Below are 112,452 nucleotides of genomic sequence, written 5' to 3'. Positions count from 1 at the left end.
CGCCGGCCGCCTTCGCCTCCTCGACGGCCTGGACGACGATCTGCTTCAGCTCCTCGTCGGAGAGCTGCTTGGGCAGGTACTCGGCGAGGACCTCGCCCTCGGCCTTCTCCCGCTCCGCCGACTCGGCCCGACCACCCTGGGCGAACGCGTCCGCGGCCTCGCGGCGCTTCTTGGCCTCCTTGGTGATCACCTTGAGGACCTCGTCGTCGGAGAGCTCGCGCTTCTCCTTACCGGCGACCTCTTCCTTGGTGATCGCGGCGAGCGTCAGCCGGAGCGTCGAGGAGCGGAGCTCGTCGCGCTCCTTGATCGCGGCGTTGAGGTCTTCCTGCAGCTTCGACTTGAGCGTGGTCATGCGGTTGATTGTCGCAGGTGTGGTGCGGGAGGCGCGCCTTGATTTCGCCGGTGTGTGCGGAACGGGGGCGCTTCGGGAGACCGGATCCGGAGTCGGTTGTCCACAGGCCGAGTTGGCGATCGGTGAGGCCGCAGCACGGTTGTCCACAGGCTGCGCGGCGCCTCGCCGGGGTCTGACACGATGGACGCATGCGAGCGCGTTACGGAGTACCTCTGGGGATCGCGGCGGCCGGTGCCGCCGGAGTGTTGTACGCGGCGGGTTTCGAGGCCCGTTCGTTCCGGCTGCGGCGGGTGACGGTGCCGGTGCTGCCACCGGGGATGCGACCGCTGCGCATACTCCAGGTCTCCGACATTCACATGGTGAGCGGACAGCGCAAGAAGCAGCGCTGGCTGCGCTCCCTGGCCGGGCTGCGCCCCGACTTCGTGATCAACACCGGGGACAATCTGTCGGACCCCGAGGGCGTCCCGGAGGTGCTGGACGCGCTGGGCCCGCTGATGGAGTTCCCGGGCGCCTATGTCTTCGGGTCGAACGACTACTACGGCCCCAAGCTGCGCAACCCCGCGCGGTATCTGATGGAGAAGGCACAGGGCCGCCACGGTCTGAACGGCAACAAGCCGGTGGTCGGCGCGATCCACAACCCGTGGGAGGACCTGCGGGACGGCTTCGACGGCGCGGGCTGGCTCAACCTCACGAACACCCGCGGCACGCTGAAGATCGAGGGCATGTCGGTGGAGCTCACCGGCCTGGACGACCCGCACATCAAGCGGGACCGCTACGACCGGGTCGCCGGCGGCCCCTCCGAGTCGGCCGACCTCTCCCTCGGCGTGGTCCACGCGCCGTACCTGCGGTCGCTGGACGCGTTCACCGCCGACGGCTACCCCTTGATCCTGGCCGGCCACACCCACGGCGGACAGCTGTGCATCCCCTTCTACGGGGCGCTCGTCACCAACTGCGACCTCGACACGGGCCGCGTCAAGGGCCTCTCCACGCACACGGTCGACGACCACACGGCCTACATGCACGTCTCCGCGGGCTGCGGCACCAACCGCTACACCCCGGTCCGCTTCGCCTGCCCTCCGGAGGCGTCGCTGCTTACGTTGGTGGAGAGGGAGGAGTAGGGCGGGGAGCGCCGCCGCCCGCCCTCTGGCCTCACCCCTCTGGCCTCTGCCCTCATCCCCTCTGGTCCTCTGCCCCTGGCCTCTGAATCCCTGGCCGCTGGCCGCTGGCCGCTGGCCGCTGGCCGCTGACCACCCATACGGGTCGTCCCGAATCGCCCGGTATGTCGGTGCGGCCTAGCGTGAGCGCATGACCGCACCGATACCCAGGGACATCCCAGACCTGCCCGCGATCTCGGGCATCCCCGCACCGGTGACGTCCATCGTGCCCGCGACGGCAGTGGTGGCACCGACTCGACGCCCGCTGGCGGCGGCGTTCCGCGCCCTGGTGGCACTGACAGCGGCCCTGACCGTGCTGATCGAGATGGTCGCGGGCAGCCCCTTGCGTGTCCTCAGCCATTTCTCGGTCCAGAGCACGGTGCTGGTGGCGCTGGTCTTCGCCGCGTCGTCCCGCCGCGCGTGGGCCGCGCGCCGCCCGCTGCCGCCACTGGCGACGGGGGGCACGGTCCTGTACGTCATGGTCGCGGCCCTGGTCTACCACTTGGTCCTGATGAGGGACGCGACGCCCTTCTCGATGACGATGACGTCGACGGGGGCTCCGGTGACGCCAACGGGGTGGCACGCCCTGACGAACCTGGCGTTCCACACGGCGATCCCCGCGGCCGTGGTGGCGGACTGGCTCTTCCTGACCCGCCCGGCGGCCCTGCGACTGGGCCACGCGGTGGTCTGGACGCTCTACCCGATGGCGTTCCTGGCGTTCACGCTGGGCCGCGCGGCGCTGCTGACCCCCGACTGGCCGGCGCCGTACCTCTACCCGTTCCTGGATGTCGACCGGCACGGATACAAGAGCGTCCTCGGAAACGCCCTGCTCATGGGCCTCGCCCTCTACGCCCTCGCCCTCGTCCTGGTCGCCGTCGACCACCTCCGCCCCGACTGCGTCCGCCCCCGCCGAGGCCGCCCGGGCCGCCATGATCGCCGCCCCGAAAACCGGATTTCGTCTCCAGCCCCCGGTGGGCTAAAGTAAACGACGTCGCCGCGACAAGCAGCGACAATCGGGGTGTAGCGCAGCTTGGCAGCGCGCTTCGTTCGGGACGAAGAGGTCGTGGGTTCAAATCCCGCCACCCCGACAGCTAAGTAGCAGGCCAGAGGGCCCTTACCGTATCGGTAAGGGCCCTCTGACGTTGCTGCGTGTCTCACTGCGTGACTATGGATTCCTGAGTGCTTGCCGCGTGTCCACGCGACGGTTACGGCTGCTGCCGGACGGCACCGAAGATGCCATCCATGATGACGGCCTCGGTCTGGATCACGGGCCGGAGATCTGCTTCCGGTAGACCTCCTTCGGTGACGGCGGTGCCGGAGTGACCGACGAGGCGTGAGCTCTCGTCCCTCTGCTGGAGCAGCCCGACGCTGTCGAGCGGCTCGGTGTGGTGTCGTACGACCTCGACTTCCATGACGTCTCGCTCGATCTGCGCCAGTACACGTAAGTAGCCCTTCGGCGGGTCTGCGTGGACACGCGGGCGGTGGCCTGGGCGGCTTTCGAGGGGACGTTCCACTACGACCAACTCCTCACCGAGCGGGTGGCCCACCAGGTCTACGGGTACTGCGTGACCGGTGCCGAACCGGTGGTCGAGTGGGACACCGCGGTCCTTCGGAGTGACGAGTGGCGCCTCGGAATCGGCGAGGCTCGGGCGGCGTTGGACGCCTTGCTCTCCGCCTCGGAGTAGGCCTCGGATGCCCTCGGTCCTGGCGTGGGTGAGGGCTCGGGTCAGCAGAGGCAAAGGGTACGTTCCAGGGGTGCCTACCGAGTCCGTGCCGATCTGTCCCCAGTGCGGTGACCCGTTGCGGGCCGGCGCGATGGCGCTGTGTCGCCGTGAGGAGGACGACCGTCGAACCTGCCGTGTCGTCTGGGGGTGCTCCAACCAGCACATCTGGTGGAAGTGGGCCGACCGTCCGACCGCCCCGTTGGAGCTCTGTCCCTACCCGGATCTCATGGACGGCTGACCATCCACGGCTGACATTGACGACGCGGGACGGGCTTCGTGGCTCGCAACGCTGGAACCGTCTCGTGCGTATTGGCGTGCAGATATGGGGAGCGGCGGGATGTCGTGACCCGTCGGGACCGGCCTTTGTGGGTCGACGAGCGGATACGAGTGCGGACTGCATGGATGCGATCCACGATGACGTAGCGGAATTCGCGTTGCTGCTGAGGCGTCTGAAGGAACGTACCGACCGCAGCTACGCGGCACTTGCCCGTCGGCTGGACGTGCACGCCTCGACCCTGCACCGCTACTGCTCCGGTGAGGCGGTCCCGCAGGACTTCGCTCCGATCGAGCGGTTCGCCGTGCTCTGCGGTGCCTCCCCGCAAGAGCGCACGGAGTTGCACCGCCGGTGGATCATGGCGTACGCCGCCCGGCAACGGCCGCGGCCGTCCGACGGTCGGCAGGCACCAGTGCCTCGCAACGCCGTGAGCGCCACGGTGTCCGTTGACTCCGCGGGCGGCGGCGCCGCCTCGGCCGCCCGGGACGTGGGCGGGGCTGTAACCGTCCCCGTAACGACGGGCGTTCGGGTTCCTGGGGCTACTTCGTCACCGGCCCGGTCGCGGTTCTCCGGTGGGCGCCCTCGGCGGCGGGCCTTGCGGTCGGTCGTGCTCGCGGTCTCGCTCGTCGCCGTGCTTCTCGGTCTCACTGCTTCCGCCGCCGGGCCGCTCTCCACGTCGGCCACGGGCGGTGGCCGTTCCAAGCCGCACCATGCGCGGGCCGGTGCGGCTCAGCCTGTCGCTCCCCTCACCTGGACCGCCAACTTCCATACGCGTGGGGTCAACGGGTGCGGCGAGGACTACGTCGTCGCCAAGGCGCCGCAGCAGGTGCCGCCTCCGCCGCACCCCGAGGATGTCGCTGCCTGGGTCGACTCCCAGCGGGCGGTGCACGGCGGGCCCACTGGTGTGCAGATCACCGTGCAGGGACGCGGCTCCGCGGCCGTCGTCCTGGACGCCCTGCACGTGCGCGTGGTCAACCGGGCCGCACCCGCCGCCGACCGGGGCATCGTCTACTCCCTGAGCGACGGCTGCGGCGCCGGCATCGTCCCTCGCTACTTCTCCGTGAACCTCGACGCGCATCAGCCTCTGGCCCGTTCGGTACCCGGCGACAACGGGTCGGGGACGAAGATTCCCGCCATCAACTTCCCCTACCGGGTGTCTCTGCAGGAGCCCGAAGTCCTGGTGGTCTCCACGCTCAACGAGTCCTGCACCTGCGACTGGTATCTCGAACTCGCCTGGTCCTCGCAGGGCCGCACCGGCACGGTCCGCATCGACGACCACGGCCGCCCCTTCCGCAGCACCAGCATCAAGGGGCTGACGGGCTACCGGTACGACCGCGTCTATTACAGCCCCGGCCGCTGGGTTCCGATCCCCGCCGTCAATATGGAGGGGAATGGGGAGGACGGCTGACACGGAGAGGACGGCTGACGCTGCGGCAAGTCGCCGACAGGGACCGGATCGAGGGGGTCGAGTGGGGCCGCCGTCCGTTCGGTCGCCAGGACCCGCTGCCGGAGGGCGCCGGGAGCGGGCCGGGCGTAGTGGGTGTGGCGTCAGTGGGTGCTCGTGCGGCGGATGTCGGTGACGTCGCCTGACACCGGCTCCAGCTTCACGACGAGGTCGGTCGTCACCGTCGGCGTCTCCCCTCCGCCGAAGGCATGGGTGACCCTGATCTCGCGGCTGTTGCGGCCCTCGCTCACTGTCCAGTCCACCGGGACGTTCTGGGCTCGCAGGACGCCGTCCAGGTTGTTCTTCTTCTCCCACGTCGCCAGCCGCTTCGCGAAGGCCGGCGTCAGGTAGTGCGTGCGCAGCGCCTTGGCCAACTTGGTGTCCGGGCCCTTGGGGGCGTCCTTCGCGTCGACGTAGGCGCCGTAGAAGTCGGCGATCTGGGTGACCGAGTCACCGGTCCGGCCGCTGACCGACCGCTTCGCGGGGGACGGCTTCGCGGGGGACGCGGTCGTGGGGCGGATGTCGGTGATGCCGCCGGCCACCGCATGCTTCACGACGAACCTGGTCGTGGTCGTCGGTGACTCCCCGCCGCCGTAGGTCAGGGAGACGATGGTCTCGAGGCCGTTGCGGCCCTCGCTCACGGTCCATTCCACCGGGACGTTCTGGGCACGCAGGACACCGTCCAGGTTGTTCTTCTTCTCCCACGCCGCCAGCCGCTTCGCGAAGGCGGGCGCCAGGTAGTGGGTACGCAGCGCCTTGGCCAACTTGGTGTCCGGGCCCCCGGCGTCGTCCTTCGCGTCGATGTACGCGCCGTAGAAGTCGGCGGTCTGGGTCACCAGATCACCGTTGAAGCCGGTGATCGACCGCGGCGCGGCCGACGCCTTCGCGGATGTCGCTGCGGATGCCTGTGCGGATGCCTTCACGGGGACGGGGGTGGCGGCCTGGGCCACCGCCTGCGTCGACACGCCCAGGCCGACGGCAAGGACGAGTCCGGCGGCGACAGCCGCGCGGCGGCCAGGACGACGGAGTGCGCGGGTGTTCTCGCTCATGTCGTGTCTTCCTTCTTCTTCTGGTCATCGGTAGGGGTCGCTCCCGGCGGCCTGCGTCGGCTCTCTCGGTGGACTCCGCACCTGGCGTGGGCCGTCGGGGCGTCGGGCGCCCCATGAGGGCATACCGATGCCCGGTGCGCGGGCCTCAGGAGGGAGTCGTCGACAGGCTGCGCCGGGGCCCTCGATCCGCCCCGGTCGGTGCGACATCCACAGGTTCCGAGACACCGGGCGCCCACCGCAACCACCACCGACCAACCCGCGACAACGCACCCATCCCACCCACCTTGAACTGCGGAAACGTCTGCTGCCTGAGATGCCGTCCTGAGACGCTGACAGGCTGAGACGAGGCCGGGGTCGTCGCGCGGGCTTCACGGCCGGGTCCATGCGTCGGTGACGGGAGCCCGGTTGACGTCGGTCAGGTGCGTCCGTATTCCAACGCCGGTGTCAGTAGGCACTGTCAGGATGTGTGTGGCGAGGCGTCGTCATCCGGAGGGGCAGCATGAGTGCCGAACTTGGTCCGCTGGTCATCACGCGGCGCAACGGCGCCGAGCCGATACGGGCCAACGGCGAGACCGTCGGCAGGCTCGCCGACTTCTGGAGCTGGGCCTGCTCCGACCTTGCCAACAACACCATGCGCGGCGTGCTGGCCGAGTACCTCGTGGCCACGGCACTGGGCGCGGCCGCCGGTACCCGTACCGAATGGGACACGGTCGACATCCGGACGTCCGAAGGGTGGCGCGTCGAGGTGAAGTCGACGGCCTATCTGCAGTCGTGGGCGCAATCCCGGCCTTGGAAGGTCGAGTTCGGTATAGCGCCGGCTTCCGGGTGGGACGCCCCGAGCGGCGCCACCTCGGTCGAGGCGCGGCGCCGCTCCGACGTGTACGTCTTCTGTCTGCTGCACCATCAGGACAAGCAGAGCCTCGATCCGCTGGACCTCGACCAGTGGACCTTCTACGTCCTGCCCACCCGGGTCCTGGATGAGCGCTGTCCCCATCAGAAAAGGATCAGGCTCTCCAGCCTTGAGCGCCTCAGCCCGGTGAAGACCGATTTCATCGGCTTGCCGCAAGCCGTCGCCATGGCCGCGGCAGGCGGCGGGGTTCTGCCGCAGTAGCTCTCGCCTGCCTGGGACGAGTGGTTCTGGATGGTTGTGGCTGTGGCCAGGCGGCGGTGGACGTAGTGGTCCAGGGCCGTGGGGACGTCGGCCGGGGTCGCGTCCGTGAGGGGGCGGCCAGGACGGCCGCGTCCATGATCGTCTGGGCGGCGCCCTGCGCCCGGAACAGGACCATCCCTCACCCATGCCTCCCGCTCGGCACACCGCCTGGAAGCGAGATAGCGCCGAACCCGGGCGGTGTCATCCCCGGCTCCGAGGGTGCGGCGTGGGCGCCCGGTCGGGCGGGTCGGCCGCCTTCGTTCGGCACCGGTCCCTCCCCACGTGGGGACCGGTGCCGAACGGTGCGGGGGTGCTCGATCCGGGTCAGGGGACTGGATCGAGGTCTCGGCGGACGGATCATCGCTGATCTCGTCCGTGTGCCCTGGTGATCACGTCCGTCGGTGTCGGTGATCGCGTCGGTGAAGCTGACCTAAAACGAACGGCGGCATGAGTCGTCTCTGCGTGCGCTGCGCTGGTGGCCTGCGAGGGCGCCAACCGAAGCGGTGGCTGCTTGGTCGTGATCCTGCCAGTCGGGGCCAGCGGCGAGGAGGGCCCCGAGACGTCCGGACGGCTTCGCCGCAGGTCAGGCATATAAAGTGAGTTTTCCGGTCCGGATGTCCAGCAGCGGGGGAAGTAAGGGGTGGAGGCCTTGAGTGACGACTCAGGGGCACGCACGGCCTTCGCGGAACGTCTCGCGCTGCTGTACAAGGAAGCGGGCAATCCTCCCCTCAAGAGTGTTTCCGAGTCGGTCGTCCGACTGCAAAGGGTCGATGAACGCGGGCGCCCGGTGCGGGTCTCCGCCCAGCGGATCAGCGACTGGCGCCGGGCCAAGAACGTGCCCGCCCAGTTCGCCGCCCTCACCGCCGTCCTGCACGTCCTGATACCCGAGGCGCGGCGCGCGCGGCCCACGCCGGTGTCCAAGGGGCTGTACGACCTGGGCCAGTGGCAGCGGCTCTGGGAGCGGGCGGTGGCCGACCCGGCCGGTGAACGCACCGCCCCTGCCGGGGCCTCCACGGAAGAGGAACCGGCACCTCCGGGAGACGCCCCCGCCGTCCCCGGCGGGGTCTGCCCGTACCGGGGGCTGGCCTCCTACCGGCAGCAGGACGCCCGCTGGTTCTTCGGGCGGGAGCGCAGCACGGACGCCCTCGTCGGGCAACTCCGGGCGGTGGAGAAGACGGGCGGCCTCGTCATGCTCGTCGGCGCCTCGGGGGCGGGGAAGTCCTCCCTCCTCAACGCCGGCCTGGTCCCGGCCGTGCGTGCGGGCGCGCTCGGCGGCGGGCACGGGCCCGGCGCCGACGGCACCGGCGGCGAGGTCCTCCAACTGGTCCCCGGTGCCGATCCCATCGGGGAGCTGACCCGTCACATTCCCGAGCTCGCGCAGGTCGTGTCCGCCGCGTACGAGCCCGGCACGCCGTTCTTCGCCGACGCGGTACGGGAGGCCGTCACGGCCTGGGCCCGCCACCGCACGACCGCCGCCACCTCCACTACGTCAACCACGTCCACCACCACCGCCACCTCCTCCCCGACCTCCACCGCCTCCGGAACGAGCGACCCCGCCCGCCCCGTCCTGATCGTCGACCAGTTCGAGGAGACGTTCACGCTCTCCTCCGACGAGGCCGATCGGCGGACGTTCATCCAGCTGCTCACCGCCGCCTGCACGCCCGGTGCCGCGGGGGACCTCGCGCCGGTGCTGGTCGTGCTGGGGATCCGGGCCGACTTCTACGAGGAGTGCCTCGGGTATCCGGAGCTGGCGGACGCCTTGCAGCACCGGCACATGGTGCTGGGGCCGCTGACGACCGCCGAGCTGCGGGAGGCGGTGGCCGGGCCGGCCAAGGCCGTGGGGCTGGAGCTGGAGCCGGGGCTGGCCGAGCTGATCGTGCGGGAGGTGAGCGCGGACGGGCCGCGGGGCGCGCACGACGCGGGCGTGCTGCCGCTGCTGTCGCACGCGCTGCTCGTGACCTGGCAGCGGCGCAAGGCGGGGCGGCTGACGCTGGCCGGGTACCGGGCGGCCGGCGGCATCCAGGGCGCCGTGGCCGCGACCGCGGAGCGGGCCTGGTCGGGGCTGGACCCGGCGGCCCGTACGGCGGCGCGGTTGCTGTTGCTGCGGCTGGTGCGGCTCGGCGAGGACACGCAGGCCACCCGGCGGCGCGGGACCCGGCGGCAGCTCGCGGACGAGTCGACGGACCCCGGCAAGACGGAGGAGTCGCTGGAGGCGCTGGTGCGAGCCCGGCTGGTGACGCTCGACGCGGAGACCGTGGAGATCACCCACGAGGCGCTGCTGCACGCCTGGCCCCGGCTGCGGGGCTGGATCGACGAGGGCCGCAACGACCATCTGCTGCGCCAGCGGCTGGAGGAGGACGGCCGGGCCTGGGAGGAGTCGGACCGCGACACGTCGCTGCTGTACCGGGGTTCCCGGCTGGAGCAGGCCCGCAGCTGGGCGAGGTCCGCCGGCGACACCCTGCTGACGCGCGGCGCGGTGGAGTTCCTGGCCGCCTCGGTCAGGCTGCGCAAGCGCACGGTGTGGATCAGCCGGAGCGCGGTGGCCGCCCTGGTGGCGCTCGCCCTGGTGGCCGTCGGTTCGGCGGTGGTCGCCTGGCAGCAGCGCAACGACGCCGTGTTCGAGCAGGTGGTCGCCGAGGCGGACCGGGTGCAGTACACCGACCCGTCGCTGTCGGCGCAGCTCGACCTGGTGGCCCATGGACTCCGGCCCGGCGACGAGGGCACCAACAACCGGCTGGTCTCGATCGTGAACGCGCCGCTGGCCACCGCGCTGCTCGGCCACACCGGCGCCGTCTACCTCACCTCCTACAGCCCCGACGGGAAGTACCTGGCCACCGCCAGCTACGACCGGACCGTCCGCCTGTGGGACGTGTCCGATCCGTCCCGCCCGAAGTCCCTGGGCAAGCCCCTCACCGGGCACACGAGCTGGGTGAGCAGCGCCGTCTTCAGTCCGAGCGGCCGGACGCTCGCCAGCGCCGGCGACGACGGGGAGATCCGGCTGTGGGACGTCCGCGATCCCCGCTCGCCCCGGCCGTCGGGCGCACCGCTGACCGGCCATGACGGCACGATCTACCTGGTCGCCTTCAGTCCGGACGGGAAGACGCTGGCGTCCGTCGGCGAGGACCGCACCGTACGGCTGTGGGACGTGTCCGACCCGTCCCGTCCGAAGGCCCTCGGCAAACCCCTCACCGGGCACGGCGCGCCCGTGCGTTCCGTTGCGTTCAGCCCGGACGGCAGGACCCTGGCCGCCGGGGGCGACGACCGGACCGTACGGCTGTGGAACGTCGACGACCCACGGCACCCGGCCGCGCTCGGCGCCCGGCTCGGTGGCCACACCGGCACCGTGCACTCGGTGGCGTTCAGCCCCGACGGGCGCACCCTCGCCAGCGGCAGCGCCGACAACACCGTACGGCTGTGGAACGTCGCCGACCGACGGCATCCGGCCGCGGTCGGCGCTCCGCTCAGCGGCCACACCGGGCCGGTGTGGTCGGTGGCGTTCAATCCCGAAGGGGGGATGCTGGCCGTCGCCAGCGCGGACAGCACGGCGAGCCTGTGGAACGTCCGCGACCCGGCGTACCCGTCGCAGGTGGGCGAGCCACTCGCCGGGGCCAGCGGCGAGATGTACGCGCTGGGCTTCAGCCCGGACGGCCGGACCCTCGCCACCGGGAGCGGGGACAGCAAGGTCCGGCTGTGGTCGATATCGACGGCGGACATGGTCGGCCAGAACGGGGTGTTCCGGCCGGACGGGCGGGTGCTCGCCACGGCCGGGCGCGATGGCCGGATCCGGCTGTGGGACGTACACAAGCCCGGTCGGCCGGTGGCGCTGAGCAGGCCGTTCCTGGTCAAGGACGGCGGCAACCGCTCCCTCGCCTTCTCCCCCGACGGCCACACCCTCGCGATCGTGACCGGGAACCGGGCGGTGCACCTGTGGGACGTCCGCGACCCCGCGCACCCGGTCCCCCACGCGGAGCCCCTGATGCTGCGGACCCGCTACACCGACGCGATGGCGTACAGCCCGGACGGGCGCACCCTGGCCACCCCGTACGACGATCACACCGTGCAGCTGTGGGACGTGAGCGACCCGGCCCGTGCCGTCCCGCTCGGCAAGCCGCTCACCGGACACAAGGGCTACATCCTCGCCCTCGTCTTCAGCCCCGACGGCCGCACCCTCGTCAGCGGCAGCGCGGACGGCACCGCCCGGCTGTGGAACGTGACCGATCCGCGGCGCCCCGCCCGCCTCGGCGCACCCCTCACCGACCACCGCGGTCCCGTCAACGACCTGGCGTACAGTCCGGACGGTTCCACGTTGGCCAGTGGCAGCGACGACGACACGGTCCGGCTGTGGGACGTCTCCGACCCCGCCGACGCGACCCGGCTCGGTGAGCCGCTCACCGGCCACACCGAGGCCGTCGTGTCGCTGACCTTCAGCGAGGACGGCCGGACCCTGGCCAGCGGCGGCAACGACAACACGGTCCGGCTGTGGGACGTCTCCGACCCCGCCGACGCCTCCCCCATCGGCCAGTCGATGAGCCCCAACGCCAAGACGGGCAACTTCCTGTCGTTCAGCCCGAGGAGCGGCATGCTCGGCGTCTCCAGCGGCGCCGACACGGTACGGCTGTGGAACCTCGACGTGGACGAGGCGGTACGGCGCATCTGCACCGCCACGCGCGGGGTGCTGACCCGGTCGAAGTGGAACGAGTACCTGCCGCGGTTGTCGTACGAGCCGCCGTGCGACGGTTCCTGACGGCGGCCCGGGGGGCCATGCGGCAGTCCGGCAGAGGTTTGGCGGGTCGCCCGGCGGTGGCCGGACGGGGGTCCGGCGTCGCCCGCGTGGCCTAACAAACGTTTGGTTACTGCCTCCTTCGAGCGTGATCCCGATCACAACTTGTCAACGCACTTCGGCAGTCGACTCCCGTCGCGGGGGCGACCTTGTTAGCCTTGGCCATAGCCCGGTCGCTGGTGCATCCCCCGTCGCCAGCGGCCGGGCGTTGTCATGCGGCCGATCGACGCGACGCCTCGAAGGGTGGTGGGTGCTGCCGTGACCCGGCGCATCGTCGTCGTCACCGCCGTCCACGCCCCCTCGGCCCCCTTCCTCCCCGACGCCTACGCGTCGCTGCGCGACCAGCGGTTACCCGGCGGCTGGGAGTGGCACTGGGTCATACAGGAGGACGGCGCCTCGGACGCCGTAGCCCCCTACGTCCCCACCGACACCCGCGTGACCTTCCGCCAGGGGCGGCCGGGCGGCCCCGGGGTCGCCCGGACCATCGCCCTCTCGGAGGCGGACGGTTCCTACGTGAAGGTCCTGGACGCCGACGACCGGCTGACACCCGGGGCACTCGCCCGCGATCTGGCCGCCCTCGAAGCCGACCGCACGTTCGGCTGGGCCACCTCACGCGTCCTGGACGTCCTGCCCGACGGCTCCACCCTCGGCTTCCCCGGCGACCCCGAGCACGGCCCGATCGAGCGCGGAGCCGTCCTCGACCACTGGGCGGCCCACGACTTCCTGTCGCCGGTGCATCCCGCGACGCTCTTCGTCCGCCGCGAGCTGGCGCTCGCGCTCGGCGGCTGGATGGCCCTGCCGGCCTCCGAGGACACCGGGCTGCTCCTCGCGCTCAACTCCGTGAGCCGCGGCTGGTTCTCCGCCGAGGTCGGCCTCCTCTACCGCAAGTGGGAGGGTCAGGCGACCGGGCAGGCGGCCCATCTCGACAAGGCCGAACGGGCGGCCCGCATGGCGGTGATAGAGGCCCGCGCCCGCGCCCTGGCCACGTTCCGCTGGACCTATCCGGACCGCCTGGACCCGCTGGTCCACAGCCACGGCCACGGCCACCCGCCGGGCGGCGGGAAGCACGGGGGCAGCGGCCTCTAGGGGCGGCGGCTTCCAGGCACGACGGCCTTCAGGCACGACGGCCTTCAGGCGCGGCGGCCTCTAGGCGCGGCCGGTGCCCGCCACCGTGAGCCAGTGGGCGATCCGGCGGACGGTGGTCTCGTCGAGGCCGTCGACGACCGCCCGGACCGCCGCCACGTCGTCCGGCGCCAGGTCGTAGAGGCCCGCCTTGCCCAGACCGGCCATGAGCACCTGCTGACGCCGGCCGGTCATGCGCTCGGCGAGGGTGCTGGGCTTCGTGGCGGGCGCGGCGGCGGTCCGGTCGGGCTCCCGGAGCGGGGCGGTGTCCGTCGCGAGGGCCGCCGGATCGTGCCGCTCCCAATCGCCGCCGTCCGGCCCGTCCTTGGGACCCCACACCGTGACCGCCGGGTCCTCGCCGCGCGCCCGCAGGGTCTGGGTCATCTCCCCCACCGCGTACAGCACGGGCGAACGGTACGGCGACTGGGCGCCCACCTTCCAGGACGACGAGGAGGGCTCGCAGAACATCGCGACCCAGCGGGGAGCGCCGGGCGGCTGCGGGCTCGGGGTCCGGGGACGTGTCGGCACGGCACTCACCTCTCGGGGGTACGGCGTTGCCGGCGACCATAACTGACGGACCGTCAGCTATCCAGAGCCGCGCGCCCTCGCGAGGGGCCGGGTGTCAGCCGTTCCAGGCCTCGTCGTACGGGTCCTGCGGGGCCTTGACCGGGCGGGTGGACGCGACGGAGAGGTACGGGACGGCCGTGCCGTTGACCGGGTCCTTGGTGCGCTTCGGGGTGTAGGTGCCGGTCACCTCGATCCAGCTGTCCGGCTGGAGGACCGGGGGGAGTTCACCGGTGAGGCCGATCTTGACGGGCTGGGCGTCGGCGGCGCAGCAGTTGAGGGCCATGCGGACGAGGTACGGGGCGCCGTGGCCGTCGAGGGCGAGGAAGCCGGCGACCTTGATCTGCCGGCCGGCGAGGGCACGGCCCTTGTCGTACACGGCACGGCCCGCATAGTCGGCGACGCTCAGCTTCAGCGGGCCGTCGGCGGGGAGCTTCGGGTAGCCCCAGGGCTGCTCCTGCAACGCCGATCCGGTGCGCATGGCGGTGTACGACCCGGCGGCGGGCGGGGCGACCAGCACGAGCGCGAGGAGGGGGAGGACGAGGAGCCAGGCGACACGGGGTTCACGGTGGGCGTGCCGGTCGGGGTGTGGGGCGTGCCGATCAGGACCGGGGGCGTGGTCGGGCGCGGGGGTTCGGTCGGTCTCGGGGGCGCGGTCCGGCTCGGCGGTGTGGTCGGGCGCGTGCGCCTCGTTCCGCTCGGGCGCGGGCGCCCCGTCCTCCTGCCGGCTTCGGGTCGCCCGGCGTTCGTACCAGAGGGTCGCCACCGCCGCCGCTATCAGCACGACGCCCGCGCCGATCAGCAGGGGTTGCAGGCCCGCCTTGACGTAGCGGAGGTAGAGGTCGGTGGAGCCGGCGTGCAGGAGGGCGCCGCCGGTGAGGAGGAGGACGACGGTCTGGGCGTGGCGGTTCACAGGAGCACCGTCCCGACGAGGGCCGACACCAGGATCGCGAGGGCGAACGTGGCGGGGGCGAAGCGGAGGGCGAAGGCCCGGCCGAACGTGGCGGTCTGCATGGCGAAGAGTTTCAGGTCGATCATCGGTCCGACGACCAGGAAGGCCAGCCGGGAGGTCAGGGAGAACTGGGTCAGCGACGCGGCGACGAACGCGTCCGCCTCCGAGCAGATCGACAGCAGCACGGCCAGTACGGCGAGGGCGAGGATCGCGACGAGGGGGTTGTCGGCGGCCGCGTTCAGCCAGCTCGCCGGGACGACCGCCTTGAGCGTGGCCGCCGCCATGGCGCCCACGACCAGGAAGCCGCCCGCGTGCATCACGTCGTGCCGCACCGAACCCCAGAACGCCGCCCCCTTGCCGAGCCCTTCGTAGGACGGCCGCTCCGGCGGGCGCATCCACTCGCCGCGCCCCAACCGCTGCCAGAGCCAGCCCATGGCGCACGCCACCAGCAGGCTCGCCACGAACCTGGCCAGCACCATCTCGGGGTTCCCCGGGAACGCCACGGCGGTCGCCGTCAGCACGATCGGGTTGATCGCGGGCGCGGAGAGCAGGAAGGCGAGCGCCGCGGCGGGCGTGACCCCGCGCCGTACCAGCGCGCCCGCCACCGGCACCGACGCGCATTCGCACCCCGGCAGCACGACACCGGCCATGCCCGCGGCGGGGACCGCCAGCGCGGGCCGTTTCGGCAGCGCGCGGGCGAAGAACGACGGCGGCACGTACACCGCGATCACCGCCGACAGCAGCACCCCCAGCACCAGGAACGGCAGCGCCTGGACGACCACCGCCACGAACACCGTCATCCAGCTCTGCGTCACGGGCGCGGCCAGGACACGGCGGAGGGGGCCCTGCGCGGCGACCGCCAGGACCAGCAGCATGGTGAGGAGGAGGGGGGAGTTGAGGTGCCGGCCGCGGGAATCCTGCGGCGAGGCGCCGGCATCGGTGTCGGGGCCGGGCCGGTCGGGGGCTTCCTTGGTGATGGCCACGGGGGACGGTACCTCCGTACGGGTACGGCTGTGCTGCGCGGGTCGGTGCGCCCTCCCCTCCCATACGGCGACGAGGCCGTTCCCGCTCACGCGCCGCGCTGCGACGCGCACCACAGGCAGAGGCTTTTCGTAATGGGATCCATTTTCATGTAGCGTCTCGTGCGGCATTCCGCCGTTCGTCGAGGAGGACCCCATGGCCGTACCCAAACGGAAGATGTCCCGGAGCAACACCCGTCACCGTCGCGCCCAGTGGAAGGCGAGCACTCCGCAGCTGGTGCCCTTCACCGTGGACGGCGTCACCCATCTCGTACCGCAGCGGCTGCTGAGGGCGTACGAGCGCGGACTGATCCACCCCGAGGGCTGAGCACGGTGTCCACAGCGTCCATGGCGTCCCTGGCATACGACGGACTCGACCGGCTGCCCGTCACCGTTCTCTCCGGCTTCCTCGGCGCGGGCAAGACCACCTTGCTCAACCATGTCCTCGCCAACCGCGAGGGGTTGCGGGTCGCGGTCATCGTCAACGACATGAGCGAGATCAACATCGACGCGGCCCTCGTGCGCGGCGGTGAGGCGGCGCTGTCGCGGACGGAGGAGCGGCTGGTCGAGATGACCAACGGCTGTATCTGCTGCACCCTGCGCGACGATCTCCTGGAGGAGGTGGACCGGCTGGCCCGCGAGGGGCGCTTCGACTATCTGCTCATCGAGAGCTCAGGCATCTCCGAACCGATGCCGGTCGCCGCGACCTTCGCCTTCGCACGGGACGACGGCGCCACGCTCGGCGATCTCGCCCGGCTCGACACGATGGTGACCGTCGTCGACGCCGTGAACTTCCTGCCGGAGCTGGCGGGCGGCGACGAGTTGGCGGCACGGGGGCTCGACCAGTACGAGGAGGACGAGCGGACCGTCAGCGATCTGCTGATCGACCAGGTCGAGTTCGCCGATGTGATCGTGCTGAACAAGCTGGACCTCGTGGACACGGCGACCGCGGACCGGCTCGCGGGGACGCTGACCCGGCTGAACCCGGCCGCGCGGGTCGTGCCGGCCCGGTACGGGCGGGTGCGGGTGGCGGAGGTGCTCGGGACCGGGCTCTTCGACCTGGAGCGGGCCCAGCAGGCACCGGGGTGGGTGCGGGAGTTGAACGGGGACCATGTCCCGGAGACCGAGGAGTACGGGATCTCGTCGACCATGTTCCGGGCCGGGCGCCCGTTCCATCCCGGACGGCTGTGGACCTTCGTGACCGAGGAGCTGGACAGCGGGCGCTTCGGGGAGGTGCTGCGGTCGAAGGGGTTCTTCACGCTGGCGAGCCGGCCACTGGTGGTGGGCCTGTGGTCGCAGGCGGGGTCGGTGGCCCGCTTCGAGCCGTCGGCAGTGCGGGGTGGCTCCGCCGGTGAGGCGCAGGAGTTGGTGTTCATCGGGGTCGGGTTGCGCGGGGAGGCGTTGCGCGACGCGTTGGGGGAGTGCCTGGTGCGGGACGGGGAGGTGGGGGACGCGGAGGTGGAGAGTTCGGCCGGCTTCGAGGATCCGTTTCCCTTGTGGGAGACGTTCGGGGCGGAGGAGCGGTGTGAGCATGAGGTGGAGGGGGCCGTGGGCGCCTGATAGCTCGGGCCGGGGGGTTCGTTGGCGGGTGCGGGTGAGTGGGGGTTGTTCGCGCAGTTCCCCGCGCCCCTGAAGAGCGACCGGGGCTGCGCCCCGTGCTTTTCAACGGCTCCACCGGGGAGGGCGGGCCGCGGGCCCGTCCCTTCAGGGGCGCGGGGAACTGCGCGAGAAACCACGAACCCACCCGCACCCGCCAACGCATGCGCACCCCCGAGCTACTGGGCGCCCCCAGCCCCCTACGACGTGGACCGGGTCCGGCGGCCCAGGAGTTCCGCCAGGCCGCGGCGGGTCGCGGCCAGGACCACACGGTCCTCGGCGCGGAGCACATACGTGGAGGGCAGGTCCCAGATCAGACCCGACCCGGCGGTCGGGCCGCCGGCCCGCTCCGCGGGATCCGTGGCCGTGTCGAGCGCCAGCACCCGCCACGCCCCCGCGCTGAACGCCTCGGCCACGGTGCGCCCCTCCAGCCGAGGGTGTCCCCGCACCTCGACGGCGGCGAAAAGAAGGACACGGCGCTCGACGGGGATCGCGCCCAGGATCTGGCGTCCCATCATCGCGCCGGCGAACGCAGGCGCCGCGAGGTGGGTGACGCTGCGGCTGCGGCTGCGGGTGAGGGCGTGCGGGTGGGCGGCGCGGAGCGTGCGGTACACGGCGGTCGCGAAGTCGTCGTCGTAGAGGCGCAGCACGACGCGCAGGTCGGGGCGTACCGAACGCGCGTACAGGCCCGCCTCCAGGTTCGTCGTGTCGGAACTCGTGACCGCCAGCAGCGCGTGCGCGCGGTGGATCTTCGCGGCCTCCAGCACGCCCTCCTGTGTGACGTCGCCCAGCACCACCGGTACCCGCAGCCGCCGGGCCTCCGCGAGACCGCGGGCCTCGGGGTCGGCCTCGACGCACACCACGGGGATGTGCAGTTCGCGCAGTCGGGCCAGGACACGGGTGCCGATCTTGCCGAGGCCGAGGAGGACGACATGGCCGGAGAGGCCGCGCGGCGGCTTCCGGAAGGCGGAGCCGCTGCGGAAGGTGCCCAGGGCCTCCAGCACGGCGGCCAGGAGCACGGGCAGCAGGAGTAAGCCCATCAGGCCCGACAGCAGTTGGAGGACCTTCCGCGAGTCGCTGCCCTCGGTCGCCGGGTCGTTGATCGCGAAGAGGTCGAGCAGGGTCGTGTACGTCGCCCCCAGCGGATGCTCCCCGGTCGTCACCATCTGTGCGACGGCGAGGGCGAACACACAGCCCACCAGCCCCGCCAGCGACCACCGCAGCCGCCGGGAGAACAGCGACCTGAACGCGCCGACCGCCCCGAGCGGGCCGCCGCCCGACCGGCCCGCCGGCAGCGCGGGGCCCGCGTACCGCACGGTGTCCAGGACGATGGACCCGCGCCCGGTGGCCTCGGCCACGGCCCGCTCGTCGGGCAGGAGTTGGGGGCCGCGCTCCCCGCTGCCCTCCGAACCGTCGGCGCCCGCAGGGTCGTTGGTGGTGGCCGACAGCAGCGCGAGCGTGCACAGGCCGCGGCCGGGGCCCTGGCTGGTGTGTCCCGGCGGGCGTTCCACGGCCCGCAGCATCAGTCCGTCCGTCTGGACGACCTTGGTGGTGCCGGCGACGGCGGTCGCGGCGAGCGCGGGCGCGGCGGTGTCCGCGTCGGACAGGACGGTCGTGGAGGCACCGAACCCGTCGACCCCGTCGACGCCCTCGTCGACGTTGCCGCCCGTCGCCAACGCGGCCGCCCGGTCGAGGAGTTCCTCGATGTGCTGGCCGAGCCGGCGGTTGTAGAGCCGCAGGACGAGCCGCAGTCTGGGGTTGAGCCGCCGGGCGGTGAGGGCGGCCCGGATGTTCGTCTCGTCGTCGTCGTAGACGAGAGCCAGCGCGGCGGCCCGCTCGACCCCGGCCTCGGCGAGGACCGCCTCCGTGGCCTCCCCGGCCTCCAGGAGCCGCTCGCCGTGCGGGGCGACGCCCGGGGCCGCGGTCCGACTGCTCCCGGCGCCTGCGCCGGCGCTGCCGCCGGCACCCGCACCGGTGCGGTCGGAGGTCGCCGGATCGCCGTTGCCGGCGGCGCGGTTGACCGCCGCGGAGACCCGGTCGAGGATCGTGGCGGCCCGGGTGCGGCCCACCACCGGCCGGGGTGCGACCCGTGCGGTCGGCGGCACCACGAGCGTCACCTGCTCCCGGTACACCGTGCACAGTTCCGCGGCGAGCCGGTGCGCGAGCCCGTCGTCGCCGCAGACGACCATGTGCGCCCCGGAATCGGCCGGTCCGCGCTGCCCGCCGAGTCCGGCGAGGATGCCGGGTCTGGGCGGGCCGGCCGGTGTGCCCGGCACCGCTTGGGAGTTCGGGTCGTCCGGGCCGGTCCGACGGCCCGGAACGGGCTGGCTGCTCTGCTGCGAAGGGCTCCCCACGAAGCAGAAGCCTGCCTCATCAAGGTGACCGGTTCTCGCGTGATCCGGATCACACTTGGGGGTGTGAGTGCGACCGAGGGTGGACATCCGTACTCAAGGGGGACAGGGGTGACGACCGGTGTCCGAATGCGAGGATGGGGCGCCATGATCGCAGGGTGGGGTACCCGCACAGTCAGGGCCGCGATGTTCGCGGCCGTCTGTGTGCTGCTCGCCGCCCTGGGCCACGTCACCATGTCCGGCAGCCCGGTCCCGTGGTGGGCCATGGGCGCGGCGGCCGCCGCCACCGGCGGGGTCGGCTGGTGCCTGGCGGGCCGTGAGCGGGGGCTCCCGCTGATCGTGTCCGTCGTGCTCGCCGCCCAGACCGCCCTCCACTCGGGGTTCTCCCTCACGCAGCCCTCGCACCCGGCCGGTGCCGACGGCCCCGTGACCGGAGGCTCCGCCAACGGGGGCTCCGTAGGCGGCTCCGTGGACTGGGGCTCCGTGGACGGGGGCTTCGGTGGCCCGAGCGCCATGGACATGGGCTCCGCCCACATGCAACACAGCGTCCACACGGGCTCGGCCGGTCACATGGGCCATGCGGACCACACCGGGTACCTGATGGACGGGCCGTTCACGGCCTCGTCCGGCATGCTCGCCGCGCATCTGCTGGCCGCGCTGCTGTGCGGACTGTGGCTGGCGTACGGCGAACGCGCCGCCTTCGGGCTGCTGCGGGCCGTGGCCGGCTGGCTGGCGGCACCGCTGCGGATGGCGCTCTCGCTCGCCGTGCCGCCGGGCCGGCCGCGGCCGCGGGTCCGCCGCGGCCGCTCGGACCGTTCGCCGCGCCGTCTCCTCCTCGTCCACACCCTCACCTCTCGGGGACCGCCCGCCGGGATCGCTGTCAGCTGACGGCAGCCGGTGCCCCGGGGCAGCCGTGCGGGCCGTGCGGGTCATGCCTGTGTGCAGGCCCGCACCGTGTCCCGTACGCGTGGCGATGCCTGCCTGCCCCGGGTCTCGGCCGTACGTACGCCGCTCATGGCGGCGAACCCGTACGGCCGCCTTTCCCCACCGGATCGCCGACGCGCGCGCCGTGCTGTCCACCGGCCGCCGCGTCCGCGTGTCCCGGACCACCCGAGAAGGACTCCAGGTGACCACCCCTACCCGTCCCACGCCCATACCCTCGACCACCGCCCGTTCGGTCCCGGCGCCCCACGCAGCCCGTTCGGCTCCGGCACCCCAAGAGGCCCGCCCGGCGACCGCGTCGAGCGACGAGTCGATAACCGCCTGGGCGCTCGCCGCGCGCGGCGGTGACCCGGAGGCCGTCGAGCGATTCGTCGGCGCACTGCACCGCGACGTCCGCCGCTTCGTCGCCCATCTCGGCGCCGATCCCCAGGTGGTGGACGACCTCGCTCAGGACACGTTCCTGCGGGCGCTCGGCAGCCTGCACCGGTTCGAGGGCCGCTGCTCGGCCCGGACCTGGCTGCTGTCCATCGCCCGGCGGGCGGTGACCGACAGCTTCCGGTACGCGGCGGCCCGGCCCCGGCCCGCCGACGTACCGGACTGGCGGCTGGCCGTGGAACGGGCCCAGCCGAGCGGGCTGCCCGGCTTCGACGACGGGATCGCGCTGGCCGATCTGCTGGCCGCGCTGCCCGACGAGCGACGCGAGGCGTTCGTGCTCACGCAGGTGCTGGGGCTGCCCTACGAGGACGCGGCGCGGCTGACCGCGTGCCCCGTCGGGACGGTGCGCTCACGGGTCGCCCGGGCCCGGGCGACCCTCGTGGAGCTGCTCATGGCGGCCGAGGCGCCCCGGGACACCGCGGAGTCCCGGGAGCCGACGGCGCTGGCGGCCGCCTGAGCGGTGAGCAGTGAGCCCCAAGCGGTGAGAGGTGGGCGGTGATCGGTGAGCGGCGCGCGCGATCGGTGAGGGTCGACGGGCTCTAGGCATCGGCCCCCAGGTGGCGGGCGGCAAAGTCCAGTTCCAGGCGGAGCTGCTTGATGCGCTCGTCGACGACGAGGGAGCCGTGGCCCGCGTCGTAGCGGTAGACCTCGTGGACGGCGGAGCGGGCCACCAGTCTGTCGACGTAGTTGTCGATCTGGCGGATGGGGCAACGCGGGTCGTTCACCCCGGCGGAGATGTACACCGGGGCCTTCACCGCGTCGACGTACGTCAGCGGGGAGGACGCCGCGAAGCGTTCGGGGACCTCCTCCGGGGTGCCGCCGAGGAGGGTGCGGTCCATCGCCTTCAGCGCCTCCATCTCGTCGTGGTACGCGGTGACGTAGTCGGCGACGGGGACGGCGGCGATGCCGAGGCTCCACAGGTCCGGCTGGGTGCCGAGGCCGAGGAGAGTGAGGTAGCCGCCCCAGGAACCGCCGGTCAGGACGAGGCGCTCGGGGTCGGCGAAGCCCGTGCTCACCGCCCACTCGCGGACGGCCGCGATGTCCTCCAGCTCGATCAGGCCGACCCGGTGCTTGAGGGCGTCGGTCCAGGCCCGGCCGTAGCCGGTGGAGCCGCGGTAGTTGATGCGGATCACCGCGTACCCGTGGTCGAGCCAGGCGGCCGGGCCGGCGGCGAAGGAGTCGCTGTCGTGCCAGGTGGGGCCGCCGTGGATCTCGAAGAGCGTGGGGTACGGGCCGGACACGCCGACCGGGCGCTGCACGAGCGCGTGCACCCGGCCGCCGGGGCTGTCCACCCACACGTCCTCCACCGGCACCGAGCCCGGGCACTTCAGGCCCGGCGGGTCCAGGACGACCTCGCCCGTCGTGGACCGCACGACCGGCGGCTCGGCGGCCGACGACCACAGATACTCCACGCTGCCGTCGGGGCGGGCCGTGGCCCCGGAGACCATGCCCCTCGGGGTCTCGACGCGCTCCAGACGGCGCGTCGACAGTTCGTAGCGCCACAGCTCGCTGCGGGCCTCGAAGCTGTGGACGACGAGCAGCGCGGAGCCGTCCGGATACCACTCGGCGCTCAGGTCCCCCGCCAACTGGTCGGCGAGGCCGAGGTCGGTCTCCTCGCCGGACACCACGTCCCAGACGAGGGGTTCCCAGCGGCCCCGGCGCTGGTGGCCGATGAGCAGTCGGGTGTCACCCACGACGGGGGCGAAGCCGAGGACCTCCAGGCCCAGTTCGATCGTGCCGCCCTTGGTGTCGTCCAGCTCGGCGACCGTCGTACCGTCCGGGCGGACCACGCGCAGCGCCGAGTGCATCGCGTCGCCGTGCTCGGTGTGCTCGACGGCGATCAGCGAGCCGTCGTGCGAGAGGTCACCCACGCCGGCCGACTCACGGTGCCGGTAGATCTCGACGGGGGGCGAACCATGCCGGACCAGATGGATCGTCGAGCCGTCCTCGTCGGTGGAGCGACCGACGACCGCCGTCAAGCCGTCGCGGCCGATGGCCAGGCCCGCCGGGTACGACGCGTCCAGGCCCGGCGCCGCCTCCTCGTCGGGGCCGCCCTGGAAGGGCTGGCGGCGCCAGACGCCGAACTCGTCGCCGTCCTTGTCGTCGAACCACCAGATCCACTCGCCGTCCGGCGAGAGCACTCCGTCCGTCGTCCCGTTGGCCCGGTCCGTGGCCTGGCGCTGCTCGCCGGTCACCCGGTCCCACGCGTACAACTCGTACGTCCCCGTGGCGTTGGAGACGAACAGCGAGCGGTGCGGCGCGTCCTCCGCCCAGTCCGGCAGCGACACCCTCGGCGCCCGGAACCTCTTCTCCCAGTCGGGCATGGACCCGCTCTGCTGCTGCGGGGTGGACCCGTTGCTCTCAGTCATGGCCCCATATTGCCCCGCCCGTCGGACATTGCGTCGGCGAGGCCCCCAGCCTGTGGAAAACTTCCGTCCGGCCGCGCCCCCACGCCTGTGGACAACCGGTGAACGCGCAGGTCGAGCCCGACTGCGGCCGTGAGTACGACGACCGATTGTCAGTGGCCGGGTGCAGACTCGCCGCATGACCTCAACGAGCGATGTGCCGACGACCTCGACGAGCGGTGTGCCGCCGGTGGACACCCCGGCGGGGGTGCTGCGCGAGACCGTCGAGACGTACTGGGCCCGCGCGGAGGCCCGCGACTGGGACGCGTTCGCCGACACCCTGGCCGAGGACGTGGTGTACGAGCTGCCGCAGACGAGGGAGCGGATCCGGGGCCGGGAGCGGTATGTGCGGTTCAACCGCGACTATCCGGCGGACTGGCATGCCCGCGTCGAGCGGATCGTCGCCGAGCCGGGGCAGGTCGTCAGCTGGATACGTGTGACGGTGGGGCCGGAGGAGACGCACGCGGTCTCCTTCTTCACGGGGGACGCGCACGGCCGGATCACCTCCGTCACCGACTTCTGGCCCGAGCCGTACGAGCCGCCGGCGGGCCGGGAGCACCTCGTCGAGCGGTACTGAACCGCCCAGTCGCGTGGCCGACCCGCCCGACCCCGCGACCGGGCGGGCGGTGCGGGCACCGTACGGTGGAAGGCGTGTACCGGTTTCTGCTGACGCCCCGATGGTGGGGGATCAACGTCTTCGTGCTGCTCGCCATCCCCTTCTGTGTGTTCATGGGGTCGTGGCAGCTGAGCCGGTTCGAGGACCGCATGCAGGACCACCGCACGGCGACCGAGCGCGTCGACCCCGCGGACCGGGCCCCCGCCCGCCCGCTGGACGAGCTGCTGCCGGTCGACAAGGAGACCTCCGGCGAGCTGGTCACCGCGACCGGACGGTACGGCGAGCAGCTCCTGGTTCCGCACCGCGAGCTGGACGGCAAGGACGGGTTCTACGTCCTGACGCTGCTGCGCACCGACGGGGGCAAGTCGCTGCCGGTCGTACGGGGCTGGCTGCCCGGCACCGCGGACCCGGACCGGGCACCGGCCGCGCCCACAGGCGAGGTCACCGTGACCGGCTCGCTCCAGGCTTCCGAGACACCCGGCTCCAACGGTGTGCCCGTGCAGGGCGGTCTCCCGGCCGGTCAGACGGGGGCGATCAGCGCGGCGACGCTGGTGAACCTGGTGCCGGACGACCTGTACGACGCGTGGGTCACCCTCGACAAGGGTGACGCCGGGATGAAGGCCGTGCCGGCGACGGCGCCCCAGGACAGCGGGCTCGACCTCAAGGCGTTCCAGAACCTCGGCTACACCGGCGAGTGGTTCGTCTTCGCCGGCTTCGTCGTCTTCATGTGGTTCCGGCTGCTGCGCCGCGAGATCGAGTTCATCCGGGACGAACAGCTGGGGCTGGTCCCGGAGGGGGACGGCTCGGCGGACCCGAAGGAGGGTGTGTCGAGGGACGGCAGTGGTTCCACGCACGGCGATGGTGGTTCCGGGGACGGCCCGGAAGCGGAGGCAGGCCGTTCGGGCGAGGAGCGGGACCCCTCCCGGGAAGCGGAACCCGCCCAGTGACACCGGGCCCGCCCAGGAAGTGCGGGGCGGGCGGGGCAGGGTGGCGGGCCGGCTCCGCCCCCACCGCGGCGGTGCGGGTGCCGCCGGGGCGGGCCCGCACAGGGCGGTCGGTGGTGGTCAGGACGCCGTCAGGAGGCCCGTCCGGTAGACGATGCCCGCGCAGGCGTTGCCAACGCCGGTGGAGTACGTGGCGACGCCGCCCTCCGCCGTGTGGGAGATGAGGATGCTGCCGTCGGCCACGCCGTCCTCCCTGACGAGCTGGGTGGACATCGCGCTGCCGCCGTCGGCGGTGGCCCCCGGGTCCTCCCCGGTGGGCGTCGGGTCCGGGCTCGGATCCGTACCGCCGGTGCCGCCGTCGGTGGTGCCGCCGCTCGTGGTGGGACAGGGCTCGGACGGCACCCAGGCGAACCGCACCTCGTACGCGGCCCCCGGCTCCAGCACCACCTGGGACAGGGACAGCGACGGGTCGGGCAGCCCGGTGGCCGCGTCGCCCGAGACATGGTTCGCCACGGTGATCCTGGATGCGTCCGCGGCACCCTGCGGTGACGCGCTCACCCCGCCCGCGCCGGCGACCGTACAGCTGGTCCCGGAGACGTTGGACACCCGGAAGCTGCCGTAGACGGCGCCGCCGGAGTCCGGGGAGCCGACGCTGGCGCTGCCGCTGAGCTGCGCGGACGTGCACAGGGCCGCGCTCGCGGCGGTGGGCGTCGCCTCGGTGCCGCCGGGCACGCCGGCGGACGATCCCTTGCCCTTGTCGTCCTTGCCCTTGCCGTTGCCCTTGCCGGTGTCCTTGGAGCCGCCGGAGGTGCCGCCCGACGAACCGCTGCCGCCGGTCTGCCCCTTGGACTGGCCCTCGCTGCCGTGGGTCGCCGAGCCGTGCCCGACGACCGACGGGTTGGCGTCGGAGCCGGTGGAGTTGGAGACGTGCACGAGGGCGGGGATCGCCGTACCGATGAAGAGCGCGGCGGCCGCCATCCCGACGACGGCCTGACGCTTGCGCGCCCGCCGGGCCGGTACGGCCCGCCGCAGGTGGTCCAGGGTGCCGTCACGCGGCTCGATCTCCGAGACGGCGTGGTGCAGCAGGTTCCGCAGCATCAGCTCGTCGGAGTCGAACCCGCCGAGCCCCTCGGAACCGGCACCGTCCAGCCCCTTCGGCCCCGAACCGGCCGACCCAGACCCGGACACAGACCCCGGCGCCGACTCCGACAGGCCGAAGGACAGGAGATCCGCCGCCGCCCCGGACGGCTTCGTGCCGTTGAGGCCGCGCAGATTGCCCAGGTCGTTCAGATCGTCCAGGTCGTGCGCGTCGTTCAAGTCATGCGGGTCGTTCAAGGCGCGCAGGCCCTTCGGGCCGCCCGGACTCGTCGAACCCGCCCCGCTCGGAGCCGGGTCGTCGGAGCGGACGTCGCCCGAAGCGGCGTCGGCCGAGCGCGCCGCACCCGAGCCCGCCTCGCTCGTGGCGACGTCGCCCGAAGCCACCTCGCGCGTGGCGACGTCGTCCGAGCGGGTCTCGTCCGGATCCGCGCCGTCGTTGGTGTGCGTCTCCCCTGGGGTCGGGTCGTCCGCGCGCATGTCGTCCGGAGCCGGCTCGTCCGGACCGCGGCCTTCGAGACCCTGACCCTTGGTGGGGTCTTGTTCTTCGGGGCCGTGATTCACAGTTCCGTTCCCAGCGTGCGATTGCGTGTCTTCGTGCTCGGCGAGCCCGCGCCCCCCGACGCGCCGGTCCCGCTCCTGCCCTTCGGTGCGCTCGTCGTCCCGGCGGCCCCAGGAGGCCCGCCTGCGGGCGCCGAGCTCGTCGTGCCCCTCGCGCCTGTCGTGCGTGTCGTGCCCGTCGCCCCTGGCGTCGCCGCTCATGCCGACGCCTCCATGGCGACGCGCAGTGCCGCGATGCCACGGGAGCCGTACGCCTTGACCGAGCCCAGCGATATGCCGAGGGTCTCGGCGACCTGCGCCTCGGTCATGTCGGCGAAGTAGCGCAGCACGAGGACCTCGCGCTGACGACGCTGGAGGCCCTTCATCGCCTTGATGAGGGAGTCACGCTCCAGCTGGTCGTAGGCGCCCTCCTCCGCGCTCGCCATGTCCGGCATCGGCTTCGACAGCAGCTTCAGACCGAGGATGCGGCGGCGCAGCGCGGAACGGGAGAGGTTCACGACCGTCTGGCGCAGATAGGCGAGCGTCTTCTCCGGGTCGCGGACGCGCTTGCGCGCGGAGTGCACGCGGATGAAGGCCTCCTGCACGACGTCCTCGCAGGAGGCGGTGTCGTCGAGGAGGAGGGCCGCGAGGCCGAGGAGCGAGCGGTAGTGGGCGCGGTAGGTCTCGGTGAGATGGTCGACGGTCGTGCCGGAGGCCGGCAGTGTCGTCGTGTCCTCCGCGCCGTCGCGCTGGCTTGGGATGCGGGTGGGCCGCGCCGCGGGCATGGGCGCGATCACCGGCATGCCGCCGGGCGGACCGGGCATGCGGGGACGGCGGGGTGGACGAAGGGCGGTGCCCCTCGTCTGTACCGCGGTGAAGTCGAGTACCTCTGCCACGCCTGTTGGACCCGTATCCCCCCGTCGGGGTTGTACGCGACAGGCATCACTTTTGCGTCAGACCGAGCGCCTGTTCGTACGGCGCATATGCATGGCCCCGCGCCCCGCGCCTCGCCTTGCACGGCCGACCGAACAGCGGACAGCGCGTCGAACGCCCTCATGCGTACCAGCTCTTCCCCTATGCCCGAGTCCGTGCGCGCCCAGCCCCGCCGAAGGGCGCTCGTTAAAGACGCTCCCCGTCCGCGCGCGGTTGCGGTGAACGGGGAGCAAAATCCTGGATCGCCGGGAGGCCTGAATCAACCCGGAAATCACACAGCTGTCCGACCGGAAATCCTTCGTCCGAAGGACCGCCGACTCGAAGAACTTACACGCCACCACCGACAACGCCCACGGCAGCCGACGGCGCCCACAGGGCGCGACAGCCGGTCTATCCCAACGCCGGTGGCCGCGCGACGAATTAAGGGAACGGTGCACGCAGGGCCAAGAAACAGTGCACCCCAGGACAACAACCGATGGACGCCAGGACCACCGGAACGGGGAGGGGGGCGGCGCAGGCAACGGACGGGGGTACGGCCGTGGGAGAGGGGCAACGCAGGCAACGGACGGAGGGGGAGGGCGCGGGAAAGGGGCGGGCGGCACGGGGGCGGCAAAGGCGCTGGGGTGGGCACGGGAAGGGGTGCAGGCAACGGGCGCGGGCCAGGAGCGCGCCAAAGGCACCGGAGGCGGGCACAGGAAAGGGGGCAAGCAACAAGCGCGGGCCAGGAGCGCGCAAGCAACGGGCGCGGGCCAGGGGCGCGGGGAACTGCGCGACCGACCACGACGGATCCGCGGCCGCCCACCACCCCCGAGCCCCCGACCCGGTGGGCGCCCCGGACCCGGGCATCCGAGCGCCCTCAAGCCTCCGGACACCCCGGCCCACCCGGGACCCCGACCCTCCGAGCACCCCGACCCACCAGGCACCCCCAAGCCTCCAGGCACCCAGGCCGACCGGCCGCCCTCGCACCCGTATCCCCCAGCCCCCTCAGGCCCGCGCGCCCACCACCAACTCCGCGATCTGCACCGTGTTCAGCGCGGAGCCCTTGCGGAGGTTGTCGCCGCAGACGAAGAAGTCGAGGGCGGTGGGGTCGTCGAGGGCGCGGCGGACGCGGCCGACCCAGGTGGGATCCGTGCCCACGACGTCCGCGGGCGTGGGGAACTCCCCCGCCCCGGGGTCGTCGAAGAGGACCACACCGGGCGCGGTCGCGAGGATCTCCCGCGCCTTGGCGACGGTGACCTCGCTCTCGAAGCGGGCGTGGAGCGTCAGGGAGTGCGCGGTGACGACGGGGACCCGTACGCAGGTCACGGCGACCGGCAGCGTCGGCCGCCCGAGGACCTTGCGGGTCTCGTCCCGCACCGTCATCTCCTCCGAGGACCAGCCGTCCGCGCGCGCCTCCCCGGCCCAGGGCACCACGTTCAGTGCCACCGGCTCCGGGAACGGCCCGGTGTCGTCGCCCACGGCCCGCCGTACGTCACCGGGGTTGGTGCCCAGTTCCGTACCGGCGACGAGGGAGATCTGCCGGCGCAGAGTGTCGACGCCGGCCCGGCCCGCACCGCTGACCGCCTGATACGAGGAGGCCACCAGCTCACGCAGCCCGTACTCGGCGTGCAGCGCGCCCACGGCCACGATCATGCAGAGCGTGGTGCAGCTGGGGTTGGCGACGATGCCGCGCGGCCGGACGCGCAGGGCGTGCGGGTTGACCTCGGGGACGACGAGGGGCACCTCCGGGTCCATCCGGAAGGCGCCCGAGTTGTCCACCACCACCGCGCCCTTGGCCGCCGCGATCGGCGCCCAGCGTTCCGCGATCTCGTCGGGCACGTCGAACAGGGCGACGTCGACCCCGTCGAAGACCTCCTCGGCGAGGGCCAGGACCTCGACCTCCTCCCCGCGCACGGCCAGCTTGCGGCCGGCCGAGCGGGGGGAGGCGATCAGTCGGATCTCGCCCCAGATGTCCGCGCGGTGGGACAGGATCTGAAGCATGACGGTGCCGACGGCCCCGGTCGCCCCCACGACCGCGAGCGTCGGCCTGCCGGTCCGCCCGGCGGCGACGGCCATCAACGGCCGGTGCCGCCGCCGTACGGACCGTACGAACGGACCGTCATCGGCCGGTGCCTCCGTAGACGACGGCCTCGTCGCTGTCGGAGTCGAGTCCGAAGGCGGTGTGCACGGCGCGCACGGCCTCCGGGACGTCGTCGGCACGGGTCACGACGGAGATGCGGATCTCGGAGGTGGAGATCAGCTCGATGTTCACGCCCGCGTCGGACAGCGCCTCGAAGAAGGAGGCCGTGACGCCGGGGTTGGTCTTCATACCGGCGCCGACCAGGGAGATCTTGCCGATCTGGTCGTCGTAGCGCAGGGAGTCGAAGCCGATGCCGGCCTTGTTCTTCTCCAGCGCGTCGATCGCCTTGCGGCCCTCGGTCTTGGGGAGGGTGAAGGAGATGTCCGTGAGGCCGGTGGTCACGGCGGAGACGTTCTGCACCACCATGTCGATGTTGATCTCGGCGTCGGCGATGGCGCGGAAGATCGCGGCGGCCTCGCCCGGCTTGTCCGGGACGCCGACGACCGTGACCTTGGCCTCGGAGGTGTCGTGCGCGACACCGGAGATGATGGCCTGCTCCACCTTCTGTTCCCCTTGCTGCTGCGTCTTTCCGACGACTGGCTCGTTGCTGACCCACGTGCCCTGAAGTCCGCTGAAGGACGAGCGGACGTGGATCGGGATGTTGTAGCGGCGGGCGTACTCGACACAGCGGTGGAGCAGCACCTTGGAGCCGGACGAGGCCAGCTCCAGCATGTCCTCGAAGGAGATCCAGTCGATCTTCCGGGCCTTCTTCACGACCCGCGGGTCGGCGGTGAAGACACCGTCGACGTCGGTGTAGATCTCACAGACCTCGGCGTCGAGCGCGGCGGCCAGCGCGACGGCGGTCGTGTCCGACCCGCCGCGGCCCAGCGTGGTGATGTCCTTCTTGTCCTGGCTGACGCCCTGGAACCCGGCGACGATGGCGATGTTGCCCTGGTCGACGGACTGCCGGATACGGCCCGGCGTGACATCGATGATCCGGGCTTTGTTGTGGACCGAGTCGGTGATGACGCCTGCCTGGCTACCGGTGAACGACTGGGCCTCGTGACCCAGGTTTTTGATCGCCATGGCCAGCAGGGCCATGGAGATACGCTCTCCGGCGGTCAGCAGCATGTCGAACTCACGTCCGGCAGGCATCGGAGACACCTGCTCGGCGAGATCGATCAGCTCGTCCGTCGTGTCGCCCATCGCGGAGACCACGACAACCACCTGGTTGCCGTTCTTCTTGGCTTCCACGATCCGCTTGGCGACGCGCTTGATGCCCTCGGCATCGGCTACGGAGGAGCCTCCGTACTTCTGCACGACAAGGCCCACGTGCGCTCCTCGCTCGGTTTCGTCCCTTATCCGCACATACACAGGTACTGCGGTCGGCTCAGTCTATCGAGCGGCCGAATCCCGCCTCCGGGCTCCCGCATGGTGAGATGTCCCGCTCACCTTTCGATCACCTCGGATTCCTGCGGGCCTCCGCCGGATTTCACCCCGGCTTCTTCGCCGGGAGACCGTCGGTGGTCAGGCCGCTCCGGGGTGGTCCCTGCCCGCCCCGGGCACGCCGCAGTCATAAAGTGGGCGAGGTCACTCGGGGGGCGCAGTCCCGACACGGGCCGCCGCGAGGGCCTTCCCCTCCGGCCGCGAAGCCCCGCGGAGTCTTCCTCCCGGCCTCGTGGCCACCGCAGAGACTCCCCTCTACGGCTTCGGGCCACCGCGGAGACTTCCCCGACCGTCTTAAAGTTCAACGATTATCGTTCCGCCTGTGCGCGTACTTCTGGTGGAAGACGACGAGCCGGTGGCCGAGTCGCTCCGGCGTGGCTTGCAGCGATACGGCTTCGAGGTGGAGTGGGTGTCCACGGGCGGGGCGGCGCTGACGTACGACGGCCCGTACGACGTGGTGCTCCTCGATCTGGGGCTGCCCGACACCGACGGGCTCGACGTCTGCAAGGCGCTGCGGGCCCGCAGTACCGTGCCGATCATCGTGATCAGCGCCCGCAGCGACGAGACGGACCGCGTGGTGGGACTCGAACTCGGCGCCGACGACTATGTCTCCAAGCCGTTCGGGGTGCGCGAGGTCATCGCCCGGATAAGGGCGGTGATGCGCCGGGTGCAGCCGCGCCCCGCGGACGCGCCCCCGGCCGGGCCCGACCGGTACGGTTCCCGGCTCACCGTCGACCGCAAGGCCGCGCGGGTGCACCTGGACGGCGCGGAGGTGGGGCTGGCCCCCAAGGAGTACGACCTGCTGGCGTTCCTCACCGAGGAGCCGGGCGCGCTGATGTCGCGCGAGCAGATCATGGAGGCCGTCTGGGACGCGAACTGGTTCGGCCCGACGAAGACGCTCGACGTGCATGTGGCGGCACTGCGACGCAAGCTCGCGGGCGCGATCACCATCGAGGCGGTGCGCGGGGTGGGCTTCCGGCTCATCGTGAACGGCGCCGACGAGAAGGCCGGCGCCTCCGGCGGCGCGAGCGGGAGCAGCGGCGCGTCATGATCCGCCAGCTCATCCGCAGCTATGTGCTCCTCGTGGCTGTGGCGATCGCCCTGTTCACGGTGCCGGTGGCGTTCACGCTCACCGACCAGTTGCGGGGCGACACCCGGGAGTCCATCACCCGCGAGGCGAGGACGATGGCCCGGCTCCTCGGCGCCGGTGACGTCGCCTCCTGCGAGGCGCTGGCGAGGATGGCCGGGGCCTATCCGAAGAAGGAGAAGGTCGAGGTCTCGGCCACGGACCGGTGCGTACGGGAGACGCTGCGGCGGCCGACGCGGGACGCGGCGCTGACCAGGGCCCTGGAGCGGGGCGAGGCGACCGTCGACTGGGGCTCCGACTTCATCTGGGGCAAGAACCTGGTGGTCACGGTCCCCGCCTTCGCCCACCCCGCGACCGGCGAGGAGCCGGCCGACGCCCCGGCGGACGGGACGGCCACCGACGGCGCGAAGGCAGACGGGACGAAGGCGGACGGGAAGAAGCGGGCGGTCGGTAAGAAGCGGGCGGTCGGGAAGAAGGGGGCGGACGACGTCGTCGGCGCCGTCCGGATCAAGTTCTCCACCGACCACCTCACCGCCCGCCTCTGGCAGATCTGGGGCTTCCGGGCGGGCCTGGCCGTACTCGTCCTGCTGGCCGCCGCGGGCATCGGCGTGTTCGCCGCGCGGCGCCTTACCGCCCCCCTGCGCCAGCTCAACGAGATGGCGAGCAAGATGAGCGACGGCGACCTGAAGGCGCGTTCCGCGATCACCGGCCCACAGGAGACACAGACCCTCGCGCGCACCCTCAACCAGGCCAGCGAGCGCCTCGACACGCTCATCGCCTCGCAGCGCATCTTCGTGGCCGACGCCTCCCATCAGCTCCGCACCCCCCTGACGGCGCTGCGCCTGTCGCTGGACAACATCGCGGACGGTGTGGACGACGAGTTCGTGAGGGAGGACGTGGAGCAGGCGACCGCGGAGGTGGTCCGGATGAGTCGGCTGGTCAACGGGCTGCTGGTGCTGGCCCGGGCCGAGGCGAAGGTGACGGCGGCGGAACCCCTGTCGCTGCGGGACGTCATCCAGGAGCGCCTGGACGTGTGGAGACCGGCCGCCGACGAGCGCGGAGTCACCATCACGCTCAGGGGGAGTGCCGACGGCCGGCCGCTCGTGCTGGCCAGTCCCGGTCATCTGGACCAGGTCCTGGACAACGTGCTGTCGAACGCCCTGGAGGTCTCACCGGACGGTGCGACCATCACCGTGCGGGCGGAGAGCCGGGGCGACGAGGTGGTGCTGTCGGTGCTGGACGAGGGGCCCGGTATGTCGGACGCCGAGAAGTCCCGTGCCTTCGACCGCTTCTGGCGCGGCCAGGGCCTCACCGGCAAGTCCGGTTCGGGCCTCGGTCTCGCCGTCGTCAAGCAACTCGTCACCGACGACGGCGGAACGGTGATCCTCAAGGACGCGCCCGGCGGCGGCCTGTGCGTCGCGCTCACCCTGCGGGCGGCGCGACACGGGGGCGGCTGAACCGAAGGGCGGCGAACCGGAGAGCGGTGGAACCGCAGGCGGCCGGGGCCGGAGGGGTGGCTGAGCCGGAGGGCCGCCGGGCCGGAGGGGTGGCTGAGCCGGAGGGCCGCCGGGCCGGAGGGGTGGCTGAGCCGGAGGGTATGGATCAGCCACCGGTTCGGGTGCCGGCGATCAGCCCTCCGGCATCGCCGACGAGTGGTGGTTCACAATCTTCCAGATGCCGTCGCGCTTCTCGTACTCGTACGTGTAGCGGGCCTTGACCACGCGCTTCTCGCCGGTCTTCGGGTCGGTGAGCGTGAACTGGTAGACACCGGTGTCGATCGCGGAGTTGCCGTCCAGGACGTTGACGATCGTCTGGATCTTCTTGCCCTGGGGCTTGTTCTCCAGGAAGTGGTGGAAGTAGTCGACGATTCCGGCGCGGTCCGTGCGGACCTTGTTGGAGACGGTCGGCAGCAGCACCGCGTCCTTCGCGTAGCGGTCGGCCACCTTCTTCGGGTCCCCGGTCCGCAGCGACTTGTTCCAGCCGTCGAAGAGCGCCGCGATCTCCTTCTTGGAGGGCTTCTTCGGGGCGGACTCGGCGCCGGCCATGCTGACGCCGGCGGTCACCGTGCCGGCGGTGACGAGAGCGGTGGCGGTGACGATGGCGGCGCGTATGCGGTTCTTGCGGGTCATCGTTGACTCCTGTGCGAGTGTGGGGTTCTCCTGCCTCCGCCTCGTGTGCGGTGGAAGTGACTCCAGATTCGCGGGGAGCCGGTTAGGGTCCGTGCAACGGAGATACAGCGGTGGGACAGGGATCGTACAAAGACGCACCGCGACACCTCGGTCACCCTCGGTACGGGACCCGGACCTCTGAAAGTCCTTGTGCCGCACTGGAGTTGCTGCTCACAGCAGTGACGTCGGCGTTCACCGGGGTAAGCAGACAGCCATGAGCGAAGTGCTGCTGACTGAGACTTTCCGGAGTACGTCGGGGGACGTGCGGTGGGGCAGGGTCGGGGAGGACGGGCAGGACCCGGTCGTGCTCTGTCACGGCACCCCCTTCTCCTCCTACGTCTGGCGCGGCATCGCCCAGGCGCTGGCGGGCACCGGCCGGTACCAGGTGTTCGTGTGGGACATGCCCGGGTACGGGGAGTCGGACATGCACACCGGTCAGGACGTCTCCCTGGCCGCCCAGGGACGGGTCCTCGCGGAGCTGCTGACGCGGTGGGAGCTTCACGAACCCTCGGTGGTCGCCCATGACTTCGGCGGGGCGGTCTCCCTGCGGGCCCATCTGCTGCACGGGGCCCGCTACCGCGCGCTGGCCCTCGTCGACCCCGTGGCGCTCGCGCCGTGGGGTTCCCCCTCCTTCCGGCTGCTCGGCCGGCACGCCGACGTCTTCGAACAGCTGCCGTCCGCGCTGCATCGGGCCCTCGTGCGGGAGTATGTGAGCTCCGTCGGCGGACCCGGACTGCACCCGGCGGTCATCGACCGGCTCGTCGAACCGTGGCTCGGCGAACACGGGCAGCCCGCCTTCTACCGGCAGATCGCCCAGGCGGACCAGGCCCACACCGACGAGATCCAGGACCGGTACGGGGAGATCGGCATCCCGGTGCTGGTGTGTTGGGGCGAGGACGACGGCTGGATCCCCCTTGCGAAGGGGCGGGAGCTGGCCGCCCGCATCCCGGGTGCGCGCTTCGAGCCGATCACGAGCGCGGGACACCTCGTCCAGGAGGACAACCCCGCCGAACTCACCGCCGTACTGATGGACTTCCTGCGGGAGCACGCGGCTTGAGGGACTTCCGGGCGGGAGCGCTCGGCTTGATGGACTGCCTGCGGGAGCGCTGGACCTGGAGGCTGTTCTCTAAAGCGTCCCCAACGCCGGTGCGAAGGCGATGAGGAGCGGGAGGAGGGCGAGGAGCGCGGCGGCGGTCGTGGTCGCCGCGCGGCGGGTCCGGTCCAGGCGGGGCGGCGGCGACAGCAGCCGCTCGACGCGGTCGCCGAGCAGTCGGCGGGTGCTGGCGCAGCTCAACACGCCCCGGTGCTGGTTCAGTTCGATCAGCGCGAGCGCGGTGGTGAGGTGGCCGCAGCGGCGGGACGCCGTGTCGTCGGCGGCGAGTTCGACGAGACGGTGGGTCTGGTCGGCGAAGTGCGCGAAGAGCGGGACGCGCGGGAAGCCGGTCGCGAGGGCCGTGGAGAGGTGGAGCAGCCAGTCGTGGCGGGCGCGGGCGTGGCCGAGTTCATGGGCGAGCACGGCGTCCAGCTGACGGTCGGTAAGTTTGGCCAACGCGCCGGTGGTGACAACCAGTTGAGGAGGAGTGCCGGGCATCAGCCAGGCGTCCGGGTACTCGTCCTCCAGCACCAGCAGGGGGCCCTGCGCGTCGGGCAGGCCGGCCGGCAGATCGGGGGCGCGCTCACGCAGATGGGCGCGGCGCAGGAGGCGGCGGCGCCGGGCCTCGACGAGCTCCCGGGCGAGCATGGCCCCGCTCCACGCGGCCCCGCAGGCCAGCAGCAGCGTCAGGACGGCCGTCCAGGGCGGCGCGGCCGTGAGGTCGTACGCGGCGGTCACGGCCGGCGGCGCGGGCGCGAAGGCATGCGTGCGGACCGTCCCGAACACGGCCGCCGCGCCCAGCACGAGCGCCGCGAGGCAGCTGAGCAGCGCCGCCGCGACGAGGCACTGCCACGCCCACAGCGCGACCACGGGTTCCCGCTCCGGCCACCCGGCCCGGAGCAGCGCACGGGGCCCCAGCACGGCGGCGGCCAGGGCCACGGCGATGAGAAGGAGCAGGAGGACGGTCACGTCGGTGGTCCGCTTCCTTGTCGGGGGGAGGCACGCAGTACGTACGACGGTGCACACGCTACCGCTGGTACCGGCCTCCATCAGGCGCCGTGCACGCCCGAATCGGCGGACCGTCCGGCCGGGTCATGGTCCCGGGGCGACCATGCCGCCGCCCCGGAAGCCGCGTCGCGCGCCCGGTCACGTCCCCGTGGACGCCGTTCCGATGTCGCCGCCTGCGGCGATGGAGCCGGTCCCGGACGCGGTCACCCCACCCGCCGGCGGTGCGGGCGCAGGAGTCGGGGACGGCGCCGGGGACGCGGGCGCCGGGAGGGCCGCGCCCCCTGTGGAGGCCGCACCGATGCTGCCGCCCGCGGCGATCGCGCCGGCTCCGGACGCGGTGACCTGCGTGTGCCCCGCGGGCGCGGTGGGTGGCGTCGGCGGTGCGGAGGAGCCGCCGAACTGGGCGACGACGGCGAGCACGAAACCGAAGAGGCCCACCGATCCCCCGGCCACACTGGCGATCTGGTCCGCCGTCCCCAGATCGACGAAGGCGAAGCCGACCAGTGTGGCGACGCCCGCGCCGCAGACGCCGATCCCCGCCCATGCCCATGGCTTGAGTGTCATGGGGGCATCATGCCCGGCCCGATGCCTTGCCCGAACGGGCTCAGTGCTCGCTGGGTGCGTCGGGAGCTTCCGAGTGCTCCGGTCCTGCGTCGAGGTCGGATGGACCGGACTCCGCCCAGTCCTCGGCGGCGGTGTGCAGGGCCTGGAAGACGTTCAGCAGGAAGCCCGTGATCGGATGGTCCTCGCCCAGGGAGGTCAGCGCCTCCACCATGTGACGCACCCCCCGCTCGACGTACCGCTCGTCCTGGGTGGCCGCGTACACACCCAGCAAGGTCATCCTCGCGCTGAACGTGTCGGCGTGGTCCTCACCGAGCACTCGCAGACAGGTCTCCAGGTTCCGTTCAGCCGCCGCCACGTCCTCCTCCGTCGGGCGGGCGAGCGTCATCGGTCCGAAGAGGCTGACTTCCTGGACCACGTCGCGGGCCGCGGTGACGACGCCCTCACCGACCATGGCCGCGTTGAAGAACTTGAACACGGCGGCCATGGAAGGCAGGGGAAGGGACGCCTGCTGCGCCAGCATCATGACGGTGCTCTTGGTGGCGAGGGTCTGCGGATGTTCCTCGCCCAGGGCGCGTACGCAGTCGTCGAGCAATTCCGCGGCCAGGTCCCGGGCACCTGCCGGGTCGCCGGCCTCGGCCAGGGCCATGACCACGGAGCCCCGGGCCGCGAACGTCCGGTGGTCGTCCTCGCCAAACACCCGGACACGGCCCGCGAGCGCCTCCTCGGCCAGGGTGAGCGCCCGCGGGGCGTCACCCGCGAGGGAGACCAGTTTGTAGGCGCTCAGCTGGGCCGAGAACGTCAACGGGTGCTCGGTGCCCAGGACCCGGAGGCAATCCGCCAGGGTTCGCTCGGCGATCCCGGCGGCCTGCTCGATGTCGAGTGACATCCGCTGCGCGTGGGTGAGCTGGACGCTTACGTCCAGGGTCTCCTCGGAGTCGGCCCCGTGCAGGCGTACGCAGCACGCCTCCGCGCGTCGGAGCAGGGCCAGTGCGCGCGGAATGAGTCCGACCGAGGCGCCGAGCATGTAGTCACCCGTCCGCGTGAGCAACCGCGCCATCACCGCGGAGTCGTCCTGCTCGCGTGTGTGCCGGGCGAGTTCCTCCACGTGCGGCAGCAGTGCCCGCATGACGGGCCAGACGGAGGGGTCGTCGACGTCGTCGGGCACGGCCTGGCCCAGCGCCTCCGTCGCCGCGGTGCGCGCGTCCTCGACCGCAGTGGGGCTCCGGTGCCGGTCGGCGGTGTCCTTCGTACGGGAGACCGCCTGCACCAGGCGGTGGACGGACACCGTGTCACCGTCGCCGGAGAGAGTGACCATGCTGTGGGCCGCGAGACGGCCGAGCGCCCCGCGGACGGCCGGGCGGGAGCCGAGGCCGCCGAGCAGGGTGCGCGGGATGCCGTCGGGGGCGTACCAGGCGAGCGTCAGCAGAATGCGCGCGGTCAGCGGATCGTCGGCGAGGCGGTCCAGGGTGACGTGCCAGACGCGGGCCACGGTGCGTTCGTGGTCCCTGTTCTCGTCCTTCGCCGCGTACATCTCCGCCGGCACGTCGGCGAGGTCCTCCAGGTACTCGCGGGCGGTGCAGCCGCTCTGTTCGCAGTACGCGGCCACCTGCGCGATCGCGAGCGGGAGGTGTCCCAGTTCCTCGCAGAGTTCGGCGGCGTCGGGGTCCTGGCGGTGGCGCAGGGCGAAGAGTTCCACCGCGTCGTCGCCGGGCAGCACGTCCAGGGGCACCGGTTTCGCGATGCCCCGCCAGCCCGTCGACTGCCGGCTCGTGATCAGGAAGCGGCCCGAAGTCGCCCTGGAGAGGAGCGGGATGACGTCGTCGGGGTTGGAGACGTCGTCGAGGACGAGGAGCCATCCGGTGTGGGAGGCGAGCCATCTCAGAGCCCACTCTGCCAGTTGCTCCTGGGGCAGGAGGGCGAACAGGGACGGCTGGAGGGCGATCGCGAGGTCGGCGAGACCCGTGTCGATCGCGGAGCGGCTGTCGGCCCTGATCCACCAGGCCGGCGCGTCGGCGTGGCTCTCGCTGTGGCGGGACGCCCAGCGTGCGGCGAGCGTGGACTTGCCGATGCCGCCGAGGCCGTGCAGTACGTGGGCGAGCGCCTCGCCGGGGACGGTCGACGCATCGTCCAGGGCGGTGAGTTCGTCCGTGCGGCCCACGAACATCGTCGCGCGGGAACGGAGGTTGTTCAGGCCCGGCGGGCAGTCGACCGACTCCGCCTGCGGGCACGCCAGCGGTGACATCAGGTGCGCGGTACCGATGTTGAGGCCGACCGCGCCGGGTCCGGTGAAGGCCTGGCCGCCATTGCCCGCAGTGGCGACGGCAGCCGTTCCGGAGGCGTCCACGGCGGTGGGGCGATGGTCGGGCGAGGCACTCATGCGTTCCATGATGACCGCCGGTGGTGTGGATCGTCATGCGTACGGCGGGAGTCGGACGCTCTCACGCGCCGCACTCCCGCCGTGTGCTCACACGTCGGCCTACGTGGCCCTCAGCAGACCTACTTGACCTTGCGCAACCCCAGCGGTCCCGCGATCTCCTCCGCCATGACCTTGCCCGCCTCGAACTCCAGGGTTTCGTCACCCATGAGTTCCTGGTCGGTGTCGAGGCCGTCGAGTTCGGCCAGCGGCTGGTTGAGGCGGACGTGGGCGACCAGGGACTGCAGGGCGCGCAGGGTCGCCGAGGCCGTGGAGCCCCAGTTGGAGAAGTAGGAGAACTGCCACCACCACAGCGCCTCGGTGGTGCGGCCCGCGCGGTAGTGGACCATGCCGTGGCGGAGGTCGGCCATCACATCGACGAGGTCGTCGGAGATCCGGGCCGGCACGGGCGCCTTGCGGGGCTCGTACGGGTCGAAGACCTCGGAGTAGACGTCGACCGGGTCGAGCATCGCGGCCAAACGTTCCCGCAGCTCGTCGACGTCCTGCTCGGGGCCCGGGTCGGGCTCATAGCGCTCGTCCGGCACGATGTCCTCGTGCGCGCCGAGGCGGCCGCCCGCCAGGAGGAGCTGGGAGACCTCCAGCAGCAGGAAGGGCACGGCCGAGTCCGGCTCGTCGCCCTTGGCCACCTCGGTGACCGCGACCAGGAAGCTCTCGATCTGGTCCGCGATCTGGACGGCGAAGTCGTCCGGGTTCAGGCCGGTCGCGTGCAGCGTGGCGTCAGACATCCAGCAATCGTCTCCCCTCGAAGGCGCGGCCGAGGGTCACCTCGTCCGCGTATTCCAGGTCGCCGCCCACTGGGAGGCCGCTGGCCAGGCGGGTGACCTTGAGGCCCATGGGTTTGATCATGCGGGCGAGATACGTGGCCGTGGCCTCGCCCTCCAGGTTGGGGTCGGTGGCCAGGATCAGCTCCGTGACCGTACCGTCGGCCAACCTGGCGAGAAGTTCCCGTATCCGCAGGTCGTCGGGTCCGACGCCCTCGATGGGGCTGATCGCGCCGCCGAGGACGTGGTACCGGCCCCGGAACTCACGGGTCCGCTCGATGGCGACGACGTCCTTCGGCTCCTCCACGACACAGATGACCGACGGGTCGCGGCGGGTGTCGCGGCAGATGTTGCACAGCTCCTCCTGCGCGACGTTGCCGCAGGTCGCGCAGAAGCGGACCTTCGCCTTGACCTCCATCAGGGCCTGCGCGAGACGCCGTACGTCCGTCGGCTCCGCCTGAAGGATGTGGAAGGCGATCCGCTGCGCGCTCTTGGGACCGACGCCGGGCAGCCGCCCCAGCTCGTCGATGAGGTCCTGGACCACGCCTTCGTACACGGACTGCCGTCCTTCCTGGTGTCTTTCAGTACGTACCGTAGTCGGCCGCCGCCGGTCCGAGGAAGGCGGTACGGGGCACGGATGGGGTCGGTGGAGGGGGGATCAGGGGGAGATACGGCTCAGAAGGGCAGGCCGGGGATGCCGGAGCCGCCGCCGAGACCCTGGGCGAGGGGGCCCAGCTTCTGCTGCTGGAGGCTCTGGGCGTTCTCGTTGGCCGCCTGGACGGCCGCGAGGATCAGGTCGGCGAGGGTCTCGGTGTCCTCCGGGTCCACCGCCTTCGGGTCGATCTTCAGGGCGCGCAGCTCGCCGGAGCCGTTGACCGTGGCCTTGACCAGGCCGCCGCCCGCCTGGCCCTCGACCTCGGTGTTCGCGAGCTCCTCCTGGGCCCGCGCCAGGTCCTGCTGCATCTTCTGGGCCTGCTGGAGCAGCTGCTGCATGTTGGGCTGGCCACCACCGGGGATCACGTTCAGCTCCCTCGTTTCGCTCTCTTGCGGTCGCCCACGAGCCTACGTGGTCGGCCCGGCCCGCGCGGCGCCACTCTTTCGAGTGAGCTGGCGGGGATTCGTATACCTGATCAAGGACCTCTTCCAGGCGGAAAAGCCATGAAACCGGGGTTTTCGCCACCCGTTGGGAGGTAGGAAGAGGCCGTGCGCACGGCCGGTGACGCGGCGGTGCGCGCACGCGTCTCGCACTGTCGTCAGCGGCGTCGTCAGTAGGGAGTACCGGGTGAGCCAGCCGGAGATGCAGCCCGAGGGGTCCCCCCAGGACGGGCGGGGTGAGGGGCCGGGGCTGTGGGCCGAGCCGTGGACCGGGGCGGACGGGCCGTGGGCGGGTGATCTGACCGGGCGGCCCTTTCCGCACGGGGACTGGGCGGTGCCGGCGGAGCGGCTGGACGAGCTGTACCGGTGGGTGGAGCGGGCGGCGCTGGAGACCGCCGCGTGGTATCTCGCGGACCGGGTGGGGAAACGGCTGGCGGCGCGGGTGCTGCGGGTGGGGGCGGCGGTGGGCGCGCTGGCGGGGGCCGGGCTGCCGCTGCTGGACGTCACCGGAGCGGTCGGCGGCATGGCCCCCTGGGGATACCTGGCCCTGCTGGGCGGGGTGGCCTGTGTGGCGGCGGATCGGTTCTTCGGGCTCACCTCCGGGTGGATGAGGGACGTCGCCACGGCACAGGCGGTGCAGCGGCGGCTTCAGGCACTTCAGTTCGACTGGGCGTCGGAGAGCGCGCGGGAGGTGCTCGGGCCGACGGAGGGGACGGCCGGGGAGGCGGCGGAGCGGTGCCTGTCGGTGCTGCGGCGGTTCTCGGAGGACGTGACGGAGCTGGTGCGGGCGGAGACCACGGACTGGATGGTCGAGTTCCGCGCGGGGGCGGCGCCGCTGGGCATCCAGACGGCCGGGTCCGTCTCCCGCCCTACCGAGCTCCCGCCCGGCGGCCGACTGCCGCTGCCGCCGGGGGCACGGCCGAACATGCCGCGCCAGCGACCGCCGGATACGCGGTGACCGGGGGCCCACCTTTCGGGTGCGGGTGAGTGGGGGGCCGGGGCGCCTATAGCTCGCGGGTGCGGATGCGGGTGCGGATGCGGATGCGGGTGCGTGGGGGTTGTTCGCGCAGTTCCCCGCGCCCCTGAAAAGCGACCGGGCTGCACCCGTGCTTTTCAGCCGAAGGGCGGGCCGCAGGCCCAACCCTTCCGGGGAGGGCGGGCCACAGGCCCGTCCCTTCAGGGGCGCGGGGAACTGCGCGAGAAACCACGACGTGCCCGCACCCGCACCCGCACCCGCACCCGCACCCGCACCCGCACCCGCACCCGCACCCGCACCCGCACCCGCCGAACCAACGGCGCACCCCCGAGCCAGGAGGCGCCCCAGCCCCCGCTCAGCCCTTCGTGTACGTCACCGACTTGCCCGCCGTGTCCACCCGGCGCAGGCGGCCGTCGGGCAGAAGGGTGACCGTGGTGGCCGCGCCCGGTGAGCAGGACGTGGCCGGTTCGCCCTCGGTGACCGTGGAGGGGCCGATCCTCAAGGGGCCGTCGTCGTCCGGCTCCTCGCTCAGCTCCGCCTCGAACACGCAGTGGTACGTGCCGCCCCCCTCCAGCGGGCCGTCCGCCGTCAGGGAGAGCACGGTGTCGCCGACCTCGCCCTGCTGGATGACGAGTTCACGCGTGTCGGACCCGTCGGAGCCGCTGAGGGTCGCGGTCCAGGTGCCGAGGAAGTCCTCCGGGATCGTGCCCGCGTCCGGGGACTCGGTGGTGGGGTCGGGAGAGGTCTCCGGGTCGGTCGGCCCGGGCGTCGTCGGCCCGGGGGTCTCGGGCCCGCTCGTCGTGGGTCCGCCCTTGGCGTCGTTCTTCTTGCCGCCCTCCTCCCCCTTCTTCATCAGCGCGTACACCGAGCCGCCCGCGCCGAGCGCCACCACAAGGGCGACCGCGACGAGGACCACGGAGGAACGCCTGCCGCCGGACCGGTCCGGTCTCGGACGGCCGCCGGGGCCCAGGAGGGGCGTCGGCCCGTACGGAGGGGTCGCGCCGAGGCCGCCCGCGGCGCCGGGGGCCTGGTGACCGCCGTACGGCTGCTGCCCCCCGTACGGCGCCTGCGCCCCGTACTGCTGCGGATCGGCGTACGGCTGCTGCCCGTACGTCCCGTACCCGGCCTGGCCCTGCGGGGCGCCCTGCGGATAGCCGTAGCCGGGGGCCGCGCCCGGCGGCTGCCCGTACCCGGCCGGGGGCTGATGCGCCGGTTGCTGGTGCGGGAAGCCGTACGCGGCGTGGCCGGGCGGCGAGGCGGGCGGGGGCGGCTGGGTACCCGCCCTCACGACCTGGGTGGGCAGCCGGTCGAGCGGGGCGGAGCCCGGCCCACCGGCCCCCGGCGTGCCCGGCGGAGGCGGCACGGCACCGCCCTCGGGTCCGGTGGAGGCATGACCGGGGGCGCCCTCGGGGTGGCCGGAGGGGCCCGCGTACGGGGATGCCGGGGCGCCCGGCGGTGTCTGCGCGCCCTCGGCGGGCGCCCCCGAGGCGGCGAACCCGGCGGCGGCAGCGCCAGCGGACGGCTGCTTGGTGAGGTCGGGCGACCCCGACCCCCCGCCCTCAGCCGGACCGCCGGGCACGCCAGGTACCCCGGACGCCCCCGGAGAACCCTGGCCGGCGGCCCCGCCCGCCGAGGCGCCGACCGCGCCCGCGGCTCCCGCGCCGTACGGCCCCTCTCCCCCCGGCGCGGCCTCCTCCGGGTCCTCCGTGTCGAGCAACTGGACAGCGTGGCGGCCGAGTTGGGCGACGAGGGCGCTCGGCAGCCAGGGGTCGCGGGAGCGGCCCGCGAAGACCGTGTCCTCGGCGCCGGTGCGCTGGAGGATCTGGGCGAGCGTGGGGCGGGCGGCGGGGTCCTTGCGCAGACAGTCCCGTACGAGGTCGTACAGGCCCTCGGGCAGGCCCTCCAGGTCGGGTTCCTCCTCGGCGATGCGGAACATCAGCGCGTGCACGCCGGAGTGGGCGGCGCCGAAGGGGAGATTGCCGGTGGCGGCGTAGGAGAGGACGGAGCCGAGGCAGAAGACGTCGCAGGCCGGGGTGATGCGGTCGCCGCGGACCTGCTCGGGTGCCATGAAGCCCGGCGAGCCGACGAGCGCGCCGGTGCGGGTGAGCCCTCCGTCGGTGATCGTCTCCAGGGCTCGCGCGATACCGAAGTCGATGACACGGGGTCCGTCGATCGTGACGAGGACGTTGGACGGCTTGAGGTCGCGGTGGATGAGCCCGGCCGCGTGGATGTCCTCCAGCGCGTGGGCGAGCCCGGCGGCGAGGATACGGACCGTCCGCTCGGGCAGCGCGCCGTGGTCGCTGCCGACCACGGCCTGGAGGGACGGACCGGCGACGTACCCGGTGGCCACCCACGGGATGTCGGCCTCGGTGTCCGCGTCCAGGACCGGCGCGGTCCAGTACCCGCCGACCTGCCGGGCGGCCTGCACCTCCTGCCGGAACCGGGCCCGGAACTCCTCCTGCTCCGCCAGTTCCTGCCGTACGTGCTTGACGGCGACAGTACGGCCGCGGTCGGACCGCGCCAGATACACGTTGCCCATCCCGCCGGCCCCCAGCCGCGCGAGCAACCGGTACGCCCCGATCCGCTGCGGATCCCCCGGCCCGAGCTTCTCCATGGCCACCACCCCCCGCCTCTCCCCCGTGTGATCCCCTGCGCATGTGTACGCGTGCCTGTCGCGCCGTACGTATGTGTACGCGCGTCTGTCGCGTACGTACGGTTACGCCGTCTACATGCTGAACGCGCCGAACGTGCGCAACGAACCGATCGTAGTGCGGAGGCAGGAGCTGGCGGGTGGGGCGGTGTCTACGGTTCCGTAACAGCCTCACGCCCGGCGGGCAGGTCCTCCAGCGCGGCCGACAAGGCCTCCAGGACCCGGACGGTCTCGGCGAACCCCTCCTCGCCGAGGGCCTCGGCGAGCCGGTCGGCGAGGGCCGCGTGACCGGGGTCGATCTTCTCGACGGCGGCGCGTCCCGCCGGGGTCGGGGTGAGGAGCTTGGCACGGCGGTGGGCCGGGTTCGGGACGTACGCGGCGAGGCCGCGGTCGACGAGGAGGTCGGCGACGCGCTGCACGCTCTGCCGGGTGATGCCCATGGCGCGGGCGACCCCGGACACGGGCAGCGGCTCGGGGAGCACCGCGCCGAGGACCTGCCACCAGGCCGCCGTGAGCCCCGCCGGACGTGCCAGCTCGTCGGCGACGGACAGGAACTGGCCGTTGAGCCGGAACACACCGAGGGCGGTGCGGCTGAGCAGGTCCTGTCGCGCGCGGCTCATCGGGCGGCCGCTTCCAGGACGGCGTACGCCTCCGGGTCCGAGTCGTGGAACAGGCGGTACCAGGCGTCGAGGACCTCGCCCTCGTAGACGCCGAGGAGCCGGAAGACCTCGCGGGCGAAGGCGACGGGTTCGGTGGGGCCGGCGGTGACGAGCAGGCCGTCCGCGTCGGTCACGGCGTCCGTGTCGACGTAGTGGTCGGCGCCCTTGTAGCCGGTGGCGGCGAGGTAGAAGGGGGCCGCGCTGGTGTGGGCGCGGTCGTCCAGCAGCCCTTCCCGGGCGAGCCCGGCGGTCGCCCCGCAGATCGCGGCGACGGGGACGCCGGCGGCCAGGAACTCCCGGGCCTTGCGGGCGAACGGGGCGAGGTCGTCGCCGGTGTCCCAGAGGTCCGCGCCGGTGAGGATCAGCAGGGAGCTGTCCTCCGGGCGGAGGTCGGCGAGGGCGGTGTCCGGCTGGATACGGACGCCGGCGAGGGTCCGCACGGGGGTCCCTGTCGGGCCGACCGTACGGATCTCGTGGCCGGCGCGGGCGAGCCAGGCGGTGGTGTGGCCGGTCTCCCAGTCGGCGTAGGTGTCGTAGACGGCGAGGTGGACGGGGGCGCTGGTCATGGCTTCTCCTCCGGGGCCGTTCGTTGTTATGACAGCATGCTGACACATTGCCAGGATGCTGTCAATGAAGGGCGCGTTATGGCTCGGGGTGCGCGGTCTGTTCGGCGGGTGCGGGTGCGTCGTGGTTGCTCGCGCAGTTCCCCGCGCCCCTGGAGGAACAGGCCTGCGGCCTGCCCTCCCCCAGCGTCCTACCGGTGGGTCCGCGGCGCTCTACCACCCCTTGGGGCGACACACTGTCGCGGCGCGGAGCTCTGCTGCAGACAGGACGCCGATGTCGGGGCCGCACCGCTGGCCCCTACCCTCGACGCCATGACCCCTCAGCCCAACCCCCAGCTCGGCGCCGCGGTGAAGGCGGCGGACCGTGCGCACGTGTTCCACTCCTGGTCCGCCCAGGAGCTCATCGACCCGCTCGCAGTCGCCGGCGCGGAGGGGTCGTACTTCTGGGACTACGACGGCAAGCGCTACCTCGACTTCACCAGCGGGCTCGTCTACACGAACATCGGCTACCAGCACCCGAAGGTCGTCGCGGCCATCCAGGAGCAGGCGGCAACGCTCACCACGTTCGCCCCGGCGTTCGCGATCGAGGCCCGCTCGGAGGCGGCCCGGCTGATCGCGGAGCGCACCCCGGGCGACCTGGACAAGATCTTCTTCACCAACGGCGGCGCCGACGCCGTCGAGCACGCCGTCCGTATGGCCCGCCTGCACACCGGCCGCCCGAAGGTGCTGTCCGCGTACCGCTCGTACCACGGCGGCACCCAGCAGGCCGTGAACCTCACCGGTGACCCCCGTCGCTGGGCCTCCGACGCCGGCACCGCCGGGGTCGTGCACTTCTGGGCGCCGTTCCTCTACCGGTCCCGTTTCTACGCGGAGACCGAGGAGCAGGAGTGCGCCCGCGCGCTGGAGCACCTGGAGACGACGATCGCCTTCGAGGGTCCGTCGACCATCGCCGCGATCATCCTGGAGACCATCCCCGGCACGGCCGGGATCATGGTTCCGCCGCCGGGCTATCTGGCCGGCGTGCGGGAGCTGTGCGACAAGTACGGCATCGTCTTCGTCCTCGACGAGGTCATGGCGGGCTTCGGGCGGACCGGCGAGTGGTTCGCGGCCGACCTCTTCGACGTCGTCCCCGACCTGATGACCTTCGCCAAGGGCGTGAACTCCGGTTACGTCCCCCTCGGCGGTGTCGCCATCTCGCCGGCCGTCGCGGAGACGTTCGCCCGGCGGCCCTACCCCGGCGGTCTGACGTACTCCGGGCACCCGCTGGCCTGCGCCGCCGCCGTCGCGACGATCAACGTCATGGCGGAGGAGGGGGTCGTGGAGAACGCGGCGGCGCTCGGCGCGTCCGTCATCGAGCCGGGGCTGCGCGCCCTGGCCGAGCGGCACCCGTCGGTGGGCGAGGTGCGCGGCGTCGGCATGTTCTGGGCGCTGGAGCTCGTCCGGAACAAGGAGACCCGCGAGCCCCTCGTCCCCTACAACGCCGCCGGCGAGGCCAACGCGCCCATGCTGGCCTTCGCGGGCGCCGCCAAGGCACAGGGCCTGTGGCCGTTCGTGAACATGAACCGCACCCACGTCGTCCCCCCGTGCAACATCACGGAGGCCGAGGCCAAGGAGGGCCTCGCCGCCCTCGACACGGCCCTGACGGCGGCGGACGAGTTCACCGTCTGACACCGCCCGCCCAGGAGCGCCGAAGGGCGTCCCCGGTTACACGACCCGGGGGCGTCCTTCCGCATGTGCCGCGCCTCGCCCACCTTCTCCCCCGTGAGGGAAAACCGCACGCCAGGTGGCCGATTTGTGTCGGTCGGCGCCCGTACGGCGCCGCCGTCGCGGTGGTGGGCCCGAAACAGCCTCCCCGGAACGCGAACGCGTAAGGTGACGTGCTCGTAAGAGAACGCAGAGACCACGCACAGGAATGCGTACGCGTACGCGGATGGGGGAAGCGGACCACGATGCCCGGCACCGGCACCGGCGGCGGCAATGGCGCCGTGACTCGAAGCACCCTGCGGCAGCAGCTCGCGGACGCGCTCCGTGACGAGGTGCTGGCCGGCCGACTGAAGCCGGGGCAGGAGTTCACGGTGAAGGAGATCGCCGAGCAGTACGGGGTGTCGGCGACGCCCGTGCGCGAGGCGCTGGTGGACCTGTCCGCGCAGGGGCTGCTGGACGCGGTGCAGCACCGCGGTTTCCAGGTGCACGAGTACTCGCTGGGCGACTACCGGCACATGGTCGAGGCCCGCATCCTCATCGGTGACGGCATGTTCCGCCGGCTCGGCGACCGGAAGATGGACACCCGTACCGCCGCGGCGCTCGCCGGGGTGCGGCGGCGCGGCGAGGAGGCCCGGCGGGCCGCGGCCGCCGGTGATCTGAATATCTTGATCGGCTACGACCTGCGGTTCTGGCGCGAGCTGATCGTCCTGTTCGGCAACCCCTACCTCTCCGACTTCCTGCACCGGCTGCGGGTGCAGTCCTGGGTGTGCGCGGTGCAGCACCTGCGCCGGGCGGACGACCTCAAGGGCCGGCTGTGGGACCGGTACACCGACCTCGTCGACGCGCTCACCCGCCGGGACGCCCTCACCGCGCAGGAGATCATCGCCGAGTACGACGACCACTCGCTGACCCTCGTGGAACGGCTGGCCGGCGAATGAGCGGGGCCCGCACGGGCGCCGGCCCCCGGGTCGGCGTCGATCTGTCCGTTGTCGTCCCCGCCTACAACGAGGAGCGGCGCCTCGGCCCCACCCTCGACGCGATCGTCTCCCACCTCACCGCGACGGAGGCCGCCGAGACCTGGGAGGTCCTCGTCGTCGACGACGGTTCGACGGACGGTACGCGCGAGGTCGTGGCCGCCGTCACCGAGCGCGACTCACGGGTGCAGCTCATCAAGGGCGGGCCCCGCAACCGGGGCAAGGGCCACGCCCTGCGCCTCGGGGTGTGCGCCTCGTACGGCCGCCGGGTGCTGCTGACGGACGCCGATCTCGCCGCGCCCATCGACGAGTTGGAGCTGCTCGACAAGGCGCTCAGCGAGGGGCACGCGGCGGCGATCGGCTCCCGTGAGGCACCGGGGGCACGCATCGAGCGGCGGCAGCACCGGCTGCGCGAGAACCTCGGCCGCGCGGGCAACCTGCTGATACGCGGGCTCGTGGTGCCCGGCATCCGCGACACCCAGTGCGGGTTCAAGCTGTTCGACGGCGAGCGGGCCCGGGAGGCGTTCGCCGCCTCCCGGCTCGACGGGTTCGGGATAGACGTCGAGATACTGCGGCACTTCCGGCGCGCCGACTGGTCCGTCGCCGAGGTCCCGATCCGCTGGTCCCATCAGCCCGGTTCGAAGATCCGCGCCGGGGACTACGCCCACGTCCTCGGTGAACTCGCCTCCCTGAAGGGCCGTTCGGTCCGGGCGGCGGCCCGCTCCCTGCGCCCCGCCGACGTCCTCGCCGTCGTCGTCTTCCTGCTGATGGCGGTGACCCTCTACGCCGGCCGCTGGATCGACCCGAACGGCCGCTACCTCCCCGACTCGCTCCAGGACCAGAACCAGTGGGAGTGGTTCTTCGCCGTCACCGCCGACAACGTCGCCCACCTCAGGAACCCTCTGTTCACCGACTTCCAGGGCTTCCCCGACGGGGTGAACCTCATGGCCAACACGGTCATGCTGGGCCTGTCGGTGCCCTTCACGCCGGTGACGCTCGCCCTGGGCCCCGCGGTGACCCTCGGCCTCGTGATGACGCTGGGTCTGGCCGCCACCGCCGCCGCCTGGTACCGACTGCTCGTCAAGCGGCTCGTACGGCATCGGGGCGCGGCCTTCACGGGTGCGGCACTCGCCGCGTTCGCGCCCCCGATGGTCAGCCACGCCAACGCGCACCCGAACTTCATCGTCCTGTTCATGATCCCGCTGATCATCGACCGGGCCCTCAGGCTCTGCGCGGGCACCCGGACGGTACGGGACGGTGTCGTCCTCGGCCTGATGGCGGCGTACCAGGTCTTCCTCGGCGAGGAGCCCCTGCTGCTCGCCGCGATGGGCATGCTGCTGTTCGCCGCCGCGTACGGGGCCGTCCGGCCGGACGTGGCCCGCGCCTCCTGGCTCCCTCTCCTGAAGGGCCTCGGTGTCGCGGCCCTCACCACGCTCCCCCTGGTGGCCTTCTTCCTGTCCTGGCAGTTCTTCGGCCCGCAGAGCTACAAGAGCATCGGCCACGGCGACAACGCCGGGAACAGCCCCCTCGCCCTGCTCTCCTTCGCCGAGCGCTCCCTCCTCGCGGGCGACCCGGAGCGGGCGGACGCGCTCTCCCTCAACCCCACCGAGCAGAACGCCTTCTACGGCTGGCCGCTGGTGCTGCTGGCCCTCGGCATCGTCGTACGCCTGTGGGAGCGCCCCCTGGTGAAGGCGCTCGGCTTCACCGCGGTCGCCGCCGCCGTCCTCTCCCTCGGCCCCGAGATCCGCCTCCCGCGGACGGACCTCGTGCTGCCCGGACCGTGGGCGCTGCTCGCCGACCGGCCGCTGTTCGAGTCGGTCATCGAGGGCCGGGTGGCGATGATCTGCGCGCCGGTGCTCGGCATGCTGCTGGCGCTCGCCTTCGAACGGCTGGCGGAGGTGCCGGGCCTCGGCACCCGGTACGTGGGGTTCCTCGCGATCACCCTGGCGCTGCTGCCGATCGTCCCGGCCCCGCTGAAGTCGCAGGACCGGCCCGAGGTGCCGTCGTTCATCGCGGACGGCACCTGGCGGACGTACGTCGACACCGCGGCCGGCGAGACGCTCGTGCCCGTGCCGCTGCCGGACCCCGGCAACGCGGAGGCGCTGCACTGGCAGACCACGGCCCGCTTCGGCTTCCGGATGCCCGGCGGCTACTTCAACGGCCCCTACGGCGAGGACCGCACCGGGATCTACGGCGCCGTACCGCGCCACACATCCGCCCTGCTGCGGGACGTGCGCTACACCGGCCGCACCCCGGTGATCGGGGAGGCCTGGCAGGCGCAGGCCCGCAAGGACTTCGCGTACTGGCACGCGGGCGCGCTGGTCCTGCGGCCGCAGTACTACGACAAGCAGTTGCGCGCCACGGTGGACAAGCTGGTCGGGCGTCCCGGTAAGTGGGTGGGCGGTGTGTGGGTATGGGACCTGCACGAAGGGGAGTGAAGGCGGCGTTCAGCGACTACGCTTCTTCCCCGCCCACACTGTGAGGAGTGCTCCTTTGGCCTGTGACCTCTGGTTGGTCCCGCTCGTCGACGTGCTCTGCCACACGCCCGACAACCCCTTCGCCGAGGAACTCGCGCTCTACAACCAGGTGCTGGGCGAGGCAGGACTGCCCCCGGTGCCGGTGTACCAGTACATGCCCGGGCTGACCGGGGAGGTCGCCCCCATCGCGGGCTTCGACTACGACGCGCTGCACTTCCTGCGCCGGGCCTACCTGTTGCAGGTGTGCGGGCTGCCGGTGACGCCGGTGGGTGAGCTGGGCGGCGACTACGAGCAGCTGCTGGAGATGTTCGAGACGACGGCCCAGCAGTCGCATCTCGTCTGGCACTACGACCACGCGGGCGCGTACGTCCCCGTGGACTTCCCGCACCCGCTGGCCAACGACGAACTCCTCGCGGGCAACGGCCCGCTGGGCTCCTCCCAGGGGCTGCTGCGCGAACTGGAGATCGTGGCCCCGGCGATCGGGATCGATCCCGCGAACCCGCCGCTGGCCCCGGCCCCGCCGCTCGCGCCGACGTCGTTGGAGGAGCCGGCCGCTCCCGCGCCGTTCGACTCCAGCCCCTTCGCCCGCGAACGCCATGTCTGGCTGGGCCTGAACGCGGCGGCGACCCGCAGCCTGGCCCAGGGCTCGATGATCATCTTCAGCTGAGGAGCGGTGGCTGCGGGGGCGGCGAGGGCCGGGGGAAGACGAAGGCCGGGTGGACGTCGCCTCAGCTCAGTTTGGCGAGGCCCGTCTGCAGGTCGTCGAAGTCCATGACCGGCGTGTAGTCGATGCTGGCGCCCATCTCCGAGAACAGCGGCTCGGCGATCGAGGGCATGTCGGAGGAGTCCGTCATGTCGAAGAACAGGTACATCGTGCGCCGACCGTGGTCCACGGTGAAGTAGGTGGCCTCCGGCCTGGTGCGCTCCATGAGCGCCTCCATCATCTGGGGCAGCTTGCCGCTCCGCAGCATCTCGCTCGACCGCTGGGTGTCGAAGGACGCCTTCAACAACACACGCATGGCAGTCTCCTCTCCGGCCCCCTGAGGACTCCCGGCCACCATCCCCCTCTCCCCACACCGGGCACGAATTCAGGATATGCCCGCCAGGCGAACAATGTCCGATGAGATGCCCGGCCGTACCGGCCCGCGAAAACCGGATGCCGACGGGCGAGGGCGGCGGGCACGATGCGCCCATGGCAACCGACCTGAGCGGACTGATCGAATGCCGCCCGGGCACGCGCCTGTGGGGCCCCGACGACGAGGACTCCGTCTGGCACGCCGCCATGGACCTCTTCGTCCTGAACGTGGGCAACGCGTACGACGCGCTCGCCTGCCTCTTCGGTGTCCGCAACGACACCGGTTTCCGCCCCCTCGCCGAGAACCGGGGCTTCCCGAACACCGCGTCCGAAGCCTTGCGGGACACCTACGCCCCGTACGCGGACTCCACCGACCTGCACGGCACGACATGGATCACGTGGGCGGAACTCGCCTCCGCGGACTGGAACGAGACCAACAGCGCGGGCACCCGAACCCGAGCCATGGCCGCCGGGCCCGACACCCACTGGGCCCCCGTCTGGACCGTGATGCGTACGCTGTCCGACCTCCACGGCCCCGACGACGTCCGCCTCGTCGTCTGGTTCACCTGCTGACCTCGCACCAACGCCGCAGCCTGCCTCGCAAGGGAGTACGGACATGGACGAACGCGATACGAGGCTCAACCAACTCGCCCAAGGGCTGCGCCCCATGTCCGAGGGCATCGCATGGTTCGACGCGCTCGACCCGGAGGCCCAGTACGACGTACTGCGGCACCTGCACAGCCACTGCCTCCAGGCCCGTGTCGTCGAGGAGGACGGTCCCCGGAGCATCCTGCGTGCCGGGCTGCGGCCGACGCACACGCCTGCCGTGCTGATCGTGCGCGGCCGGATCGAGCACCAACTGGGCAGGATCGTCCGGCTCACCCCTCCCGACGAGCGCCGCAAGTCGTTCCGGCTGTTGATCGCCGTGCTCGCGATCGCCGACGAACGGCGCCGCGAGCGCTTCTGCTCCGACGGATGCGGTCACTGGTGGCACGACCTGCCCGCCCCTGCCTGACGGCAGCCGATCCGGGGACGGAGTTATGCGCAGGCGGGCTGTGGCCTGGCCTGTCTATCGTGTACCGCTGCCGTTCGGGGTGGGCGGCTCGGTGGGGAGGGTGGCGCGGAGTGCCGGACGTGTACGGGGTCGTGCTGGACGCGGAGTTGGGGAAGGCGTTCGATGTGTGGTCCAGCTATCTGGATGCGCGGACCGGGGAGGACGAGCAGGCCAGGGGTCGGCTGCGATCGATGCTGGAGTCGGCCCGCGAGCAGGCCACCGCAGGCGAACACGCCGCCGCGCGGCGCTGGTTGGCTGACATGTACGACGAGGCCCGGGAGGTCGCCCTTCCCTGGGCCCCCACCCTCCCTCGCCCCTGTGAGGCCGACCGGCAGACACGCGACTACGTCAAGGACACCCTGAGCCGGACGCTCCCGCCGGAGCTGCGGGACCGTCTCGACGCCATCGCGCTGTCCCTGAGCGTCACCGGCCGCCGCCTCCAGCGGGCCACCGGCATCGACGCGGCCACCCGCCAGGACGTCCTCTACCTCACCGCCCGCGCCGGCATGGCCCTCGACCTCGCCCACCCCGCCGCGGCCCAACGCGAACTCGACCGCCTCACCGCCCTCGCCCGACGCTGCGGCGTGGAGCCGTGAGGACCGGACCGCCCGGTGACCGCTCACCGCTCTGGACACGGGTGACGGGGCGGCCGGACTCGTGTCGAGTCGGCCGCCCCGCCGGTCAAGCCGTGGGCCCGTGAGGGACCCGGTGCGTGCGCTAGATGAACGAGTTGATCTCGATCGTCTCGTCGCGGCCCGGACCCACACCGATCGCGGAGATCGGGGCGCCGGACATCTCCTCCAGCGCCTTGACGTAGTTCTGCGCGTTCTTCGGCAGGTCGGAGAAGGACTTCGCCTTGGTGATGTCCTCGGACCAGCCCGGCAGGGTCTCGTAGACCGGCTTGGCGTGGTGGAAGTCGGTCTGGGAGTAGGGCAGCTCCTCGACGCGCTTGCCGTCGATCTCGTAGGCCACGCAGACCGGGATCTGCTCCCAGCCGGTGAGGACGTCGAGCTTGGTGAGGAAGAAGTCCGTCAGACCGTTCACCCGGGTCGCGTACCGGGCGATGACCGCGTCGAACCAGCCGCAGCGGCGGTCACGGCCGGTGGTGACGCCCCGCTCGTGGCCGATGCGGCGCAGGGCCTCGCCGTCCTCGTCGAACAGCTCCGTCGGGAACGGGCCGGCGCCGACACGGGTCGTGTACGCCTTGAGGATGCCGATGACGCGGCTGATCTTCGTGGGGCCGACGCCCGCACCCGTGCAGGCACCGCCGGCGGTCGGGTTCGAGGAGGTCACGAAGGGGTACGTGCCGTGGTCGATGTCCAGGAGCGTGCCCTGGCCGCCCTCGAAGAGGACCACCTTGTCGTCGTCGAGGGCCTGGTTGAGGACCAGGACCGTGTCGGCGACGTACGGGGCGAGCTTGTCGGCGTAGCCCAGCAGCTCCTCGACGACCTGCTCGACGGCGATGGCGCGCCGGTTGTAGAGCTTGGTCAGGATCTGGTTCTTGACGTCGAGGGCCGCCTCGACCTTCTGCGTCAGGATCGACTCGTCGTACAGGTCCTGCACCCGGATGCCCACACGGTTGATCTTGTCCGCGTAGGTGGGGCCGATGCCCCGCCCCGTCGTGCCGATCTTGCGCTTGCCGAGGAAGCGCTCGGTGACCTTGTCGACCGTCACGTTGTACGGGGTGATGATGTGAGCGTTGCCGCTGATCAGGAGCTTGGACGTGTCGACGCCGCGCTCGTTCAGACCGCTCAGCTCGGAGAGCAGGACCGACGGGTCGACGACGACGCCGTTGCCGATGACCGGAGTGCACTCCGGAGTGAGGATGCCGGAGGGGAGAAGGTGGAGGGCATACTTCTGGTCGCCGACGACGACCGTGTGGCCGGCGTTGTTGCCGCCCTGATAGCGGACCACGTAGTCGACGGATCCGCCGAGCAGGTCGGTGGCCTTCCCTTTACCCTCGTCACCCCACTGAGCACCGAGCAGCACAAGTGCGGGCACGCGCGTACACCCCTTCCGGGCGGGGCATGTCCAAGGTCGGGGGCGTACGCGGTGGCTTGAATGCTCACCGCGTGCACCGCGACCGCCGTTGGTCGCACACTGTGGACCCGGATGCCCCGGAATAGACGAAGCCCCTGGCGCAATAGCGCAAGGGGCTCTTGCACAAAGATGCTACCCGAGGAAGCGAGGCAGGACCGAGGTGGCAACTGGCGACCAGCTCCTCGTGGTCATCGACCCCCTCGCCCGTCACACGGACGGTGAGGCGGTAAGGATCGCGAAAGACGTGCTCAGCGCGGGTGCGGCGAGTACGAAAGTGTGCCTTCCGGAAGGGCCAGAGGAATTCGCTCGGGCGCTGGCGCGGCGGGGCTCCCGGCGGCCGGTGGTGGTCGGGGACGACCGTGCGCTGCTGCGCGCGGTGGCCCTTCTGCACCGGCAGCGGGAGCTGACGGCGTGCGCGTTGGCCATGGTTCCGGTGGGGCCGTCACTGGGCCTGGCCCGGTCGCTCGGCGTGCCGATCGGTGCCGTGGCCGCCGCGCGGGCCGCCCTCGACGGAGTCGAACGACGGCTGGATCTGCTCGTCGACGACAGCGACGGGGTGGTGCTCGGCGCCCTGCGGATACCGGCGCCCGTGGGGGCGACCGCCCTCGACGCGGAGGCCGACGCGGACGCGGAGACGGAGGCCGAAGCCGAGGGCGACGGCGAGGGCGACAGGGCGGGAACCGGGGCCGGCTTCGGCGCGCGGGCCGGTGTGGGGGCGGGGGGTGGCTCCTCCGGGTATCAGTCGTGGTTGCGGCACTGGCCGCAGTCCCTGGTGCGGACGTTGTCCGCGCGCCCGCCCCGCATCGCGCGGGTCGCGCGGCCCGCCCGGATACGGGTCGCCTCCCCGGCCGCTGTCGGACCCTCCCGGCTGCGGGTGGAGGTGGACGGGGTGACGCTCGTCGACCTCGACCAGCCGGTGCAGGGGGTGTCGATCGCCCCCGGCACGGACGGCGGCGCGGACGTCGAGGTCAGGCCGGTGTCCGTGGGCGCCGAGGCCGCGCCGCTGCGGGCGGTGGGGCAGCGGGTGACGGTGTCCGGCGCGGACTTCCGCTACCGGGCGGACTCCCTGGTGGTGGCCGGACCGGTACGGACCCGGACGTGGACGGTGCGGGAAGGGGCGTGGGGGCTGACGTTGCCGGGGTGAGCGCGGCTTGCGGGGAGCGCGGCTTGGGGGGAGGGCGGCTTGCGGGGAGGGCGCCCGGCGGTGGTCGGGCGCCCTCGGTCATGTGGTCCGCGGCCGGTCGCCGGCGCGCGGTGCCCGTCCGGTCGGTGGTGTCAGCAGCCGGCGGCCCACGTGTGGGAGTCGCCGTCGTCGTTGGCGGCGCCGTTGTAGCCGACCTCCTGGCCGGGGGTGAGGCAGATGGTCATGTGGCCGCCGAGGTTGCCGCTGGAGTAGACCTTGACGTGGTCCTTGATGCCGGCGCCGGAGATGCCGTGGTTGGCCCAGGAGGAGTCCTCGTCGGCGATGTTGCTCTCCCACCAGTGGTCGTCGCCCGGCCACTCGATCTTCATGCCGGAGAAGTTGGCGTCGGTCCATACGCAGAAGTTGCCGCTGCCGCAGGCCGCCGCCTGCGCGGACCCCGAGGCGGTGAGGACGACTCCGGCGGACAGCAGCGCGGCGGAGAGCAGCGCGGTACAGCGCTTCAAGGTCGAACGGGTCACGGTCGAACGGGTCACGGTCGAACGGGTCACGGTCGAACGGGTCACGGTGGTACGGGTCCCTTCGGTGGGGGGTCGGTTCTTCTCGGTGGCGCGCCGGGTCAGGACGACGCGTGGTCGTTATGGCGCTGGAGCAGGGCTTCGGCCTCGGTGAGGGCGCGGGTCCGCAGCCGCCGCCAGTCGGCGAGTTCGGCGCTGCGGTCGGCGCGGACCTCGGCGAGTGTGCGGTCGCTGTGGGTGGCCTCGGGCTTGAGGTTGTTGACGATCGTCGACGTACGGAACCAGCGGCGCTGGTCGCCGTAGAGCCGTCGCTGGGCGGCGGCGAGACAGCCGTCGGTGTGGGCGCGGACGACGTACCCGGTGGGCAGCCGCAGCGACAGCTCGGTGCGGCCCGCGCCGAACATCGCCTCGGCGACCCGCTCCCGCTCGGCGTCCGGCGGCGGACTCTGCCCCGGCCGCGGGGGTGTGAGCCCCTGCCGGACGAGACAGTCGTCGGTGAGCCGCTGGGTCGCCGCCTTGATGACGTCGTCGGGCGACAGCCGGGGCGGCGCCGGAGCGGCCGTACAGCCGGTGAGGGCCGCCCCGCCGAGGAGGACCAGCCCCCACCCCAGCAGCCCGATGGCGACCGGCCAGCCGCGACGGGCGGGCCCGGTCGAAGGCAAGGACGGGAACGGGAGCGGGAGCGTGGTGGGCGTAGGTGTGGGTGTGGGCGACGGCGGGCTCGGGGGCGTGGTCAACCCGCCTCGCACCCCATCTTCGTGTCGCTGACTCCGTCGAACTTGGTCGCCCAGTCGCTCCAGTCGTCGTCGTAGTCGTCGGGGCGGATCTCGCGGTACAGGCAGCCGCCACCGGCGCGGAAGTGGATGGCGTAGACGCTGGCCGAGGCATGGGAGTCGAAGGAGTAGGCGTGCCGCTTCACGCGGGGCTCGGCCTCGCGGTAGCCGGGAGGCGCGTAGTCCCAGGCGCCGCCGGGACCCATCTGGCCGCGCTCGGCCCAGAAGTACACATGGCCGGGCGGGACGGCGGCGGGCGCGGCGGGCGCGGCCGGGACGGCGGGGGCCGCGGACCCGAGGAGCACGGCGAGGGCGGTGGCCGGGACGGCGAGACGGCTGCTGAGGCGGAGGGAGGGACCGCCGGCGAGGCGGCGGGCGGGACGGCGCGTGGGACGGCTCATGCGGTGATTCCCCGTGGCTGGCGTTGAGGTGGTCGGACGCGGTCGGCCGGAGCCGACGCGGTGACCTTCCCAGCCTTTGTGCAGGTATGCGACCTATCACCCGATCAGGGGCCCTGCATATTTCGGAAGTTGACGTCTCCCGGAAAAGCTCAAGTGTTCCTCTGAAGTGGCCGGAAGCAAGGTCGCGAGGCCCCGACCCCGGTGACACTGCGGGCAGACGGGGGTGTCCGAAGGGGGCCGGCATGCGGATCGGACTGCGGAGAAGGCGGACGGGGCCGGGGGACGAGGCCGGGGCCCTGGACCTGTACGACGTCGCCTATCTGGCGGGTGGGGCGCACCGGGTCGCCGACAGCGCCGTGATCACGCTGGCCGAGCACGGTCTGCTCACGGTGCGGGGCTCACGCGTCCGCGCGGTCGACGGTGAGCAGCGCCCCGCGCACCCTGTCGAAGACGCGCTGCTCGCCTCCTGCCAGCGCAGCCGCCGCGTGGTCGCCGTGCACAGCGCCCTGCAACGCTCACCGGAGGTCGAGGAGATCGGTCGGCGGCTCGCGGCGGAGGGTCTCGTGACGGGCTCCCGGCGCCGTCCCACGCGGGCCGGCCGACGGAGACTGCGGGCGGTTCGGGAGCACGGCTCCCTCCCCGCGTACGTGTTCGAGGGCCCCGCCGTGCTCCCCCGTGGGCCGGTCCGGCGCGGAATGGCCGGGGTCCAGCCGATCCCGTCCGGCCTGGGCAGGGCGCTGATCCGCATGGGCAAGGCCCTGGACAACGACTACGACCACGGGGCCGGTTCCGACTCCGGCTCCGGCTCCGGCTCCGGCTCCGGCTCCGGCTCCGGCTCCGACTGGGCTTCGGGGTCGGACAGCGGCTCGGGGGGTGGGTTCTCCGGCTGCGGCGGTGGCGGGGGCGGGGGCGACTGAACGTGGTCTCGGGGCGCTCCGCGCGATGCGCGCTGTCTCGGGCGGTCCTCACAAGCGATCACGGACCGGCTGTCACAGACCCGTGCGTTGACTGGTCCTTCTCGTGTGCGCCTCCGGACCGGGCGGCGCACCGGGTGCGGCGGAAGGCGCCGTATCCGTCGGGAAGCGTGTCAGGGAACGGAGACAGCGATGAAGATCGTGGTCGTCGGTGGTACGGGGCTCATCGGCTCGCAGGTGGTCGCGCTCGTGCGCGACAAGGGTCACGAGGCCGTGGTCGCCGCTCCTTCCACGGGCGTCGACACTCTCACCGGGGAGGGCCTCGCGGAGGCGGTCAAGGGCGCGGACGTGGTCGTGGACGTGTCGAACTCCCCCTCGTTCGAGGCGGAGGCCGCGCTGGACTTCTTCACGCGCGCAGGGCGCAACCTCGTAGCGGCCGAGAAGGAGGCCGGCGTCGGCCACCACGTCGTCCTCTCCATCGTCGGCGTCGACCAGGTGCCCGACTACGGCTACTACCTGGCCAAGGTCGCCCAGGAGAACGCCGTGCGTGACGGCGGGGTGCCGTACAGCGTCGTGCGGGCCACCCAGTTCTTCGAGTTCATCGCCCCGGTGATGGACATGTCCACCCAGGGCACGGAGGTGCGGCTGTCGTCCACGCGGCTGCGGCCGATCGCGTCCGCCGAGGTCGCGGCGTCCGTCGCCGAGGCGGCGCTCGGCGCACCGTCGAACGGGGTCCGTGACATCGCGGGTCCCGAGATCCTGCCGCTCGCCCGGCTCGCCGAGATCACGCTGGCGGCGAAGCCGGACGGCCGTACGGTCGTCACCGACGAGACCGCCGGCCTCTTCGCGAGCATGCCGGACGTCCTCACGGGCGACGACACCGCGCACCTGGCGAGCACCCACTACGAGGACTGGCTGAAGCAGAGCTGACCAAGCACTGGCTCAGGAGCACTGTGCCCAAGCACTGGCGCAAGCAGCACTGTGACCGAGCACTGGCTCAAGCGGCACGGGCCAGGCACTGGCTCAAGCAGCGCTGACCAGGGGCACCCAGGTCACGGGCGGGCCGTTCCGCTACGGTCGGCTGCCCGTGACCCGGTGGGCCGAGCGCTCGTACGCCCGTAGCTTGGCCGGGGTCAGGATCCAGTAGAGCCCGTCGATGCCGTCCGGGCCCACCGTGGCGCTCACCAGGGCCACGGTGGCGCCGTCCTTGACGAGCCGCAGGCTGGGCCGGCCGTTGGCCTCGACCACGTCGTACTCGGCGCCCGGGAAGAACTTCCTGGCGAAGGCGCTGATCCTGGCCACCCGCCCGACGCCCGTGACCTCCAGACGGGCCACACCGCGCATGCCGTTGCCGTCGGCGTAGGCGACGACGTCCGCGGAGAGCACCCCTTCGAGCGCGGCGACATCACCGTCACGTGCCGCCGCGACGAACGCTTCGAGCAACCGCCGGTGTTCCGCCGTGTCGACGGGGTCGCGGCGCTCGGCGGACAGCCGTTTGCGGGCCCGGCTGACGATCTGCCGGGTGTTGGCCTGGGTCACCTGGAGCATGCCGGCGATGTCGTCGTACGGGTAGTCGAAGGCCTCCCGCAGGACGTAGGCCGCCCGCTCCACCGGGTTGAGCTTCTGCAGGACGAGCAGCACGGCCAGTTCCACCGCCTCGCCGCGCTCCGCGCCGACCTGTGGATCCACGCTGGTGTCCACGGGCTCCGGCAGCCAGGGCCCGACGTACGCCTCGCGGCGGACCCGCGCCGACTGCGCCACGTTGATCGCGAGCCGCGTCGTCGCCTTGGCCAGGAACGCGCCGGGGTCCAGCACGGCCGCGCGGTCGGCTCCCTGCCATCGCACCCACGCCTCCTGCACGACGTCCTCGGCCTCGGACACGCTCCCCAGCACCCGGTACGCGATCCCGAACAGCCGCGAGCGCAGCCGCTGGAACACCTCGGCCGCCTCGTCCAGCGAACCGCCGGGGGCGGTGGGGGCGGTGGGGGCGGGGGCGACTGCCCCGGGCTGCCCCTCCCCGTCCGGTGCTCCTCCGGGCCGTGACCGTCGCTCGTCCATGCCGCCGATGCCTCCGGAGTCGATCACCACCACGCCCTCGCCGGATCCTACGGCGGCGGCGCGGAGCGGCCGGGTACGTCCACTTGGCGCCGGGCAGGGTGTTTCGGCCACGCCGCCGCGCAGGGTCAGGTGGGGAGGAAGTCCGGCCACCACGGGGGGACGTTGCCCGGGCAGAGGGGCGCGGGGTACGAGTCCGGGATGCCCAGCCAGGCCACGACGAACCACGTGAACCACAGCGTGAACACCAGCCCCACGGCCAGCGCCGCCCCTCGATGACGGCGTCCGCGGCGCCCGAGCGTGCCGTGCAGAACGAGCCAGGGGATCGCTGCGGCGACCCAGATGACCGGGGCGAGGAGGAGCAGCGTGATGCCGTTCCCGCCGCCGCCGACGTCGCATGCGGCCCATGCCCTCCCGATGGCGACGACCGACACCACCGCGGCCAGCCCTCCGAAGAGGACGCCCGGGGCCACCCCTATCGACCAGGAACTGGAAGGAGCCGACGGAGTCGAAGGAGGCGACGGACTCGTCGGGCCCGGTTCCGTGTCCGATCCCATGATCGCCCCCCGCCATCACCACCGTCGTTGACGCGGAGATTAGCAACGGGGGCGGCCTCGGACCGGCGCCCCCGCCCTCCCGGGAAGGGTCGACAATAAAGCGTTGACAACGAAATGTTTGCATCCGACGCTGGTTGCATGACTTCACAGCCCTCGGATGTGTCGACGCCGCCCCAGGACCCCTCCAGTCCCTCCGACCCCTCCAAGAACCCTTCAGCCCCCTCCGACCCGTTCACGCCTCCAAGTGCGGACGAGGCGCGGGCGCAGCGGACGTACAGCTCGTTGTTCCGTATCGCCGAGCGGCACGCGGCCACGGACGGGCAGCGCCGTCGGCAGGTGCACCCGCATGTGCTGGGCCCGCACGAGGCCGTGCGGCTGGTGTCGTTCCTGCTCAGTGGCGCCGCGCTGCTGGAGGACGGGGAACCGGAGGTCGACCGGGCGGACATCACCGCGGCGCTGAGCCTCGTTCCGCTGGCCCGCGCGGAGATGGACGAGTTGGAGGTCGGACTGTTGGAGATGGCCCGGGGCCGGGGCATGACCTGGCCGGAGATCGCGTTCGGGCTGGGCCTCCAGACCCCGCAGGCCGCCCGCCAGCGCTACGAACGCCTGGCGAGCCGCACGGAACGGGCCGCCGATTCCGCCGACTCCGCCGACTCCGCCGAGTAGCGAAGAGCGCCGGGGCCTCCGGAGTCAGTCAGTCCCCGCCGAACAGCTGGTCGCGGTGGATACGCCAGCGGGCCATGATCGCCTCGACCTCCACCTCGACGAACTCGAAGAACGCGAGGGTCTCGCTGAGGCGGCGCCCCGCCGGACTGTCGGCGCCGAGGCTCGCGACACCCTCGCGCAACGCGTCCTCCCACCGCTTGATGAGCGCCTCGCGGTTGGTCAGGGCCTCGTACCACTGGTCGCTGTGGACGCGGTAGCGCTCACGCCGTGAACCGGGCTCCCGCTCGCGTGACACCAGGTGCACCTGAGCCAGATAGCGGACGGCGCCCGACACGGCGGCGGGGCTGATCTGCAGCTGTTCGCCCAGCTGGGCGGAGGTCAGCGCGCCGGTGTCGGAGGCGAGGAGCGCGGCGAAGACCCGGGCCGGCATCCGCGGCACCCCTGCCTCGACGAGCTGCGCCGCGAAGTGCTCGACGAAACGCGAGACCGCCTCGGGGTCCCGCCCCGCGTCTCCCTCCGACTCAGCCCTGGCCCGGGCCTTGCCCTCGGACTCGGCCTCAAGCTCGACTTCGGCCCCGTACTCGGCCTCCGAGCCGGCCTTCGATTCCGCCATCGCTGGATCATCTCCCCTGGTCAGGCACCCCAGTCACGCCGTAGTCCCCGTCGATCAGTCTACTGTCGATTCACACGCTTCCTTAACTTCACAAATTTCTGAAGTAAGCGTACGTTCTGAAGCATGACGAAGGCCAACCCAGCCATCGAGGTCTCCGGACTCCACAAGTCCTTCGGACGGACCCACGCGCTCGCCGGTCTCGACCTGACCGTCGCGTCCGGCGAGGTCCACGGCTTCCTCGGTCCCAACGGCGCCGGCAAGTCCACCGCCATCCGCGTCCTCCTCGGCCTGCTCCGCGCCGACGCCGGGGTCACCCGCATCCTCGGCCGCGACCCGTGGAAGGACGCGGTGGAGGTGCACCGCCGCATCGCGTACGTACCCGGCGACGTCACCCTCTGGCGGAACCTGTCCGGCGGCGAGGTCATCGACCTCTACGGCCGGCTGCGCGGAGGACTCGACGCCGGCCGCCGCGCCGACCTGATCGAACGCTTCGAGCTGGACCCGACGAAGAAGGGCCGCACCTACTCGAAGGGCAACCGCCAGAAGGTCGCCCTCGTCGCCGCGTTCGCCTCCGACGTCGACCTGCTCATCCTCGACGAACCGACCTCCGGCCTCGACCCGCTGATGGAGGAGGTCTTCCAGCACTGCGTCCGCGAGGAACGCGACCGGGGCCGCACCGTCCTGCTGTCGTCCCACATCCTCAGCGAGGTCGAGGAGTTGTGCGACCGGGTGAGCATCATCCGCAAGGGCGTCACCGTCGAGAGCGGCTCCCTGGCCGACCTGCGCCACCTGACCCGTACGGCCGTCGCCGCCGAACTCGCCTCCCCGCCGGGCGACCTGGCCCGCCTCCCCGGCGTCCACGACCTCGACGTCCAGGGCAACCGGGTCCGCCTCCAGGTCGACACCGACAAACTCGACGCCGTCCTGCGCTCCTTGACCGAGTCGGGCGTACGGTCCCTGGCCTCGACGCCGCCCACGCTGGAGGAACTGTTCCTGCGGCACTACCAGGACGACCAGGACGACGCCGCCTCCCGCTCGCCGGAGAGGACGGCCGTGCGATGACCGCCGTCGACAACGCTTCCGCGTCCACGCCCTCGTCGTCATCCTCACCCTCGCCCTCCGCGTCGGGGGCGCCCTCGTCCGCGTTCGCCGTGCGGTCCGGTGGGGCACGTCAACTGGCCGGTACGGGCGTCCTGTTGCGGTTCGCCCTGCGGCGGGACCGGGTGATGGTGCCGGTCTGGGTCGCGGTGACGGGACTGATGGTCCTCTCCATGCCGAACAGCCTGCGCAGCCTGTACGGCACCGCCGCCGAACGCGCCGACCTGATGCGCCAGATGACCACCAACTCGTCACTGCGCGCCCTGGTCGGGCCCGTGTTCGACGACTCCCTCGGCGCCCTGACCGCGTGGCGCGTCGGCGTCTACGCCGGTGCCCTCGCCGCCGCGATGAGCCTCCTCGTCGTCATCCGCCACACCCGCGACGAGGAGGAGAGCGGCCGTCTGGAGGTGGTCGCGTCGGGGATGGTGGGGCGCCGGGCGCCTTTGACGGCGGCGCTGCTCATGGCGGCGGTCGCGAACGGCGCGCTGGGGCTGCTGGTCGCGGCCGGGCTCGCCGGGCAGGGCGCGGCGGGCGCGCTGGCCTTCGGGCTGGGTATCGCGGGCGTCGGGATGGTGTTCGCGACGACGGCCGCGGTGGTCGCTCAGCTGACGGAGAGCGCGCGGCTGGCGCGGGGGCTGACGGCGGGGGTGCTGGGGGCGGCGTTCGTGCTGCGGGCGGCGGGTGACGCTTCCGCGAACGAAGGTTCGTCTTTTTTGACGTGGTTGTCGCCGCTGGGGTGGCTCGAAAACGAGCGTTCGTTCGCGGATGAGCGGTGGTGGGTGCTGCTGCTGTTCGCCGGGGCCGCCCTGGCCCAGGGCGTGGTGGCGTACGGGCTCGCCGGGCGCCGCGACGTCGGCATGAGCTTCCTGCCGACCCGGCCGGGACCGGCGACGGGCCGCCTGGCGACGGCGGGCGCGCTGGCCTGGCGGTTGCAGCGGGGCAGCGCGCTCGGCTGGAGCATCGGGTTCTTCCTCGCCGGGCTGGTCTACGGCGGGCTGACCGAGGGCGCGGCCGATCTGGTCGCGGACAACGAGGGCGCCCGCCAGATCTTCGAACGCATGGGCGGCCAGTCTGGGCTCACGGACGCGTTCCTCGCGTCGATGATCAGCATGCTCGGACTGATCGCCGCGCTCTACATCGTCAGTGCCGTCCTGCGACTGCACGGCGAGGAGACCTCGGGCCGGGCCGAACCCCTCCTCGCCAACGCCGTGGGCCGCCTGCGGTGGGCCGCCGGCCATCTTGCCGTCGCCTTCGCCGGCTCCGTATGGATCATGCTGCTCGCCGGCCTGGGCTTCGCCCTCGGCTACGGCAAGGAGTTCGGCCCCATCCTGGGCGCCTGCCTCGTCCAGGTCGCCGGGGTGTGGGTCATCGGCGGGGTCGCCGTCCTCGTGCACGGCGTCGCCCCTCGGGCGGCCATGGCGGCGTGGGGCCTCGCAGGCGCCGTCCTCCTGATCGGCTGGATCGGCCCGGCGCTCGACGCCCCCCAGGCCGTCCTCGACCTCTCCCCCTTCGGCCACCTGCCGAAGCTGCCCGGCGGAGACATGGAGTGGGGTCCGGTACTGACCCTGATCGGGCTCGCGGTCGCCCTGGTGGCGGCGGGCCTGGCGGGACTGCGACGGCGGGACGTCGTCATGAGCTGAACCCGGACACGGGCGGCGGACACCGGGCGGCAAGCGGCGGGCCGCGAGGACCAGGGCCGCCGGCGGGGCGGCGACGGCCGGGGCAGTCGGGTCGGGTCGGGTCGGAGGAGCGGGCCGCGAGAACCGTGGAGGAGAAGGCCGCGTCCCCGTCGTCGTGGAGGGACCGGAGGAGCGGGACGGGGTGGGCCGGGTGGACGGGCTGGACGGAGCGGGCGGGCTGGGGAGGCGGTCCGGTCGGCAGAGCGCGCTGGCGTGCGCGGGGTGCGCGCTGTCGGCGGTGGGGGCGACCGCGGCCTCCCTCGTATGGGCGTCCTCGTCCCGGACCCGGCGCCACATGGGCGGCGGTTTCGAGGGCGAGGGCACCGACTACACCGTCCTCGTCACCGAACTCCCCCTGGTGGCCGCGGCCGGAGCCGCCGCCCCCGCCCTCCTCGGCCTGCTGATCGGGGTGTTGCTGAACCGACGACGTCGACGGTCTTGAGGAGACCACGAACGTCCGCGAGGAACTGTGTGGACGAGGGCGGAGCCGGGTCGGAGACGGTGGTCGGCCAACGGATGCCCTTCGATGCCCCTCAGCCGTCGGACGTCACAGCCTCGCGCTCCGGGAAGCGGCGCGCTCTACGCCACCTCCACCTGGAGTCCCTCCAGCCCCCGGATCACGAAGTTCGGCTTGCGCTTCGGCTCCGTCGCGAGGGACAGGGTGGGGGCCTTCTCCAGCAGGGCCGTCATCGACGCCGCCAGCTCGATCCGGGCGAGGGGCGCGCCGATGCAGTAGTGGATACCGGCGCTGAACGAGATGTGCGGGTTCTCCTGACGGGTGAGGTCCAGCTTCTCCGGGGCGTCGAAGACGGCCGGGTCGTGGTTCGCGGAGCCGAACAGCATGGCGATCTCCGCGCCCCGCGGGACGGTCGTGCCGTCGATCTCGATGTCGTCCAGCACCCAGCGCTCGAAGAGCTGGAGCGGGGTGTCGTACCGCATCAGCTCCTCCACGGCCGCCGGCACCAGCGAGTGGTCCGCCCGCAGGGCCGCCAGCTGGTCGGGGTTGCGGAACAGCGCCCACCAGCCGTTCACGGTGGCGTTCACCGTCGCCTCGTGGCCCGCGTTCAGCAGCAGCACACAGGTGGAGATCATCTCCTGCTCGGTGAGCCGGTCGCCCTCGTCGTACGCCGCGATCAGCCCCGAGATCAGGTCCTCGCCGGGCTTCTCCCGACGGTGCGCGATCAGCTCCCGGAGGTACTCCGAGAACTCCACCGACGCCCGTACCGCCTTCTTCGCCGTCGCCTCCGACGGGCTCAGCTCGTACATCCCGCAGATGTCCGCCGACCAGGGCCGCAGCGGCGCCCGGTCCGACTCGGGGACACCGAGCATCTCGGCGATCACCGCCACCGGGAGCGGCTCCGCGACATCCGCCAGCAGATCACCGCCGCCGGCCTCGACGAGCCGGGCCACCAGCTCGCCCGCCAGCCCCTCCACGTACGGCTTCAGCCGCTCCACCGTGCGCGGTGTGAACGCCTTCGACACCAGCCGTCTGATCCTGGTGTGGTCCGGCGGTTCCAGGTCCAGCATCCCGTGGTCGTTCAGCGTGTGGAACGGCTCGTGCTCCGGCGGCGGCGCGGTGCGGCCGAAGTCCTCGTGGGTGAACCTGTGCTGGTACGTCCGGCCCAGGCGCCGGTCCCGCAGCAGCGCCGACACATCCGCGTGGTGGGCGACGAGCCACTGGTTCGTGGGCTCGAAGTACCGCACCCGGCCCAGCGCCCGCAGCTCGGCGTAGGCCGGGTACGGGTCCGCCACGAAGTCGGGGTCCCACGGATCGAAAGCGAGAGGGGAAGCAGGTGCCATGACCGGACGCTAACCCGCGACCCGCCTCCCTGAACAGAGCCGACCCGCCCCATGACCTCGACAAACCGTCCTGGAGGGGCGAGACCTCTCCCTCCCCCCTCCCCCCGTGCCGGCCGTGCGGTGCGTTCGCCCATGGTGAGGCTCCCGCGCCGCACGGCGGCGGGCCGATCAGCTCAGGTGGCGGGCGAAGAACCGTACGGTGCTGTCCAGTTCGAAGCGCGGGATCTCCCCGTGCCCGCCCGGGTTGGCGTGCAGGGTCTTCTCGGCCGACCCCAGGGCGTCGAACAGGGCCAGCCCCTGCTCCCTGGGCACTCGTTCGTCGTCCCACTGCACCAGGAACTCCACCGGGACCGTGATCCGCCGGGCGGTCTCCGCCGAGGCCAGCGCCCCGCCCAGGCCCAGCACCGCCGCCCGGACGCGGGGCTCGGCGGCGACGAACGGAACACCGAGCCCGCATCCCAGGGACACCCCCCAGTAGCCCACCGGCTCGGCGCCGACGAAGGGAAGCTCCTGCACGGCGTCCAGGACCGCCCGCCACTCCGGGACGGTCCGGCGCGCCACGAGCGCCTGGAACCCGGCGATCAGCGGAGCCAGCTCCTCCCCGGCAGCCGCCCGGGCCTGGTTCTCCGTCACTATCCGGTCGTAGTTCTCGTCCTTGGGCCGGTCACCGTGTCCCGGCACATCCACCGCGACGACGGCGAACCCGCACTCGGTGACGAAACGCAGCGCACGCGCCACGACGCCGGGCGCCTTCTTGTGCTGTCCTCCGCCATGGCCCATCACGATCAGCGGACGTGGACCGACGGCACCGTCCGGCGTCCACAGCACGCCGGGGATCTCGTCGAGGGTGAAGAGGTGTTCGCGGACGCCATCGAACGACGTCTCGGAGTTGAAACGCATGAGCGGTTCAAGCCTTTCGGGATGCCTCTGCGGGCGCTCCCTAGGCCATGCGAGGGAGGGAGCCCCGACCTGTCACAGCGTTGATCGGTCTCACCTCCTCGGTTCGCGGCGAAGCACGGCGGTGCCGAACGTACCACGAGGGGATCTTCGGGCCGTCTCAGCCGGGGGTGACCAGCCTGGCCTCGTAGGCGAAGACCGCCGCCTGGGTACGGTCGCGGAGACCCAACTTCACCAGGACCCGGCTGACATGGGTCTTGATGGTCGACTCCGCCACGACCAGGCGCTCGGCTATCTCGGAGTTGGAGAGCCCCTGGGCGATCAGGACGAGCACCTCCGTCTCACGGTCGGTCAGCTCCCCGTAGGCCAGCTGGGCGGCCGCCGAGGGGCGGGGGGTCTCGGCCAGCTTGGAGAACTCGGTGATCAGACGCTTGGTGACCGACGGGGCGAGCAGCGCCTCCCCGGCCGCCACCACCCTTACTCCTTCGGCGAGTTGGCGGGCCGAGGCGTCCTTGAGCAGGAACCCGGAGGCACCCGCGCGCAGCGCCTGGTACACGTACTCGTCGAGGTCGAACGTGGTCAGCACCAGCACCTTGGCGCCGCCGTCGGCCGCCACGATCTCCCGTGTGGCCTCGATGCCGTTCATCTCCGGCATGCGGATGTCCATGAGGACGACGTCCGGGGACAGCTCCCGGACACGGTTGACGGCGTCCCGGCCGTTGACCGCCTCGCCGACCACCTGGATGTCCGGCATCGCGCCGAGCAGTACCGAGAAGCCCTCACGGACCATCATCTGGTCGTCGGCGATCAGCACACGGATCGTCATGCGTCGCCCTCGCTCGCACTGGCCACCGGCAGGAACACCGTCACCTCGTAGCCTCCGTCGTCCGTCTCGCCCGTGGTCATCTCGCCGTTCAGCATCGTGACGCGTTCACGCATGCCGGTGATGCCGTGGCCGGCGCCGTGGGTGGACTTCACCAGGGTCACCTCCGGGGAGGGGCCGTTGACCATGCGCAGGCCCAGCCCGCCCAGGACGTAGCCGATCTCCACTCGGGCCGTCGCTCCGGGCGCGTGCCGCAGGGTGTTGCTGAGGGCCTCCTGGACTATTCGGTACGCCGACAGTTCCACGCCCTGCGGGAGTTCCCGCACCGCTCCGGTGACCGCCTTCTCGACGGTCAGGCCGGCTTCCCGCACATTGGCGAGCAGGCCGTCGAGGTCGGCGAGGGTGGGCTGCGGGGCGTCCGGGGCCTCGTAGTCCTCGGCGCGGACGACACCGAGGACGCGGCGCAGTTCGGTGAGCGCGGCCACCGCGTTCTCCCGGATCGTGGCGAACGCCTGCTCCAGCTCGGGCGGGGGGTTCTCCACACGGTAGGGCGCGGCCTCGGCCTGGATGGCGACCACCGACATGTGGTGGGCGACCACGTCGTGCAGCTCGCGGGCGATCGTCGTGCGCTCCTCCAGGAGGGTCCGCTTGGAACGCTCGTGCTCGGTCACCGTCTGCTGGGCGGTCACCTCCCGCTGGGCCGTGCGCCGTATCTGCCAGACGGACACGGACAGGAGGACGAAGGCCGCGACGGTCAGCATCGGCCCGGTGTTGGCCGTGTAGTAGCCGTAGTTCATGTAGCGGGAGGAGAAGAACGTCTCGGCGACCAGGCTGTAGAGCGCGGTGATGCCCCACATCCACGCGGCGATCCGGGGCCTGGTGCGCAGGGCGACGACCGTGAGGACGATGACGTGGGTCACGAAGGCGCCGGGGATCCACGGCCAGTCGTTGAAGTCGCTGCCGATCATGGTGCCGATCAGGGTGGCGCCCATGGAGGCCCAGAAGGCGCCGACGGGCCTGGCGAGCGTCAGCAGGACCGCCGTCAGGGAGAGGATGCCCGTGATCATCTGGGTGAGATCACTGCCGCCGTTGCCCTCCAGCGAGGCGTACATCGCCATCAGGGCGCCGAAGATCACCGCCGCGTGCGGCGCCCAGACGACGCGCTCGCGCAGCCGCAGGGGCAGCTGCCGGACGAACGGGCCGTTCAGTCGCATGCGGGGCAGTGGTCGGTAGGCGAAGGCGCCGTGGAACATGTCCTGCCACAGCCCGTTCAGAGCGTTGACGGCGAGTCTGAACTCCGGGCTGCGTTCCTTGGCGCCGCGTCGCGGTGGCGTGGGCTGGGTGTGAGTCGTCTCGGTCACGTGGAAAACGGTAGGCGGGGGGCGGGGTCGCCGTCGTCACCAGTGAGGAGGGTCTGTCCGGGTCCGTCTCAGGTACTACGGGGTGCGCGTATCGACCCGGCACCGGTCCGGCACCGGTCCGCCGGCGCGGTCAGTAGCCCGTGGGCCGGACCAGGCCGCACTCGTAGGCGAAGACCGCGGCCTGGGTGCGGTCGCGCAGGCCCAGTTTCACCAGGATGCGGCCCACGTGGGTCTTCACGGTCTGTTCGGCGACGACGAGGCGCTGGGCGATCTCCGCGTTGGACAGGCCCTGGGCGATCAGGGACAGCACTTCTGTCTCCCGCTCGGTCAGGTCGCCGACACGCTCCTTCAGCGGGGCGCGGGGTGGCGTGCCGAGACGGGAGAACTCAGCGATGAGCCTGCGGGTGATGCCGGGCGCGAGCAGGGCGTCCCCCGCGGCCACGACCCGGACCGCTTCGGCGAGCTGGTCCGCGGAGGCGTCCTTGAGGAGAAAGCCGGAGGCTCCCGCGCGCAGGGCCTCGTAGACGTACTCGTCGAGGTCGAAGGTCGTGAGCACCAGGACCTTGATGTGCGGATTCTCGGTGGTGATGCGGCGGGTGGCCTCGATACCGCCGAGCTCGGGCATGCGGATGTCCATCAGGACGACCTGCGGGGCGAGCTCGGCGACCTTGTCGATGGCGTCGAGGCCGTGCACAGCCTGGCCGACGACGTCGATGTCGGGCTGGGTGTTGAGCAGCACCGAGAAGCCCTGCCGGACCATCTGCTGGTCGTCGGCGATCAGTACGCGGATGGTGCTGCTCGTCATGGAGTGCGTTCTCCTGTCGTGTCCGCGCTGGCCGAGGGGCCGAGGGGCGCGGGCGGTCGGTGGTCGGGGTGGGGGTCGGGGGCGGTGGTGTCGTTGCCGGGGCCGCCGTCCTTCGGGAGGAAGGCGACCACCGCGAAGCCGCCGTGGGAGGTCTCGGCCGCCATGAGGGTGCCGCCGAGCATGGCGGCACGCTCACGCATGCCCAGCAGGCCGTGGCCGGCTCCGGGGGACGGCGGGGCGGGCCGTTGGGGTCGGGAGTTGATCACCCGGACCTGCAGACCGCGCGGGAAGTGGGTGAGTTCCACCCGGACCGTGGAGCCGGGTGCGTGCCGCAGGGCGTTGCTGAGCGCCTCCTGGACTATCCGGTACGCGGACAGTTCCACGCCCGGCGGCAGGGGACGCGCCTCGCCCTCGATCTCCACGGTGACCGCCAGGCCGGCCGCACGGGTGTTCTCCACGAGGGCGTCGAGACGGGCGAGCGTCGGCTGCGGGGTGTGCGGGGCGGTGCCTTCCGCGGCGGCCGCTATGCCGTGCGGGTCGTCGGGGTCCGGCGGGTGCTCCGAGCGCAGGACCCCGAGGACGCGGCGGAGTTCGGTGAGGGCCTCCAGGGCGTTCTGGCGGATGCCGTGCAAGTTCTCCTTCAGCTCCTCGGAGGGGTTCTCCACCAGGTGGGGGGCGACCTGCGCCTGGATGGAGATCACCGACATGTGGTGGGCGACCACGTCGTGCAACTCGCGGGCGATACGGCTGCGTTCTTCCAGGAGGGTGCGGCGGGCGCGCTCCTCCGCGGTGATCCCGGCCTGTTCGACGAGTTGGTTGCGGGCTTCGCGGCGGCCCCGCATGGTGCTGCCGAGCAGGACGACGCCGAGGAACAGGGCGAGGGCGAGGGGGCTCGTCGACGAGTAGTGGGAGGCGCCGATGAGGCCCTCGACGACGAAGGTGAGCAGCGTGGTCAACGCCAGCACCTCGACGGCCACCCGGGTGGGCAGCCGCAGCGCGAGCAGGAAGAGGATCACGGCGTGTGCGATGAGGCCGGGCGGGCTCCATGGCCAGGGGATGTCGGTGGCGGTCGCGGGAGCGGGCAGCGGGAACCCGAACTCCGGTCGCTGCGTGAGAATTTGTGCCCGTGCGCCCAGGGCCACGACGACGGTGACCGCCGTCGACGCCCACCAGGCCGGGACCGGCCACCACAGGGCCAGCACCACCGCCGCGGCCTGCACCCCGGCGCACAACAGTGCGTACTCGGCGCCCAGTTCATAGCCGTCGCCCATCTGTTCGGCGTTGGCGAGCAGGTCGACGAACGCGATCAGGAAGACGATGCCGTGCGGGAGCCAGCGCAGCCAGACGGACGGCGGCAGCGGATGGGAATCGCCGTTCAGCAGGTCCGCGCGCAACACCCGCAGCCCTGTGGTCAGTCGCTTCTCCACGGCACTCATCCGGAACAGCCTAGGCATGCCGCACCGCTTCGGCTCGCGGGTTCTCCGTGAGGCGAGGAGGCGAAGTGCTCCGGTGCGGCGGCGGTGTGTGGTGCGGGGTGGCCTTCGACGCGGCGGTCAGGGCTGTTTCCGGGTGCCGCCGGGTGCGGCGGGCCGCTCGCGGGGGCCTGGTCTCATGGATGTGGAAGGCGGCCCAGCAGAGCAGCAGGGCCAGGGCGAACACCGGGAGCCAGGCCAGACGGGCCGCTATCCAGGCCGGGTTGTCGGGGAGCGTGTGGAGGCCGGGGAGGTGGCCTGCCGTCAGGGCCGTGGCGGTGGTGGCCATCAGGGCGGTCTGGTGCCAGAGGAACACCGTCATCGCCGACAGGTTGACCAGGGCCACCGCCGCCCAGGCCAGCGGGCGTCGCCCCAGGGTCCGGCGGAGCGGACCGCGCAGCAGCAGGGCCAGACCGCACTGGGCCAGACCGAAGGTGACGGCCGCCAGGGTCGGGGGGTTCAGGTTGGAGACCCGGGCGCCGGGCACACCGACCATCGACGCCGGGTAACCGGCCCAGGTGATCAGGGCCGCCGTCGCCGCCGTACCGCACAGCAGGAGTGTCCAGCCCGCGCGGCGGCGGTCCAGTTCACCTCTCGTCCAGGCCGCGCCCACCGTGTAGGGGACCAGCCACCCGGCGGCCAGATTGATCCAGCCCAGGGATTGCGGGGCGCCCAGGCCGAAGCGGGCCAGGTCCACGTGGAGAACCACGGCGAGAGGCCATACCGGGTTGAGGCGGAGCACCAGCGGGGTCGCCGCCGTCAGGGCCGCGAAGACCAGGAGGAACCACAGCGGGGACAGGGCCAGTTTGAGGAGGGTGTGGATCGTGTCGAGGTCCGTGCCGGTGGCCAGGAGACCGAGCGCCATGGCGGTCCAGAGGGTCAGGACCGCCGCGACCGGGGTGAACAGACGGCTCAGTCGGGCGTGCAGCCACTGGGGGTACGTAGTGCCGCGGGCTCGGGCCGAGGTGTAGCTCCCCGTCGCCACATGGCCGCCCACCAGGAAGAAGACGGCGAGGGTCTGGAAGACCCAGGAGATGGGGGCCAGCCACGGCATGTGCTGGAGGGGGCTGGTGGTACGGAGGGTGCCGTCCCCGGCCGGGACCAGGGCGGTGACCAGCCAGTGGCCGAGGATTATCCCGAGGATGGCGAGGGCTCGTAGGGCGTCCACCGCGCGGTCCCGGGTGGGCGGGGTCGCGGTGTGCAGGTGGTGGGCGGCTTGGCGGAGGCGGTGTGCAGTGGCGGGTCGGCGAGCTGGTGCAGGGCGGGGTGAGGGAGAGGGTGCGGTCGGCCCTTGTGGGGATCGAGCACCGTCAGCGGCTGCCGGGTTCGACTCCGGACTCCCGCCGAGTTTCAAGAGTGCGGTAGCCGAGCGCGTGGCCGTTTCACGCATGGGTCACCTCCTGAGGGGTGCCGAGGGTGATGTGCGCGAGGTTGTCGAGAGCGAGGGAGCCGGGGGCGAAGTAGCCGCTGTGGGTGGCGTCGCCCGCGGCGAAGACACGGGCGCCGAAGGCGGGGGACGTCGGGTCGGTGCCGAAGCCGACGGTCGTGCCGAAGACGTCGACTCGGGTGTGCGGGACCATCTCGATCCAGTCGTCCGCACCTCGGGCGGCCCACACGCGGGCCGACGTGTGCAGCGCGGAGGCGCTCTCCGCGCCCGTACCCGGGCTGCCTATCAGGACCAGGTCGTCCACGTCGTCCAGGTCCGCCGCTGCTCTGCCGCACACGACCGAGCCGTAGGAATGGCAGAGCAGGGAGACGTCGGCCGTATCGCCGACCAGTCCCCGTAGCTCGCGTATGAACGTGCTCAGGCGCGGGGCCGCTTCGTCGGCTCGGGTGTCGGTGAGCACCGTCGTGCTGATGGTGTCCGGTGTCTCGTAGCCGAGCCAGGTGATGACCGCCGAGGTCGGGCCGGTGCGGGCGTGCAGGGCGAGTGCCGCCTCGCGGAAGCGGTCGTAGGTGTCGATGCTCGTGTCCGAGCCGGGGATCAGTACCGCTATGTGGTCGGCTTTCAGCAGGTCGCCCGTGACTTCCACGGCCTGGCCGGGGCCCCGCCCGTCGAACGTCAGGAACTGCCGCGAGGGCTTCGCCATCGAGCGGTCCTTCGCGGCCCGGTCGCGGTTGCCGTGGGCCTCGGCCATGCGGGCCGCCTTCTCCGCGTTCGCGCGGTTGGCCGCGTACACCGCCTCCAGCGACGTCGGGGTGAGGGGCGCGAGGGTGGCCGGTGGCGGGGCCGGAATCCGGGGGCGCGCAGCGGCGGAGACGGGGGCGACGACGGCGGTGGCGACGAGCAGGGCGAGGAGAGTGCGGCGGAGACGGGCGGGCCAGCGGTGTCGGCCGTGCGGCTGCCGGTCGTACCGACTCGGCCGACTCGGCGGGCCCGGCCGATCCGGGTGGTCGGAGTGGTCCGGCTGGTCCGGCTGGTCCGGCTGGTCCGGCTGGTCCTGACGGTCCGGGTGGCTGCGCTCGCCTGATCGGCTCGAACGACTCGAACCAGTCGAACGACCCGAATCAATCGAGCCGATCGCTCTGATTGCTCCGACCGCTCCGACCGCTTCGGTCGCTGCGACCGCTGCGCCCCCTCCGACCGCTCCGACCGCTCCGACCGCTCCGACCGCTCCGACCGTGGCGCTCGGACCCCCCGTACGGATCCGCCGGTCGGGTCGCCGTGGCGGCGCGGCTGCCTTCGGCCATGTCACGGCCCCCATGTCCCCTACCCCTCCCCTTCGTTCGCCCGGCTGCCGGGCGTCTGGGAAGGAAGCTATGGATCGGAGGCCGTGGTCGGCGTCCCGCCACAGAGCTCACCTGCGAGGTAGCTCTCAGGTATTACGGGTATCAGCGGGAGCCGAGGGCAGCCGAAGGCAGGCAGCCGCTCGGCGATGCCCCGTTCACCAGGCCAGCTGGGCGATCTCCTCCGCGACCACCGCGCACGCGTCCGCCGCCGGATCGATCAGGGGGAAATGGCCGACGTCCTCCAGGAGCGTGAGGCCGACGACCTCGCCCGCCTTGGCCGCGGCGTCCGCGTACGCGTCGGCGACGGGCTGCGGTACGACGATGTCGGTGCGGCCCTGGACGAGGGTCGTGGCGATGCCCGTCGGAAGGAGGAGAGCCGGGTCGGCGTAGGGGCGCCGTTCGCTGAACTTGTCCTGGCGGCCCAGGAGTTGTGTGGCCGCGCCACCGCAGACGTCCAGCTTCTCGGCCACGGCGAAGTCGGCGATGGGCGCCAGCGCGACGACGCCGCGCAGCGGGACCGGGCCGGCCGTGCGCCACGGCGCGTCCGGCGGGAGGACATGACGGGCGGCGGCCCACAGCGCCAGGTGCCCGCCCGCAGAGTGGCCGGTGAGCACCATGCGGCGGGGGTCCGCCTCGGGCACGGCCTCCCGCACGAGGTCGGGCAGGGCATCGAGGGCGGCGGCCACGTCGTCGAACGTCTCCGGCCAACGGCCCGCCACCGGGCCCGCGCTGCCGCCGGGACCGCTCTGCGCGGGCAACGCGCTCCCCCTGCGGTACTCGACGTTGGCCACGGCGAAGCCCCGACGGGCCAGGAAGTCCGCGAAGGGGGTGATGTGCCGGCGGTCGTACGGGGCACGCCAGGCACCGCCGTGCAGGACCACGACCAACGGGGCCGCCGGGGCGGCCGGCGTGGCGCCGGGGGAGGCACGGGGGGCGTAGAAGTCGATCACCTGGTCGGGGTGGTCGCCGTAGGCGGAGGTGGCGTCCGGGTCGACCGGGGGGTGCGAGAAGGCGGATGCCTCTTCGGCGGCATCGCGGGCAGCGGCGTCGTCGTCCGGCATGCTCCAACCTCTCAAGGGTGAAACGGATTTGGATGGGTTTGGGGGGTGGGCGGGCTCGAGGGTGGGGACGCCTGCCGTTGGCGGGGACGGTACCAGGCCGGTGACGTGCGTCGACACGCGGATATGACGCCGGGTCAGGGTTGACGGTTCTGGGGGTTTTGGGGGTGCGGCGACGGGGGTGCGTGCCGAGGCGCGCGGGGCGGGAGCGCACGCCGGTGGGTGGTGCGAGATGAGGCGTAGGTGCCGTGCCCCGGCACGAACGTCGCCCCGGTGGCGCGCACAAGAGCGCCGCGCGCCACCGGGGCGAACCGACCCGTAGTACCTCAGTCGGCTGACCTCAGCGTCTCCGCCAGGACCCGTGCCGCCCGTTCCACGTCGGCGAAGCCCACGTAGAGGGGGGTGAAGCCGAAGCGGAGGACGTCGGGGTGGCGGAAGTCGCCCACGACGCCCTGCTGGATGAGGCGCTTCATGACGTCACCGGCGTCGTCGCAGCGGAGCGCGACCTGGCTGCCGCGCTCTGCGTGGGCGACCGGGGTGAGGCACTCGACGCGCCCCTCGGGGACGTACGCCACCACGCAGCGCAGGAAGAAGTCCGTCAGCGCGAGGGACTTGGCCCGAACGGCCTCGACCGTCACCCCGGCCTCCGCCCCGACACCAGCACCAGCACCAGCACCAGCACCAGCACCAGCACCAGCACCAGCACCGTTACCGGCCCCCGCCTCGGACCCGGACCCGGACCCGGTTCCTCCCCCGTCCCACACATCCAGCGCCGCCTCGAGCGCCAGCATCGACAGGATGTCCGGCGTGCCGACGCGGCCGCGCAGGGCGCCGCCCGCCGGTTCGAAGGACGGGCGCATGCCGAAGGGGTCCGTGTGGGAGTTCCAGCCGGGCAGGGGTGAGTCGAAGCGGGGCTGGAGGTCGCGGCGTACGTAGAGGTACGCCGGTGAACCGGGGCCGCCGTTCAGGTACTTGTACGTGCAGCCGACCGCGAGGTCGACGCCGTGCTCGTCGAGGCCGACGGGCAGGGCGCCCGCGCTGTGGCACAGGTCCCAGACGGCGTACGCGCCCGCCTCGTGGATCGCCGCCGTCAGGGACGGCAGGTCGTGGAGGCGGCCGGTGCGGTAGTCGACGTGGTTGAGGAGCACCGCGGCCGTACGGGGGCCGAGGGCGTCCGGTACCTCCGCCGGGGTCACCGGGCGCAGTGTGCGTCCGGTCATCCGGGCGGCCGACTCGGCTATGTAGCCGTCCGTGGGGAAGGTCGTCGCGTCGACCAGGATCTCGTCCCGGACCGGCCGCCCCCCGGCTCCGTCACCGTCGCGGCCGTGTCCGACCGCCTCCCCGGCCTCTCGGGCGTCCTCGTCGGCCATCCGGACCGCCGCCACAACTGCCTTGAAGATGTTGACACTTGTGGAGTCGCCCACCACGATCTGGCCGGGCGCCGCGCCCACCAGCGGGGCGATGCGGTCACCGATCCGCTCGGGCGCGGTCCACCAGCCGCTCTCGTCCCAGGAGCGGATGCGCAGGGAGCCCCACTGGCGGCGTACGACGTCGTCGACCCGGCCGGGGACGGCGGCCGGCAGCGCGCCGAGGGAGTTGCCGTCGAGGTACACGGCGTCGTCGAGGACGAAACGGTCGCGGAGGCCGGCCAACTCGTCGGCCTCGTCGAGCTTCGCGGCCTCCAGGGCCAGTTCGGAGGACAGGTACGCGGCACCACCGGCGTACGCGGCACCACCGGCGTACGCGGCACCACCGGCGTGCCCCGTCTTCGTCTCGGTGAGGTCAGACATGGGAGCGCGCCGTCCACAGCTCGGGGAAGACGTTCTTCCGGGCCCGCTTCTCCAGCCAGGCCACACCGGCGGAGCCGCCCGTGCCGGCCTTGGCGCCCATGGCGCGCCGCGTGGCGACGAGGTGGTCGTTGCGCCAGCGCCAGACCAGCTCGGCCACGTCGGTGAGCGCCTCGCCGAGGCGCGCGAGTTCGTGGTCCGGGTCGCCGGAGTACAGCGCGGCCCACACCTCCTCGACCTCGGGGGACGGCTCGTAGCGCTGGGAGACGTCACGCCGTACGACGGACTCGGGGATCGCGTGGCCGCGGCGGGCCAGGAGCCGCAGGACCTCGTCGTAGAGGCTCGGCTCGTGCAGCGCCTTCTCCAGTTCGGCGTGGACGCGGGGCGCCCCGCGGTGCGGTACGAGCATCGACGCGGACTTCTCGCCGAGCAGGAACTCCATACGGCGGTACATCGCCGACTGGAAGCCGGAGCCCTCGCCGAGAGCGGCGCGGTACGAGTTGAACTGGGCCGGGGTGAGCTGGCCGAGGGGCTTCCAGGAGGCGGTCAGGGCCTCCAGCTCGCGCACGGAACGCTTCAGCGCGTCCCTCGCGGTCGGGACGTCGTCGTTCCGCAGCGCGGCGGTGGCGGTCTCCCACTCGTGCACGATGACGGTGAACCACAGCTCCATGACCTGGGTCGTCACCAGGAAGACCATCTCTCCGGGGTCGTCGGAGAGGGGGTGCTGGAGGTGGGTGAGGACGTCCGCCTGGACGTAGTCCTCGTACGGGGTGGTTCCCTGGAAGTCGAGATGCGGGGTCTCGGGCTCCGAAGCCTCGACGGGCTGAGCCTGCTGGGACATCGCTGTCTCCTGTTGTGTGCTCCGGGTAGCGGTCCGCCCCTGCCGTTACCGACACGGGGGCCCCGGTCCCCACCGGCATAGTCGGGGATGTGCCCCCGACATCGCAAGGTCCGCCTGGTCACACCAGGCGGACCTGCGCAAACGCGCCGCAGGGGCATCGGCCGTACGGGTCAGCCCAGGGTCTCGGCCGCCGTCTCGGACGAGTCCTTCAGGAACTGGGTGCAGCGCTCGTACTCCTCCTGCTCGCCGATCGTTCCGGCGGCGCGGGCGAGGGCGTGCAGGGCGCGCAGGAAGCCGCGGTTCGGCTCGTGCTCCCAGGGGACCGGGCCGTGGCCCTTCCAGCCGTTGCGGCGGAGGGCGTCCAGGCCGCGGTGGTAGCCCGTACGGGCGTAGGCGTACGACTCCACGACGCTGCCCCGCTCGAACGCGTCGTCGGCGAGCTGGGCCCAGGCGAGGGAGGAGGTGGGGTACTGCGCGGCGACGTCGGCGGGGGCCGTGCCGTTCGCGAGGAGCTCGCGGGGCGCCGGGTCGTCGGGGAGGTGCGTCGGGGGCGGGCCCCCGAGGAGGTTCTCGTGAATCGTCATGGGTTCCAGTCTGGCCCATCGGGGGAGGCGGAAACGCCGGGTGGGGCGACGGCCCCCGGCCACCGTGAGACCACACTCCCGGACCGGCATACGAAACGGGCGGCCACGCGTCACCGACGCCCGGACCGGCGCACGGAACGGGCGGCCACGCGTCACCGACGCCCGGGACCGGCGCACGGAACGGGCCGCCACGCGACACCGACGCCCGTACCGGCACACGGAACAGGCCACCACGCAGTACCGACGCCCCGACCGGCACACGGAACGGGCGCACGCCATGTGGGACCGGCGCACGGGACCGGCGCACGGGACCGGCGCACGGGACCGGCACGCGGAATCGGCACGCGGAATCGGCACGCGGAATCGGCACCTGGAACGGCACGCGGCCCTCACGCCCCGGCGTGGCCCGGCCTGCCCGGTTCGCCCTCCAGTGGGGGTGCCGTCACCGAGGCGTGGGTGCGGCACTCGGGGTGGTGGCAGTCGGCGGGCGGGCGGCGGACCGTGGTGAAGGCCAGGGCCGCCGCGGCCAGGAGCAGGCCCGCGCAGACCGGCATGGCCGTGGTGAACGCGTCGTCGAACTGGGCGGGGTCCCGGTACGCCTCCGGACCCATCCCGGCGATCAACGGGAGCGCGGCCACCGCGATGAGGCCGGCGGCGCGGGCGGCGGCGTTGTTGATGCCGCTGGCGAGGCCCGCGTGCTCGGTGGAGACGGAGGCGAGCACCGTGGCCGTCAGCGGCGCCACGAGGGTGACCATGCCCAGGCCCATGACGAGGAGCGCGGGCAGCACGTCCGTCGGGTACGAGGCGTCGGGGCCCACCCGCAGCATCAGCAGGACGCCCGCGGCGCACAGCACGGGGCCGACGGTGAGGGGGATGCGCGGGCCGATGCGTTCACCGAGGGCGCCCGCCCGGGAGGAGAGCAGCAGCATCAGGACGGTGATGGGGAGCAGGGCCGTGCCGGCGGCGAGCGCCGAGTACCCGGAGACCACCTGGAGCTGGAGCGCGGCGAGGAAGAAGAAGCCGCTGAACGCCGCGTACACGAACAGGGTGACGATGTTGACCGCCGTGAACTGGCGGGACGCGAAGATCTCCGGCGGCATCATCGGGTCGGGGCGGCTGCGCTCGACCCGGACGAAGGCCACGCCCGTCGCGACACCGGCCACGGCCGCGACGACGACCGGGACCGAGCCCGTCTCCGCCTCGATCAGCGCGTAGGTGACGAAGGCCAGGCACAGGGCGCCGAGGGCCGCGCCGAGCACGTCGAAGCCCCGGCCGTGGGTGCGGCCGTCGCCGGACTCCGGCACGTGGCGCAGGGCGATCGGGACGCAGAGCAGGGCGAGGGGGACGTTCAGGAGGAAGACCCAGCGCCAGCCGGGGCCGTCCACGAGCCAGCCGCCGAGGAAGGGGCCGACGGCCGCGCCGATGCCGCCGAAACCGGACCACAGGCCCACCGCCCGCGCCCGGTCGTCGGGGTGGAAGGAGGCCTGGATGAGGGCGAGGGAGCCGGGGGTGAGGAGGGCGCCGCCGACGCCCTGGAGGGCTCGGGCGGCGATCAGTACGGCCGCGTCGGGGGCGATACCGCACAGGAGGGACGCCGAGGCGAACCACACCACGCCCAGCACGAAGATCCTGCGGCGGCCGAACCGGTCGCCGAGGGCACCGCCGAGGAGGATCAGACCGGCGAGGGTGAGCATGTACGCGTTGACGGTCCACTGGAGGGCGGCGAGGTCCGCGTCCAGGTCGCGCCCCATCCGGGGAAGGGCGACGTTGACGACCGTCGAGTCCACCATGGCCATGCTCGATCCGAGGACCGTGGTGAGGAGGATCCACTTGCCCTGAGTGGAGGCGAGCCGTACGTCGGCCATGCAGGGATCATCCCGCGCGGGGGCTGTTCGGGCCAGGGGGCGGCGGCCGGGGGAAGGGACCCCCGCGACCGAGGCGGGCCCGGACACGCGGCCGGAAACGCCAGCCGGACACCCGGCCAGACCCGCGGCCAGACACGCGGCCGGAAACGCCAGCCGGACACGCGGGCGGAAGCGCCAGCCGGGCACGCGGGCGGAAACGCGGGGCCGGACACCCGGGCCAGACAGGTGGGCCGGAAGCGCGGGCCGGACACCCGCCCGGACACCCGGCCGGAAACGGCGGCTGCCCGCAACCCTGCGTCGGGCTGCGGGCAGTCGCGGAGCAACCGTCGGACGACGGGTTACTTGATCTTCGTGCCCGCGGAGCGGAGGTTGTTGCAGGCCTCGACGACGCGGGCGGCCATGCCGGCCTCCGCGAGCTTGCCCCAGGTGCGGGGGTCGTAGGTCTTCTTGTTGCCGACCTCGCCGTCGACCTTCAGGACACCGTCGTAGTTCTGGAACATGTGCCCGGCGACCGGACGTGTGAAGGCGTACTGCGTGTCGGTGTCGATGTTCATCTTGACGACGCCGTTCTCCAGGGCCGTGCGGATCTCCTCCTCCGTGGAGCCGGAGCCGCCGTGGAAGACGAAGTCGAACGGGGACTCCTTGCCGAAGCGGGCGGCGACGCCCTCGTTCAGCTCCTTCAGGAGGTCCGGGCGCAGCACGACGTTGCCCGGCTTGTACACGCCGTGCACGTTGCCGAAGGACGCGGCCAGCAGGTAGCGGCCCTTCTCGCCCAGGCCGAGGGCCTCGGCGGTGCGGATCGCGTCGTCGACCGTCGTGTAGAGGGAGTCGTTGATCTCGTGGGAGACGCCGTCCTCCTCACCGCCGGTCGGGGTGATCTCGACCTCGAGGATGATCTTCGCGGCGGCGGCGCGGGCGAGCAGCTCCTGGGCGATCTTCAGGTTGTCGGCGAGGGTCTCCGCGGAGCCGTCCCACATGTGGGACTGGAAGAGGGGGTTCTCGCCGCGGGCGACGCGCTCCTCCGACACCGCGAGCAGCGGACGCACGTAGCTGTCGAGCTTGTCCTTCGGGCAGTGGTCCGTGTGCAGCGCGACCGTGATGTCGTACTTCTTGGCGACGATGTGGGCGAACTCGGCCAGGGCGACGGCGCCGGTGACCATGTCCTTGTTGTACTGGCCGCCCAGGAACTCGGCACCGCCGGTCGAGACCTGGATGATGCCGTCGCTCTCCGCCTCCGCGAAACCGCGCAGCGCGGCGTGCAAGGTCTGGGACGAGGTCACGTTGATGGCCGGGTAGGCGAACTTTCCTGCCTTCGCCCGGTCGAGCATCTCGTTGTAGACCTCGGGGGTTGCGATGGGCATGGTCCGCTCCTTGTATGTGCGGGTGGCGTTGTGCTTACGAGCCCTGACCTAGGGTTGCGACATCATCGTCGGCCCCATCTTTCCAGACGGGACCGGATGCTCCGGCCAGGGTGTCCGAAACTGTGCGGTAACCCCTGACCTTGGTGTTTATACGACGGACAGGACGGACCGGCCTCAGTCGAGACCCAGCTCGTCCTTCGAGAACGCGAACCGGTACGGGACCCCGGCGCCCTGCTCGATCTTCTCGGCGGCGCCGGTCGCACGGTCCACGATGGTGGCGACGGCGACGACCTCGGCCCCGGCCTCCCGGACGGCCTCGACGGCGGTCAGCGGGGAGCCGCCGGTGGTGGAGGTGTCCTCGACGACGAGGACGCGACGGCCCGCGATGTCCGGCCCCTCGACCCGGCGCTGCAGCCCGTGCGCCTTGGCCGCCTTGCGGACCACGAACGCGTCGAGCCTGCGGCCCCGCGCGGCGGCGGCGTGCAGCATCGCGGCGGCCACCGGGTCGGCGCCCATGGTGAGACCGCCGACCGCGTCGAAGTCGAGGTCGGCGGTCAGGTCGAGCAGCACCTGCCCGACCAGCGGGGCGGCCTCGCCGTCGAGGGTGACGCGGCGCAGGTCGACGTAGTAGTCCGCCTCCAGACCCGACGACAGGGTCACCTTGCCGTGCACCACGGCCTTGTCCTTGATCTGCCGCAGCAGCGAGCCGCGAACGTCCACGTCAGTCATGGCAGCCAGCTTAAGGGGGTCGTTCCGCCCGCCCTCACAACCTGCGCCAGCTCCAGGTCGTGGCCGCCTCCAGCGGGTCGATGGGCGTGACCAGCCGGGGGTGGGTGTTGAGGCCGTTGGGCGGGCCGGTCTGGGGTTCGACGCACACGGCCTCCGCCTGCTCGTCGTAGACGACGACCCACTCCTCCCGCGAGGCCACCTTCAGTTCCAGCCGGCCGGGCCAGGTGAGGGTGACGTCGACGCCGTCGGGCATGCCGAAGCAGTCGTCCCAGGGACCGGGCCTCGGGTCGATCCGGTGGCCGGTGGGGAGGTGGTCGGCGCCGCGCTCCTCCTGCCAGGCGGGGGCGAAGTCGAGCCGTACGTCCTCGCCGCCGTCGCCCAGGGTGCGGTTGAACCAGGGGTGCCAGCCGATCTGGGCCGGGAAGGACGACTCGTACGTCTCCACGGACATGGTGAGGGTGAGGGCGTCCGGGGTGAGCGTGAACACCTGGGTGACACGGCCGGGGTACGGCCACGGGTCGACGAGGTCGTACGTGAGGACGGCCTCGGTGTCGGTGTGGCTCGCGACCCGCCAGGGGCTCTCGCGCGTGGTGCCGTGGATGGCGTGGGGCGGGGCGTTGAGGGGCATCTGCTGGACGGCACCGCCGCTGAGGAAGCGGCCGTCGCGGACCCGGCCGCACCAGGGGACCATCGGGAAGCAGCCGAACCGCTCGCCCTGGCGCAGGAGTTCGAGCCCGTCGATCCGTAGCCCCGCCACACGTCCGCCGTTGGCCGGGGCCAGCACCGCCTGCGCGTCGGCCGCGGCCAACGTGATCTCTTCGCTACTCACGCTGTCGACCCTACTGGGGGTTGCCACTCGGGCTCCCGCCGACATGACCCAGGCCGGCCAAGGAGCAGGGAGCAAAGGGGATTTGACGGTGCGCCGAGAAGCCAAGACATGCGGCGCGGAAGAACGGGGGGCGTGGCTCAACCGGGGGCATCGGAGGACAGAGACCGACGACAACGGGAGCGTCGGATGACGGAGACCGTGAGGCAACGAGGGCATGGGCAGACGGAGGTTCCGGGGGAACGGCGGGCGTGAGAGGACGGGGCCACGGAAGAGACGGGGGCTGGAGGAACGGGGCCGCGGAGGGAAGAGGCGGAGCACGCACGGGGTTGAGGGAGCGAGGGTCCCGCATACACGCGGCCCGGAGGCCGCGGGATCCGGGCGGCACGGGGCCACGGAGGCACGGGCTCCGGCGATACGGGGTTCGGCGGTCCGAGGCCGTGGCGGCTCGGCCTCGGCGGTCCAGGGCCGTGGCAGCTCGGGCCTCGCAGTCACGGGACTCCAGCAGTACGGGGACCCAGCGCTCCGGGGCCGTGGCGGCTCGGCCTCGGCGGTCCAGGGCCGTGGCAGCTCGGGCCTCGCAGTCACGGGACTCCAGCAGTACGGGGACCCAGCGCTCCGGGGCCGTGGCGGCTCGGCCTCGGCGGTCCAGGGCCGTGGCAGCTCGGACCTCGCAGTCACGGGACTCCGGCAGTACGGGGCCTCGGCGCTCCGGGGCCATGGCAGCGCGGCCCTCCCAGTCACGGGACTCCGGCAGTACGGGGCCTCGGCGCTCCGGGGCCATGGCAGCGCGGCCCTCCCAGGCACGGGACTCCAGCGGCACGGGGCCCCGGCGGTCCGGGGCCGTGGGCTCCGGCCTCGGCGGTCCGGGGCCGTGGCAGCTCGGACCTCGCAGTCACGGGACTCCGGCAGTACGGGGCCCCGGCGGTCCGGGGCCATGGCAGCGCGGCCCTCCCGGGCACAGGGCCCCGGCGGTCCGGGGCCGTGGTGGCTCCGGCCTAGGAACTCCTGGCCTCACGTGGGCGTCTTACCCCGTGAGGCTCGATGTTCGTGGTACGCGACGAGAGGCGGTTTGTCATGCAGGCGGACGACACGACCAAGCTCGAGACCACACTGGCGGACGGGCGGCGTCTGACGTTGTCGCTGCCGCCGACGGACGCGGGATGGGCCGCCGAGGGCATCCGGGGGCTGCGTCCGGTTCCGCCCACGCACACGGGTCGCGGTGAGGAACCGCCCGCCCTGCCCGAGCGCCCGGTGCTCCCGCTGGAGATAGCCCTGCTCGGCCTGGGCGCGTAGGCGGAGCCCTTCAGCGGCGTCGGCGCAGGGCCCGGGCCACGATGACGGCGGAGGCCACGGCGAGGGCCGCCGCCGGGGCGGCCCAGCGGAGGGCGGCCGTGCCGACGGAGCCGGTCTCCGGAGCCGGGACGGGGGCGTAGCGGCCGCGCGGTGGCGCGTGGTCGACCTCTTCGGCGCTGCGGCCGATCATCGTGCGCCGGGCGTGCGCGGCCTCGGCGGGCGGCTCACCCCCGGCCACGAAGTCGTCCTCGGCGAACGGATCCAGCGAGGGCGGCGGCACCTCGGCCTCGAACACGGAGGCCGGCGGCACCTCCCCGATACCGGCCCCGGCATCGTCATCGTCGTCCTCATCGACCCCGGCGCCGTCATCCGAAGGGGCGCCGGTGTCCGCGTCCGCGGGGGCTTCGGCCCCGGCATCCGTAGGAGCGCCGGTGTCGGCCTCCGCGGGGGTCGCGTCGGCCGCGTCCGCTCGGTCCCCGGTGTCGTCGAGGTCTTCACCGCGTCCCCCGGCAGGCGCGGGTTCAGCCACCCCACCGTCCGCGCCCTCGGGAGCGGCTCCCTTCTCCGACGGCTCGGCGGTGCGCCGTCCCCCCGTCGGCTCGGCGGCGGTCTCTGCCTCCGCCCCCGATCCCGATCCCCGACCACCCTGGTCCGCTTCGTCAGCCGCCGGACCCCCCTTCCCGCCCCGCTTCTTCTCCTTCCCTGCGGCCCGTTTCTTTGCGCCCTTGCCCCCGCCCCCGCCCCCGACCTCGTCCTCGTCGGCCTTCGTCGTCTTCCCCAGCTTCTCCGCGAAGCGGGTCAGCAGGCGGCTCGTGGTGGCGGTGACCGCGTCGGTGGGGAGTTCGGTGATGCGGCCGTCGGCGGTGGCCGTGCCGGTGAAGTGGAGCGTCGTGCCCTCGGGGGCGGAGGTGAGACGGATGGTCACGACGAGCCGCACGGTGCCGCTGCCGCGGACCTCCGTGGCGTCGCCCTCGACCACGTACGAGCCGTCGTCGGCGCCGGACACCCGCAGGGCGCCGCGATAGGTGATGGTGTGGCCGGCGGCGCGCACCTTGAGGCGGCCGGCGACGGGTGGGGTGCCCGCGTCATGCTGGAGCCCGGGGACCGCTCGGGCCACCCGCTCGGGGTCGGACAGCGCCTCCCGGAGGCGGTCGACATGAACCGGAACGAACACCTCATGCTCCATGGCAGGGGAGCCTACCCACGAGTCGCCGCACCGCACCCGCACAAACGCGTGATTGCTCGCGTTCCGCCCCCGGCGGACGTCCCCCGTGGCACCGGGGCCGGTCGCGCCCGGTTCAGTGGGCGTACCTCGGATGCACCAGCGTCGACGGCGGCAGCCCTTCGACACGGTCGGCGTCCCCGAGGCGGGTGCCCGTGCCGCCGAGGTCCACCGCACGGCCCGCCCTCATCGTGCCGTGCGTGGCGATGACGAAGCCCCAGTCGTGCGGGACGCGGTCGGTGTGGGCCGTGCGGTCGGGGCGGGTGACGAAACCGGGGGCGTGGGCGGCCACCCGGTAGGGCGTGGTGCGCAGGCCGGCGGCGCGCAGGGTGGCGTCGACCGTCCAGAAGACGTCGCGGCGGGACGCCACGGGGCCCGCGTGGACGACCAGCCGGCCGTCCTCGGCGAGGACCTCGCGGGCGAGGCCGTAGAACTCCTGCGAGTACAGCTTCGCGCTGTCCGTGATGCCGGGGTCGGGAAGGTCGGCGATCACGACGTCGTACGGGGCGGCCGGGCGGGTGTGCCGGAGCCAGGTGAAGGAGTCGGCCGTGACCGCGTGGACGCGGGCGTCGTCGTAGGCGTGGCCGTTGAGGGCGGAGAGCGCCGGGTCGGTGCGGGCGAGACGCAGCACGCCCGGGTCGAGTTCGACGACGTCCACCCGCCGTACGCCGTCGTGGCGCAGGACCTCGCGGGCGGCGAGGCCGTCACCGCCGCCCAGGACGAGGACGCGGGCGTGCGGGCCCGCGTCGACGGCGGGGTGGACGAGGGCCCGGTGGTAGCGGTGCTCGTCGCGGCCGCTGATGCGCAGACGGCCGTCGAGGAAGAGGGCGAGGGGCCGCCCGCGGCGGCCGCCGGTGAGGACGATCTCCTGGACGCCGGTCTGCACCGCGACGCGGACGTCGCTGCCGTACACCGCGCGTCGGGCGGCGCGTTCGAAGTCGTCGACGTGGACGGCGGCCGAGGCGAGCAGGGCGAGGACGGCGGCGTTGGCGCCGAGCAGCAGCCAGCGGGCGCGGCGGCTCAGGTCGTGGCGGAACAGGCCGAGGACGAGGGCGCCGCCGACCAGGGCGTTGACCGTGCCGGTGAGCAGGGCGCCGGTCAGTTGGCCGAGCCAGGGCAGCAGGAGGAAGGGGAAGGCGAGGCCGCCGACCAGGGCGCCGACGTAGTCCGCGGCGAACAGGTCGGCGACCGCGCAGCCCGCGTCCTGGCGGCGGATGCGCTGGATCAGCTCCATCAGGAGGGGGACCTCGGCGCCGATGAGCAGGCCGATGGCCAGGGAGAAGCCGACGAGGAGACAGCGGGAGCCGGAGGCCCAGACGCCGCCCCAGTCGCCGGTCCACGCGAACGCGGCGTACAGCGCGAGTGCGCTGGAGCCGCCGACGAGGGCGAGGGCGGCCTCGATGGCACCGAATCCGAAGGCCGCGCGGGGGCGGAGGCGTTTGGCGGCGAGGGAGCCGATGCCCATGGCGAAGACCATGACGGAGAGGACGACGGAGGCCTGGGTGACGGAGTCACCCATCAGGTACGAGGCGAGGGCGACGAGTTGGAGTTCGTAGACGAGTCCGCAGGCGGCGCAGACGAAGACACCGGCGAGCACGAGAAAGCGACCGACACCGGGGCGGACGGGGAGCCGGGCGGCTCCGCCGGGGAGGCCGGGTCCACCGCTGAGGCCGGGTCCGCCGGGGGTGCTGTCCTGTCTGCCGGGGGTGCCCTCGTGCTCGTCGTGGCCGTCACCGGGGCCGCCGCCGGGGGCTCCTCGGTCGCGCCATGAGGGTGGGGCGCCTAGGGGTGCGGGGGCGTGCGGCTCGATCACTCCTGGCACGCTACCGTCACGTGTGCGCGGGGCTGGGTCACCCACACGGGTGGTCTGCGGTGGACTGCCGTGTGCCTGATGGCTCGGGCCGGGTGCCTCATAGCTCGGGGCGCGCTGTTTCGTGGGCGGCTGCGGGTGGGTGGGGGTTGTTCGCGCAGTTCCCCGCGCCCCTGAAGGCGACCGGGGCTACGCCCCGTGCTTTGCAGGTCGAAGGGCGGGCCGCAGGCCCAACCCTTCCGGGGAGGACGGGACGCAGGCCCGTTCCTCCAGGGGCGCGGGGAACTGCGCGAGAAACCACGACTCACCCGCACCCGCCCACGAAACAGCGCACCCCCGAGCTACTGGGCGCCCGGCCCCCTCACAGCGGTACCGATACCCGCACCCCCACCCTCGTTCTCGTGGCGACCAGTTGGCCGTCCTGCGGATACGCGTGCCATGTGCGCCAGTGCACCTGACCCTCGTAGCGCTGCGCGAGCATCGCCGTGAAGGCGTGGGGGCTGCCAGGGAAGACACCGGCGAGTCCGTGGGGGTGGTCGGATACGAGCGCGAGGAGTTCCTGGGCCCGGCCGGCGAAGGAGCCGGGCGACAACACCTCGACGCGGGCGGCGAATTCGTACTCCCAGTCGCCCACCCTCTTGGCCACCCCGAGCGGGAGGGGCGTGCTGGAACCCGGGATGCAGGCGACCGTCTCCGAACAGTGACTGCCCCTCTCCTCCTCCAGGAGCACCTGGTGGGACGCGCCGAGAAGCCTCAACTGAAGCTTCGCGCCCGCGAGTTCGAGGTCGAGCGTGGCGAGTGCGGGCAGCGGTTCGCGGCCCAGGGCCCACGCCAGGTCGGCCGCGCGGGTGTCGGTGTAGGTCGTGTTCAGGGTCGTGAGCATGGGTCGGCTCCGCTAGCACGCAAAGAAGATGAAGAGGGGTGGTCCGGCGCACCCCGCTTCGACACCGGGGGTGGGGCCCGGTCAGCCAGGTCGGGGTGGGGACGACGTCCCAGCGGTCCGGTCAGCCAGGACAGGCCTGCCGGGAGGGACGTCCGGGGGCTGCGTTGGCGATTTATAGGGAATCATGAACTGTGGTGCCACCACAGCGTTTTTACCCAACTTGACGTGCTTTCCATCCCCCCGAGGGCTGTACAGCTCAACTGTTCAACCAGGCGTGCGCCCCTGCCATGGAAGTGCTACTCGTGCGCCCGTTCCGGCGGGCGCGCGGACGACGGGGAGCGCCCGACGGGCAACCGGACCCTCCCGGCGTACCTAGGCGTGCACATGGGGCACTCGGTCCGCGGGACGGGAGGTACGACAGTGGGGCTGGGGGCGGACACACGAGCGCCCGCCGGGAGTTCGATCCCGGCGGGCGCTCGTGTCGTGGAGCTCGGCTGCCCCGTGTCAGCTGCCTCCACCGCATCCGCCCCCGCCTCCGCAGGAGGACCCGCACGACGAGCTGCTGCCGCACGACGACGAGCTGCTCCCGCAGGACGAGGAACTGCTGCCGCAGGACGAGCCGCCGCCCCCGGACGAGGAGTGCCTGTCGTCGCTCGACGAGGACGAGCCGCTGTCGCCGACGGCGGCGGCCCCGCCGAGCACCCACCAGCTCTGGTCGCTGCCGTGGTGCGTGTCGCTGTGGCTGCTGCCACGGCGGGCGCTCCCGCCGCCGTAACCGCCCGTACGGTGGCTGCTCGATCGCAGCGCGCGGGCGCTGCTTCTCCTGACGGACACGAAGACCGTCGTGAGCACCACGAAGACGACCCCCAGGATGATGGCCACGAGCACGATCGCGTTCATGGCGCCACCCCCCTTCTCTTTCTCTCGGTCCCCCGAAGCAACCCCCCGTGGGTGCCTCGCTCTGTTCCGGTGCGGTGCCGCCGAGCCCCCCGGCTCAGCTGCCGCCGCCGCATCCGCCACCGCCGCCGCACGAGGAGCCTCCGCCGCAGGAGGAGCCGCCCCCGCAGCCCCCGCCGCCGGAGTGCCCGCCGCTGTTCCCCCCGTCGGCCCACCAGCTGCCCCGGCGGCGGCCGTAGGCACCGGCCCGTACCGACTTCCTGGAGCTGACGATGACGGCGAAGACCACGATCAGTCCGATACAGACGATCCCCACCACGATGCCGATCTCCATGGCACCGTCCCCCTTTCCGTTGTCCCCCGTTGTTCGCGGGACGGCCCCCCGTGGGCGTCCCGTCGTCCAGCGTCACGCTGGGATGCCCGCGCGTGCGGGCGTTCAAAGCGGAGTTGAGCAAGTCCAGAGGTACGCGGTCAGTCGCCGCCTCCGCCGCCACCCCCGCAGCCCCCACCGCCACAGGAGGAACCCCCTCCGCAGGACGAGTCACCCCCGCAGGACGAGCCGCCTCCGGACGATCCTCCGTCCGCCCACCAGCTGCGGCGGCGCCGGCGTCGCGAGCCCTCGCTGAGCGTGGACACGATCCCGAGCAGCACGACCGCCCCGAAGACGAGGAAGAACCCGATCTCCATCTCCGTCACCAGCCTTTCGTTCCCCCGTGCAGACCCCCCGTGGGTCGTGCGTGACCTGGGGATGCCCTCGCCCCTCACGGCCCAAAGCAGAGTTGAGGAACTCCAGAGGTTGGGCGGAGGATGACGGCCATGACCTCCAGCGCACGCCCCGCAGACCCCGCCGGCACCGCTGCCCGGCCCCCGCTGAACCGGCGGCTCGCCGAGTTCGGGACGACGATCTTCGCGGAGATGTCCGCGCTCGCCCTGCGGACCGGTTCGATCAACCTGGGCCAGGGTTTCCCCGACACCGACGGCCCCGAGGAGATCCGCGAGGCCGCCGTACGGGCGCTGCGGGACGGGCGCGGCAACCAGTACCCGCCGGGTCCCGGCGTCCCGGAGCTGCGCGCCGCGGTCACCGCGCACCAGCTGCGGCGGTACGGGCTGACGTTCGACCCGGACACGGAGGTGCTGGTCACGGCGGGCGCCACGGAGGCCATCGCGGCGGCCCTGCTGGGGCTGCTGGAGCCGGGTGACGAGGTGGTCGCCCTGGAGCCGTACTACGACTCGTACGCGGCCTGCATCGCGATGGCGGGCGGGCGGCGGGTCCCTGTGACGCTGCGGCCGCACGAGGGGCGTTTCCGGCTGGACCTCGACGAGCTGCGGGCCGCCGTCACCGACCGGACCCGGCTGCTGCTGATCAACACCCCGCACAACCCGACCGGCACGGTCCTCACCCGTGCGGAGCTGACGGCGATCGCGGAGCTGGCCGTCGAACGGGATCTGCTGGTGGTGACGGACGAGGTGTACGAGCACCTCGTCTTCGACGACGCCGAACATCTGCCGCTGGCGACCTTCCCGGGGATGCGGGACCGCACGGTGACCATCGGGTCGGCCGGCAAGACGTTCTCGTTCACCGGGTGGAAGGTGGGCTGGGTGACGGCGGCGCCCGCGCTGGTGTCGGCCGTGCGCTCGGCGAAGCAGTACCTGACGTACGTGGCGTCCGGGCCGTTCCAGTACGCCGTCGCCGAGGCCCTCGCGCTGCCGGACTCCTACTTCGACGCGTTCCGCGCGGACATGCGGGCCAAGCGGGACGTGCTGGCGGCGGGGCTGACCGACGCCGGGTTCGACGTGTTCACGACCGCCGGGACGTACTTCATCACCACCGACATCCGCCCCCTCGGCGAGACCGACGGCTTCGCGTTCTGCCGGGCCCTGCCCGAACGGGCCGGGGTCGTCGCCATCCCCAACGCGGTCTTCTACGACCACCGCGAGGCCGGGGCACCATTCGTACGGTTCGCGTTCTGCAAGCGCGCGGACGTACTGGAGGAGGCGGCGAAGCGACTCAAGTCGCTGTCCGTCTGACAGCCGACGCACACCCGGACACGCGCTCTCCGAGCGCCGGTAGCCCGGCCTTCGCATCGCCTGCGAAGGCGGCCTTTTCGTCGCCCCTGACATGCGCCCCCGCTCAGCGAGACGGATCCCTCGCCTGCTGCCGTGCCCTGCGGTTCGTCCGGCATCCGCTGCTGGGCCACGACCGCTTCGTGTTCGCGATGACGACGGTGATCGCGGCGGCGGCGCTGCTGCTGTTCGCGCTGCTGCTCCTGGACCGGCCACCGCTGCCGCTGCTGGTGTACACCGCCGTCCTGCTGGTGATCGCGCTCGGCGGCGACGGCTTCTTCGCGTCGAAGCCGCGCTTCCTGCTGCCGGCGTTCCCGCTGCTGCTCCCCCCTGGCGCTCGCGCTCGCCCGTACGGCGAGAGCCCGGCCCTGGCACGCCACCGTGGTGGTCACCGCCCTGGCCGGGCTCTCCTACGTGTACGGGGCGTACCTGGTGGTCGTGAACCGGGTACCGCTCCAGAGGGTCGCGGGGCAGACGGAAGTCTGCCGGCGGCCCCTGGGGCCCGGCGTTCCCACCGGGCCGGGCCGTCGGACCGGCCGGAGCCGGACGAGGGCTACTCGTCGTCGCTCTCGGGCTTGTCGGACTCCTCGATGTCCTCGGCGAGGCCGAGCTGCTCGACGAGCCACTTGTCGAACTCGATGGCGGCGCGGACCCAGCTGACGGTCGAGGAGACGAAGTGCTCCAGGCTGACGCCGGTGCCGATCAGGAGCTGGGCCTCACCGATGAGACGGACCGTGCCGTCGTCGTGGGTGTGGCTGTAGACCTTGGGCCACAGGGTGCGGCGGTTCCAGTCGTCGATGGTCTCCAGCAGGGCCTGCTTCTCGGTGATCTGGTGCGGACGGTCGTAGAACGTGCGCACCGAGAAGACCTGCTGGTCGCCCTCACCCCGGAACATGAAGTAGGTGCGGAACTCCTCCCACGGCGCCGCGAGGTCACCCTCGTCGTCGACGACGTACTTGAGCTCCATCTGGTCGAGGAGCTGCTTCACGAGGTCCTGATCCGGCACCACGGGGCCCGGCGGGGGGCCGGGCTGCGGCTCGGGCTGGCCCCCGAAGTTCGGAATCGAGGACGGGTCGATGGACATACTTGGACACTCCAACTGTCGTCTGGCTCGTCCGGCCGTCGCTGAGACCAGACGTCACGACCCACCCTCTCTCCCTTGCCCCCCACGCGGCAACCTGCCTCATCGGGCAGTCGTGAACTACAGGGTCTTTCCGGTCGCGGGACCCACGATCAGCCCATCGCCGAAGGCGTCGACGCGGACCGGGTCGCCGTCCTTGACCTCGCCGGCCAGGATCTCCTTGGCGAGGCGGTCGCCGATCGCGGTCTGCACGAGACGGCGCAGCGGGCGGGCGCCGTACGCCGGGTCGTTGCCCTCGTCGGCGAGCCACGCGAGGGCCGCCGGGGTGACCTCCAGGGTGAGGCGGCGCTCGGCGAGCCGCTTGGCGAGGCGGTCGATCTGGAGGCCCGCGATCCGCTCCAGCTCGGCCTTGTTCAGGGCGGAGAAGACCACGAGGTCGTCGAGGCGGTTGAGGAACTCAGGCTTGAAGGAGGCCCGGACCACCTCCAGGACCTGCTCCTTCTTCTCCGTCTCGGTGGTGACCGGGTCGACCAGGAACTGGCTGCCCAGGTTGGAGGTGAGGATCAGGATGGTGTTGCGGAAGTCGACCGTCCGGCCCTGTCCGTCGGTGAGGCGGCCGTCGTCCAGCACCTGGAGCAGGATGTCGAAGACCTCGGGGTGGGCCTTCTCCACCTCGTCCAGCAGCACCACGCTGTACGGGCGGCGGCGGACGGCCTCGGTGAGCTGGCCGCCCTCCTCGTAGCCGACGTAGCCGGGCGGGGCGCCGACCAGGCGGGCCACGCTGTGCTTCTCGCTGTACTCCGACATGTCGATGCGGACCATGGCCCGCTCGTCGTCGAAGAGGAAGTCGGCGAGGGCCTTCGCCAGCTCGGTCTTGCCGACACCGGTCGGGCCGAGGAAGAGGAACGAGCCGGTGGGGCGGTCCGGGTCGGCGATGCCCGCGCGGGAGCGCCGTACGGCGTCCGATACGGCGCGGACGGCCTCGGTCTGGCCGATGAGGCGGCGGCCCAGCTCCTCCTCCATACGGAGCAGCTTCTGGGTCTCGCCCTCCAGGAGGCGCCCGGCGGGGATGCCGGTCCAGGAGGCGACGACGTCGGCGATGTCGTCGGCGCCGACCTCGTCCTTGACCATGGTGCCCTTGGCGACCTCCTCCTCCGCCTCGGAGGCGGCCTCCAGGGCCTTCTCCAGGGTGGGGATCTCGCCGTAGAGGAGCTTGGAGGCGGTGTCGAAGTCGCCGTCGCGCTGGGCGCGCTCCGCCTGGCCGCGCAGGTCGTCGAGCTTCTCCTTCAGCTCGCCGACGCGGTTGAGGGACTGCTTCTCCTTCTCCCAGCGGGCGTTCAGGCCGCGCAGCTCCTCCTCCTTGTCGGCGAGGTCGCGGCGGAGCCGTTCGAGGCGCTCGCGGGAGGCGGCGTCGGTCTCCTTGTCGAGGGCGAGCTCCTCCATCTTCAGCCGGTCGACGGCGCGCTGGAGCTCGTCGATCTCGACGGGTGAGGAGTCGATCTCCATGCGCAGGCGGGAGGCGGACTCGTCGACGAGGTCGATGGCCTTGTCGGGCAGGAAGCGGGAGGTGATGTACCGGTCGGAGAGGGTGGCGGCGGCGACCAGGGCGGCGTCGGCGATCTGGACCTTGTGGTGGGCCTCGTAGCGGCCCTTGAGTCCGCGCAGGATCGCGATGGTGTCCTCGACGGTGGGCTCGGAGACGAGGACCTGCTGGAAGCGGCGCTCCAGCGCCGGGTCCTTCTCGATGCGCTCGCGGTACTCGTCGAGGGTGGTGGCGCCGACCATGCGCAGCTCGCCGCGGGCCAGCATCGGCTTCAGCATGTTGCCGGCGTCCATCGCGGAGTCGCCGCCGGCGCCCGCGCCGACGACGGTGTGCAGCTCGTCGATGAAGGTGATGATCTGCCCGTCGGAGTCCTTGATCTCGGCGAGGACGGTCTTAAGCCGCTCCTCGAACTCACCGCGGTACTTCGCTCCGGCGACCATCGCGCCGAGGTCGAGCGCGACGAGCCGCTTGTCCTTCAGCGACTCGGGCACGTCGCCCTTGACGATCCGCTGGGCGAGGCCCTCGACGACGGCGGTCTTGCCGACGCCGGGCTCACCGATGAGGACCGGGTTGTTCTTGGTGCGGCGGGACAGGACCTGGACGACCCGGCGGATCTCCTGGTCCCGGCCGATGACGGGGTCGAGCTTGCCCTCCCGCGCGGCGGCGGTGAAGTCCGTACCGAACTTCTCCAGGGCCTTGTACTGCCCCTCCGGATCGGCTGTGGTCACCCTGCGTCCTCCCCTGGCCTTCTGGAACGCCTCCAGAAGCTTCTCGGCGTTCGCACCCTGCCGGGAGAGTACGTCTCCGGCCTGGCCGCCCTTGGCGGCGATCCCGATCAGGAGGTGCTCGGTGGAGACGTACTCGTCGCCCAGGTCCTTGGCCCGGGACTGGGCGTCGGCGACCACGGCGAGCAGCTCGCGGTTGGGCTGGGGCGGCGACACGGTGGACCCGGTCACGCTGGGCAGGCCCGCGAGGGCCTTCTCCGCGCCGGCGCGGACGGCCGCCTGGTCGGCGTCGACGGCGGCGAGCAGGTCGGTGATGTTCTCGTTGTCCTGGCCCTGGAGCAGAGCCAGCAGCAAATGGGCGGGGGTGAAGTCGGGGTGCCCCTCGGACACGGCCCGGCTGCTGGCCGCGTTGATCGCGTCCCGGCTCCTGTTGGTCAGCTCGGCGTCCACGTTCGCGTTCTCCTCCTTGTGTCAGCCCTCATCCACGCTGACTTGAGCAACGTACACAAAGTTGAGTCTATTCCACTCAAGGCGGTGAGCGGGGGGTGAACCGATAGGTTGCGGTTCATGGCCTCCTACTCCGTGGACCCGGGTGCCCCCGACGAGACGTACCTCGCCTTCTGGCGGGAGCGGCACCTGTGCACCCTGACGACCCTCCGCCCGGACGGCACCCCGCATGTGGTGCCCGTCGGGGTGACATACGACCCGGAGGCGGGTCTGGCTCGGGTGATCACCAACAAGTCGAGCAGGAAGGTGCGGCACGTCCTGGCGGCGGGCCCGGACGGGGCCGCGGTCGCGGTGTGCCAGGTGGACGGCGGGCGCTGGGCCACGCTGGAGGGGCGCGCACGGGTGTCCACGGAGCCGGAGCGGATCGCGGACGCGGTGCGGCGGTACGCGGAGCGGTACCACAGGATGCCGGGGCCGAACCCGGACCGGGTGGTCATCGAGATCGAGCTGACGGCGGCGCTGGGGCGGGGCTGACCGCCATCCCGGCCACGGCTGATCATTTTCAGCCATGGCGGCCGCACGGTCACATCGGCGGAGATCCCGAAATATCCCCGGAAACCTGCAGCGGCGTCACCGTGTTCAGGTCACGGTGACGCCGCTGCTGGGGGGAAGCGCCTGAGCGATTTGAAACGACGGGGGAATCGCTTCAGGCACTGCGGGGGGTGGCTGATACGGCCGAGGAGGCCGGGGTCTCCGGTTCGGTGAGCTGGTGGTCGCGCTGGTCGAGATTGACGAAGATCATCCCGTATCGGACGGCGCACCGTACGGGCTGCGGCGCGCCGCGCGGTCGCCGCAGACACCGGTACGCCCGGATGTCCTCGTCCTCGTCCCGGGTCACCACCACCGGCTCACCGAACACGGTCACCATCAACGAGTCACCGCTGTGGGGGATGGCGGTGGCCAGGTCGATGAAGTGCCAACCGGATCGGTAGGCGGTAGCCATTTCTCGGCGGAAGGATCGGTCGTCGGGTGGAGTCGTCATGTCAGGCCCTCGCACCGCCACCGGCCGGAGGCACCGGCCAACTGGTGTCCAAGGCTCGCGCCAGCGTCGTCGACTCCGCCACCGCCGGCCAACTGGTGTCCGCACGAGTGTCACGCTTCGTCTCGGAGAGGCCACCCAGCGCTCCGAAGGCGATAACGGTGGAGAAGGCGGCGACAAGCACCGAGCGAAGCATTCTCTTACGCATAGTCGGCTTCGTCCTCACTTGAAGGTCCCCTCTTCCCCCGTCGCATACGACGATGGCTCATTCGGGCACGTCATGGCCACATAATCGATGCATCATGTTCCTGCATGTTCAGGACCCTGGGGGGTGGAGATTTGAGTAAAAATCGGGCCAAGGCGGTACATCCCCATACGGTGGCTGATCTGTGCGACGAAGGAGCTCGTCTCTATGCGCACGCGCTGCGGACCGGACGCCTGGCACGTGAGGACGTCGAACCCGCCCCCTGCCTCATGGAGTTCGCCCTCCTCCACCCCGATCCCGATGACGCGAACTGGCTCCGCCCGGTTCCCCCGTCGGTCGCTCTGGCCCAACGGCTCAACCCCATCGAACGGGAGATCGCCGAGCAGCGGAGGCGGTCGATCGAACTCGCCGACGTGTTCGAACCGTTCATGACCCTCACCGCCCAGGCGACGACGCCCACGCACGCCATCACCGTGCTGGAGGGCGGCGAACGCATCCAGGCGGCACTGAATCTGGCGACGGCCGAGTGCCAGACAGAGGTGCTCACGGTCCAGCCGAGCAACCGCATCTCCGAGCGCAACCTTCTCCAGGGCCTCGAGCGGGACCGGCCGTTGATCGAACGTGGTGTGCGCATCCGCACGCTGTACCAGCACACGGCCCGCTACAACCCGGAGAAACTGGCCTACGTGGCCCAGCTGTCCAACGGCAAGGTGGAGTACCGCACCATCGACGAACTGGTGGAGCGGCTCATCATCTGCGACGAGACGGTCGCCTTCATCCCCACCCGCGACGACCAGCAGGTCGCCCTGGAGCTCAGGCATCCGGGACTCGTGCGCTACCTCGTCAAGGTCTTCGAGTTCATGTGGGGCCGGGCCGTCCCCCTCACCGCGGGCGCCCCCTACGAGACCGCTCCCGACGGGATCAGCGAGATCCAGCACTCCATCGCGAAACTCCTCGTCGAGGGCCATGTCGACGAGGCCATCGCGCGGCGGCTCGGGATGAACGTGCGGACCTGTCGCGCGCACATCGCCAAGCTGGCCACGGCGCTCGGCAGCGGCAGCCGGGCTCAGCTCGGGTATCTCATCGCGCAGTCGGGGATTCTGGAGCAGGAACAGCCGCTGCCCTAGGCGGGGCGGACGGAGCGGGCAGGGACAGCAGGTCGCCCCCGGTCTCCGTACCCGGTCGTTGCGGGCCGTCCAGCCCCACCTGGGCGATGCGGACGCCGAGTTGGGTGCGGCTGGCGGCGCCCAGGGTCTCGGAGAGGCGGGCGATGTGGGCGCGGCAGGTGCGGACGCTTATGCCGAGGCGTTCGGCGACGACGGCGTCCTGGTGGCCCTCCGCGAGGAGCGCCGCGATGGACCGCTCCCGGTGGGTGATGCCCGCGATGCCGGAGGACGGCAGCGGGGCGGTCAGCGGGATGCCGAGGCGCCAGAGCCGTTCGAAGACGGTGACCAGGTACTCCACCAGCGCGGGGTGCCGGATCTCCAGGGCCATGGTGCGGTCGGCGTTGGCGGGGATGAAGGCCACGGTGCGGTCGAAGACCATGAGGCGTTCCACGACCTCGTCGAGGGTGCGGGCCTCCGCCGCCTCGCCCATCATCTCCATGTAGTTGTGCAGGCCCTGCCCGTGCCGGGCCACATGCGTGTACAGGTCCCGCATCCGTACGCCCCGCCGGCACATGGCGAGCGCCCGGTGCAGTCCCTCGCGCAGCTCGTCCTCCCGCCGGATGCCGCCCGGCTGCACGGTCATCACCTCGGTGGTGCAGCGGTCGGTGGCCTCGTCGATCGCCGCCCGGATCCGGGACAGCCCGTCGAGGACGCGGATCGCCGTGCCCTCCGCCGGCTGACCCGGCCGTACGGCGCTGAGGCCCGCGTACCACTCGACGGCCTCGACGGCCGCGCCCACCCGGGCCTGGCTGGCGCTGACCTCGGCGTGGACGCCGCGCAGCAGCCGGGTCATGACCTCCTGCGGGGAGGTGGGCACCAGCCAGCCCATGTCGTCGGGGTCGGGGTGCAGCAGGGCCAGTTCGACCAGACAGGGCACGGTCTCCGCGTCCTCGCGCGGGAGACGACCCCGCCGTACCGCGCGCGCGTACACCCGGTCCCCGGCCTCGCAGAGCCGGTCGGCACCGTGGGGATGCCCGTCCGTCGCATGCCCGGCCATGACCAACTCACCCCCGGCTCCAGCCTGTTCGCAGCGCAACTATGCGCGGCCCGCACCGCCTCCGCAACACGACGACACCGTCCCCCTGCCCCAAAGAGCCCCCCTCTGCCCCCTCTTGTCCACCCCTCAGGTATTACGCCCTGCAACAAGCTGAAGAAACGATGCCTGGAGGTCGCATGGAGGGTCCGTGAAGACCGGGACGGGACGTGGCCGGGGGTGCGGCCCCTCCGGCGGCCGCCCGTGCCCATGCCGCGCGGCCGGGCACGCGGGTCGGTCGCGGGTGGTTCGCGCGGACCGACTCCCCCGCGCGGACGTACTTCAAACCCTCCGTTTCCGCTGGTCGCGATCGTTCCCGCAAGATGGCGGAAACGAGACAGTGATCAGGCTGTTACGTAGCGCACTTACCGTCAGGCCATGGCGGACATATTTGACGCGTACGCGCTGGCCGACGCGTGGGACGAGATGTTCGAGCGGCCGGGTGAGGTCAGGGCCGCCTATGAGCCGGTGCTGGCCGCGCTCCAGCCGATCGAACCGGCCGAACTGAGGTTCAGGGCGGACCAGATGGCCCGGGCGTTCACGGACCGGGGCGTCACCTACGCCTTCGCGGGCGAGGAGAGACCCTGGCCGCTCGATCTCGTGCCGAGGATCCTGGACGCCCTGGAGTGGGATCTCATCCAGCGCGGAGTCGCCCAGCGCGTCCGGGCGTTGGAGGCGTACCTCGCCGACGCCTACGGGCCGTGCCGGGCCTTCGAGGACGGGGTGGTGCCCTGGCGGCTGCTCCTCAACTCCCCCCACTTCCACCGGTCCGCGCACGGCGTGGAGCCGCCCGGCGGGGTCCGCATCCATGTCGCCGGCATCGACCTCGTCCGCGACGAGGCGGGCGCCTTCCGGGTGCTGGAGGACAACGTCCGGGTGCCGTCCGGGGTGTCGTACGTCATCGAGAACCGGCGGGCGATGACCCGCGTCTTCCCGTCCCTCTTCGCCGAACAGCACGTGCTGCCGGTCGACGGCTACGCGCAGAAACTGCTCGCCGCGCTCCGGGCCGCCGCGCCCGGCGGCATCGGGGACCCACGGGTCGTGGTGCTCACGCCCGGCCCGAACAACGCCGCCTACTTCGAACACGCACTGCTGGCCCGGCTGATGGGCGTGCAGCTGGTCGAGGGCCACGACCTGGTGTGCCGGGGGAACCGGGTGTGGATGCGGACCACACGCGGCGAGATGCCCGTCCATGTCGTATACCGGCGGCTCGACGACGACTTCCTCGACCCGCTCCACTTCCGTCCCGACTCGGTGATCGGCTGCCCCGGCGTCATGGGCGCCGCGATGGCGGGCAACGTGACGCTCGCCAACGCCGTCGGCAACGGCATCGCCGACGACAAGCTGCTCTACACGTACGTACCCGACCTGATCCGGTACTACCTCGGTGAGGAACCGGTCCTGCCCAACGTGGAGTCGTACCGACCGGACGAGCCGGGGCAGTTGGAGGCCGTACTCGACCAGATCGACCAGCTCGTCGTGAAGCCCGTCGACGGGGCCGGCGGGCAGGGCATCGTCATCGGACCCAAGGCCGACCGGGAGACGCTGGAGCGGACCCGCGCGGCCGTCCTCGCCGATCCGCGCGGCTGGATCGCGCAGCGGCCCGTCGCCCTGTCCACCTCCCCCACCCTCGCCGGCGAACGCATGGCACCCCGCCACATCGACCTGCGCCCCTTCGCGGTGAACGACGGCAGCGAGGTCTGGGTGCTGCCCGGCGGGCTGACCCGGGTCGCCCTCCAGGAGGGCAACCTCATCGTCAACTCCAGCCAAGGTGGCGGCTCCAAGGACACCTGGGTGCTCGCCGAGGGCCCCGCCGAGCAGCGGCACGAGGAGGAGAGCGGCCCGCTGGAGAAGGCACCGCGCCAGCTCGGACCCGACGGCACCCGCACGCTCGTGCAGGAAGGGGCGCAGCAGCAGTGAACGACGTGATCCTTTCCCGGATAGCCGAGGCCCTGACCTGGACGGGCCGCTACGTGGAGCGCGCCGACGCCACCGGCCGCATCCTCGACGCCTACCTCCACCGCCTGCTGGAGGACCCCTGGCGCGACGAGGACGCCGCCTGCCGCTCGCTGTACGCGATCCTCGGCGTCGACGCGCCCGACCAGCACTGCGACATGCGGCAGGTCCTCGACCGGCTGGCCTTCGACGCGCACTCCACCGGCAGCATCGAAGGGGCGCTCGGCGCCGCCCGGCTGAACGCCCGCAGCGCCCGCGAGGCCGTCTCCTCCGAGATGTGGGAGTGCCTCAACTCCACCTGGCACGCCCTCGCCGACCAGCGCACCGCCGCCCGCCGCACCGGCGGCCCGTACGCCTACCTGGAGCTGGTACGGCGGCGCGCGGCCCTGTTCTTCGGGCTCGCCGACTCCACGATGAGCCGCGACGACAGCTGGCGGTTCGTGGTCCTCGGCCGCAGCCTGGAGCGGGTCGACATGACCGTGCGGCTGCTGTCGGTACGCGTCCTGGACGCCGCGCACGCGCCCGACTGGCCGACCCTGCTGAGCGCGAGCGGCGCCGACGAGGCGTACGCGCGTCTGCACGGCGGCTTCGGCGACAGCCCCAAGGTCGCCGAGTTCCTGCTCCTGGACCGGGACTTCCCGCGCTCGGCGCTGCACGCGCTGACCACGGCCGAGGAGTGCCTCGCCGCGCTCGGCCGCCCCCGCCAGGACCCGGCCCGCCGCCCGATCGGCGCGCTGCGCACCCATCTCGAGTACCTGGACTCCGCGTCCCTGGAGGCCGGGCTGCCGACGCTGCTGCGAGACCTGCAACGGGCGTGCATGGCCTCGGCGGAGGCGGTGGCCGAGAAGTTCTTCCCGTACCAGGGTCCCGTCGAGTGGGCCCAGGAAGGCGCGTGAGCACGATGACCCCACCCCCCGCGACGCACCCCACCCGGCGCCTGCGCATCCGGCACACCACGCGTGTCTCGTACGCCCAGCCCGCGTCCTCCTCGCACAACGAGGTCCGGATGACCCCGCTCACGATGCCGGGCCAGACCACCCTGGACGCGCGGGTGCTGGTCAACCCGTCGACGCCGACCTGGTCGTACTGGGACTACTGGGGCACCCAGGTCACCGGCTTCGACCTGATGGACCCGCACGGCGACCTCACGATCACCGCGTCCAGCCTGGTGGAGACGGCGCCGCCGGAGCCGCTCACGGACGCGCCCGCCTGGGCGGAGGTCCACCGGGCCACCGCCGACTCCCGGCTGCTGGAGTACCTGACCGCGACCCGCCGCACCACGCTCCCGGCGGAGCTGGTCGAGCGGGCGCGGGAGGCGGCCGCCGGGCTGGACGTGCACGAGACGGCGGTCGCCGTGTCGGCGATGGTCGCCGACCATGTGGCGTACGTGCCGGGCGCCACCGGTGTGCACACCAGCGCGGCGGAGGCGTGGGACCAGCGGGCCGGTGTCTGCCAGGACATCGCCCATCTCACCCTGGGCATGCTGCGCGGCCTCGGCCTGCCCGCCCGCTATGTCTCCGGCTATCTCCACCCCGAGCGCGAGGCGGAACTGCACCGGCCCGTCGCGGGGCAGAGCCACGCCTGGATCGAGTACTGGGCGGGCGACTGGGCCGGCTACGACCCCACGAACCGGGTCCGCGCCGACGAGTCCCACGTCGTCGTCGGGCGCGGCCGGGACTACGACGACGTCACCCCGCACAAGGGCATCTACCGAGGGGTGACCGGGGGCCCGCCGGAGGTGACGATCGAGTTCACACGGGTGGCGTGAGCGGGACGGGCGGCGGGACGGTCACCCGCTCTCGTCCCTCCCGTTCGTCACTCGCGCTCGTAGTTCGTCAGCACGCAACCCGCCTCGGCCTCGACGCGGGTGTACGTGTCGGGAATCTCCAGGCCCGGCTCGCAGTCGATGTAGAGGAGACCGGCGTCGAGCAGGGTCCGGGCGTGTTCGTCGCGGTCGACGTCGAGGACGAAGTTCATCCCGATCATGAGGCCGTTGTCGTCGGACTCGTCGGACGCGGCCAGGTCCTTCTGGAACTCGGTCATGTCGGTGACGTGCAGGAAGTCGATGTCGGTGTCGTCGTCGACGTCGCAGTCGCCGCCGCCGTCGATGGCGTCGCTGAACTCGGCGCGGATCTCCGCCAGATCGGACGACGTGTAGAAGTCGGTGTCCTGGCAGCCGACGTTCTTGTCGACGTAGGTGGCGACCGCCTCCGTGTCACCGGCCATCGGCAGCTCGACCCCGTCGTCGCCGCAGGCGGTGACGGTGAGGGCGAGCAGAAGGGCGCAGGCGGAGGCAGACATTCGGGTACGCAAGAGGGTTCCTCAGGTAGGTGGGGCGGAGCTGGGGGGTGTCAGGGGGCCGGGCGGCGGTGTCAGCCGGCCGGCGCGAAGGCGTGGAAGCCCTCGGTGGTGGAGAGGTGGCCGTAGCCCGTGGCCTCGTCGACGGCGGGGACGTGGTCGACGGGGAGGTCCTCGGCGAGGACCTCGCGGGTGCGGGGGTCGACGGCCAGACCGTGCTCCGTGCCGTCCTCGGCGGTCGTGTACCCGTAGAGGACCGAGCCGTCGCGGGTGAACCGCACGGGGTCCAGCGGGGTCTCGTCCGCCCCCTCCTCCTGCGTCCACAGCCGCTTGCCGCCGGGCAGCCGCCACACCGTCGTACCGGTGAACGTGCCGCCGGGCACGGCGTCCTCGGCGGCGAGGTCGCCGGACGGGGCGAGGAGCACGGACCGCGTGGCCTCGTACGAGTCGGTCAGGTCACCGGACTCGAGGTCGTACCAGGCGTGGATCCAGGTGTCGTCGTCGCTCTGGGACGCCTGCCAGGCGACGAGGACCCGGCCGTCGGTGACGCGGAGCAGGGACAGCGTCTCGGAGTCCGGCATGGGCTCCAGGTCCGGGTCGCCGTTGTCGTACAGCTCCACGCCGGGCGGTATCTCGGCGTCGGCGCTGCTCCAGACCTTCTTGCCGGTGGCGAGGTCGCTCAGGGTGATGCGGACCATGTCGGTGCCGCCGACGTTCGCGTTCTCGAACCCGGCGCCGTACCCGCCGAGGACGGGCGGCGCGGTGGCGCGGGCGGCGCCGATCAGCCCCGTCCTCGGGTCGTACGCGCAGTCGGCGCCCTCTTCGGTGCAGGTGACGGTGCGGGCGGTGCCGCCGCCGACCGGGGTGAGCCGTACGGTCGCGTCGGCGGGGTCGACGCGGTAGCCCTCGCTGAGGGCGGCCGCGTAGTACAGGCCCGTCTCGGGGCGGCGCGTGGCCGGGGTCGCGCCCAGCTTCCGTCCCCGGCCGTCGTACACGGTGACCGTCGAGGTGGTCTTCTCGGCCGTCAGCCCGTCCGACCCGGCGGTCCGCGACGTGCCGACGGCGACCGCGGGGGCGCCGTCGCGCCAACCGGTGAGCGTCACCGAGTCGGTGGCCGCCTTCAGGGAGGCACGCAGCTTCCCGGTCCTCGTGTCCCGGAACTCCAGCGTCAGCGGCTGGGGGGCCTCGGAGAGGTGCAGCACGCGGTTGGGCCCCTGCGGAGCCGGTGAGCGGCGGTCGTCGCCCCAGGTGTCGGGCTCCAGGAACGCCTCGGCGTCGTCGAAGTCCTTGAGGTAGGCGCCGCTCGCGTCCTTGGCGAACAGCAGGGTGCCGCCCAGGTCCAGCACACCGGGTGCCGTGTGGCCGGCGGCCAGGCTCCACGCGGGCTTCGCGGCGAAGCCGGGGAGACGGGGGCCGTCGTAGGCGGGGGCGCCGGCGGACGCGGTGGGGCGGTCGCCGGGCGCGGGGTTCTTGCCGCCGCCGTCCGGTTCACCGCTGTCGACCGCCGTGCAGGCGGTCAGGAGGGCGAGCGAGAGCGCCAGGGTGAGGGGTGGGGCGAGGGACGCGGTGGAGCGGGATGCCCATCGGGCTGCCCCCGTGGACCGCCGCGCGGCCGCGGGAGCGTCGGGGTGTGGCCCCGCTGCGTGTGTTGATCCCCCGGCGGCGGTGCGCGCGCAGCGCTCCGCCGGGTCCCCGTTGTGCTGAAGCATCCCGACAGTCGTCCCCCGTGATCACGACATGACAGGCCGAAACCCTAGACCATGGTGTGATCTTGACGCGGGGACTGCACAGGATCTACGCAGGACGGCGACGGGGGAGCGGCGAGGACGGGCGGCGGCAGCGAGGGCCGTTCCCGGCCGCTCGCCGCCGCTGACGTCGTTTGTCGTCACTGACGCCGCGTTCGCCTCGCTGACGTCGTTGTCGTGGCGGGGCCCGGTGCTAGTTCAGCTTGAGCGCGTCGCAGGCGGCCTTGTACGGGGCCGTGCAGATCTGCTTGACGGTGTAGATGCCGTCGGCGACGACCGTGTCCGCGATGTTCTTCTTGGTCAGCGCGACCGGCGGAACCAGCTGGGCGGGGATCTTCTTGGTGGTCGGCGAGTCGACGCTGTCCTTGGCGAGGGCGTCGAACTCGATGGAGCGGCCCTGGACCTTGGCGACGGCCATCTCGGCGGCGGCGTTCGCCTCCAGCGGGAACGACTTGTACACGGTCATGTACTGGTCGCCCGCGACGATCCGCTGCACCGCGTCCAGGTCGGCGTCCTGCCCGGTGACCGGCGGCACCTTGGAGACGCCGGCGGTCTTCAGGACGTCGATGACGGCACCCGCGATGCCGTCGTTGGCGGCGTAGACGGCGTCGATGTTGCCGGCGCCGAGCTTGGCGACGGCCTCCTCCATGTTCGCCTTGGCGGCGACCGGGTCCCAGTCCTTGGTGTCGTACGTCTCGGAGATCGTCACCTTGTCGCCGAGTTCGGAGAGGGCGCCCTCCTTGAACATGGCGGCGTTGGGGTCGGTGGTCGACCCGTTCATCATGACGATCTTGTTGGCGGCGCTGTCGCCCAGCTTCTCCACCAGGGAGCGGCCCTGCACCTGGCCGACCAGCTCGTTGTCGAAGGAGACGTAGCCGTCGATCGGGCCCTGGGCGAGCCGGTCGTAGGCGATGACCGGGATGCCGGCCTTGTCGGCGGTCTCGACGGCGCTCGCGATGCTCTTGGAGTCCACGGCGTCGACCACGATGATGTCGACCTTGTCGGTCACCATCCGCTCGAGCTGCTCGATCTGGGTCTCCGGGTCCTTGTCCGCGTTGGCGTACTGGACCGTCGCCTTGTTGTCGGTCAGTTCGCCGATCTTCTTCTTCATGATCGGGAGGTCGAACTGCTCGTAGCGCTTGGTCTCCTTGTCCGGGAAGAGAACGCCCACCGTGATGTCGTCGCCCTTCGTGGGGCTCGCCTCCGCGCTGCTGCCGACGTCCACGACCCCGCAGGCAGCGAGGGAGACGGCCGCGGCGGACGCCGCGAGGGCGGTGGCGGTGCGGTGCAGGGCGGTACGACGTATACGGCTGGTGCCGGTCGTGCTGGTCTTACGGGCGTTCACATCAAGGGCCTTCCGGGCGTGGGTCGGCACTGAGACCCAGGTGGCTGAAAGCCAACGCGCTGATCACCGCAGCGTCAAGGAGTAATCACTTAACGAGATGACAACAGCGTTGTGTGGTCTCGGTGTGAAGAGGGTAAAGCAAGGGACTCGCGCTGTCGCCGCGCGCCCTTCACGGCCCGCGGGGCCGGGGGCGGTGCGGGAAACGACACGGGCCGAACGGTGCCCGGCGCAGTGCCTGTTGACTCATCACGAGGGCCGGCGAGGGCGACCGTCGGGGCAGAGGTCCGAGGAAGGGGCAGGCCAGAGAGGGTGACCGGACTCACGGAGGCGGCCCTGACGCGGGCCACCGGGCGGACACGGACATGTGGGAGAAGAACGGGACGATCACCACGTACGGCCTCCCACCGTGCCGCTCCCCGGGCACCGGGGCGGGACCCGACGGGTGGCGGACGTCACTCCGTACGCCCGCCACGCCGGACCGAGTCACGAAGATCGCCGAGCCACCGACCCCCTGACGGCGACCCGACTCTACGGTCACTGAGCGTCACCGGGGGCGTCACCGGTGGGCCTCGCCGGGGGCCGGGGGGTCGGGGCCTGGGCCGGGTGGCTCAGCCGTCGGTCCACTTCCGCAGGAGCGCTTCCCGCTCCTCGCGCCGGAGGGTGCCCTCGGCGGCGTACGCGCGTCCCCAGTCCTCCAGGGGGCCGAGGTCCGCCGTGCCGTCCACGAGGCGGTTCAGGAGGGCGACGGAGAGGTCGTACTCGGACTCGACGTAGCCGCCGACGGCGGACGCCATGTAGGCCTCCAGTTCGACGGTGGTCCCGTCCGCCGTCTCCAGGTGCACCTCGAAGGCCCCGGGGCTGCCACCGCCCCCGGCCACGGCGCTGAGCGCGAGGTCGACGGCGGCGGTGACCACCAGCCGCCCGGCGGACCGGATCCGCACGTACCGCAGGGCGACCGACCGCAGATCCGCCCACCGCCACTCGCCGCCCTGGTCCACGCCGAGCCCCACGACGCCGTCCCGGGTCAGCCGCAGCCCCCGCCCGGCCCCCTCGGGCTCCGCCCCCACGTACACCCCACCGTCCCCGGCGATCCAGAACAGCCCGACCATGGCCATGAGTTGCCTCCCCAGAAGCGCAAGCGCCGCACACGTATCGCCTGGTGAGACACCACCTGGGGCCTGATGGTTCAGTCGGGGGCGACCAGCGGTCAACGAGCCGGGTCGAGCGTCAGCTCCGGAGCCGACCGGTGACGGCCTCCGTGACGGCGCCCCCCTTGGCCGGACCCTCGGGAATGACGACCTCCGTGCCGTAGGGCACCCGGTGGATGTCCTCCCAGTCCGCCTTGTCGGGGCGAGGCACGGTGAAGAGGGTGACCGCCCCCCCTCGCCGTCGTGGTCGTCGATGACGACGTACACGGGGATGCCGGCACGCGCGTATTCACGGCGCTTCCTGACCCGGTCGCGGTCCCGGTTCCGCGTGCCGGGCGAGACCACCTCGACGATGAGTTGACGGAGTCGGCCCTGACTCCCATGTCTTCTTCGTCGCGACACGACTCGGTGTCTTCTGGAGCGACGAAGGCGTCCGGTACCCAGACCTTGCGCTCGTGGATCACATTCACATCCTGGTGGCAGGCGTACTCGCCGCCACGAGGCACGGCTTCGGGGGCGGACCGGCACGGTGGGGCTTGGCCGTTCGGCCGGCCCCGACCACCTGTGGTGTTCCAGGACGGTCAGCGCAGCAGTAGGTCGATCACGCCTGTCAGGTCCTCCTTGGCGCTGCCCTCGGTCAGGCGGCGGCGCATCAGCTCGAAGTAGGGGGTGAGCAGTTCGGGGCTGACGCCCTGTTGCCGCGCGGTCTCCAGGAACGTCGGTGTGCCCGCCACCTGCATGGCCAGGTCCGAGACGACGTTCCTGGTGTAGTCGCCGCTGCGCAGCTGATCGGCGGTCTGGTGCACCGACGGGGCCATCGCGGTGAGCCAGCCGACGAGCAGCGGGGCGAACTCGGCGGGGTCGATGTCCTCCCGACGGATCAGGGCGAAGGCGTGCGCGGTGCCCGCGAACATGCCGTACATGGCGCTGAGCAGCGCCACGTCGTACAGGGCGGCGAAACCCGCGTCCCCGCCGACGTACGTGGTGCCCGCCGGGACGCCCAGGGTCCCCCGGTGCTGCTCGAACAGCTCCCGCGAACCGCTGTACAGGACATAACCGCCGGCCTGCGGGACGCCGATCATCGGGGGGACGGCCATGATCCCGCCGTCCAGGTAGCGGGCGCCGCGCCCGTCGGCCCATACGGCGCGGGCACGGGCCTGTTCGGGGGTGCTGGTGGTCAGGTTGACCAGGTCCCGGCCGGTCAGGTCGGTACCGGCCAGCACCTCGGCGACCGACGCGTCGTCCAACAAACAGGCGATGATCAAGGAGTTGGCCCGGACCGCCTCGGCGGCGTCGTCCGCGACCGTCGCGCCCTCGGCGGCGAGTGCCGCGGCACGGGCCGGGGTACGGTTCCAGACGGTGAGCGGGTGGCCGGCGGCGAGCCAGGCACGGGCCAGCGCGGTGCCCATCGCACCGAGCCCCAGCAGCGTGACGGGCGTCTTCTCAACAGGGTTCTGTGTCATGCCGAACAGGCTGGTCACAGCTCCGGAATCGATCAAGTACGCACTTCGCGGTGGGTGGTTACCCCGCGGTGAGCGAGCACGTCGGAAGGGTGGGGCATGACGACGCTGAACCGGCCGGGCACACCGGACGGACACGTCTGCGGCATCGACACCGCGATGGAGGTGATCGGCGGCAAGTGGAAGGTGCTCATCCTCTGGGCGCTCCACGAGCAGCCCTGCCGCCGCTTCGGCGAACTGCGCCGACTGCTCCCGGGGATCACCGAGAAGGTGCTGGCCTCCCATCTGCGGGAGATGGAGGCCGACGGTGTCGTGCACCGTGTCTCCTACGACGAGGTGCCGCCCCGCGTCGAGTACTCGCTGACCGAGTCCGGCATCCGCCTCAACGACGCCCTCCAGCCACTGGCCGCCTGGGGACGCGAACAGCCGGCCCCGGCCCGCACGACCTGACCCCGCCTCCGCCCCCCGCCTCCGGCCGCCTGGGCCGACCTCGGCCGGTCTCGGCATGCGACCGCCCGTTCCCACCCCGAAAGGCATCCCTTATCCTCGCCGCTACGCGCTCAGGCGTCCCAGCAGCCCCACCTGCGCTGTAGCGCCCCACCACCCCCACGCCGAAGGTCATTCGTTCCGTGTCTGTGGGCCGAAAGGGCTGCGAGTGATGTCCGAGGGTTCTCGTTCCGCGTCCGGGAGGACGGGGCGTCGGTGGCGCCGGGGACGTCGACGGCGGCGGGTGGGGGCCACCGCCGTGGCGACGGTCATCGCCGCGGCGATGGGCGGGGTGTACGCGCTGACCGCCGAGGCGGCCGTGACCTGCGCGCCGTCCGTGTTCAAACGGCAGATGTTCGCGAACACGTCGTTCTCGGGTACGCCGCTGACGACGGACTGCGACAGCGCGATCGACCAGGACTGGGGCACGGACGCGCCCGCGCCGGGGTTGCCGGACGACCACTTCGGTGTGCGGTGGAGCGTGACACGGGACTTCGGCTCCGGCGGTCCGTTCACCCTCGTCGCGTCGGGGCGGGACGGCGGCGTCCGCGTGTACGTCGACGGCCGGTTGCGGATCGACCTCCGAGGTGAGGTCCACGGCGACGTCCCGACGCCGGACGCGTCGCCGGGCGCGCCGGCGGTCCCGACGCCGGGCTCGTCTCCGGGCGCGACGGCCGTCCCGACGCCGGTCTCGACGTACGGCCCGGTGCCGGTCTCGCGGAGCGTCGACCTCACCATCCCGTCCGGACGGCACACCCTGCGGGTCGACTACGTCAACCGGAGCGGCGCCGCCGAGGTCGCGTTCACGGCGGTGCCGCTGTCCCGTGCGGGGACCGTCACCCCGCCGTCGCCGCGATGATCTCCTCCATGTCGTCCACCGCCGCGTGCACGCCCTCCGTGAGGAGGACGGCGGTGGGGTTGAGGAGGATCTCGTCGACACCGGCCGCCCGGTAGCGGGCCAGGGTGGCGGCGATCTCCTCCGGTGTGCCGGTGACGACGACGTCGGCGCGCAGCAGTTCGGCGGCGGGGTCCGGGCCGTCGGTGTCCAGGCCGGCGCGGCGGAGCATGTCCGCGTAGTGCGGGGCGCCCAGGTGCGCGCCCGCGGCGACCCGGGCCAGATGGCGTGGGTCGCGGCCCGGCCGGGCGACGGCGACGTGCACGGCCGTCGCGATCCGGGGCCGCCCGGCACGCCCCGACTCGGCCGCGCCTTCGGCCAGTTGGGGTACGAGCACGTCCCGTACGTACGCCGGCGGGGTCATCCAGGTGATCGCCACGTCCGCCGTCGCGCCCGCCGTGCGCGCCATGCCGGGCCGGAGCACCCCGGCCCCCACCTCCACCGGCGCGTGCGGCCCGACCGGCGGCAGCTCGGCGTGCAGCCGGTGGTACGGGCCGTCGTACGCCACGCTCTCGCCGTCCAGCAGGGAGCGTACGGAGCGGACGTAGTCTCCGACCGCCGTACGAGGGCTGCGGTACGGCTCCGGCGCGAGGCCCTTCGCGAAGTCGGGCGTGCCGATGCCGTACCCGGCCACCACCGGCTGCCCCGTGAGCAACGCCAGCGAGCGGGCCTGGAGCGCCGCCTCGTACGGGTGCCGCAGCGGCAGCAGCGTCACCGCGGTGCCCACGGGCACGGTGTGCCCCATCCCGGCCAGATGGGCCAGCACCTGGTGGGGTTCGGCGCGGAAGGACTGGCAGAGCCACAGGCGCCGCGCCCCGGTGCGGGCGACGGACGCGGCGAACGGGGCGACGAGTTCGGGGTGGTCGGGCTGGAGGGGGTAGAGGACGGCGGGCAGGTCACGCGCCGCCCCGTCGGCGTTCGCGGCGGTCGGCCGGGGTTCCGTAGTCGTCAACTCGGAGTCCGCGGCGGTCGGCGCGGGCGTCGCACTCGTCGGCCGGCCTTTCGTGGCGGTCGGCGCGGGCGCCG

105 protein-coding genes, 1 tRNA gene and 2 pseudogenes (1 of these 108 only partly in view) are annotated in these 112,452 nt (G+C 72.3%); 45 read left to right on the top strand and 63 right to left on the bottom strand.

From position 1 onward, the window contains the following. Positions 1-352, bottom strand: the 5' portion of a protein-coding gene (locus M8J73_RS27500; protein WP_055538203.1) for a GatB/YqeY domain-containing protein. Its footprint begins 113 nt before the window's first position; the window shows 352 of its 465 coding nt (coding positions 1-352); it begins with the start codon at positions 350-352; the stop codon falls past the left edge of the window. Between the two features lie 188 nt (positions 353-540). On the opposite strand from M8J73_RS27500, the gene M8J73_RS27495 reads away from it, so the two are divergent. The 3 genes from M8J73_RS27495 (at position 541) to M8J73_RS27485 (ending at position 2,594) form a co-directional block, all read left to right on the top strand. Further along, positions 541-1,470 carry a metallophosphoesterase gene (locus M8J73_RS27495; RefSeq protein WP_055538204.1) on the top strand — a complete coding sequence of 310 codons (930 nt, stop codon included), beginning with the start codon at positions 541-543 and terminating at the stop codon, positions 1,468-1,470. A 187-nt stretch (positions 1,471-1,657) separates the two neighbouring features. Next, complete coding sequence (locus M8J73_RS27490; RefSeq protein WP_055538205.1) at positions 1,658-2,491, top strand: Pr6Pr family membrane protein; 834 nt, start codon at positions 1,658-1,660, stop codon at positions 2,489-2,491. 29 nt (positions 2,492-2,520) lie between these two features. Next, positions 2,521-2,594, top strand: a tRNA-Pro gene (locus tag M8J73_RS27485). 117 nt (positions 2,595-2,711) lie between these two features. Here M8J73_RS27485 and M8J73_RS27480 read toward each other — a convergent pair. Beyond that, positions 2,712-2,918, bottom strand: coding sequence for a hypothetical protein (locus M8J73_RS27480; protein WP_055538206.1), 207 nt, complete (start codon positions 2,916-2,918; stop codon positions 2,712-2,714). A gap of 69 nt (positions 2,919-2,987) precedes the next feature. Between M8J73_RS27480 and M8J73_RS27475 the strand changes: the two genes are divergently transcribed. The 3 genes from M8J73_RS27475 (at position 2,988) to M8J73_RS27465 (ending at position 4,912) form a co-directional block, all read left to right on the top strand. Next, the gene (locus tag M8J73_RS27475; RefSeq protein ID WP_055538207.1) at positions 2,988-3,191 is read left to right on the top strand and encodes a hypothetical protein; all 204 of its coding nucleotides are present in this window, start codon (positions 2,988-2,990) and stop codon (positions 3,189-3,191) included. 70 nt (positions 3,192-3,261) lie between these two features. Continuing rightward, positions 3,262-3,468 carry a dehydrogenase gene (locus M8J73_RS27470; protein WP_079054767.1) on the top strand — a complete coding sequence of 69 codons (207 nt, stop codon included), beginning with the start codon at positions 3,262-3,264 and terminating at the stop codon, positions 3,466-3,468. Positions 3,469-3,628: 160 nt separating this feature from the next. After that, positions 3,629-4,912 carry a helix-turn-helix domain-containing protein gene (locus M8J73_RS27465; RefSeq protein WP_055538208.1) on the top strand — a complete coding sequence of 428 codons (1,284 nt, stop codon included), beginning with the start codon at positions 3,629-3,631 and terminating at the stop codon, positions 4,910-4,912. Between the two features lie 140 nt (positions 4,913-5,052). On the opposite strand, the gene M8J73_RS27460 is transcribed toward M8J73_RS27465, so the two are convergent. Next, a complete protein-coding gene (locus M8J73_RS27460; protein ID WP_206187815.1) occupies positions 5,053-5,997 on the bottom strand; it encodes a hypothetical protein in 945 nt (314 codons plus the stop codon). 499 nt (positions 5,998-6,496) lie between these two features. Here M8J73_RS27460 and M8J73_RS27455 point away from each other — a divergent pair, with 499 nt between their 5' ends. The 3 genes from M8J73_RS27455 (at position 6,497) to M8J73_RS27445 (ending at position 13,013) form a co-directional block, all read left to right on the top strand. Next, the gene (locus M8J73_RS27455) at positions 6,497-7,108 is read left to right on the top strand and encodes a hypothetical protein (protein WP_055538209.1); all 612 of its coding nucleotides are present in this window, start codon (positions 6,497-6,499) and stop codon (positions 7,106-7,108) included. A 679-nt stretch (positions 7,109-7,787) separates the two neighbouring features. Continuing rightward, entirely contained in the window at positions 7,788-11,891 is a 4,104-nt protein-coding gene (locus tag M8J73_RS27450) for a WD40 repeat domain-containing protein (protein ID WP_249829200.1), read from the top strand. A 294-nt stretch (positions 11,892-12,185) separates the two neighbouring features. Continuing rightward, positions 12,186-13,013 (top strand): glycosyltransferase family 2 protein, encoded by an 828-nt coding sequence (locus M8J73_RS27445; RefSeq protein WP_079054730.1) that lies wholly within the window; start codon positions 12,186-12,188, stop codon positions 13,011-13,013. Between the two features lie 60 nt (positions 13,014-13,073). Here M8J73_RS27445 and M8J73_RS27440 read toward each other — a convergent pair whose 3' ends face one another. The 3 genes from M8J73_RS27440 to M8J73_RS27430 form a co-directional block, all read right to left on the bottom strand. Further along, complete coding sequence (locus tag M8J73_RS27440; RefSeq protein ID WP_249829199.1) at positions 13,074-13,577, bottom strand: hypothetical protein; 504 nt, start codon at positions 13,575-13,577, stop codon at positions 13,074-13,076. Positions 13,578-13,671: 94 nt separating this feature from the next. Further along, a complete protein-coding gene (locus tag M8J73_RS27435; RefSeq protein ID WP_249829198.1) occupies positions 13,672-14,526 on the bottom strand; it encodes a TIGR03943 family putative permease subunit in 855 nt (284 codons plus the stop codon). After that, positions 14,523-15,548, bottom strand: a complete 1,026-nt coding sequence (locus tag M8J73_RS27430; RefSeq protein WP_249829197.1) for a permease — start codon at positions 15,546-15,548, stop codon at positions 14,523-14,525. Before M8J73_RS27430 ends, M8J73_RS27435 begins: the two co-directional genes overlap by 4 nt. A 193-nt stretch (positions 15,549-15,741) precedes the next feature. Here M8J73_RS27430 and rpmF point away from each other — a divergent pair, with 193 nt between their 5' ends. Continuing rightward, a complete protein-coding gene (gene rpmF / locus M8J73_RS27425) occupies positions 15,742-15,912 on the top strand; it encodes a 50S ribosomal protein L32 (protein WP_055541037.1) in 171 nt (56 codons plus the stop codon). Positions 15,913-15,932: 20 nt separating this feature from the next. Next, positions 15,933-17,144 (top strand): GTP-binding protein, encoded by a 1,212-nt coding sequence (locus M8J73_RS27420; protein ID WP_249829196.1) that lies wholly within the window; start codon positions 15,933-15,935, stop codon positions 17,142-17,144. A 236-nt stretch (positions 17,145-17,380) separates the two neighbouring features. Here M8J73_RS27420 and M8J73_RS27415 read toward each other — a convergent pair whose 3' ends face one another. Then, entirely contained in the window at positions 17,381-19,369 is a 1,989-nt protein-coding gene (locus tag M8J73_RS27415) for an NAD-binding protein (protein ID WP_055540759.1), read from the bottom strand. Between the two features lie 309 nt (positions 19,370-19,678). Here M8J73_RS27415 and M8J73_RS27410 point away from each other — a divergent pair, with 309 nt between their 5' ends. Continuing rightward, a complete protein-coding gene (locus M8J73_RS27410; protein ID WP_249829195.1) occupies positions 19,679-20,419 on the top strand; it encodes a hypothetical protein in 741 nt (246 codons plus the stop codon). A 265-nt stretch (positions 20,420-20,684) separates the two neighbouring features. After that, entirely contained in the window at positions 20,685-21,365 is a 681-nt protein-coding gene (locus tag M8J73_RS27405; RefSeq protein ID WP_055541292.1) for a sigma-70 family RNA polymerase sigma factor, read from the top strand. Between the two features lie 82 nt (positions 21,366-21,447). Here the strand turns inward: M8J73_RS27405 and M8J73_RS27400 are convergent, their stop codons facing one another. Further along, positions 21,448-23,277, bottom strand: a complete 1,830-nt coding sequence (locus tag M8J73_RS27400; RefSeq protein WP_055541289.1) for a S9 family peptidase — start codon at positions 23,275-23,277, stop codon at positions 21,448-21,450. Positions 23,278-23,452: 175 nt separating this feature from the next. Between M8J73_RS27400 and M8J73_RS27395 the strand changes: the two genes are divergently transcribed. Both M8J73_RS27395 and M8J73_RS27390 read left to right on the top strand, forming a co-directional pair. Next, on the top strand, positions 23,453-23,890 hold the full coding sequence (locus M8J73_RS27395) for a nuclear transport factor 2 family protein (RefSeq protein ID WP_079055100.1): 438 nt from the start codon (positions 23,453-23,455) through the stop codon (positions 23,888-23,890). A 74-nt stretch (positions 23,891-23,964) separates the two neighbouring features. Then, complete coding sequence (locus M8J73_RS27390; protein ID WP_206187972.1) at positions 23,965-24,876, top strand: SURF1 family protein; 912 nt, start codon at positions 23,965-23,967, stop codon at positions 24,874-24,876. Positions 24,877-24,993: 117 nt separating this feature from the next. Here M8J73_RS27390 and M8J73_RS27385 read toward each other — a convergent pair whose 3' ends face one another. The 4 genes from M8J73_RS27385 to M8J73_RS27370 all read right to left on the bottom strand — a co-directional run bounded on the left by M8J73_RS27385 (position 24,994) and on the right by M8J73_RS27370 (position 30,832). Next, on the bottom strand, positions 24,994-26,730 hold the full coding sequence (locus M8J73_RS27385; protein WP_240501593.1) for a hypothetical protein: 1,737 nt from the start codon (positions 26,728-26,730) through the stop codon (positions 24,994-24,996). Then, complete coding sequence (locus M8J73_RS27380; RefSeq protein ID WP_099966939.1) at positions 26,727-27,332, bottom strand: SigE family RNA polymerase sigma factor; 606 nt, start codon at positions 27,330-27,332, stop codon at positions 26,727-26,729. Before M8J73_RS27380 ends, M8J73_RS27385 begins: the two co-directional genes overlap by 4 nt. A 1,093-nt stretch (positions 27,333-28,425) precedes the next feature. Further along, on the bottom strand, positions 28,426-29,496 hold the full coding sequence (locus M8J73_RS27375; RefSeq protein WP_249829194.1) for an aspartate-semialdehyde dehydrogenase: 1,071 nt from the start codon (positions 29,494-29,496) through the stop codon (positions 28,426-28,428). Positions 29,497-29,539: 43 nt separating this feature from the next. Then, the gene (locus tag M8J73_RS27370; RefSeq protein ID WP_055536890.1) at positions 29,540-30,832 is read right to left on the bottom strand and encodes an aspartate kinase; all 1,293 of its coding nucleotides are present in this window, start codon (positions 30,830-30,832) and stop codon (positions 29,540-29,542) included. Positions 30,833-31,268: 436 nt separating this feature from the next. Between M8J73_RS27370 and M8J73_RS27365 the strand changes: the two genes are divergently transcribed. Next, positions 31,269-31,997, top strand: coding sequence for a response regulator transcription factor (locus tag M8J73_RS27365; protein ID WP_055536889.1), 729 nt, complete (start codon positions 31,269-31,271; stop codon positions 31,995-31,997). Next, on the top strand, positions 31,994-33,490 hold the full coding sequence (locus tag M8J73_RS27360; RefSeq protein WP_055536888.1) for a HAMP domain-containing sensor histidine kinase: 1,497 nt from the start codon (positions 31,994-31,996) through the stop codon (positions 33,488-33,490). The genes M8J73_RS27365 and M8J73_RS27360 overlap by 4 nt, the downstream gene beginning before the upstream one ends. Positions 33,491-33,661: 171 nt before the next feature. Here the strand turns inward: M8J73_RS27360 and M8J73_RS27355 are convergent, their stop codons facing one another. Then, complete coding sequence (locus M8J73_RS27355) at positions 33,662-34,162, bottom strand: SgcJ/EcaC family oxidoreductase (RefSeq protein WP_055536887.1); 501 nt, start codon at positions 34,160-34,162, stop codon at positions 33,662-33,664. 253 nt (positions 34,163-34,415) lie between these two features. Between M8J73_RS27355 and M8J73_RS27350 the strand changes: the two genes are divergently transcribed. Beyond that, positions 34,416-35,258 carry an alpha/beta fold hydrolase gene (locus M8J73_RS27350; protein ID WP_055536886.1) on the top strand — a complete coding sequence of 281 codons (843 nt, stop codon included), beginning with the start codon at positions 34,416-34,418 and terminating at the stop codon, positions 35,256-35,258. 69 nt (positions 35,259-35,327) lie between these two features. On the opposite strand, the gene M8J73_RS27345 is transcribed toward M8J73_RS27350, so the two are convergent. The 6 genes from M8J73_RS27345 to M8J73_RS27320 all read right to left on the bottom strand — a co-directional run bounded on the left by M8J73_RS27345 (position 35,328) and on the right by M8J73_RS27320 (position 41,081). Then, positions 35,328-36,263, bottom strand: a complete 936-nt coding sequence (locus tag M8J73_RS27345; protein ID WP_055536885.1) for a M56 family metallopeptidase — start codon at positions 36,261-36,263, stop codon at positions 35,328-35,330. A 177-nt stretch (positions 36,264-36,440) separates the two neighbouring features. Then, a complete protein-coding gene (locus M8J73_RS27340; RefSeq protein ID WP_055536884.1) occupies positions 36,441-36,866 on the bottom strand; it encodes a hypothetical protein in 426 nt (141 codons plus the stop codon). Between the two features lie 40 nt (positions 36,867-36,906). Further along, a complete protein-coding gene (locus tag M8J73_RS27335) occupies positions 36,907-39,243 on the bottom strand; it encodes a tetratricopeptide repeat protein (protein ID WP_055536883.1) in 2,337 nt (778 codons plus the stop codon). 119 nt (positions 39,244-39,362) lie between these two features. Further along, entirely contained in the window at positions 39,363-40,025 is a 663-nt protein-coding gene (locus M8J73_RS27330) for a DUF5063 domain-containing protein (protein ID WP_055536882.1), read from the bottom strand. Continuing rightward, the gene (gene recR / locus M8J73_RS27325) at positions 40,018-40,617 is read right to left on the bottom strand and encodes a recombination mediator RecR (protein ID WP_055536881.1); all 600 of its coding nucleotides are present in this window, start codon (positions 40,615-40,617) and stop codon (positions 40,018-40,020) included. Before recR ends, M8J73_RS27330 begins: the two co-directional genes overlap by 8 nt. A 119-nt stretch (positions 40,618-40,736) precedes the next feature. Then, positions 40,737-41,081 (bottom strand): YbaB/EbfC family nucleoid-associated protein, encoded by a 345-nt coding sequence (locus M8J73_RS27320; RefSeq protein WP_249829193.1) that lies wholly within the window; start codon positions 41,079-41,081, stop codon positions 40,737-40,739. A gap of 262 nt (positions 41,082-41,343) precedes the next feature. Here M8J73_RS27320 and M8J73_RS27315 point away from each other — a divergent pair, with 262 nt between their 5' ends. Then, complete coding sequence (locus M8J73_RS27315) at positions 41,344-42,114, top strand: SLATT domain-containing protein (protein WP_249829192.1); 771 nt, start codon at positions 41,344-41,346, stop codon at positions 42,112-42,114. Between the two features lie 373 nt (positions 42,115-42,487). On the opposite strand, the gene M8J73_RS27310 is transcribed toward M8J73_RS27315, so the two are convergent. The 3 genes from M8J73_RS27310 to M8J73_RS27300 form a co-directional block, all read right to left on the bottom strand. Beyond that, positions 42,488-44,746 (bottom strand): serine/threonine-protein kinase, encoded by a 2,259-nt coding sequence (locus M8J73_RS27310; protein ID WP_249829191.1) that lies wholly within the window; start codon positions 44,744-44,746, stop codon positions 42,488-42,490. Between the two features lie 188 nt (positions 44,747-44,934). Further along, the gene (locus M8J73_RS27305; protein WP_055541380.1) at positions 44,935-45,402 is read right to left on the bottom strand and encodes a MarR family winged helix-turn-helix transcriptional regulator; all 468 of its coding nucleotides are present in this window, start codon (positions 45,400-45,402) and stop codon (positions 44,935-44,937) included. Then, the gene (locus M8J73_RS27300) at positions 45,399-46,007 is read right to left on the bottom strand and encodes a DJ-1/PfpI family protein (RefSeq protein ID WP_055541379.1); all 609 of its coding nucleotides are present in this window, start codon (positions 46,005-46,007) and stop codon (positions 45,399-45,401) included. The genes M8J73_RS27305 and M8J73_RS27300 overlap by 4 nt, the downstream gene beginning before the upstream one ends. A 309-nt stretch (positions 46,008-46,316) precedes the next feature. On the opposite strand from M8J73_RS27300, the gene M8J73_RS27295 reads away from it, so the two are divergent. The 4 genes from M8J73_RS27295 to M8J73_RS27280 all read left to right on the top strand — a co-directional run bounded on the left by M8J73_RS27295 (position 46,317) and on the right by M8J73_RS27280 (position 51,826). Then, entirely contained in the window at positions 46,317-47,672 is a 1,356-nt protein-coding gene (locus M8J73_RS27295; protein ID WP_055541378.1) for an aspartate aminotransferase family protein, read from the top strand. A gap of 281 nt (positions 47,673-47,953) precedes the next feature. Next, positions 47,954-48,646 (top strand): GntR family transcriptional regulator, encoded by a 693-nt coding sequence (locus M8J73_RS27290; protein ID WP_055541377.1) that lies wholly within the window; start codon positions 47,954-47,956, stop codon positions 48,644-48,646. Next, on the top strand, positions 48,643-51,120 hold the full coding sequence (locus tag M8J73_RS27285; RefSeq protein WP_249829190.1) for a dolichyl-phosphate beta-glucosyltransferase: 2,478 nt from the start codon (positions 48,643-48,645) through the stop codon (positions 51,118-51,120). The genes M8J73_RS27290 and M8J73_RS27285 overlap by 4 nt, the downstream gene beginning before the upstream one ends. Positions 51,121-51,175: 55 nt before the next feature. After that, positions 51,176-51,826, top strand: coding sequence for a putative DNA-mimic protein (locus M8J73_RS27280; protein WP_055542634.1), 651 nt, complete (start codon positions 51,176-51,178; stop codon positions 51,824-51,826). 61 nt (positions 51,827-51,887) lie between these two features. On the opposite strand, the gene M8J73_RS27275 is transcribed toward M8J73_RS27280, so the two are convergent. Beyond that, complete coding sequence (locus M8J73_RS27275; protein WP_055542633.1) at positions 51,888-52,178, bottom strand: hypothetical protein; 291 nt, start codon at positions 52,176-52,178, stop codon at positions 51,888-51,890. A gap of 173 nt (positions 52,179-52,351) precedes the next feature. Between M8J73_RS27275 and M8J73_RS27270 the strand changes: the two genes are divergently transcribed. From M8J73_RS27270 to M8J73_RS27260, 3 genes are all read left to right on the top strand, one after another. Further along, complete coding sequence (locus M8J73_RS27270; RefSeq protein ID WP_055542635.1) at positions 52,352-52,807, top strand: hypothetical protein; 456 nt, start codon at positions 52,352-52,354, stop codon at positions 52,805-52,807. Positions 52,808-52,850: 43 nt separating this feature from the next. Then, positions 52,851-53,249 carry a DUF5958 family protein gene (locus tag M8J73_RS27265; protein WP_055542632.1) on the top strand — a complete coding sequence of 133 codons (399 nt, stop codon included), beginning with the start codon at positions 52,851-52,853 and terminating at the stop codon, positions 53,247-53,249. Between the two features lie 110 nt (positions 53,250-53,359). After that, positions 53,360-53,884 (top strand): hypothetical protein, encoded by a 525-nt coding sequence (locus M8J73_RS27260; protein WP_055539280.1) that lies wholly within the window; start codon positions 53,360-53,362, stop codon positions 53,882-53,884. A gap of 121 nt (positions 53,885-54,005) precedes the next feature. Here M8J73_RS27260 and M8J73_RS27255 read toward each other — a convergent pair whose 3' ends face one another. Next, positions 54,006-55,289 carry an adenylosuccinate synthase gene (locus M8J73_RS27255; protein ID WP_055539281.1) on the bottom strand — a complete coding sequence of 428 codons (1,284 nt, stop codon included), beginning with the start codon at positions 55,287-55,289 and terminating at the stop codon, positions 54,006-54,008. A 199-nt stretch (positions 55,290-55,488) separates the two neighbouring features. On the opposite strand from M8J73_RS27255, the gene M8J73_RS27250 reads away from it, so the two are divergent. Beyond that, positions 55,489-56,472 (top strand): diacylglycerol kinase catalytic domain-containing protein, encoded by a 984-nt coding sequence (locus M8J73_RS27250; protein WP_249829189.1) that lies wholly within the window; start codon positions 55,489-55,491, stop codon positions 56,470-56,472. 131 nt (positions 56,473-56,603) lie between these two features. Here M8J73_RS27250 and M8J73_RS27245 read toward each other — a convergent pair whose 3' ends face one another. From M8J73_RS27245 to M8J73_RS27235, 3 genes are all read right to left on the bottom strand, one after another. Beyond that, positions 56,604-56,975: a peptidase inhibitor family I36 protein gene (locus M8J73_RS27245; RefSeq protein WP_249829209.1), complete on the bottom strand. Its 372-nt coding sequence runs from the start codon at positions 56,973-56,975 to the stop codon at positions 56,604-56,606. Positions 56,976-57,088: 113 nt separating this feature from the next. Further along, positions 57,089-57,649, bottom strand: coding sequence for a hypothetical protein (locus M8J73_RS27240; protein ID WP_372504025.1), 561 nt, complete (start codon positions 57,647-57,649; stop codon positions 57,089-57,091). A 71-nt stretch (positions 57,650-57,720) separates the two neighbouring features. Continuing rightward, positions 57,721-58,161 (bottom strand): hypothetical protein, encoded by a 441-nt coding sequence (locus M8J73_RS27235; protein WP_249829188.1) that lies wholly within the window; start codon positions 58,159-58,161, stop codon positions 57,721-57,723. A 242-nt stretch (positions 58,162-58,403) separates the two neighbouring features. On the opposite strand from M8J73_RS27235, the gene M8J73_RS27230 reads away from it, so the two are divergent. Then, positions 58,404-59,078: a TIGR04222 domain-containing membrane protein gene (locus tag M8J73_RS27230; RefSeq protein ID WP_249829187.1), complete on the top strand. Its 675-nt coding sequence runs from the start codon at positions 58,404-58,406 to the stop codon at positions 59,076-59,078. A gap of 189 nt (positions 59,079-59,267) precedes the next feature. After that, a complete protein-coding gene (locus M8J73_RS27225) occupies positions 59,268-60,005 on the top strand; it encodes an SDR family oxidoreductase (RefSeq protein ID WP_055542517.1) in 738 nt (245 codons plus the stop codon). Between the two features lie 141 nt (positions 60,006-60,146). Here M8J73_RS27225 and M8J73_RS27220 read toward each other — a convergent pair whose 3' ends face one another. Both M8J73_RS27220 and M8J73_RS27215 read right to left on the bottom strand, forming a co-directional pair. Then, on the bottom strand, positions 60,147-61,166 hold the full coding sequence (locus M8J73_RS27220; protein WP_249829186.1) for a sigma factor-like helix-turn-helix DNA-binding protein: 1,020 nt from the start codon (positions 61,164-61,166) through the stop codon (positions 60,147-60,149). 92 nt (positions 61,167-61,258) lie between these two features. Then, on the bottom strand, positions 61,259-61,603 hold the full coding sequence (locus M8J73_RS27215; protein WP_240501562.1) for a hypothetical protein: 345 nt from the start codon (positions 61,601-61,603) through the stop codon (positions 61,259-61,261). A gap of 222 nt (positions 61,604-61,825) precedes the next feature. Here M8J73_RS27215 and M8J73_RS27210 point away from each other — a divergent pair, with 222 nt between their 5' ends. Then, the gene (locus M8J73_RS27210) at positions 61,826-62,353 is read left to right on the top strand and encodes a DNA-binding protein (protein WP_240501561.1); all 528 of its coding nucleotides are present in this window, start codon (positions 61,826-61,828) and stop codon (positions 62,351-62,353) included. A gap of 28 nt (positions 62,354-62,381) precedes the next feature. On the opposite strand, the gene M8J73_RS27205 is transcribed toward M8J73_RS27210, so the two are convergent. Further along, positions 62,382-62,966 carry a GbsR/MarR family transcriptional regulator gene (locus M8J73_RS27205; protein WP_055540808.1) on the bottom strand — a complete coding sequence of 195 codons (585 nt, stop codon included), beginning with the start codon at positions 62,964-62,966 and terminating at the stop codon, positions 62,382-62,384. A 123-nt stretch (positions 62,967-63,089) separates the two neighbouring features. Here M8J73_RS27205 and M8J73_RS27200 point away from each other — a divergent pair, with 123 nt between their 5' ends. From M8J73_RS27200 to M8J73_RS27190, 3 genes are all read left to right on the top strand, one after another. Further along, positions 63,090-64,028 (top strand): ABC transporter ATP-binding protein, encoded by a 939-nt coding sequence (locus M8J73_RS27200; RefSeq protein WP_055540807.1) that lies wholly within the window; start codon positions 63,090-63,092, stop codon positions 64,026-64,028. Next, the gene (locus M8J73_RS27195; RefSeq protein WP_055540806.1) at positions 64,025-65,704 is read left to right on the top strand and encodes an ABC transporter permease; all 1,680 of its coding nucleotides are present in this window, start codon (positions 64,025-64,027) and stop codon (positions 65,702-65,704) included. Before M8J73_RS27200 ends, M8J73_RS27195 begins: the two co-directional genes overlap by 4 nt. Positions 65,705-65,858: 154 nt before the next feature. Next, on the top strand, positions 65,859-66,185 hold the full coding sequence (locus tag M8J73_RS27190) for a hypothetical protein (protein ID WP_249829185.1): 327 nt from the start codon (positions 65,859-65,861) through the stop codon (positions 66,183-66,185). Positions 66,186-66,322: 137 nt separating this feature from the next. Here the strand turns inward: M8J73_RS27190 and M8J73_RS27185 are convergent, their stop codons facing one another. The 8 genes from M8J73_RS27185 to M8J73_RS27150 form a co-directional block, all read right to left on the bottom strand. Next, entirely contained in the window at positions 66,323-67,543 is a 1,221-nt protein-coding gene (locus M8J73_RS27185) for a cytochrome P450 (RefSeq protein ID WP_055542381.1), read from the bottom strand. 168 nt (positions 67,544-67,711) lie between these two features. Then, positions 67,712-68,443 (bottom strand): dienelactone hydrolase family protein, encoded by a 732-nt coding sequence (locus tag M8J73_RS27180; RefSeq protein ID WP_249829184.1) that lies wholly within the window; start codon positions 68,441-68,443, stop codon positions 67,712-67,714. A gap of 157 nt (positions 68,444-68,600) precedes the next feature. Further along, entirely contained in the window at positions 68,601-69,266 is a 666-nt protein-coding gene (locus tag M8J73_RS27175; RefSeq protein WP_055540169.1) for a response regulator, read from the bottom strand. Continuing rightward, positions 69,263-70,624: a sensor histidine kinase gene (locus tag M8J73_RS27170; protein WP_055540168.1), complete on the bottom strand. Its 1,362-nt coding sequence runs from the start codon at positions 70,622-70,624 to the stop codon at positions 69,263-69,265. Before M8J73_RS27170 ends, M8J73_RS27175 begins: the two co-directional genes overlap by 4 nt. A 130-nt stretch (positions 70,625-70,754) precedes the next feature. Further along, on the bottom strand, positions 70,755-71,429 hold the full coding sequence (locus M8J73_RS27165) for a response regulator (protein ID WP_249829183.1): 675 nt from the start codon (positions 71,427-71,429) through the stop codon (positions 70,755-70,757). Beyond that, positions 71,426-72,865 (bottom strand): sensor histidine kinase, encoded by a 1,440-nt coding sequence (locus tag M8J73_RS27160; protein WP_249829182.1) that lies wholly within the window; start codon positions 72,863-72,865, stop codon positions 71,426-71,428. The genes M8J73_RS27165 and M8J73_RS27160 overlap by 4 nt, the downstream gene beginning before the upstream one ends. Positions 72,866-72,875: 10 nt before the next feature. After that, positions 72,876-74,069, bottom strand: coding sequence for an acyltransferase family protein (locus M8J73_RS27155; protein WP_240501461.1), 1,194 nt, complete (start codon positions 74,067-74,069; stop codon positions 72,876-72,878). A 214-nt stretch (positions 74,070-74,283) separates the two neighbouring features. Then, positions 74,284-75,081 carry an alpha/beta hydrolase gene (locus M8J73_RS27150; protein WP_308408365.1) on the bottom strand — a complete coding sequence of 266 codons (798 nt, stop codon included), beginning with the start codon at positions 75,079-75,081 and terminating at the stop codon, positions 74,284-74,286. 156 nt (positions 75,082-75,237) lie between these two features. On the opposite strand from M8J73_RS27150, the gene M8J73_RS44940 reads away from it, so the two are divergent. Then, positions 75,238-75,372, top strand: a complete 135-nt coding sequence (locus M8J73_RS44940) for a hypothetical protein (RefSeq protein ID WP_274757613.1) — start codon at positions 75,238-75,240, stop codon at positions 75,370-75,372. Positions 75,373-75,786: 414 nt separating this feature from the next. On the opposite strand, the gene M8J73_RS27145 is transcribed toward M8J73_RS44940, so the two are convergent. The 8 genes from M8J73_RS27145 to M8J73_RS27110 form a co-directional block, all read right to left on the bottom strand. Then, complete coding sequence (locus tag M8J73_RS27145) at positions 75,787-76,692, bottom strand: alpha/beta hydrolase (RefSeq protein WP_249829181.1); 906 nt, start codon at positions 76,690-76,692, stop codon at positions 75,787-75,789. 323 nt (positions 76,693-77,015) lie between these two features. Next, the gene (locus tag M8J73_RS27140) at positions 77,016-78,479 is read right to left on the bottom strand and encodes a kynureninase (RefSeq protein WP_372504024.1); all 1,464 of its coding nucleotides are present in this window, start codon (positions 78,477-78,479) and stop codon (positions 77,016-77,018) included. After that, the gene (locus M8J73_RS27135) at positions 78,472-79,317 is read right to left on the bottom strand and encodes a tryptophan 2,3-dioxygenase family protein (protein WP_055542596.1); all 846 of its coding nucleotides are present in this window, start codon (positions 79,315-79,317) and stop codon (positions 78,472-78,474) included. Before M8J73_RS27135 ends, M8J73_RS27140 begins: the two co-directional genes overlap by 8 nt. Before the next feature lie 170 nt (positions 79,318-79,487). Next, entirely contained in the window at positions 79,488-79,901 is a 414-nt protein-coding gene (locus M8J73_RS27130) for a DUF3151 domain-containing protein (protein ID WP_107466701.1), read from the bottom strand. A gap of 389 nt (positions 79,902-80,290) precedes the next feature. Further along, positions 80,291-81,766, bottom strand: a complete 1,476-nt coding sequence (locus tag M8J73_RS27125; protein ID WP_249829180.1) for an MFS transporter — start codon at positions 81,764-81,766, stop codon at positions 80,291-80,293. A gap of 338 nt (positions 81,767-82,104) precedes the next feature. After that, the gene (gene fbaA, locus M8J73_RS27120; protein WP_249829179.1) at positions 82,105-83,127 is read right to left on the bottom strand and encodes a class II fructose-bisphosphate aldolase; all 1,023 of its coding nucleotides are present in this window, start codon (positions 83,125-83,127) and stop codon (positions 82,105-82,107) included. A 174-nt stretch (positions 83,128-83,301) separates the two neighbouring features. Beyond that, positions 83,302-83,856, bottom strand: a complete 555-nt coding sequence (pyrE, locus tag M8J73_RS27115; RefSeq protein WP_055540402.1) for an orotate phosphoribosyltransferase — start codon at positions 83,854-83,856, stop codon at positions 83,302-83,304. Positions 83,857-83,890: 34 nt separating this feature from the next. Then, positions 83,891-84,685: an aldose epimerase family protein gene (locus M8J73_RS27110; RefSeq protein WP_055540403.1), complete on the bottom strand. Its 795-nt coding sequence runs from the start codon at positions 84,683-84,685 to the stop codon at positions 83,891-83,893. 1,074 nt (positions 84,686-85,759) lie between these two features. Here M8J73_RS27110 and M8J73_RS27105 point away from each other — a divergent pair. Beyond that, positions 85,760-85,978 (top strand): hypothetical protein, encoded by a 219-nt coding sequence (locus tag M8J73_RS27105; protein WP_055540404.1) that lies wholly within the window; start codon positions 85,760-85,762, stop codon positions 85,976-85,978. A gap of 10 nt (positions 85,979-85,988) precedes the next feature. Here M8J73_RS27105 and M8J73_RS27100 read toward each other — a convergent pair whose 3' ends face one another. The 3 genes from M8J73_RS27100 to M8J73_RS27090 all read right to left on the bottom strand — a co-directional run bounded on the left by M8J73_RS27100 (position 85,989) and on the right by M8J73_RS27090 (position 89,893). Further along, positions 85,989-87,164 carry a carbon monoxide dehydrogenase gene (locus tag M8J73_RS27100; protein ID WP_249829178.1) on the bottom strand — a complete coding sequence of 392 codons (1,176 nt, stop codon included), beginning with the start codon at positions 87,162-87,164 and terminating at the stop codon, positions 85,989-85,991. A 112-nt stretch (positions 87,165-87,276) separates the two neighbouring features. Beyond that, complete coding sequence (locus tag M8J73_RS27095) at positions 87,277-89,013, bottom strand: polyamine aminopropyltransferase (protein WP_249829177.1); 1,737 nt, start codon at positions 89,011-89,013, stop codon at positions 87,277-87,279. 358 nt (positions 89,014-89,371) lie between these two features. Continuing rightward, on the bottom strand, positions 89,372-89,893 hold the full coding sequence (locus M8J73_RS27090; protein WP_055524030.1) for a DUF2617 family protein: 522 nt from the start codon (positions 89,891-89,893) through the stop codon (positions 89,372-89,374). Positions 89,894-90,371: 478 nt separating this feature from the next. Between M8J73_RS27090 and M8J73_RS27085 the strand changes: the two genes are divergently transcribed. Further along, positions 90,372-90,668: a hypothetical protein gene (locus M8J73_RS27085; RefSeq protein WP_249829176.1), complete on the top strand. Its 297-nt coding sequence runs from the start codon at positions 90,372-90,374 to the stop codon at positions 90,666-90,668. A 219-nt stretch (positions 90,669-90,887) separates the two neighbouring features. Here M8J73_RS27085 and M8J73_RS27080 read toward each other — a convergent pair whose 3' ends face one another. Next, a complete protein-coding gene (locus tag M8J73_RS27080) occupies positions 90,888-91,124 on the bottom strand; it encodes a hypothetical protein (protein ID WP_249829175.1) in 237 nt (78 codons plus the stop codon). A gap of 137 nt (positions 91,125-91,261) precedes the next feature. Continuing rightward, complete coding sequence (locus M8J73_RS27075) at positions 91,262-91,486, bottom strand: hypothetical protein (protein WP_249829174.1); 225 nt, start codon at positions 91,484-91,486, stop codon at positions 91,262-91,264. A 111-nt stretch (positions 91,487-91,597) separates the two neighbouring features. Here M8J73_RS27075 and M8J73_RS27070 point away from each other — a divergent pair, with 111 nt between their 5' ends. After that, positions 91,598-92,818 (top strand): pyridoxal phosphate-dependent aminotransferase, encoded by a 1,221-nt coding sequence (locus M8J73_RS27070; protein ID WP_055542787.1) that lies wholly within the window; start codon positions 91,598-91,600, stop codon positions 92,816-92,818. Positions 92,819-92,952: 134 nt separating this feature from the next. After that, positions 92,953-93,310 (top strand): annotated as a pseudogene (locus M8J73_RS27065) (hypothetical protein); the annotation flags it as partial. 97 nt (positions 93,311-93,407) lie between these two features. Here the strand turns inward: M8J73_RS27065 and M8J73_RS27060 are convergent. Then, the gene (locus M8J73_RS27060; protein WP_055537897.1) at positions 93,408-93,938 is read right to left on the bottom strand and encodes a YbjN domain-containing protein; all 531 of its coding nucleotides are present in this window, start codon (positions 93,936-93,938) and stop codon (positions 93,408-93,410) included. A gap of 117 nt (positions 93,939-94,055) precedes the next feature. Beyond that, positions 94,056-96,653: an ATP-dependent chaperone ClpB gene (clpB, locus tag M8J73_RS27055; protein WP_249829173.1), complete on the bottom strand. Its 2,598-nt coding sequence runs from the start codon at positions 96,651-96,653 to the stop codon at positions 94,056-94,058. 117 nt (positions 96,654-96,770) lie between these two features. Here clpB and M8J73_RS27050 point away from each other — a divergent pair, with 117 nt between their 5' ends. After that, on the top strand, positions 96,771-97,184 hold the full coding sequence (locus M8J73_RS27050) for a pyridoxamine 5'-phosphate oxidase family protein (protein ID WP_055541193.1): 414 nt from the start codon (positions 96,771-96,773) through the stop codon (positions 97,182-97,184). A 172-nt stretch (positions 97,185-97,356) separates the two neighbouring features. Here the strand turns inward: M8J73_RS27050 and M8J73_RS27045 are convergent, their stop codons facing one another. Further along, positions 97,357-97,692 (bottom strand): Rieske (2Fe-2S) protein, encoded by a 336-nt coding sequence (locus M8J73_RS27045; protein ID WP_055541192.1) that lies wholly within the window; start codon positions 97,690-97,692, stop codon positions 97,357-97,359. A gap of 309 nt (positions 97,693-98,001) precedes the next feature. Between M8J73_RS27045 and M8J73_RS27040 the strand changes: the two genes are divergently transcribed. Then, on the top strand, positions 98,002-99,021 hold the full coding sequence (locus tag M8J73_RS27040) for a helix-turn-helix domain-containing protein (RefSeq protein WP_079055092.1): 1,020 nt from the start codon (positions 98,002-98,004) through the stop codon (positions 99,019-99,021). On the opposite strand, the gene M8J73_RS27035 is transcribed toward M8J73_RS27040, so the two are convergent. Further along, complete coding sequence (locus M8J73_RS27035; protein ID WP_055541190.1) at positions 98,975-100,057, bottom strand: helix-turn-helix transcriptional regulator; 1,083 nt, start codon at positions 100,055-100,057, stop codon at positions 98,975-98,977. The genes M8J73_RS27040 and M8J73_RS27035 overlap by 47 nt on opposite strands. Before the next feature lie 414 nt (positions 100,058-100,471). Here M8J73_RS27035 and M8J73_RS27030 point away from each other — a divergent pair, with 414 nt between their 5' ends. Genes M8J73_RS27030 through M8J73_RS27020 form a run of 3 tightly spaced genes read left to right on the top strand, consistent with a single transcriptional unit; the run spans position 100,472 to position 103,817 of the window. Beyond that, positions 100,472-102,013 carry a circularly permuted type 2 ATP-grasp protein gene (locus M8J73_RS27030; protein WP_055538971.1) on the top strand — a complete coding sequence of 514 codons (1,542 nt, stop codon included), beginning with the start codon at positions 100,472-100,474 and terminating at the stop codon, positions 102,011-102,013. After that, on the top strand, positions 102,010-102,945 hold the full coding sequence (locus tag M8J73_RS27025; RefSeq protein WP_055538970.1) for an alpha-E domain-containing protein: 936 nt from the start codon (positions 102,010-102,012) through the stop codon (positions 102,943-102,945). The genes M8J73_RS27030 and M8J73_RS27025 overlap by 4 nt, the downstream gene beginning before the upstream one ends. A gap of 5 nt (positions 102,946-102,950) precedes the next feature. Next, positions 102,951-103,817: a transglutaminase family protein gene (locus tag M8J73_RS27020; RefSeq protein ID WP_055538972.1), complete on the top strand. Its 867-nt coding sequence runs from the start codon at positions 102,951-102,953 to the stop codon at positions 103,815-103,817. Between the two features lie 47 nt (positions 103,818-103,864). Here the strand turns inward: M8J73_RS27020 and M8J73_RS27015 are convergent, their stop codons facing one another. From M8J73_RS27015 to M8J73_RS26990, 7 genes and pseudogenes are all read right to left on the bottom strand, one after another. Beyond that, positions 103,865-104,350 (bottom strand): hypothetical protein, encoded by a 486-nt coding sequence (locus tag M8J73_RS27015; protein WP_055538969.1) that lies wholly within the window; start codon positions 104,348-104,350, stop codon positions 103,865-103,867. Between the two features lie 71 nt (positions 104,351-104,421). Then, a complete protein-coding gene (locus M8J73_RS27010; RefSeq protein WP_249829172.1) occupies positions 104,422-106,056 on the bottom strand; it encodes a hypothetical protein in 1,635 nt (544 codons plus the stop codon). 229 nt (positions 106,057-106,285) lie between these two features. After that, positions 106,286-107,437, bottom strand: a complete 1,152-nt coding sequence (locus M8J73_RS27005) for a sugar ABC transporter substrate-binding protein (protein ID WP_249829171.1) — start codon at positions 107,435-107,437, stop codon at positions 106,286-106,288. A 608-nt stretch (positions 107,438-108,045) separates the two neighbouring features. Then, positions 108,046-108,552 carry a hypothetical protein gene (locus tag M8J73_RS27000; RefSeq protein ID WP_249829206.1) on the bottom strand — a complete coding sequence of 169 codons (507 nt, stop codon included), beginning with the start codon at positions 108,550-108,552 and terminating at the stop codon, positions 108,046-108,048. A gap of 112 nt (positions 108,553-108,664) precedes the next feature. After that, positions 108,665-108,796: a hypothetical protein gene (locus M8J73_RS44935; RefSeq protein WP_274757612.1), complete on the bottom strand. Its 132-nt coding sequence runs from the start codon at positions 108,794-108,796 to the stop codon at positions 108,665-108,667. Positions 108,797-108,885: 89 nt separating this feature from the next. Continuing rightward, positions 108,886-108,930 (bottom strand): annotated as a pseudogene (locus tag M8J73_RS45580) (hypothetical protein); the annotation flags it as partial. A 236-nt stretch (positions 108,931-109,166) separates the two neighbouring features. Then, complete coding sequence (locus M8J73_RS26990; RefSeq protein WP_055539568.1) at positions 109,167-110,048, bottom strand: NAD(P)-dependent oxidoreductase; 882 nt, start codon at positions 110,046-110,048, stop codon at positions 109,167-109,169. A gap of 96 nt (positions 110,049-110,144) precedes the next feature. Here M8J73_RS26990 and M8J73_RS26985 point away from each other — a divergent pair, with 96 nt between their 5' ends. Beyond that, complete coding sequence (locus M8J73_RS26985; RefSeq protein WP_055539567.1) at positions 110,145-110,495, top strand: winged helix-turn-helix transcriptional regulator; 351 nt, start codon at positions 110,145-110,147, stop codon at positions 110,493-110,495. 295 nt (positions 110,496-110,790) lie between these two features. Next, positions 110,791-111,390, top strand: coding sequence for a PA14 domain-containing protein (locus M8J73_RS26980; RefSeq protein WP_372504023.1), 600 nt, complete (start codon positions 110,791-110,793; stop codon positions 111,388-111,390). On the opposite strand, the gene lxmJ is transcribed toward M8J73_RS26980, so the two are convergent. Further along, positions 111,368-112,321 (bottom strand): F420-dependent peptide dehydroalanine reductase LxmJ, encoded by a 954-nt coding sequence (lxmJ, locus tag M8J73_RS26975; protein ID WP_249829205.1) that lies wholly within the window; start codon positions 112,319-112,321, stop codon positions 111,368-111,370. The two genes, M8J73_RS26980 and lxmJ, sit on opposite strands and share 23 nt — an antisense overlap. Positions 112,322-112,452: the final 131 nt, after the last annotated feature.

It is taken from the genome of Streptomyces neyagawaensis, assembly GCF_023516595.1.
GTDB classification, from domain to species: domain Bacteria; phylum Actinomycetota; class Actinomycetes; order Streptomycetales; family Streptomycetaceae; genus Streptomyces; species Streptomyces neyagawaensis.
The sequence above is the reverse complement of the archived record's forward strand: the minus strand, read 5'-3'. Positions and strand labels throughout refer to the sequence as shown.

Coding starts and splice junctions, on each gene's coding strand:
- M8J73_RS27180 (WP_249829184.1), bottom strand. CDS start 68,443: ATGCGTTTCAACTCCGAGACGTCGTTCGATGGCGTCCGCGAACACCTC.
- M8J73_RS27020 (WP_055538972.1), top strand. CDS start 102,951: ATGACCCCACCCCCCGCGACGCACCCCACCCGGCGCCTGCGCATCCGG.
- M8J73_RS27165 (WP_249829183.1), bottom strand. CDS start 71,429: ATGACGAGCAGCACCATCCGCGTACTGATCGCCGACGACCAGCAGATG.
- M8J73_RS27050 (WP_055541193.1), top strand. CDS start 96,771: ATGGCCTCCTACTCCGTGGACCCGGGTGCCCCCGACGAGACGTACCTC.
- M8J73_RS27420 (WP_249829196.1), top strand. CDS start 15,933: ATGGCGTCCCTGGCATACGACGGACTCGACCGGCTGCCCGTCACCGTT.
- M8J73_RS27010 (WP_249829172.1), bottom strand. CDS start 106,056: ATGCTTCAGCACAACGGGGACCCGGCGGAGCGCTGCGCGCGCACCGCC.
- M8J73_RS27070 (WP_055542787.1), top strand. CDS start 91,598: ATGACGGCCATGACCTCCAGCGCACGCCCCGCAGACCCCGCCGGCACC.
- M8J73_RS27410 (WP_249829195.1), top strand. CDS start 19,679: ATGATCGCAGGGTGGGGTACCCGCACAGTCAGGGCCGCGATGTTCGCG.
- M8J73_RS27035 (WP_055541190.1), bottom strand. CDS start 100,057: ATGGCCGGGCATGCGACGGACGGGCATCCCCACGGTGCCGACCGGCTC.
- M8J73_RS27225 (WP_055542517.1), top strand. CDS start 59,268: ATGAAGATCGTGGTCGTCGGTGGTACGGGGCTCATCGGCTCGCAGGTG.
- M8J73_RS27015 (WP_055538969.1), bottom strand. CDS start 104,350: ATGTCTGCCTCCGCCTGCGCCCTTCTGCTCGCCCTCACCGTCACCGCC.
- M8J73_RS27300 (WP_055541379.1), bottom strand. CDS start 46,007: ATGACCAGCGCCCCCGTCCACCTCGCCGTCTACGACACCTACGCCGAC.
- rpmF (WP_055541037.1), top strand. CDS start 15,742: ATGGCCGTACCCAAACGGAAGATGTCCCGGAGCAACACCCGTCACCGT.
- M8J73_RS27330 (WP_055536882.1), bottom strand. CDS start 40,025: ATGTCTGACGCCACGCTGCACGCGACCGGCCTGAACCCGGACGACTTC.
- M8J73_RS27105 (WP_055540404.1), top strand. CDS start 85,760: ATGCAGGCGGACGACACGACCAAGCTCGAGACCACACTGGCGGACGGG.
- M8J73_RS27235 (WP_249829188.1), bottom strand. CDS start 58,161: ATGAGCCGTCCCACGCGCCGTCCCGCCCGCCGCCTCGCCGGCGGTCCC.
- M8J73_RS27200 (WP_055540807.1), top strand. CDS start 63,090: ATGACGAAGGCCAACCCAGCCATCGAGGTCTCCGGACTCCACAAGTCC.
- M8J73_RS27135 (WP_055542596.1), bottom strand. CDS start 79,317: ATGTCCCAGCAGGCTCAGCCCGTCGAGGCTTCGGAGCCCGAGACCCCG.
- M8J73_RS26985 (WP_055539567.1), top strand. CDS start 110,145: ATGACGACGCTGAACCGGCCGGGCACACCGGACGGACACGTCTGCGGC.
- pyrE (WP_055540402.1), bottom strand. CDS start 83,856: ATGACTGACGTGGACGTTCGCGGCTCGCTGCTGCGGCAGATCAAGGAC.
- M8J73_RS27090 (WP_055524030.1), bottom strand. CDS start 89,893: ATGCTCACGACCCTGAACACGACCTACACCGACACCCGCGCGGCCGAC.
- M8J73_RS27060 (WP_055537897.1), bottom strand. CDS start 93,938: ATGTCCATCGACCCGTCCTCGATTCCGAACTTCGGGGGCCAGCCCGAG.
- M8J73_RS27100 (WP_249829178.1), bottom strand. CDS start 87,164: ATGGAGCATGAGGTGTTCGTTCCGGTTCATGTCGACCGCCTCCGGGAG.
- M8J73_RS27205 (WP_055540808.1), bottom strand. CDS start 62,966: ATGGCGGAATCGAAGGCCGGCTCGGAGGCCGAGTACGGGGCCGAAGTC.
- M8J73_RS27310 (WP_249829191.1), bottom strand. CDS start 44,746: ATGGAGAAGCTCGGGCCGGGGGATCCGCAGCGGATCGGGGCGTACCGG.
- fbaA (WP_249829179.1), bottom strand. CDS start 83,127: ATGCCCATCGCAACCCCCGAGGTCTACAACGAGATGCTCGACCGGGCG.
- M8J73_RS27045 (WP_055541192.1), bottom strand. CDS start 97,692: ATGACGACTCCACCCGACGACCGATCCTTCCGCCGAGAAATGGCTACC.
- M8J73_RS27385 (WP_240501593.1), bottom strand. CDS start 26,730: ATGAGCGGCGACGCCAGGGGCGACGGGCACGACACGCACGACAGGCGC.
- M8J73_RS27335 (WP_055536883.1), bottom strand. CDS start 39,243: ATGAGTGCCTCGCCCGACCATCGCCCCACCGCCGTGGACGCCTCCGGA.
- M8J73_RS27465 (WP_055538208.1), top strand. CDS start 3,629: ATGGATGCGATCCACGATGACGTAGCGGAATTCGCGTTGCTGCTGAGG.
- M8J73_RS27490 (WP_055538205.1), top strand. CDS start 1,658: ATGACCGCACCGATACCCAGGGACATCCCAGACCTGCCCGCGATCTCG.
- M8J73_RS27195 (WP_055540806.1), top strand. CDS start 64,025: ATGACCGCCGTCGACAACGCTTCCGCGTCCACGCCCTCGTCGTCATCC.
- M8J73_RS27185 (WP_055542381.1), bottom strand. CDS start 67,543: ATGGCACCTGCTTCCCCTCTCGCTTTCGATCCGTGGGACCCCGACTTC.
- M8J73_RS27360 (WP_055536888.1), top strand. CDS start 31,994: ATGATCCGCCAGCTCATCCGCAGCTATGTGCTCCTCGTGGCTGTGGCG.
- M8J73_RS27140 (WP_372504024.1), bottom strand. CDS start 78,479: ATGTCTGACCTCACCGAGACGAAGACGGGGCACGCCGGTGGTGCCGCG.
- M8J73_RS27415 (WP_055540759.1), bottom strand. CDS start 19,369: ATGGTCGTCTGCGGCGACGACGGGCTCGCGCACCGGCTCGCCGCGGAA.
- M8J73_RS27265 (WP_055542632.1), top strand. CDS start 52,851: ATGGACGAACGCGATACGAGGCTCAACCAACTCGCCCAAGGGCTGCGC.
- M8J73_RS27350 (WP_055536886.1), top strand. CDS start 34,416: ATGAGCGAAGTGCTGCTGACTGAGACTTTCCGGAGTACGTCGGGGGAC.
- M8J73_RS26990 (WP_055539568.1), bottom strand. CDS start 110,048: ATGACACAGAACCCTGTTGAGAAGACGCCCGTCACGCTGCTGGGGCTC.
- M8J73_RS27030 (WP_055538971.1), top strand. CDS start 100,472: ATGGCGGACATATTTGACGCGTACGCGCTGGCCGACGCGTGGGACGAG.
- M8J73_RS27285 (WP_249829190.1), top strand. CDS start 48,643: ATGAGCGGGGCCCGCACGGGCGCCGGCCCCCGGGTCGGCGTCGATCTG.
- M8J73_RS27355 (WP_055536887.1), bottom strand. CDS start 34,162: ATGACCCGCAAGAACCGCATACGCGCCGCCATCGTCACCGCCACCGCT.
- M8J73_RS27375 (WP_249829194.1), bottom strand. CDS start 29,496: ATGGCCGTCGCCGCCGGGCGGACCGGCAGGCCGACGCTCGCGGTCGTG.
- M8J73_RS27275 (WP_055542633.1), bottom strand. CDS start 52,178: ATGCGTGTGTTGTTGAAGGCGTCCTTCGACACCCAGCGGTCGAGCGAG.
- M8J73_RS27210 (WP_240501561.1), top strand. CDS start 61,826: ATGACTTCACAGCCCTCGGATGTGTCGACGCCGCCCCAGGACCCCTCC.
- M8J73_RS27480 (WP_055538206.1), bottom strand. CDS start 2,918: ATGGAAGTCGAGGTCGTACGACACCACACCGAGCCGCTCGACAGCGTC.
- M8J73_RS27175 (WP_055540169.1), bottom strand. CDS start 69,266: ATGACGATCCGTGTGCTGATCGCCGACGACCAGATGATGGTCCGTGAG.
- M8J73_RS27400 (WP_055541289.1), bottom strand. CDS start 23,277: ATGACTGAGAGCAACGGGTCCACCCCGCAGCAGCAGAGCGGGTCCATG.
- M8J73_RS27460 (WP_206187815.1), bottom strand. CDS start 5,997: ATGAGCGAGAACACCCGCGCACTCCGTCGTCCTGGCCGCCGCGCGGCT.
- M8J73_RS27340 (WP_055536884.1), bottom strand. CDS start 36,866: ATGACACTCAAGCCATGGGCATGGGCGGGGATCGGCGTCTGCGGCGCG.
- M8J73_RS27130 (WP_107466701.1), bottom strand. CDS start 79,901: ATGACGATTCACGAGAACCTCCTCGGGGGCCCGCCCCCGACGCACCTC.
- M8J73_RS27000 (WP_249829206.1), bottom strand. CDS start 108,552: ATGGCCATGGTCGGGCTGTTCTGGATCGCCGGGGACGGTGGGGTGTAC.
- M8J73_RS27270 (WP_055542635.1), top strand. CDS start 52,352: ATGGCAACCGACCTGAGCGGACTGATCGAATGCCGCCCGGGCACGCGC.
- M8J73_RS27295 (WP_055541378.1), top strand. CDS start 46,317: ATGACCCCTCAGCCCAACCCCCAGCTCGGCGCCGCGGTGAAGGCGGCG.
- M8J73_RS27290 (WP_055541377.1), top strand. CDS start 47,954: ATGCCCGGCACCGGCACCGGCGGCGGCAATGGCGCCGTGACTCGAAGC.
- M8J73_RS27125 (WP_249829180.1), bottom strand. CDS start 81,766: ATGGCCGACGTACGGCTCGCCTCCACTCAGGGCAAGTGGATCCTCCTC.
- M8J73_RS27380 (WP_099966939.1), bottom strand. CDS start 27,332: ATGCCCGGTCCGCCCGGCGGCATGCCGGTGATCGCGCCCATGCCCGCG.
- M8J73_RS27145 (WP_249829181.1), bottom strand. CDS start 76,692: ATGCCGGACGACGACGCCGCTGCCCGCGATGCCGCCGAAGAGGCATCC.
- M8J73_RS27495 (WP_055538204.1), top strand. CDS start 541: ATGCGAGCGCGTTACGGAGTACCTCTGGGGATCGCGGCGGCCGGTGCC.
- M8J73_RS27080 (WP_249829175.1), bottom strand. CDS start 91,124: ATGGAGATCGGCATCGTGGTGGGGATCGTCTGTATCGGACTGATCGTG.
- M8J73_RS27455 (WP_055538209.1), top strand. CDS start 6,497: ATGAGTGCCGAACTTGGTCCGCTGGTCATCACGCGGCGCAACGGCGCC.
- M8J73_RS27040 (WP_079055092.1), top strand. CDS start 98,002: ATGTTCAGGACCCTGGGGGGTGGAGATTTGAGTAAAAATCGGGCCAAG.
- M8J73_RS27230 (WP_249829187.1), top strand. CDS start 58,404: ATGCGGATCGGACTGCGGAGAAGGCGGACGGGGCCGGGGGACGAGGCC.
- M8J73_RS27395 (WP_079055100.1), top strand. CDS start 23,453: ATGACCTCAACGAGCGATGTGCCGACGACCTCGACGAGCGGTGTGCCG.
- M8J73_RS27160 (WP_249829182.1), bottom strand. CDS start 72,865: ATGAGTGCCGTGGAGAAGCGACTGACCACAGGGCTGCGGGTGTTGCGC.
- M8J73_RS27305 (WP_055541380.1), bottom strand. CDS start 45,402: ATGAGCCGCGCGCGACAGGACCTGCTCAGCCGCACCGCCCTCGGTGTG.